This is a genomic window from Nocardioides sp. NPDC047086 (genome assembly GCF_040643685.1).
GTDB lineage: Bacteria > Actinomycetota > Actinomycetes > Propionibacteriales > Nocardioidaceae > Nocardioides.
On the sequence record NZ_JBEYUV010000001.1, the window covers coordinates 166933 to 281160 of the forward strand.

General features: G+C 69.4%; 102 protein-coding genes (1 of these 102 only partly in view). 63 read left to right on the top strand and 39 right to left on the bottom strand.

Going from position 1 to position 114228, the window contains the following annotated elements:
- From mdo to ABZ796_RS00900, 5 genes are all read left to right on the top strand, one after another.
- Positions 1 to 575 carry the final stretch of an NDMA-dependent methanol dehydrogenase gene (gene mdo, locus ABZ796_RS00880; RefSeq protein WP_357333789.1) on the top strand. Its footprint begins 718 nt before the window's first position, so 575 of the gene's 1293 nt are visible here — the last part of the coding sequence; the start codon falls outside the window, past its left edge; the stop codon is at positions 573 to 575.
- Positions 576 to 661: 86 nt separating this feature from the next.
- Positions 662 to 1861, top strand: a complete 1200-nt coding sequence (locus ABZ796_RS00885) for a MoxR family ATPase (RefSeq protein ID WP_357333791.1) — start codon at positions 662 to 664, stop codon at positions 1859 to 1861.
- Between the two features lie 19 nt (positions 1862 to 1880).
- The gene (locus tag ABZ796_RS00890; protein WP_357333793.1) at positions 1881 to 3401 is read left to right on the top strand and encodes a VWA domain-containing protein; all 1521 of its coding nucleotides are present in this window, start codon (positions 1881 to 1883) and stop codon (positions 3399 to 3401) included.
- A complete protein-coding gene (mftM, locus tag ABZ796_RS00895) occupies positions 3398 to 4318 on the top strand; it encodes a mycofactocin oligosaccharide methyltransferase MftM (protein WP_357333795.1) in 921 nt (306 codons plus the stop codon). Before ABZ796_RS00890 ends, mftM begins: the two co-directional genes overlap by 4 nt.
- Positions 4319 to 4562: 244 nt before the next feature.
- Entirely contained in the window at positions 4563 to 5165 is a 603-nt protein-coding gene (locus ABZ796_RS00900; protein WP_357333797.1) for an acetate uptake transporter, read from the top strand.
- A 17-nt stretch (positions 5166 to 5182) separates the two neighbouring features.
- Here the strand turns inward: ABZ796_RS00900 and ABZ796_RS00905 are convergent, their stop codons facing one another.
- Genes ABZ796_RS00905 through ABZ796_RS00920 form a run of 4 tightly spaced genes read right to left on the bottom strand, consistent with a single transcriptional unit; the run spans position 5183 to position 9720 of the window.
- The gene (locus ABZ796_RS00905) at positions 5183 to 5866 is read right to left on the bottom strand and encodes a response regulator transcription factor (protein WP_357333799.1); all 684 of its coding nucleotides are present in this window, start codon (positions 5864 to 5866) and stop codon (positions 5183 to 5185) included.
- Positions 5867 to 5884: 18 nt separating this feature from the next.
- Positions 5885 to 7252: a histidine kinase gene (locus ABZ796_RS00910; RefSeq protein WP_357333801.1), complete on the bottom strand. Its 1368-nt coding sequence runs from the start codon at positions 7250 to 7252 to the stop codon at positions 5885 to 5887.
- 10 nt (positions 7253 to 7262) lie between these two features.
- A complete protein-coding gene (locus tag ABZ796_RS00915; protein WP_357333803.1) occupies positions 7263 to 8507 on the bottom strand; it encodes an iron-containing alcohol dehydrogenase in 1245 nt (414 codons plus the stop codon).
- A gap of 1 nt (position 8508) precedes the next feature.
- Positions 8509 to 9720 carry a GAF domain-containing protein gene (locus ABZ796_RS00920; protein ID WP_357333804.1) on the bottom strand — a complete coding sequence of 404 codons (1212 nt, stop codon included), beginning with the start codon at positions 9718 to 9720 and terminating at the stop codon, positions 8509 to 8511.
- A gap of 157 nt (positions 9721 to 9877) precedes the next feature.
- On the opposite strand from ABZ796_RS00920, the gene ABZ796_RS00925 reads away from it, so the two are divergent.
- Genes ABZ796_RS00925 through ABZ796_RS00940 form a run of 4 tightly spaced genes read left to right on the top strand, consistent with a single transcriptional unit; the run spans position 9878 to position 14006 of the window.
- A complete protein-coding gene (locus tag ABZ796_RS00925) occupies positions 9878 to 11401 on the top strand; it encodes an aldehyde dehydrogenase family protein (protein ID WP_357333806.1) in 1524 nt (507 codons plus the stop codon).
- Positions 11401 to 11811 (top strand): DUF779 domain-containing protein, encoded by a 411-nt coding sequence (locus ABZ796_RS00930; RefSeq protein WP_357333808.1) that lies wholly within the window; start codon positions 11401 to 11403, stop codon positions 11809 to 11811. The genes ABZ796_RS00925 and ABZ796_RS00930 overlap by 1 nt, the downstream gene beginning before the upstream one ends.
- Complete coding sequence (gene acs, locus ABZ796_RS00935; RefSeq protein ID WP_357333810.1) at positions 11786 to 13729, top strand: acetate--CoA ligase; 1944 nt, start codon at positions 11786 to 11788, stop codon at positions 13727 to 13729. The genes ABZ796_RS00930 and acs overlap by 26 nt, the downstream gene beginning before the upstream one ends.
- A 1-nt stretch (position 13730) precedes the next feature.
- Entirely contained in the window at positions 13731 to 14006 is a 276-nt protein-coding gene (locus tag ABZ796_RS00940) for a hypothetical protein (protein ID WP_357333812.1), read from the top strand.
- Positions 14007 to 14126: 120 nt separating this feature from the next.
- On the opposite strand, the gene ABZ796_RS00945 is transcribed toward ABZ796_RS00940, so the two are convergent.
- Positions 14127 to 15065, bottom strand: coding sequence for an AraC family transcriptional regulator (locus tag ABZ796_RS00945; RefSeq protein WP_357333814.1), 939 nt, complete (start codon positions 15063 to 15065; stop codon positions 14127 to 14129).
- A 143-nt stretch (positions 15066 to 15208) separates the two neighbouring features.
- Here ABZ796_RS00945 and ABZ796_RS00950 point away from each other — a divergent pair, with 143 nt between their 5' ends.
- The 5 genes from ABZ796_RS00950 (at position 15209) to ABZ796_RS00970 (ending at position 20979) form a co-directional block, all read left to right on the top strand.
- A complete protein-coding gene (locus tag ABZ796_RS00950; RefSeq protein ID WP_357333816.1) occupies positions 15209 to 16429 on the top strand; it encodes a cytochrome P450 in 1221 nt (406 codons plus the stop codon).
- A gap of 3 nt (positions 16430 to 16432) precedes the next feature.
- Positions 16433 to 17446 carry a 2Fe-2S iron-sulfur cluster-binding protein gene (locus tag ABZ796_RS00955; RefSeq protein WP_357333818.1) on the top strand — a complete coding sequence of 338 codons (1014 nt, stop codon included), beginning with the start codon at positions 16433 to 16435 and terminating at the stop codon, positions 17444 to 17446.
- 77 nt (positions 17447 to 17523) lie between these two features.
- Complete coding sequence (locus ABZ796_RS00960) at positions 17524 to 18624, top strand: S-(hydroxymethyl)mycothiol dehydrogenase (protein WP_357334148.1); 1101 nt, start codon at positions 17524 to 17526, stop codon at positions 18622 to 18624.
- Positions 18624 to 19232 (top strand): MBL fold metallo-hydrolase, encoded by a 609-nt coding sequence (locus ABZ796_RS00965; RefSeq protein ID WP_357333819.1) that lies wholly within the window; start codon positions 18624 to 18626, stop codon positions 19230 to 19232. Before ABZ796_RS00960 ends, ABZ796_RS00965 begins: the two co-directional genes overlap by 1 nt.
- 40 nt (positions 19233 to 19272) lie before the next feature.
- Entirely contained in the window at positions 19273 to 20979 is a 1707-nt protein-coding gene (locus ABZ796_RS00970) for a sodium:proton antiporter (protein WP_357333821.1), read from the top strand.
- Positions 20980 to 21168: 189 nt separating this feature from the next.
- On the opposite strand, the gene ABZ796_RS00975 is transcribed toward ABZ796_RS00970, so the two are convergent.
- Positions 21169 to 22329 (bottom strand): ROK family transcriptional regulator, encoded by a 1161-nt coding sequence (locus ABZ796_RS00975; protein WP_357333823.1) that lies wholly within the window; start codon positions 22327 to 22329, stop codon positions 21169 to 21171.
- Positions 22330 to 22495: 166 nt separating this feature from the next.
- Here ABZ796_RS00975 and ABZ796_RS00980 point away from each other — a divergent pair, with 166 nt between their 5' ends.
- The 3 genes from ABZ796_RS00980 (at position 22496) to ABZ796_RS00990 (ending at position 25599) form a co-directional block, all read left to right on the top strand.
- A complete protein-coding gene (locus ABZ796_RS00980; RefSeq protein ID WP_357333825.1) occupies positions 22496 to 23665 on the top strand; it encodes a glycoside hydrolase family 19 protein in 1170 nt (389 codons plus the stop codon).
- A gap of 195 nt (positions 23666 to 23860) precedes the next feature.
- Positions 23861 to 24724, top strand: a complete 864-nt coding sequence (locus ABZ796_RS00985) for an alpha/beta fold hydrolase (protein ID WP_357333827.1) — start codon at positions 23861 to 23863, stop codon at positions 24722 to 24724.
- 101 nt (positions 24725 to 24825) lie between these two features.
- On the top strand, positions 24826 to 25599 hold the full coding sequence (locus ABZ796_RS00990) for an IclR family transcriptional regulator C-terminal domain-containing protein (protein WP_357333829.1): 774 nt from the start codon (positions 24826 to 24828) through the stop codon (positions 25597 to 25599).
- A gap of 17 nt (positions 25600 to 25616) precedes the next feature.
- On the opposite strand, the gene ABZ796_RS00995 is transcribed toward ABZ796_RS00990, so the two are convergent.
- The 8 genes from ABZ796_RS00995 to ABZ796_RS01030 are packed head-to-tail and all read right to left on the bottom strand — an operon-like array spanning position 25617 to position 33489.
- Positions 25617 to 26573: a PDR/VanB family oxidoreductase gene (locus ABZ796_RS00995; RefSeq protein ID WP_357333831.1), complete on the bottom strand. Its 957-nt coding sequence runs from the start codon at positions 26571 to 26573 to the stop codon at positions 25617 to 25619.
- Positions 26570 to 27076 (bottom strand): hypothetical protein, encoded by a 507-nt coding sequence (locus ABZ796_RS01000; protein WP_357333833.1) that lies wholly within the window; start codon positions 27074 to 27076, stop codon positions 26570 to 26572. Before ABZ796_RS01000 ends, ABZ796_RS00995 begins: the two co-directional genes overlap by 4 nt.
- Positions 27073 to 28188, bottom strand: coding sequence for a zinc-binding dehydrogenase (locus ABZ796_RS01005; RefSeq protein WP_357333835.1), 1116 nt, complete (start codon positions 28186 to 28188; stop codon positions 27073 to 27075). The genes ABZ796_RS01000 and ABZ796_RS01005 overlap by 4 nt, the downstream gene beginning before the upstream one ends.
- The gene (locus ABZ796_RS01010) at positions 28185 to 29057 is read right to left on the bottom strand and encodes an ABC transporter ATP-binding protein (RefSeq protein ID WP_357333837.1); all 873 of its coding nucleotides are present in this window, start codon (positions 29055 to 29057) and stop codon (positions 28185 to 28187) included. Before ABZ796_RS01010 ends, ABZ796_RS01005 begins: the two co-directional genes overlap by 4 nt.
- 32 nt (positions 29058 to 29089) lie before the next feature.
- The gene (locus tag ABZ796_RS01015; RefSeq protein ID WP_357333839.1) at positions 29090 to 29926 is read right to left on the bottom strand and encodes an ABC transporter permease; all 837 of its coding nucleotides are present in this window, start codon (positions 29924 to 29926) and stop codon (positions 29090 to 29092) included.
- The gene (locus ABZ796_RS01020) at positions 29923 to 30999 is read right to left on the bottom strand and encodes an ABC transporter substrate-binding protein (protein ID WP_357333841.1); all 1077 of its coding nucleotides are present in this window, start codon (positions 30997 to 30999) and stop codon (positions 29923 to 29925) included. Before ABZ796_RS01020 ends, ABZ796_RS01015 begins: the two co-directional genes overlap by 4 nt.
- A gap of 11 nt (positions 31000 to 31010) precedes the next feature.
- Positions 31011 to 32294 (bottom strand): aromatic ring-hydroxylating dioxygenase subunit alpha, encoded by a 1284-nt coding sequence (locus ABZ796_RS01025; RefSeq protein WP_357333842.1) that lies wholly within the window; start codon positions 32292 to 32294, stop codon positions 31011 to 31013.
- A complete protein-coding gene (locus ABZ796_RS01030) occupies positions 32281 to 33489 on the bottom strand; it encodes an MFS transporter (RefSeq protein ID WP_357333844.1) in 1209 nt (402 codons plus the stop codon). The genes ABZ796_RS01025 and ABZ796_RS01030 overlap by 14 nt, the downstream gene beginning before the upstream one ends.
- A 134-nt stretch (positions 33490 to 33623) precedes the next feature.
- On the opposite strand from ABZ796_RS01030, the gene ABZ796_RS01035 reads away from it, so the two are divergent.
- The 3 genes from ABZ796_RS01035 (at position 33624) to ABZ796_RS01045 (ending at position 36056) form a co-directional block, all read left to right on the top strand.
- Positions 33624 to 34418: an IclR family transcriptional regulator C-terminal domain-containing protein gene (locus ABZ796_RS01035; RefSeq protein WP_357333846.1), complete on the top strand. Its 795-nt coding sequence runs from the start codon at positions 33624 to 33626 to the stop codon at positions 34416 to 34418.
- A gap of 61 nt (positions 34419 to 34479) precedes the next feature.
- A complete protein-coding gene (locus ABZ796_RS01040) occupies positions 34480 to 34842 on the top strand; it encodes a non-heme iron oxygenase ferredoxin subunit (RefSeq protein WP_357333848.1) in 363 nt (120 codons plus the stop codon).
- Positions 34843 to 34853: 11 nt separating this feature from the next.
- Positions 34854 to 36056 carry an FAD-dependent oxidoreductase gene (locus ABZ796_RS01045; RefSeq protein WP_357333850.1) on the top strand — a complete coding sequence of 401 codons (1203 nt, stop codon included), beginning with the start codon at positions 34854 to 34856 and terminating at the stop codon, positions 36054 to 36056.
- A gap of 134 nt (positions 36057 to 36190) precedes the next feature.
- Here the strand turns inward: ABZ796_RS01045 and ABZ796_RS01050 are convergent, their stop codons facing one another.
- Positions 36191 to 36721: a DNA starvation/stationary phase protection protein gene (locus tag ABZ796_RS01050; RefSeq protein ID WP_357333851.1), complete on the bottom strand. Its 531-nt coding sequence runs from the start codon at positions 36719 to 36721 to the stop codon at positions 36191 to 36193.
- A gap of 137 nt (positions 36722 to 36858) precedes the next feature.
- On the opposite strand from ABZ796_RS01050, the gene ABZ796_RS01055 reads away from it, so the two are divergent.
- The 10 genes from ABZ796_RS01055 to ABZ796_RS01100 all read left to right on the top strand — a co-directional run bounded on the left by ABZ796_RS01055 (position 36859) and on the right by ABZ796_RS01100 (position 47798).
- The gene (locus tag ABZ796_RS01055; protein ID WP_357333853.1) at positions 36859 to 37833 is read left to right on the top strand and encodes a helix-turn-helix domain-containing protein; all 975 of its coding nucleotides are present in this window, start codon (positions 36859 to 36861) and stop codon (positions 37831 to 37833) included.
- 242 nt (positions 37834 to 38075) lie between these two features.
- A complete protein-coding gene (locus ABZ796_RS01060; protein ID WP_357333855.1) occupies positions 38076 to 39368 on the top strand; it encodes an ABC transporter substrate-binding protein in 1293 nt (430 codons plus the stop codon).
- Positions 39365 to 40153 carry an ABC transporter ATP-binding protein gene (locus ABZ796_RS01065; protein ID WP_357333857.1) on the top strand — a complete coding sequence of 263 codons (789 nt, stop codon included), beginning with the start codon at positions 39365 to 39367 and terminating at the stop codon, positions 40151 to 40153. Before ABZ796_RS01060 ends, ABZ796_RS01065 begins: the two co-directional genes overlap by 4 nt.
- A 244-nt stretch (positions 40154 to 40397) precedes the next feature.
- Complete coding sequence (locus ABZ796_RS01070; protein ID WP_357333859.1) at positions 40398 to 41114, top strand: ABC transporter ATP-binding protein; 717 nt, start codon at positions 40398 to 40400, stop codon at positions 41112 to 41114.
- Entirely contained in the window at positions 41114 to 41980 is an 867-nt protein-coding gene (locus ABZ796_RS01075) for a branched-chain amino acid ABC transporter permease (protein ID WP_357333860.1), read from the top strand. The genes ABZ796_RS01070 and ABZ796_RS01075 overlap by 1 nt, the downstream gene beginning before the upstream one ends.
- On the top strand, positions 41977 to 43038 hold the full coding sequence (locus ABZ796_RS01080) for a branched-chain amino acid ABC transporter permease (RefSeq protein ID WP_357333862.1): 1062 nt from the start codon (positions 41977 to 41979) through the stop codon (positions 43036 to 43038). The genes ABZ796_RS01075 and ABZ796_RS01080 overlap by 4 nt, the downstream gene beginning before the upstream one ends.
- A gap of 26 nt (positions 43039 to 43064) precedes the next feature.
- On the top strand, positions 43065 to 43922 hold the full coding sequence (locus ABZ796_RS01085; protein WP_357333864.1) for an alpha/beta fold hydrolase: 858 nt from the start codon (positions 43065 to 43067) through the stop codon (positions 43920 to 43922).
- Positions 43923 to 44041: 119 nt separating this feature from the next.
- Positions 44042 to 45832 (top strand): FAD-dependent monooxygenase, encoded by a 1791-nt coding sequence (locus ABZ796_RS01090; protein WP_357333866.1) that lies wholly within the window; start codon positions 44042 to 44044, stop codon positions 45830 to 45832.
- Positions 45833 to 45858: 26 nt separating this feature from the next.
- Positions 45859 to 46911, top strand: a complete 1053-nt coding sequence (locus ABZ796_RS01095) for a maleylacetate reductase (protein WP_357333868.1) — start codon at positions 45859 to 45861, stop codon at positions 46909 to 46911.
- On the top strand, positions 46911 to 47798 hold the full coding sequence (locus ABZ796_RS01100) for a dioxygenase (RefSeq protein ID WP_357333870.1): 888 nt from the start codon (positions 46911 to 46913) through the stop codon (positions 47796 to 47798). Before ABZ796_RS01095 ends, ABZ796_RS01100 begins: the two co-directional genes overlap by 1 nt.
- 57 nt (positions 47799 to 47855) lie before the next feature.
- On the opposite strand, the gene ABZ796_RS01105 is transcribed toward ABZ796_RS01100, so the two are convergent.
- Together ABZ796_RS01105 and ABZ796_RS01110 are read right to left on the bottom strand one after the other, a co-directional pair.
- Positions 47856 to 48845, bottom strand: a complete 990-nt coding sequence (locus tag ABZ796_RS01105; protein ID WP_357333872.1) for a hypothetical protein — start codon at positions 48843 to 48845, stop codon at positions 47856 to 47858.
- A gap of 70 nt (positions 48846 to 48915) precedes the next feature.
- Complete coding sequence (locus ABZ796_RS01110) at positions 48916 to 49668, bottom strand: Clp protease N-terminal domain-containing protein (RefSeq protein WP_357333874.1); 753 nt, start codon at positions 49666 to 49668, stop codon at positions 48916 to 48918.
- A 50-nt stretch (positions 49669 to 49718) separates the two neighbouring features.
- On the opposite strand from ABZ796_RS01110, the gene ABZ796_RS01115 reads away from it, so the two are divergent.
- The gene (locus ABZ796_RS01115; protein ID WP_357333876.1) at positions 49719 to 50150 is read left to right on the top strand and encodes a type II toxin-antitoxin system VapC family toxin; all 432 of its coding nucleotides are present in this window, start codon (positions 49719 to 49721) and stop codon (positions 50148 to 50150) included.
- A gap of 53 nt (positions 50151 to 50203) precedes the next feature.
- Here the strand turns inward: ABZ796_RS01115 and ABZ796_RS01120 are convergent, their stop codons facing one another.
- Entirely contained in the window at positions 50204 to 51547 is a 1344-nt protein-coding gene (locus ABZ796_RS01120; protein WP_357333878.1) for an FAD-dependent oxidoreductase, read from the bottom strand.
- A 574-nt stretch (positions 51548 to 52121) separates the two neighbouring features.
- Positions 52122 to 53396, bottom strand: a complete 1275-nt coding sequence (locus ABZ796_RS01125; protein ID WP_357333879.1) for a DUF222 domain-containing protein — start codon at positions 53394 to 53396, stop codon at positions 52122 to 52124.
- Between the two features lie 697 nt (positions 53397 to 54093).
- Between ABZ796_RS01125 and ABZ796_RS01130 the strand changes: the two genes are divergently transcribed.
- The gene (locus ABZ796_RS01130; protein ID WP_357333880.1) at positions 54094 to 55974 is read left to right on the top strand and encodes a glycosyltransferase family 39 protein; all 1881 of its coding nucleotides are present in this window, start codon (positions 54094 to 54096) and stop codon (positions 55972 to 55974) included.
- Positions 55971 to 57185 carry a glycosyltransferase gene (locus tag ABZ796_RS01135; RefSeq protein ID WP_357333881.1) on the top strand — a complete coding sequence of 405 codons (1215 nt, stop codon included), beginning with the start codon at positions 55971 to 55973 and terminating at the stop codon, positions 57183 to 57185. Before ABZ796_RS01130 ends, ABZ796_RS01135 begins: the two co-directional genes overlap by 4 nt.
- Positions 57186 to 57195: 10 nt before the next feature.
- Here the strand turns inward: ABZ796_RS01135 and ABZ796_RS01140 are convergent, their stop codons facing one another.
- A complete protein-coding gene (locus ABZ796_RS01140; protein ID WP_357333882.1) occupies positions 57196 to 58020 on the bottom strand; it encodes a helix-turn-helix transcriptional regulator in 825 nt (274 codons plus the stop codon).
- 101 nt (positions 58021 to 58121) lie between these two features.
- On the opposite strand from ABZ796_RS01140, the gene ABZ796_RS01145 reads away from it, so the two are divergent.
- Entirely contained in the window at positions 58122 to 59132 is a 1011-nt protein-coding gene (locus tag ABZ796_RS01145) for an aldo/keto reductase (RefSeq protein WP_357333883.1), read from the top strand.
- A gap of 135 nt (positions 59133 to 59267) precedes the next feature.
- Here ABZ796_RS01145 and ABZ796_RS01150 read toward each other — a convergent pair whose 3' ends face one another.
- Positions 59268 to 60347, bottom strand: a complete 1080-nt coding sequence (locus tag ABZ796_RS01150; protein WP_357333884.1) for a citrate synthase — start codon at positions 60345 to 60347, stop codon at positions 59268 to 59270.
- Positions 60348 to 60461: 114 nt separating this feature from the next.
- On the opposite strand from ABZ796_RS01150, the gene ABZ796_RS01155 reads away from it, so the two are divergent.
- The 6 genes from ABZ796_RS01155 to ABZ796_RS01180 all read left to right on the top strand — a co-directional run bounded on the left by ABZ796_RS01155 (position 60462) and on the right by ABZ796_RS01180 (position 65992).
- Entirely contained in the window at positions 60462 to 61451 is a 990-nt protein-coding gene (locus tag ABZ796_RS01155) for a DUF2332 domain-containing protein (RefSeq protein ID WP_357333886.1), read from the top strand.
- 211 nt (positions 61452 to 61662) lie between these two features.
- The gene (locus ABZ796_RS01160) at positions 61663 to 63192 is read left to right on the top strand and encodes a Re/Si-specific NAD(P)(+) transhydrogenase subunit alpha (protein WP_357333888.1); all 1530 of its coding nucleotides are present in this window, start codon (positions 61663 to 61665) and stop codon (positions 63190 to 63192) included.
- A 12-nt stretch (positions 63193 to 63204) separates the two neighbouring features.
- Positions 63205 to 64605: a Re/Si-specific NAD(P)(+) transhydrogenase subunit beta gene (gene pntB / locus ABZ796_RS01165; RefSeq protein ID WP_357333890.1), complete on the top strand. Its 1401-nt coding sequence runs from the start codon at positions 63205 to 63207 to the stop codon at positions 64603 to 64605.
- A gap of 94 nt (positions 64606 to 64699) precedes the next feature.
- Positions 64700 to 64855 (top strand): hypothetical protein, encoded by a 156-nt coding sequence (locus tag ABZ796_RS01170; protein WP_357333892.1) that lies wholly within the window; start codon positions 64700 to 64702, stop codon positions 64853 to 64855.
- Positions 64856 to 64863: 8 nt separating this feature from the next.
- Entirely contained in the window at positions 64864 to 65325 is a 462-nt protein-coding gene (locus tag ABZ796_RS01175) for a YitT family protein (protein ID WP_357333894.1), read from the top strand.
- Between the two features lie 52 nt (positions 65326 to 65377).
- On the top strand, positions 65378 to 65992 hold the full coding sequence (locus ABZ796_RS01180) for a nitroreductase family protein (protein ID WP_357333895.1): 615 nt from the start codon (positions 65378 to 65380) through the stop codon (positions 65990 to 65992).
- Positions 65993 to 68145: 2153 nt separating this feature from the next.
- Here the strand turns inward: ABZ796_RS01180 and ppgK are convergent.
- Positions 68146 to 68901 carry a polyphosphate--glucose phosphotransferase gene (gene ppgK / locus ABZ796_RS01185; RefSeq protein WP_357333897.1) on the bottom strand — a complete coding sequence of 252 codons (756 nt, stop codon included), beginning with the start codon at positions 68899 to 68901 and terminating at the stop codon, positions 68146 to 68148.
- Between the two features lie 78 nt (positions 68902 to 68979).
- Between ppgK and ABZ796_RS01190 the strand changes: the two genes are divergently transcribed.
- A complete protein-coding gene (locus ABZ796_RS01190; protein ID WP_357333899.1) occupies positions 68980 to 70398 on the top strand; it encodes a fatty acid desaturase in 1419 nt (472 codons plus the stop codon).
- A 67-nt stretch (positions 70399 to 70465) separates the two neighbouring features.
- Here ABZ796_RS01190 and ABZ796_RS01195 read toward each other — a convergent pair whose 3' ends face one another.
- Both ABZ796_RS01195 and ABZ796_RS01200 read right to left on the bottom strand, forming a co-directional pair.
- On the bottom strand, positions 70466 to 72820 hold the full coding sequence (locus tag ABZ796_RS01195; protein WP_357333901.1) for an MMPL family transporter: 2355 nt from the start codon (positions 72818 to 72820) through the stop codon (positions 70466 to 70468).
- Positions 72821 to 72841: 21 nt separating this feature from the next.
- Positions 72842 to 73405, bottom strand: coding sequence for a TetR/AcrR family transcriptional regulator (locus tag ABZ796_RS01200; protein ID WP_357333903.1), 564 nt, complete (start codon positions 73403 to 73405; stop codon positions 72842 to 72844).
- Between the two features lie 112 nt (positions 73406 to 73517).
- On the opposite strand from ABZ796_RS01200, the gene ABZ796_RS01205 reads away from it, so the two are divergent.
- The 7 genes from ABZ796_RS01205 to ABZ796_RS01235 all read left to right on the top strand — a co-directional run bounded on the left by ABZ796_RS01205 (position 73518) and on the right by ABZ796_RS01235 (position 84521).
- Complete coding sequence (locus ABZ796_RS01205; protein WP_357333905.1) at positions 73518 to 74090, top strand: TetR family transcriptional regulator; 573 nt, start codon at positions 73518 to 73520, stop codon at positions 74088 to 74090.
- Between the two features lie 75 nt (positions 74091 to 74165).
- Positions 74166 to 75365 carry a M15 family metallopeptidase gene (locus ABZ796_RS01210; RefSeq protein ID WP_357333907.1) on the top strand — a complete coding sequence of 400 codons (1200 nt, stop codon included), beginning with the start codon at positions 74166 to 74168 and terminating at the stop codon, positions 75363 to 75365.
- Between the two features lie 171 nt (positions 75366 to 75536).
- Positions 75537 to 76469 carry a DUF559 domain-containing protein gene (locus ABZ796_RS01215; RefSeq protein ID WP_357333909.1) on the top strand — a complete coding sequence of 311 codons (933 nt, stop codon included), beginning with the start codon at positions 75537 to 75539 and terminating at the stop codon, positions 76467 to 76469.
- A 127-nt stretch (positions 76470 to 76596) separates the two neighbouring features.
- A complete protein-coding gene (locus tag ABZ796_RS01220; RefSeq protein WP_357333910.1) occupies positions 76597 to 78549 on the top strand; it encodes a M13-type metalloendopeptidase in 1953 nt (650 codons plus the stop codon).
- A 166-nt stretch (positions 78550 to 78715) separates the two neighbouring features.
- Positions 78716 to 80383, top strand: coding sequence for a M4 family metallopeptidase (locus ABZ796_RS01225; protein ID WP_357333912.1), 1668 nt, complete (start codon positions 78716 to 78718; stop codon positions 80381 to 80383).
- Positions 80384 to 80788: 405 nt separating this feature from the next.
- Positions 80789 to 82423 carry an ABC-F family ATP-binding cassette domain-containing protein gene (locus ABZ796_RS01230; protein WP_357333914.1) on the top strand — a complete coding sequence of 545 codons (1635 nt, stop codon included), beginning with the start codon at positions 80789 to 80791 and terminating at the stop codon, positions 82421 to 82423.
- Positions 82424 to 82436: 13 nt separating this feature from the next.
- The gene (locus ABZ796_RS01235; RefSeq protein WP_357333916.1) at positions 82437 to 84521 is read left to right on the top strand and encodes a DEAD/DEAH box helicase; all 2085 of its coding nucleotides are present in this window, start codon (positions 82437 to 82439) and stop codon (positions 84519 to 84521) included.
- A 134-nt stretch (positions 84522 to 84655) separates the two neighbouring features.
- Here the strand turns inward: ABZ796_RS01235 and ABZ796_RS01240 are convergent, their stop codons facing one another.
- Positions 84656 to 85348 carry a response regulator transcription factor gene (locus ABZ796_RS01240; RefSeq protein ID WP_357333918.1) on the bottom strand — a complete coding sequence of 231 codons (693 nt, stop codon included), beginning with the start codon at positions 85346 to 85348 and terminating at the stop codon, positions 84656 to 84658.
- Complete coding sequence (locus ABZ796_RS01245; protein WP_357333920.1) at positions 85345 to 86547, bottom strand: histidine kinase; 1203 nt, start codon at positions 86545 to 86547, stop codon at positions 85345 to 85347. Before ABZ796_RS01245 ends, ABZ796_RS01240 begins: the two co-directional genes overlap by 4 nt.
- A 164-nt stretch (positions 86548 to 86711) precedes the next feature.
- Between ABZ796_RS01245 and ABZ796_RS01250 the strand changes: the two genes are divergently transcribed.
- The 3 genes from ABZ796_RS01250 to ABZ796_RS01260 all read left to right on the top strand — a co-directional run bounded on the left by ABZ796_RS01250 (position 86712) and on the right by ABZ796_RS01260 (position 88748).
- Positions 86712 to 87017, top strand: coding sequence for a hypothetical protein (locus ABZ796_RS01250; RefSeq protein ID WP_357333922.1), 306 nt, complete (start codon positions 86712 to 86714; stop codon positions 87015 to 87017).
- On the top strand, positions 87004 to 88293 hold the full coding sequence (locus ABZ796_RS01255; RefSeq protein WP_357333923.1) for a cytochrome P450: 1290 nt from the start codon (positions 87004 to 87006) through the stop codon (positions 88291 to 88293). The genes ABZ796_RS01250 and ABZ796_RS01255 overlap by 14 nt, the downstream gene beginning before the upstream one ends.
- Before the next feature lie 68 nt (positions 88294 to 88361).
- Positions 88362 to 88748, top strand: a complete 387-nt coding sequence (locus ABZ796_RS01260; RefSeq protein WP_357333925.1) for a hypothetical protein — start codon at positions 88362 to 88364, stop codon at positions 88746 to 88748.
- Between the two features lie 15 nt (positions 88749 to 88763).
- On the opposite strand, the gene ABZ796_RS01265 is transcribed toward ABZ796_RS01260, so the two are convergent.
- Positions 88764 to 89348, bottom strand: coding sequence for a hypothetical protein (locus ABZ796_RS01265; protein WP_357333926.1), 585 nt, complete (start codon positions 89346 to 89348; stop codon positions 88764 to 88766).
- Between the two features lie 353 nt (positions 89349 to 89701).
- Between ABZ796_RS01265 and ABZ796_RS01270 the strand changes: the two genes are divergently transcribed.
- A complete protein-coding gene (locus tag ABZ796_RS01270; RefSeq protein WP_357333928.1) occupies positions 89702 to 90802 on the top strand; it encodes a hypothetical protein in 1101 nt (366 codons plus the stop codon).
- Positions 90803 to 90904: 102 nt separating this feature from the next.
- Here the strand turns inward: ABZ796_RS01270 and ABZ796_RS01275 are convergent, their stop codons facing one another.
- Complete coding sequence (locus ABZ796_RS01275; protein WP_357333930.1) at positions 90905 to 91399, bottom strand: hypothetical protein; 495 nt, start codon at positions 91397 to 91399, stop codon at positions 90905 to 90907.
- Between the two features lie 255 nt (positions 91400 to 91654).
- On the opposite strand from ABZ796_RS01275, the gene ABZ796_RS01280 reads away from it, so the two are divergent.
- Entirely contained in the window at positions 91655 to 91948 is a 294-nt protein-coding gene (locus tag ABZ796_RS01280; RefSeq protein ID WP_357333932.1) for a DUF4333 domain-containing protein, read from the top strand.
- Between the two features lie 8 nt (positions 91949 to 91956).
- On the opposite strand, the gene ABZ796_RS01285 is transcribed toward ABZ796_RS01280, so the two are convergent.
- The 6 genes from ABZ796_RS01285 to ABZ796_RS01310 all read right to left on the bottom strand — a co-directional run bounded on the left by ABZ796_RS01285 (position 91957) and on the right by ABZ796_RS01310 (position 97855).
- Positions 91957 to 92475, bottom strand: coding sequence for a hypothetical protein (locus ABZ796_RS01285; protein ID WP_357333934.1), 519 nt, complete (start codon positions 92473 to 92475; stop codon positions 91957 to 91959).
- Positions 92472 to 93965 carry a putative T7SS-secreted protein gene (locus ABZ796_RS01290; protein WP_357333935.1) on the bottom strand — a complete coding sequence of 498 codons (1494 nt, stop codon included), beginning with the start codon at positions 93963 to 93965 and terminating at the stop codon, positions 92472 to 92474. The genes ABZ796_RS01285 and ABZ796_RS01290 overlap by 4 nt, the downstream gene beginning before the upstream one ends.
- Positions 93962 to 94510: a type VII secretion target gene (locus ABZ796_RS01295; protein ID WP_357333937.1), complete on the bottom strand. Its 549-nt coding sequence runs from the start codon at positions 94508 to 94510 to the stop codon at positions 93962 to 93964. Before ABZ796_RS01295 ends, ABZ796_RS01290 begins: the two co-directional genes overlap by 4 nt.
- A gap of 108 nt (positions 94511 to 94618) precedes the next feature.
- Positions 94619 to 95539 (bottom strand): endo alpha-1,4 polygalactosaminidase, encoded by a 921-nt coding sequence (locus ABZ796_RS01300; protein ID WP_357333939.1) that lies wholly within the window; start codon positions 95537 to 95539, stop codon positions 94619 to 94621.
- A complete protein-coding gene (locus ABZ796_RS01305; RefSeq protein WP_357333940.1) occupies positions 95479 to 97086 on the bottom strand; it encodes a DHA2 family efflux MFS transporter permease subunit in 1608 nt (535 codons plus the stop codon). The genes ABZ796_RS01300 and ABZ796_RS01305 overlap by 61 nt, the downstream gene beginning before the upstream one ends.
- A 34-nt stretch (positions 97087 to 97120) precedes the next feature.
- Positions 97121 to 97855 (bottom strand): molybdopterin-dependent oxidoreductase, encoded by a 735-nt coding sequence (locus ABZ796_RS01310; RefSeq protein WP_357333942.1) that lies wholly within the window; start codon positions 97853 to 97855, stop codon positions 97121 to 97123.
- Between the two features lie 108 nt (positions 97856 to 97963).
- Between ABZ796_RS01310 and ABZ796_RS01315 the strand changes: the two genes are divergently transcribed.
- The 5 genes from ABZ796_RS01315 to ABZ796_RS01335 all read left to right on the top strand — a co-directional run bounded on the left by ABZ796_RS01315 (position 97964) and on the right by ABZ796_RS01335 (position 105554).
- A complete protein-coding gene (locus tag ABZ796_RS01315) occupies positions 97964 to 100687 on the top strand; it encodes a DEAD/DEAH box helicase (protein WP_357333944.1) in 2724 nt (907 codons plus the stop codon).
- 76 nt (positions 100688 to 100763) lie between these two features.
- Positions 100764 to 101447: a hypothetical protein gene (locus ABZ796_RS01320; protein ID WP_357333946.1), complete on the top strand. Its 684-nt coding sequence runs from the start codon at positions 100764 to 100766 to the stop codon at positions 101445 to 101447.
- A 34-nt stretch (positions 101448 to 101481) separates the two neighbouring features.
- Positions 101482 to 102069, top strand: coding sequence for a TetR/AcrR family transcriptional regulator (locus ABZ796_RS01325; RefSeq protein WP_357333948.1), 588 nt, complete (start codon positions 101482 to 101484; stop codon positions 102067 to 102069).
- A gap of 66 nt (positions 102070 to 102135) precedes the next feature.
- Complete coding sequence (locus tag ABZ796_RS01330) at positions 102136 to 103662, top strand: carboxyl transferase domain-containing protein (protein WP_357333949.1); 1527 nt, start codon at positions 102136 to 102138, stop codon at positions 103660 to 103662.
- The gene (locus tag ABZ796_RS01335) at positions 103662 to 105554 is read left to right on the top strand and encodes a biotin carboxylase N-terminal domain-containing protein (protein ID WP_357333951.1); all 1893 of its coding nucleotides are present in this window, start codon (positions 103662 to 103664) and stop codon (positions 105552 to 105554) included. The genes ABZ796_RS01330 and ABZ796_RS01335 overlap by 1 nt, the downstream gene beginning before the upstream one ends.
- Positions 105555 to 105558: 4 nt before the next feature.
- Here ABZ796_RS01335 and ABZ796_RS01340 read toward each other — a convergent pair whose 3' ends face one another.
- Positions 105559 to 106062 carry an RICIN domain-containing protein gene (locus ABZ796_RS01340; protein ID WP_357333953.1) on the bottom strand — a complete coding sequence of 168 codons (504 nt, stop codon included), beginning with the start codon at positions 106060 to 106062 and terminating at the stop codon, positions 105559 to 105561.
- A gap of 125 nt (positions 106063 to 106187) precedes the next feature.
- Here ABZ796_RS01340 and ABZ796_RS01345 point away from each other — a divergent pair, with 125 nt between their 5' ends.
- The 4 genes from ABZ796_RS01345 to ABZ796_RS01360 all read left to right on the top strand — a co-directional run bounded on the left by ABZ796_RS01345 (position 106188) and on the right by ABZ796_RS01360 (position 110666).
- A complete protein-coding gene (locus tag ABZ796_RS01345) occupies positions 106188 to 107126 on the top strand; it encodes a hydroxymethylglutaryl-CoA lyase (RefSeq protein WP_357333955.1) in 939 nt (312 codons plus the stop codon).
- 100 nt (positions 107127 to 107226) lie between these two features.
- A complete protein-coding gene (locus ABZ796_RS01350; RefSeq protein ID WP_357333957.1) occupies positions 107227 to 108336 on the top strand; it encodes a hypothetical protein in 1110 nt (369 codons plus the stop codon).
- On the top strand, positions 108336 to 109457 hold the full coding sequence (locus ABZ796_RS01355) for a hypothetical protein (protein ID WP_357333959.1): 1122 nt from the start codon (positions 108336 to 108338) through the stop codon (positions 109455 to 109457). Before ABZ796_RS01350 ends, ABZ796_RS01355 begins: the two co-directional genes overlap by 1 nt.
- Before the next feature lie 12 nt (positions 109458 to 109469).
- On the top strand, positions 109470 to 110666 hold the full coding sequence (locus tag ABZ796_RS01360) for a hypothetical protein (RefSeq protein ID WP_357333961.1): 1197 nt from the start codon (positions 109470 to 109472) through the stop codon (positions 110664 to 110666).
- Positions 110667 to 110669: 3 nt separating this feature from the next.
- Here the strand turns inward: ABZ796_RS01360 and ABZ796_RS01365 are convergent, their stop codons facing one another.
- Positions 110670 to 111272, bottom strand: a complete 603-nt coding sequence (locus ABZ796_RS01365) for an AAA family ATPase (RefSeq protein WP_357333963.1) — start codon at positions 111270 to 111272, stop codon at positions 110670 to 110672.
- Between the two features lie 90 nt (positions 111273 to 111362).
- Positions 111363 to 112061 carry an EcsC family protein gene (locus ABZ796_RS01370; protein ID WP_357333964.1) on the bottom strand — a complete coding sequence of 233 codons (699 nt, stop codon included), beginning with the start codon at positions 112059 to 112061 and terminating at the stop codon, positions 111363 to 111365.
- A gap of 57 nt (positions 112062 to 112118) precedes the next feature.
- On the opposite strand from ABZ796_RS01370, the gene aat reads away from it, so the two are divergent.
- On the top strand, positions 112119 to 112841 hold the full coding sequence (aat, locus tag ABZ796_RS01375; RefSeq protein ID WP_357333966.1) for a leucyl/phenylalanyl-tRNA--protein transferase: 723 nt from the start codon (positions 112119 to 112121) through the stop codon (positions 112839 to 112841).
- Positions 112842 to 112846: 5 nt separating this feature from the next.
- Here aat and ABZ796_RS01380 read toward each other — a convergent pair whose 3' ends face one another.
- Positions 112847 to 113173: a rhodanese-like domain-containing protein gene (locus tag ABZ796_RS01380; protein WP_091043669.1), complete on the bottom strand. Its 327-nt coding sequence runs from the start codon at positions 113171 to 113173 to the stop codon at positions 112847 to 112849.
- A 9-nt stretch (positions 113174 to 113182) separates the two neighbouring features.
- A complete protein-coding gene (locus ABZ796_RS01385) occupies positions 113183 to 114046 on the bottom strand; it encodes a DNA-formamidopyrimidine glycosylase family protein (RefSeq protein ID WP_357333968.1) in 864 nt (287 codons plus the stop codon).
- Positions 114047 to 114228 lie beyond the last annotated feature (182 nt).

Sequence of the window (114228 nt, forward strand, 5' to 3'; positions counted from 1 at the left end):
ACCTGCGGCAGGCGGTCTGGAACGGTCAGGACCTCGGCGGCCGTGAGGGGATGATGTACGCCCAGTACATCGCCGCCCAGGCGTTCAACTCCGGCGGCCTCGGGATCATCCACTCGATCAGCCACGCGGTGAGCGCCTTCTACGACACCCACCACGGCCTCAACAACGCGATCGCGCTGCCGCGGGTGTGGGCGTTCAACATGCCCGCCCACTACAAGCGGTTCGCCGACATCGCCCGCGCGATGGGCGTCGACACCCACGGCATGACCGACGTGCAGGCCGCCGACGCGGCGCTCGCCGCGGCCATCCGGCTCCTGCGCGACGTCGGCATCACCGAGCGGTTCGTGGACGTCACGAAGGACACGTACTCGAAGAACCGGCTCGGCCAGGGTCCGACCGCCTACTACGAGAACGCGCCGAAGATCGTCGGTGACGCCGCAGACGTCGACCGGATCACCAACCACGTCCTCGGTGACGCCTGCACGCCCGGCAACGCCAAGGAGTGCACGTTCGAGACCGTCCGTCCGGTGGTCGACCACTGCCTCAACGGCGACCTGGACGACCTGCTCGGCTGATCGTCTCCCCCTGTGGCGGGTCCGGCTCGCTGAGAACGCCAACCGGACCCGCCACCTCGCCCCACCCACCACCTCGAGGAGTGCACGTGTCGACCACCACCGAACCGATCCAGGGCTTCACCGACGTCGAGGACACCCGCGCCCAGCTCGCGGCGTGCGGCTACCTCGCCGACGACCGGCTCGCCACCACGGTGTTCCTGCAGACCAGGCTGGAGAAGCCGGTCCTGCTCGAGGGCCCGGCGGGCGTCGGCAAGACCCAGCTCGCGGAGAGCCTCGCCACCGCGACCGGACGGCGCCTGATCCGGCTGCAGTGCTACGAGGGCCAGGACGAGACCAAGGCGCTCTACGAGTGGGACTACGGCAAGCAGCTCCTCTACACCCAGATCCTGCGCGAGAAGATCGGCCAGGTCGTCGAGGACGCCGCCGACCTGAACGAGGCCGTCGAGCGGATCGCCAAGCAGGACTCGGTGTTCTTCTCCCAGCGCTTCCTGGCCGCCCGGCCGCTGCTCGAGGCGATCGACTCCGACACCCCGGTCGTGCTCCTCATCGACGAGGTCGACCGGGCCGACGAGGCTCTGGAGGCGGTGCTGCTCGAGCTGCTCGCGGAGTTCCAGATCTCCATCCCCGAGATCGGCACGGTGACCGCCAAGACGATGCCGTACGTCGTGCTGACCTCGAACAACACCCGCGACCTCTCCGCCGCGCTCAAGCGTCGTTGCCTGCACCTCTTCCTCGACTACCCCGACGCGGCCCGTGAGCTGGAGATCATCCGGTCCAAGGAGACCGGCCTCGCCGACTCCCTCGCGACGCGGCTGGTCGACATCGTCCGCGGCATCCGTGAGCTCGAGCTGCGCAAGGCGCCCAGCATCTCCGAGACCGTCGACTGGGCTCGGACGCTGGCGGTGCTCGGCGTCGAGGAGCTCACTGCCGACGTGCTCTCCACCACGCTCAACGTGGTCGTGAAGTACGAGCGAGACCTGAAGCGGGTCATGGAGGCATTGCCACGGCTCGTCGACCCGAACGCCGAGGTGCCCGACCACCTGCACGGCCACGGACACGGCCACGGCCACGGGCACGGACATGGGCACACCCACACCGCCCCGGCCGCGGACCCGGCCGACGACGACGTCGACGGCCGCGCCGAGCGGAAGGCGAAGGACCAGCCCGGCCGGCACAACGCGGGCTACTACGGCGGCGCCGGCGGCACCGGGCCGCGTACGGCGCCGGCGGTGTCGACGAGCCAGGGCAGCCGGGCGTTCCCCTCGGCCCGCAAGCGCCCGGTCTGAGCGGGGATCGAGGCCCGACATGGAGACCGCACTGCACCGCTTCATCCGGCTGCTCCGGCTCTACGGCGTACGCGTGAGCACCGCCGAGGTGATCGACGCGATGCACGCGGTCGCCCAGCCCGGGGTGCTCGAGCAGCGCCACCTGCTCCACGCCGCGCTGACCGCGAGCCTGGTCAAGGACCGTCGTGACCTGGACACCTTCGACCTGGTCTTCGACCGGTTCTTCGGGCTGCGTCCGGTCGTCGAGGAGGAGGACGAGCACGGGCACTCCCACGACGACCTCTCCGACGACGGGCAGCTGACCGACTTCACGCTCTCCGAGGAGCCCGGCGAGGTGCCGGAGGACGGGCACAGCCACGGCAAGCCGGACGACATCAAGGAGTACTTCAAGCCCGAGGACATGGCGCAGCGCTACAACCTCCACCAGGAAGCCAACAAGATCGACATCGCCGCGCTCACCGACGAGATCGTCCTCTCCAACGACCCGAAGTCCAGCCCCGGGGAGGCCGCGCGGGTCCAGCTCTCGACCAGCCGGATGCACAACCCCGGCAACCCCGGTGAGCTGATCCGCGAGGCCGGGATGCAGCTCGACACCGAGCTGTCCGTGCAGGAGGAGATCGCCCTGCTGAGCTGGCTCGAGGAGCGCGACCCCGAGAGCGCCGTGGACGACGACGACGGCCTCGCGGAGCTGCGCAAGGCGCTGGCCCCCTGGCTGGCGACGCTCCCCGAGCGGATCCGGGACCACCTCGAGCGGCTGATGAGCATGGAGCGCGAGATCGAGTCGCGGGAGATCCAGGCGGCGCAGGCCGAGACCGTCGCCGAGCACGACCGCGCCGCGCTGGAGGAGTCGCTGCGCCGGTTGCTCAGGAAGCTCCACGGCGCCCCGCGCCCGCGGCGTACGGTGGCCGCCCGCGGCATCGTCGACGGCCGCCGGACGATGCGCACCAACATGAAGTACGACGGCGTGCCGTTCCGTCCGGTCACCGTCGCCAAGGCGCACGACCGGCCGAGGCTGCTCGTGCTCTGCGACGTCTCCCTGTCCGTACGCTCCACCGCCCGTTTCACGCTGCACCTGCTGCACAGCCTGCAGTCGGTCGCCACGTCCGTCCGGTCCTTCGCGTTCGTGAAGGACCTGGTCGAGATCACCGACCTGTTCGCCGAGCACCGGATCGAGGACGCGTTGTCCCTGGTGCTGGCCGGCCTGCCGGCCGGCGGAGTGCTCGACGTGGATGCCGACTCGGACTACGGCTCGTCGTTCGAGCAGTTCCTCGAGCAGTTCGGCTCGGCCGTGAACCGGCGGACCACGCTGGTGGTCCTCGGCGACGGTCGCGGCAACGGCAAGGATCCCGGCTTCGCCGCCTTCGAGGAGCTCACCCGGCGCGCCCGGTCGACGATCTGGCTCACCCCGGAGCCGCGCTACTCCTGGGCGCTCGGGGGGTGTGACCTCCCGGAGTACGCCGAGTGGTGCGACAAGGTCCAGGTCGTCCGCAACCTGCGCGGGCTGGACAACGTCACCCAGACGATGTCGGCCGGCCGATGACCACGCCGCCCGGCGAGGTGGCCGTGATCGATGCGCTGCGACCCGGCCCCGAGGCCGGGGTCTACCGCGACGAGCTGGTCAGCGTCCGGGCCTGGCGGGGCCCGCGTCCGCGGCGTCATCTCGGGACGATTCGCACCCGCCACTTCGACGTGCACCGCGAGGGCCACCAGGTCCATCTGATCCACTGCCTGCGTACGGACCAGATCGACGACGACCTCTCCGGCCTGTTGGCCGAGGAGCTGTTCCAGCCCGGCTGGCTGCGCGGCCCGGACCTCTTCGAGCACCTCTTCACCGGGGTCGTGGTCAGCAGCGCCCCCGACCCGGAGCAGGCCTGGGCGGCGTTCTACCGCAACACCCTGCGGCACGTGGAGCAGGCCCTGCACCGGCCGGGACCGGCCGCCGCCGCTCACGGAACCATCGCCGAGTACGCCCCGGTCTACCGCTTCGTCGAGCAGCAGCTGGCACCCGGTTCGGTCCTCGAGGTCGGCTGCTGCTTCGGGTTCCTCTCCCTACGGCTGGCCTCCGCCGGACGGGACGTGACCGCCTCCGACCTCTCTGCCGGCACCGTCGCGCTGCTGAGCGCCGCCGCGGCCCGGCTCGAGGTGCCGCTGAGCACGCGAGCCGCCGACGCCACGCGGCTGCCGTGGCGGGACGGGGCCGCCGACAACGTGCTGCTGATCCACCTCCTCGAGCACATCGAGCCGACCCTCGGCGACCGGGCGGTCGCCGAGGCGATCCGGGTGGCGCGCCGCCGAGTGGTGATCGCCGTACCCCTCGAGGACGAGCCCGACGAGACCTGGGGGCATGTCCGGACGGTCTCGCTGGACGACCTCGCCGCCTGGGGCGAGGCCTCGGAGCACCCGCACCGGGTCGTCGAGCACCACGGTGGCTGGCTGATCATCGACACCGACCGCTGAATCGGGCCGGAGCCCGACGACCTGTCCGTCGACGACGCGGACGCGCAGCCGCCCTCTCTTCGCCGCGTCAGGCCTGGTCAGCGGCGGTTTCGACCTGTCCGTCGGCCGCACGCGACCGATCTCGGGGCCTACCCGAGGGCAGGTGCCCGACCGCCCACTCGGCGGGTCTGCCGGTGTGTCGTACGTCACTACTTTGTGAGGACCGTAGCCCAGCCCGGACGACGGTTGACCCTTGGAGGAACTGATGACGAACACAGCCATCGATGCAGTACCCACCACGCAAGGCGCCGCACCGACGACGTGGGGCGACCCGTTCCCGCTCGGACTGGCCAGCTTCGGGATCTCGGCGCTCGTCCTGGCCACCGTGATGTCGGGGATCGTGGACGCGGCCGCCCTGCCGGCGGTCCTGCCCCTCGCCCTGGCGCTGGGCTTCGCCACGGAGCTCGTGGCCGGTCTGGTCCACTTCCGGCGCGGCGAGACGTTCCCGGCCCTGGTGTTCACCGCGTACGCCGGCTTCTGGCTCTCCTACGCGCTGCTCGTGCAGTTCTACGGCCCGATGGTGACCGCGGGCGGGGCCGCGATCACGGGGATGTTCCTGCTGGCGTGGGCGGTGTTCACGTCGTACATGCTGCTGGCCGCGCTGCGCACCAACACCACCACGATCGTGATCTTCGTGCTCCTGGCCGGGGTCTTCTACCTGGCGGCCTTCGGGTCGTTCCTCGGCAGCGCCGCGCTCGGCAGGACCGCCGGCTACGTGCTGATCCTGGACGCCCTGGTGGCGCTCTACGCGTCCGCCGCGATCATCGTGAACACGACCTGGGAGCGCACGGTCCTGCCGGTGCCGTGATGGCGCCGGCCGCCGGGTCAGAGGAGGCCGAGCTTGGACGCCTCGTACACCGCCTCGGCCCGGCGGCTGACGCCCAGCTTGCGCAGGATGTTGCCCACGTGGAACTTCGCGGTGGTGTCGGAGATGTAGAGCCGGTGGCCGATGGCGCGGTTCGAGAGCCCGTGGGCGAGCAGCTCCAGGACCTCGAGCTCGCGCGTGGTGAGCTCGGAGTCGTCGCTGGTCACCGGCATGTTCACGCCCCGGATCATCGCCGCCGCGGAGCGCGCGTCGAAGGCGCTGCCGCCGCTCGCGACGTCCCGGATCGCCCGGACCAGGCCGGTGGTGTCGACGTCCTTGACGACGTAGCCGCGGGCGCCGGCGCGGATCGCCTGCATCACCAGCTGTTCGTCCAGGAACGTCGTCAGCACGAGGATCAGCGCCTCCGGGTGCCGCTGGGTCAGCGCGGCGCACAGCTCCAGACCCTCGGCGTCCGAGGACGAGGAGAGCTTCAGGTCGAGCAGCACGATGTCTGGACGGGCGCTGTTCACCCGGGCCAGTGCCTCGGCCGCCGTCGCCGCCTCCGCGACGACCCGGAGGCCGGGCTCGCGCTCGAGGATCGACCGCAGACCCTGTCGGACGATCGCGTGATCATCGACCAGGAGTACGTCGATGCCGGCCGTGGCCTGGGCGGGGACCGCCTGCGGTGGGCTGAGCGTGTTCATGGTTCCTCCTCGAAGCGGCTACTGCGGGTCCTCGATGAGCCCGCAGATCGTTCCCCGGCCGCGATCCACGACCGGCAGCGGCACCCGGAGCTCCACCCGGACCCCGCCGAGGTGCGAGCGCCGGAACGCGACCGTGCCGCCGAGCTCGCTGATCCGGGTCTCGATGTTCGCCAGGCCCCGGTGTCGGCCGTCGATCGAGGCGCCGCGCTCGAGCCGGAGCTTCCGGGCGAGCAGGCCCGGATCGCCTCGGCCGTCGTCGGCGACCCCGACGTAGAGCTCGTGCTTGCGGTAGCGGAGCCGGAGCACCGCCTGGGTGGCCTCGGCATGGATCGCCACGTTGAAGAGCGCCTCGCCGACCGCGCGGGCGATGTCGTGCTTGGCCTCGGCGGGCATCGGGCACACCTCGCCCTCCACCCGCACGGACACGTCCAGGTGGGGACGGTGGTGCTCGGCGACCTCGTGCAGCAGCTCGGGCAGCGAGGAGACCGTGTCGCGGTGCGGCTGGTGGAGCGCGTAGATCGCCCGGCGGAGCTGCTCCACGGCGTCCTGGGTGAGCTGCTTGGCGGTGCCGAGGAGCTCGGTGATCCGCGCGCCGGCCGGCCCGAGCTCCTCCGTCTCGCCCCGCGCGACCTCGACCGACATCCCGGCCGAGAGCACGAACTGGGTGACGCTGTCGTGGAGCTCGCGGGCGATGCGATGGCGCTCGTGGTCGACCAGCTCGCGCTGGTGCGCCACCAGCAGCCGCTCCTCGGCCTGGCGCAGCTCGCGGGTCCGCTGCTCGAGGTCCCGCTCCCGGGCACCGACCTCGTCGTAGAGCCGCTGCGCGCGGCGATGCTGGGCGAGCCCGGCCTGGTACTGCTCGGAGGTGTGCAGCGCCACGGCGGCCTCGTTGGCCAGGATCCGCAGCACCGACAGGTCCCCGGGTTCCGGGTCGTCGGCGAGCCCGTGGAGGCCGACCAGGCTGCCGATCATGACGCTCTCCAGCGTCATCGGCACCCGCACCCAGCGCGCCGGGCCAGGGGCTCCGGTCGCATGGCCTGCCCGGATCGCGCCGAGCTCGCGACGTACGACGCCGGGAAGCTCCTCCTCGTCCCCGACCCCCCGGCCGTCGTGGCCGACGACGATGAACCTCGGCCGTGCCCCCGTCAGATGGCCGTCGGCCAGTGCCAGGATCGTCCACTCGGCGGCGAGGTGCACCGCGGCCGCGCGGGCCACCTCCTCCAGGAGCGCTCGCGGGCCCTCGACCGTGCGCACCAGTGCGCGCGAGATCGAGTCCATGGCGCGTACGGCCTGCTGCATGCGCTCGTCGGAGCGCAGGAAGGCCCGGTAGTAGGACCGCTTGCCGGAACGTACGCCGGTCAGGGCCGCCAGATCGGGTGCGCTCACCGGACTGCCCTCACAGGGCTTCCCGGAAGAGCGCGTGGATCTCGGCACGGCTCGCCGGTCGCGGGTTCGTCGTCAGGCAGGCGTCGTCGAGGGTGGTCACCGACAGGGTGTCGAGATCGGTGTCGGTCACTCCCAGGTCCCGCAGCCGCCGAGGTACGCCGACGTCATCGGCCAGGTGCCTCACGTGATCGGCCAGCATCTCGGCCGCGACGTCTCCGGGGACGCCCTCGACCGGCAGGCCGGCGGCTCGGGCCAGGCCGACGAAGCGTTCGGGGACCGAGCGCGCGTTGTAGCGGATCACGTGCGGTAGCAGGACCCCGTTCACCACGCCGTGCGGGGCGTCGAGCAGCCCACCGACCTGATGGCTCATCGCATGGGTCGCGCCGAGGATCGCGTTGGTGAAGGCCAGGCCCGCCTGCAGGCTCGCCTGCGCCATCATCGCGCGGTGCTCCATCGCCGTCGGATCGGTGACGGTCGAGCGCAGGTGCCGGCAGACGAGCGCGACCGAGCTCATCGCGTGCCCGTCGGCCAGCGGGTTGTGCGCCAGCGAGACGTACGACTCGATGCCGTGGGTCAGCGCGTCCAGGCCGGTCGCGGCGTTGAGCGCCTCCGGCATCGTGGTCAGCAGCCGCGGGTCGGTGATCGAGACGTCGGGCACGAGAGCCCGGCCCATGATCGTGAGCTTCACCCGGCGGTCGGTGTCGGTGACGATGCAGAACTGGGAGACGTCGGCCCCGGTCCCCGAGGTGCTCGGGATCATCAGCATCGGCGGGATCGGCCGGGCGATCTGGTCGATCCCGGCGTAGTCGAGGATGTCGCCGCCGTTGCCCGAGAGCACCGCGACACCCTTCGCCGCATCCATGCAGGAACCGCCGCCGATGGCCACGATGACGTCGGCCTCGGCCTCGAGGTACCTCTCGAAGGCGCGGCGTACCTCGTGGTCCTTGGGGTTCGGCGTGACACCGGTCCACAGCACCGGGACGAGCCCCTCGGCCCGGAGCAGCCGGAGCAGCTCGTCGACCCAGCCGGCCTCGACGATGCCGGGATCGGTGACCACGAACGGTCGCCGGGCCCCGAGCCGGGCGGCCGCGTAGCCCGCCTCCTCGAGCGCGTTGTGGCCGAAGACGACCTCGGGAGCCTGGAACTTCACCACCTGGTCCGGCGGGGCCGAGGCCGCCGGGACCTGCTCCTGCCGCGGAGTCACCTCCCGGTCGCGAGCCATCACCGCCGTCGTCGGCACCACTCCAGCCGTCATCTCAGAGACCGACCTCGCGGTCCAAGCGGGCGATCTGGCCGTCGGCGAGGGCGAGCAACGGGGAGCCGGACGGCAGCAGGGTCCGGAGCCGGAGCCACATCTCGTAGTCGTCAGCACCCCACGCCGATCGGGTCCACGTCGAGACCAGGTCGGGCTGACCCGACTGCAGCACCGCCGCGCGCAGCTGCTGCGCCAGCGTCTCGCGGAGCCGGACCACGCCCGGCGCGACCGAGCGCGGCAGGATCGGGCCGCGGTAGCAGCGGAGCGCGCCCGCGACGTCGCCCACCGCCAGCCGTGCCTCCACGCCCAGCCAGTCACCGGTCACCTCGGTCGTGAGCCGGTAGGGCCGGGAGGCGAGGAACTCCTCCCCGAGCAGGTTGCGCAGCCGGTTCAGCTCGGCGCGGAGCGTCGAGGAGCCGCCGTCGTCCTCGTACAGCAGGACGGCGAGCTCGTCGCCGGAGAGTCCGCGCGGCGCGCTGGCGAGGAGCAGGAAGATCTCACTGTGGCGAGGTGAGAGCCGCAGCTGGGCGCGATGGCCACGGCCGTCGTCGATCGAGAGCAGCAGGTCCTGACGGCCCAGGGTCTCCACGGCGATGCGCGCCCAGCCCGGCCGGGTCTCGGGCTGCCTCGGCAGCAGCTGCTCGCGGGCGAGCTCGGACTCCGCGAGTCTCGCGGCGGCGCGCACCATCGCCATCGTCTGGGGTACGACGATGGAGTCACCGCCGGTGATGTCGAGGACGCCGAGGAGGCGGGAGTCGCCCGGGTCGTGGATCGGGGTGGCGGCGCAGCTCCACTGCTGGACCGAGCGCCGGAAGTGCTCGGCGGCGACGACGCTGGTCGGCCGGTCGAGCCGGAGCGCGAGCCCGGGCGCGTTCGTGCCGGCGAGGCGCTCGTCCCAGTTGCTCCCCTCGACGAAACCGATCCGCTCCGCGCGCCGGAGCGCCGTCGGCGCACCGCACACCCAGAGCAGCTGACCGGCCTCGTCCGAGACGGCCATGATCGCGTCGCAGTCGCGCGCCGCCTGCCCGAGCACGTCGTCGAGCAGCGGGAACACGCGGGCCAGCGGGTGGGCGGAGCGTACGTCCTGGAGCTGGTCCTCGGCGAGCGTGATCGGCGCGCACGTGTCGTCAGCGGTCACCCCGGCGGCCGCGGACCGGTGCCACGAGTCCGCCACGGCTGCACGCATGGAAGGGCTCTGCTTCGTCTCGTTCATCCGGACCTCCTCAAGTGATGAGGGTCACATTTGAAGGTTGCATTCACGTTGCATCCGTCGCCTGCGGTGACCGCAACGTTGCTGCAACCTCGCTGTTCCTAGCGTCTGTGACCACGATCACGCCCCATTGCCCGAACTACCGTAGGAGAAAATCCCGATGACCGTATACACAGCTCCCGGCCAGCCCGACTCGCTGGTCACCGTCCAGGGTCGCTACGGCCACTACATCGGTGGTGACTGGGTCGACCCGGTCAAGGGCGCCTACTTCGAGAACATCTCGCCGGTCAACGGCAAGCCGTTCACCGAGATCGCCCGGGGCACGGCCGAGGACATCGAGGCCGCTCTGGACGCCGCGCATGCTGCCGCTCCGGCCTGGGGGAAGACCTCGACGACCGAGCGGTCCAACATCCTGCTCAAGATCGCCGACGTGATGGAGGAGAACCTCACCGCCATCGCCGTCGCCGAGACCTGGGAGAACGGCAAGCCGGTACGCGAGACGCTGGCCGCCGACATCCCGCTCGCCATCGACCACTTCCGCTACTTCGGCGGTGTGCTGCGTGCCCAGGAGGGCACCATCGGCGAGATCGACGAGAACACCGTGGCGTACCACTTCCACGAGCCGCTGGGCGTCGTCGGCCAGATCATCCCGTGGAACTTCCCGATCCTGATGGCCGTCTGGAAGCTCGCCCCCGCCCTGGCGGCCGGCAACGCGGTCGTGCTCAAGCCCGCCGAGCAGACCCCGTGGTCGATCCTCAAGCTCGTCGAGCTGATCGGCGACCTGCTGCCCGCCGGCGTGCTCAACGTCGTCAACGGCTTCGGTGTCGAGGCCGGCAAGCCGCTCGCCTCCTCGCCCCGCGTCGCCAAGGTCGCCTTCACCGGCGAGACCACGACCGGCCGGCTGATCATGCAGTACGCCAGCCAGAACATCATCCCGGTGACCCTGGAGCTCGGCGGCAAGAGCCCGAACATCTTCTTCGACTCCGTCGCCGCGGAGAAGGACGCCTTCTACGACAAGGCGCTCGAGGGCTTCACGATGTTCGCCCTCAACCAGGGCGAGATCTGTACCTGCCCCTCGCGCGCGCTGGTCCAGCGCTCGATGTACTCCGACTTCGTCGGCGACGCCGTCGCCCGGGTCGAGAAGATCAAGCAGGGCAACCCGCTCGACGACACCACGATGCTCGGCGCCCAGGCCAGCAACGACCAGCTCGAGAAGATCCTGTCCTACATCGAGATCGGCAAGGACGAGGGCGCCAAGGTCCTCACCGGCGGTGAGCGGACCATCCTCGAGGGCGACCTCGCCGAGGGCTACTACGTGCAGCCGACCGTCTTCGAGGGCGACAACTCGATGCGGATCTTCCAGGAGGAGATCTTCGGTCCGGTGGTCTCGCTGACCGGCTTCGACGACGAGGCCGACGGTCTCAAGATCGCCAACGACACCCTGTACGGCCTCGGTGCCGGCGTCTGGTCGCGTGACGGGTCCCAGGCCTTCCGCGCCGGCAAGGAGATCCAGGCCGGCCGGGTCTGGACGAACTGCTACCACGCCTACCCGGCCCACGCGGCCTTCGGCGGCTACAAGCAGTCCGGCATCGGTCGCGAGACCCACAAGATGATGCTGGACCACTACCAGCAGACCAAGAACCTGCTCGTCAGCTACAGCCCCGACGCACTCGGGTTCTTCTGATGAGCGCGACCCACGCCTCCTCCCTTCCGGCGCGGGTCGCCGTGACCGACGAGGCGGCGGACCTGCTCCGCCGTCTCGTCGGTAACCACGGGCCGGTCATGTTCCACCAGTCCGGTGGATGCTGCGACGGCTCCGCCCCGATGTGCTACCCCAACGGCGACTTCATGCTCGGCGACGCCGACATCCACCTGGGTGACCTGGACATCGGGCTGGACGACCAGGTGCCCGTCTGGATGTCGCGCTCGCAGTTCGAGTACTGGTCGCACACCCATCTCACCATCGACGTCGTCCCCGGACGCGGCGCCGGGTTCTCCCTGGAGGCGCCCGAGGGCGTGCGCTTCCTGATCCGATCGCGACTGTTTACAGACGAGGAGGCACAGCGCCTTGACCGAGAAACTGCTCAGCACTGACCGTCCGACCCGCTTCGAGCCGCCGGCCGACCTGGCCGCTGCCGCCAACGTCACCGCCGAGGCGTACGCCCGGGCCGAGTCCGACCTCGAGGGCTTCTGGGCCGAGCAGGCCGAGCGGCTGACCTGGGCCGAGCCGTTCACCGAGGTGCTGGACTGGTCCGAGGCACCCCACGCGCGGTGGTTCGCGGACGGGAAGCTCAACGCGGCGTACAACTGCGTCGACCGGCACGTCGAGGCCGGACGCGGCGACAAGGTGGCCTTCCACTTCGTCGGCGAGCCCGGCGACACCCGGGACCTCACCTACGCCGACCTCAAGGACGAGGTGTCCCGCGCCGCCAACGCGCTGACGAGCCTCGGGGTGGGCAGTGGCGACCTCGTCGCGATCTACCTGCCGATGATCCCCGAGGCCGTCGTCGCGATGCTGGCCTGTGCCCGCATCGGGGCCACCCACACCGTGGTCTTCGGCGGGTTCTCGGCCGAGGCCCTCGCCTCGCGGATCGAGGACTGCCGGGCCAAGCTGGTCATCACCTCCGACGGCGGCTACCGTCGCGGGGCTCCGTCGCCGCTGAAGCCGGCGGTCGACGCCGCCCTGGCGCGGCTCGGCAGCCAGAGCCCGGTCGACCACGTCCTCGTCGTGCGTCGCACCGGGGAGTACGTGCCCTTCGACGACGCCACCGATCTGTGGTGGCACGACGTCGTCGACAGCGCGTCGGCCGAGCACACACCCGAGGCGTTCGACGCAGAGCACCCGCTCTACGTCATGTACTCCTCGGGCACCACCGGCAAGCCCAAGGGCATCCTGCACACCACCGGCGGCTACCTGACCGGCGCGGCCTACACGCACCATGCCGTGTTCGACCTCAAGCCGGACACGGACGTCTACTGGTGCACCGCCGACATCGGCTGGGTCACCGGCCACAGCTACATCGTCTACGGCCCGCTCGCCAACGGCGTCACCCAGGTTCTCTACGAGGGCACTCCCGACAGCCCGCACAGCGGTCGCTGGTGGGAGATCATCGAGCAGTACGGCGTGACCCTCTTCTACACCGCCCCGACGGCGATCCGGACGTTCATGAAGTGGGGACGCGAGATCCCGGACGGGTACGACCTCACCTCGCTGCGGCTCCTCGGGTCGGTCGGCGAGCCGATCAACCCCGAGGCGTACCTCTGGTACCGCGACGTCATCGGCGGCGACCGCTGCCCAGTCGTCGACACCTGGTGGCAGACCGAGACCGGTCAGATGATGATCAGTCCCCTCCCCGGGGTCACCGCCGGCAAGCCCGGCTCGGCGATGCGGCCGCTGCCCGGCATCGGCGCCGACGTGGTCGACGAAGAGGGTCGTTCGGTGCCGAACGGGTCGAGCGGCTACCTGGTCCTCACCCAGCCGTGGCCGGCCATGCTGCGGACGTTGTGGCAGGACGACGACCGCTTCGTCGAGACCTACTGGACCCGCTTCGCGGACCTCGGCTACTACTTCGCCGGCGACGGGGCCAAGAAGGACGAGGACGGCGACATCTGGATCCTGGGCCGCGTCGACGACGTGATGAACGTGTCCGGCCACCGCCTCTCCACGAGCGAGATCGAGTCCGCCCTGGTCTCCCACCCGCGGGTCGCCGAAGCCGCCGTCGTCGGCGCCGCCGACGAGACCACCGGCCAGGCGGTCTTCGCCTACGTGATCCTGCGCTCCGGGGACGGCAACACCGGCGACGCGCTGACCCAGGAGCTGCGCAACCATGTGGCCAAGGAGATCGGGGCCATCGCCAAGCCGCGGCAGATCACGATCGTGCCGGAGCTGCCCAAGACGCGGTCCGGGAAGATCATGCGCCGTCTCCTGCGCGATGTCGCCGAAGGCCGCGACGTCGGCGACACCACCACGCTCAGCGACCCGAGCGTCATGGCGCTGATCGCGGAGGGATGAGATGGCTGCGCCCGCCACCGGCGTCGATCCCCGGACGATCGGACGCAGCTGGGTCATCGTGGCCAGGCACCGCCAGCCCGCGGGGACGAGGATTCCGGCGCCGTGGGGCGAGGCTCATCTCAAGCGGATCGGCACGCAGGTGACCCTCTGCGGTGCGCCGACCCAGGGGTGGCACGCGTTCTGGCAGCTGCGGTCCGACGACATCCGCCGGTGGTGCGCCGACTGCTCCGCCGCGGCTCGCCCGACTCGTACCGTGTCGGGACTGAGGGCCAGATGACCGACGCCTGCCGATGCCCCGAGGTGTTCCACGAGCTCGGGCGGCACACGCGTGAGGGTGTGTTGCCGGGTCCACGCTGGCTGCAGGTGCTGGCCGAGCTTCTGCGCTGAACGGCCGGGGTCAGTCCCTGACCTCGGACGGTGCGGTGCCGTAGCGCCGGCGGTGCGCCGCCGCGAACCTGCTCGCGGACGAGAAGCCCCAGCGTGCGGCGACGTCGCCGACGGCGAGCGCCGGGTCGCCGGCCAGATCGGCATGGGCCCGCTGCAGCCTGATGTCGAGCAGGTACTGCGTCGGTGACTGACCGACCCAGCGCTGGAACCCCTCCTGCAGACGCCGCACGCTGGTGCCGGCCAGGGCCGCCATGTCCGCGGCGGTCCAGGCCCGGCCCGGGTCGTCGTGCAGGGCCTCGACCACGGCCCGGATCATCCGTGGCTGTGCCGCGGGCCGTACGCCACCGTCGGGACAGCAGGCCTCGATCAGGCCGACCGCCAACGCGCCGGCCAGCTGGCTACGGACGAGCTCGCTGTCGCCGAAGAGGTCCGGGTCGTGCAGGTTGGTGGCCAGGCTGGTGACCAGGTGGTGCCAGGCCCGCGCGCGGCCATGCTGCACGGACAGCTGCTCCGGCAGCAGGGTGCGTACGTTGATCCGGTCGGTGCCGAGGACGCGTTCGGCCTCCACCTCCAGCCAGGAGCTGTCGAACTTGACGCCGAGCACCGTGCAGGTCGCATCCCAGTGGCTGATGAGCGAGGGGGTGTCGGGGCGGAAGACCGTGCCCTGGCCGGTCACAGAGGTGAGCTCCCCGAACCTTCCGCGGCTCTCGAGATGCCCCGTGATCGGCATGTTCACCTCGAAAGCCCCGGGGTAGTCGCAGTCGACCGCCACGTCGGCACCCCAGCCGACGTGCCCGATCAGCACCGGCCCGAGGTCGAGCGTATGCAGCGTGAGCCGAGGCTCGCGGGTCCCGCCGAGCAGCTTGAGCTCGTGGGGGAAATACGCCTGGGCGACCACATTGGAGGCCTGCCCCCAGTCCCGTGGGGAGACGCGCCGGCGACCGGACATGTCGCGGAGTCTACCTGAGACGTCGGTCACAAACTGGCCGCGCATCCGGTGCCGAGAGCGCGCATTCCGTGTCGCCCCACGGCTGTGGCGGACCTAACTTCGACGTCCCAGTGCCGATCCGTCCACCTTCCGAGGAGCATCCGATGACGACCACACAGCAGGACCTGTCCTGGCTCGACGACGTGACGATGAGCGCGCTCGAGCGGGATCCGTACCCGACCTACGAGCGTCTCCGCCGCGAGGCACCGCTCGCGTTCGTCCCGGTCCTCGGCTCGTACGTAGCCTCGACCGCCGAGGTGTGCCGCGAGGTCGCGACCAGCCCCGACTTCGAGGCCGTGATCACGCCGGCCGGCGGCCGCACGTTCGGTCACCCCGCGATCATCGGCGTCAACGGCGACATCCACGCCGACCTGCGCGGCATGGTCGAGCCGCAGCTGCAGCCGACCGAGGTCGACGGCTGGGTCGACGACCTGGTGCGCCCGATCGCCCGCAAGTACGTCGAGCAGTTCGAGGACCGCGGCAACGCCGAGCTCGTCGGCGAGTTCTGCGAGCCGGTCTCCGTCCGCTCGCTCGGCGACCTGCTCGGGCTGCACTCGGTCTCCTCCGACAAGCTCCGCGAGTGGTTCCACAAGCTGAACGTGTCGTTCACCAACGCCGGCGTCGACGAGAACGGGGAGTTCACCAACCCCGACGGGTTCACCCCGGGTGACGAGGCCCGGGCGGAGATCCAGGAGGTCGTCGACCCGCTGATCGACCACTGGATCGAGCACCCCGAGAACACCGCGATCTCCCACTGGCTCCACGACGGCATGCCGCCGGGAAAGACCCGTGCCCGCGAGTACATCTACCCCACCATCTACGTCTACCTGCTCGGCGCGATGCAGGAGCCCGGCCACGGTATGGCCTCCACGCTGGTGGGCCTCTTCAGCCGTCCCGAGCAGCTGGAGGAGGTCGTCGACGACCCGTCGCTGCTGCCGCGGGCCATCTCCGAGGGCATGCGCTGGACCTCCCCGATCTGGTCGGCGACCGCCCGGATCAGCACCAAGCCGGTCACCGTGGCCGGTGTGGACCTGCCCGCCGGCACCCCGGTGATCCTCTCCTACGGCTCGGCCAACCACGACACCGGCAAGTACGACGCGCCCACCGAGTACGACCTGCACCGGCCGCCGCTGCCGCACCTCGCCTTCGGCGCCGGCAATCACGCCTGTGCGGGGATCTACTACGCCAACCAGGTGATGCGGATCGGGCTCGAGGAGCTCTTCGAGGCGATCCCCAACCTGGAGCGCGACACCGGCGAGGGCGTCGAGTTCTGGGGCTGGGGATTCCGCGGCCCGACCAGCCTGCACGGCACCTGGGAGGTCTGAGCCATGTCCGCCGCGATCAGCGTCGCCGGCCGCCGCGTCGAGTGCGCCGGTGACCAGTCGATCCTGGAGGCGCTCCTGCGAGCCGGCGTCTGGATGCCGAACTCCTGCAACCAGGGCACCTGTGGCACCTGCAAGCTGCAGGTCGTACGCGGCGAGGTGGACCACACCGAGTCGCCCCTGGAGACGTTGACCGCGGACGAGCGTGCCGGTGGCCTGGCGCTGGCCTGCCAGGCCCGGCCGCTCGGGGAGACCGAGGTCGCGCTGCGTGGCTCGGAGATGGGGCGTACGACCCACGTGCTGCGCGACCTCACCGCCACCGTCGTCGGGGTCGAGGACATCGCCCGGGACACCCGGCGGATCCTGCTCGGTCTCGAGGAGCCGCTCGCGTTCTCGGCGGGACAGTACGTCGAGCTCCTCGTCCCCGGCACCTCCGAGCGCCGGCCGTACTCCCTCGCCAACACCGCCGAGGAGGACAAGGTCCTCGAGCTCCACGTACGCCGCGTCCCCGGTGGCGTGGCCAGCGACTGGCTCTTCGGGCCGGTGGCGGCCGGCGACCGGGTCGAGGTGCGCGGCCCGCTCGGTGACTTCCATGTCCCCGACCCGGAGAAGGACGAGGGCGAGCCGATGGTGCTCATCGGTGGTGGCACGGGGCTGGCGCCGCTGATCGGCATCGCCCGCACGGCCCTGGAACGCCATCCCAAGCGGCTGGTCGCGCTCTATCACGGCGTACGCCACGAGGCGGACCTCTACGACGTCGACCGTCTCGAGGAGCTGACGATCCGCTATCGGGGCTTCAGCTTCGTCACCGTGCTCTCCCGGGAGTCCGCGCCGGGCCACCGCCACGGCTACGCCCCCGACGCCTTCGTCGAGGATGTGGCCAGCGCCCGCGGCTGGTCCGGCTGGCTCTGCGGCCCACCGGCGATGGTCGAGGCCGGCGTCAAGGCGTTCAAGCGCCGGCGGATGGCGCCGCGGCTGATCCACCGCGAGAAGTTCACGGCCGCTGACGGGCCGGCGTGAACTTGCCGGGGCGACGAGACGCCCCGAAGATGAGTGACGAGCACACGGCTGCCGCCGGTGCCCGCGAGAGGAGAGACATGGAGCAGGTCAAGGCCGTCATCGCCCGCGCGAAGGGGGCACCGGTGGAGCTCGTGACGATCAACGTGCCCGATCCCGGACCGGGCGAGGCGGTGGTGAAGATCCAGTCGTGCGGGGTGTGCCACACCGACCTGCACTACCGCGAGGGTGGGATCAACGACGACTTCCCGTTCCTGCTCGGCCACGAAGCCGCCGGCGTGGTCGAGACGGTCGGTCCCGACGTCACCGCAGTGGCGCCCGGTGACTTCGTGGTACTCAACTGGCGCGCGGTGTGCGGCAGTTGCCGGGCGTGCAACCGGGGCGAGCCGCAGTACTGCTTCGCCACCTTCAACGCGACCCAGAAGATGACCCTCGAGGACGGCACCGAGCTGTCTCCGGCGCTGGGTATCGGCGCGTTCGCGGAGAAGACGCTGGTCGCCGCCGGGCAGTGCACGAAGGTCGACCCGAACGCCCGGCCGGCGGCGGTCGGGCTGCTGGGCTGCGGTGTGATGGCCGGCATCGGTGCCGCGATCAACACCGGTGGCGCGACCCGCGGCAGGTCGGTCGCGGTCATCGGCTGCGGCGGCGTCGGCGTGGCCGCGATCGCCGGCGCGGCGCTTGCCGGCTCGAGCCCGATCATCGCCGTCGACATCGACCCGAAGAAGCTCGAACAGGCCAAGCAGCTGGGCGCGACCCACACCGTCGACTCGTCGGCCACCGACGCGGTCGAGGAGATCCGGCGGATCGCCGCCGAGACCTACCCTGGCGCGGAGGGAGCCGACATCGTCGTCGAGGCGGTCGGTCGCCCGGAGACCTGGAAGCAGGCCTTCTACGCCCGCGACCTGGCCGGCACCGTGGTGCTCGTCGGCGTACCCACCCCGGACATGAAGGTCCCCGACATCCCGCTGATCGACGTCTTCGGCCGGGGCGGCGCGCTCAAGTCCAGCTGGTACGGCGACTGCCTCCCCAGCCGCGACTTCCCGATGCTCGTCGACCTCTACCAGCAGGGCCGTCTCGACCTCGACGCCTTCGTCACCGAGGAGATCGGCATCGGCGACATCGAGGCCGCCTTCGAGAAGATGCACCACGGCGGCGTCCTTCGCTCGGTGGTGGTGCTGTGATGGCCGTACGCGTCGACCACGCCGTCACCAGCGGCACGTTCAGCCTCGACGGTGAGACCCACCAGGTCGACAACAACCTGTGGGTCGTCGGCGATGACGAGGAGTGCCTGGTCATCGACGCGCCCCACTCGGTCGAGGACATCCTCGCGGTGGTCGGTGACCGCCGGGTGAAGGCGATCGTGTGCACCCACGCCCACGACGACCACGTCCGCGTCGCACCGGCGTTGCGCGAGGCCGTCCGGGCGCCGATCCTGCTCCACCCCGACGACAGGCCGTTGTGGAAGCTCACCCACACCGACGAGCTCTGGGACGCAGACCTGTCCGACGGGCAGGTGATCGAGATCGGTGACACTGCGCTGACGGTCCTGCACACACCGGGCCACGCGCCAGGCGCGGTCTGCCTCTGGGCGCCCGACCTGGGGTGTGTCTTCACCGGCGACACCCTCTTCCAGGGTGGCCCCGGCGCGACCGGGCGCTCCTTCAGCGACCGGCCCACGATCGAGGCGTCGATCAAGGCCAAGCTGTTCGCACTCCCCGGTGACACGGTCGTCCACACCGGGCACGGCGAGGACACCACGATCGCCGCCGAGGCCGCCGCACTGGGTTGATCGCGGAAACTCGAGCCCACCGGAACATAGACTCCCGAACGTGGACCATCGGGTAATGCTGATCGTCGGGGCGGCGCTGGTGATCATGATCGCGGCGTCGGTGTTCGCGCGGCGTACGGGGGTGGCGGCGCCGCTGCTGCTCGTGGGGCTCGGGATGGCGGCGAGCTATCTGCCCGGTGCGCCGATGATCGAGCTCGATCCGGAGCTGATCCTGGCGGGCGTACTGCCGCCGTTGCTCTACTCCTCCGCGGTCAACCTGCCGGTCATCGACTTCCGGCGCAACCTCCGGCTGATCAGCTGGCTCTCGGTCGTGATGGTGATCGTCTCGGCGCTCGTGATCGGGGCGGTCGTGCACTGGCTGTTCCCGGAGATCTCGTTCCCGCTCGCGGTCGCGCTCGGGGCGGTCGTCAGCCCCACCGACGCGGTGGCGGCGACGGCGATCGGGCGCCGGGTCGGGCTGCCGCCGCGGGTGATGACGGTGCTGGAGGGGGAGAGCCTGGTCAACGACGCCTCCGCCCTCGTCGTCCTCCGGACGGCGGTCGCAGGGATCGCGGCGGCGAGCTCGTTCTCGCTGGGACGTACGGCCGTGGAGTTCGGATGGGCCGTGCTGGGCGCGCTCGTGATCGGCGCCCTCGTCGGCTGGCTCACCGTGCTGCTCCGGCAGCGGCTCGACGACCCGGTGCTCAACACGACGATCTCGTTCGCGGTGCCGTTCATCGCCTACTTCCCGGCCGAGGAGCTGAACGCGTCCGGAGTCCTCGCCGTGGTCATCGCCGGGCTGGTGACCGGCGCCCTCGGCAGCCGCCGGTTCAGCGCCCGGGACCGGCAGACGCAGGCCACGACCTGGACCACGTTCAACTTCATCCTGGAGAGCGGCGTCTTCCTGGCGATGGGCTACCAGCTGCCCGACTTCGTCGATGCCGCGCAGGGCGAGACCACGCCGGGCGAGATGGCCGGGCTCGTCCTGGTCATCGTCGGTCTGCTGGTCGTGCTGCGGTTCGCCGGCCTCGCCGGTCCAGCGCTCCGGGACATGGAGGAGAGCAAGGAGGAGGTACGCACCCGCCTGGACCAGTTCGAGGAGAAGCTCGACTCGCTGACCGCCGCCGATGACCGGGAGGACGCCCGGATCGCCGCGGCCCGGCGACGGCTGGCGCGGGGCCGCGCGGACATCGACTTCGAGGAGCGCGAGCCGATCACCAGGCGCGGCTTCCTGACCATCGGCTGGGCGGGTATGCGCGGGGTCGTCACGGTCGCCGCCGCCCAGACCATCCCGGCCGGCACCTCCCACCGGGCGACCGTCGTGCTCGCCGCCTTCCTGGTCGCACTCATCACCCTCGTGCTCTTCGGCCTCACCCTCCCGGCCGTGATCCGCCGGATGGGGTTCTCGCAGGAGAGCGCCAAGGACAGGCACGACGCGTTCCGCGCGCTGCTGCGCCAGGTCGGCGAGTCGGCCGTCGACACCCTCGGGCCGCTGGAGTCGCAGACCATCGACGGCGAGCCGATCGACCCGAAGCTGGTGACCAAGCTCAAGGACAGCATCCTCCCGCGGGTGCTCGCGGGCGTACGCGAGGCACCGAGGCTGCGGCCCGCGACGCTGGAGCAGACCATGATCCTGCAGATGCGCTACCTCGACGCGATGCGCGAGGCGCTCGCCGTCGAGCGCAGCATCGGCGCCTACAGCTCGCACACCTACAGCAGGGTCGAGTCGATCCTCGACGACATGGAGAAGCGGCTCGACGGGAGCTGACCCCGTGCCGACGAGGTCGGACCGCCTCGAACCCGGCCGTCGTCGCCATGTCCTCGTGCGACCCGGGGCCGGGTCGAGACTCTGAGCGTTCATCAAGGTATGCAGCCGAAGGTGCACATCCCGTGCGGAGCTCCGCGAGGTAGGCGTGCCTTTCCCTGCATACCTTGACGAAGTTCCGCCCCGCCCCGGTCAGCCTTGGTGGGTGAAGACCTCGTCGCGAGCGGTGTCGAGGCCCATCTGGAGGGCGCCGCGGAGCACGGCGTCGCCCGAGATCTCGGTGGGGACGACGGTGGGGACGTTGGGGCCGAGGGCGGCGATCGCCTTCTGCACGCGGGCGGCCAGGACCGGTCCGCCGGCGCACCCGACCTCTCCCGCCAGCACGCACAGCTCGGGGTCGAGCACCACGCAGATGCCCGCCAGGCCGAGGGCGAGCCTCCTGGCCAGCTCCTCCAGGAACGGCTCGGCGTCGGGGTCGCCCGCGGCGGCCGCGCGTACGCAGTCCACACCGCTGCCGCTCAGCCCGAACGCGCGGGCGAGGGTGTCCATGGCCTCGATGCTGACCAGCGACTGGAAGGCCGCGTGCTGCGGGCTGTCGGTGCCGTGGGGAGTGGAGGCGCCCGGAACCGCCAGGTAGCCGATCTCGCCGGCACCGCCGCCGGCGCCGCGGTGGAGGCGGCCGTCGACGATCACCGCGAGCCCCAGGCCGCGGTCGATCCAGGCGAGCACCGAGTCCTTGACCCCGTGGGAGGCTCCGGCGGACTGCTCGGCGAGCCCGGCCAGGTTGACGTCGTTCTCGATCAGTACCGGCCGCTGGAAGCTGCGACGGAGGTCCTGGAGGACGCCCGCGCGCCAGTCCGGCAGGTCGTTGGCGAAGCGGAAGTCGCCGGTGCGCGGGTCGATCATGCCGGGCGTACCGATCGAGAGGCAGCGGAGCTGCGACATCGTGATGCCGGCGCTCCGGGTGGCGTCGGCGACGGTCGCCCGCACCGCCTCGACCGGGTCGGAGGCCTCGTGGGGGTCGAGCGCGCCGGTGGCCAGCTCGATGCCGGTGATGTCGGCGACCGACGCGGTGATCTGGTCGGGGCCGATGTGCAGGGCTGCGACGTAGCCCACCGACGGGACCACGCCGTAGAGCGCCGCGTTGGGGCCGCGACCGCCCTGCTGGGTCCCGACGACCTCGACCAGGCCGCGCTCGGCAAGCCGGGTCAGCAGCTGTCCCGCGGTCACCTTCGAGAGGCCGACGAGCTCGCCGAGCCGGGTCTTCGTGATCGGCCCGTTCGAGAGCATCAGGTCGAGCGCCGCGCGGTCGTTGGTGTCGCGGATCAGGTGTGTCTTGGGTGGTCTCGACATCGGCGGCGCTCCTTTCGAGGGTCGGGTGGCGTACGGAAAGCCAACTTAACAATTGCGGGGCTCGCGCCGGTGCCTGTTTCACGTGGGGTCTAGACGGTAACTGTAAAGGAACCTTACAGTAGGGGCTTCGATCGCCATCCATCTCAACCCCCTCAAGGAGCTTGGAATGCGTACTCACACAAAGATCGCCGTTCTCGGCGGGATCTTGCTGGCGCCCGTTCTGGCCATGTTGCCGACGAGCCCCGCAAGTGCGCACGGCTACATCTCGAACCCGCCGAGCCGGCAGGCCCAGTGTGCTGCCGGCACCGTCGACTGCGGGGACATCAAGTACGAACCGCAGAGTGTCGAGGGTCCCAAGGGCCTGACCAGCTGCTCCGGCGGCAACTCCCGGTTCGCGGAGCTCGACGACGACTCGAAGAACTGGCAGGCCACGCCCGTGAGCCGGAACCAGACCTTCACCTGGTCGCTGAGCGCCCGGCACAGCACCAGCACCTGGCAGTACTTCATCGGCGGCACCAAGATCGCCGAGTTCGACGACGGCGGTGCGCAGCCGCCGGCCACCGTCGAGCACCAGGTCGACTTCGGATCGTTCACGGGCCGGCAGAAGGTCCTCGCGGTCTGGAACGTCGCCGACACCGCCAACGCCTTCTACGCCTGCATCGACGTGAACATCGGCGGCACCACCAGCGACCCGGAGTCGCCGGCGCCGGTGGCCGGTGAGTTCCCGGTCAGCGAGGAGCAGTTCAACCAGCTCTTCCCCAACCGCAACCCCTTCTACACGTACGCGGGGCTCGTCGAGGCGCTCGGCGCCTACCCGGAGTTCACCAATGCTGGGGACGAGGCGACCCAGAAGCGGGAGGCCGCCGCCTTCATCGCGAACGTCGCCCACGAGACCGGTGACCTGCTCTACGTCGTCGAGCAGAACGAGGCCAACTACCCGCACTACTGCGACCCCAACCAGTCCTACGGCTGTCCCGCGGGCAACGACCAGTACTACGGCCGCGGTCCGGTCCAGCTGAGCTGGAACTTCAACTACAAGGCCGCCGGGGACGCGCTCGGGATCGACCTGCTGAACAACCCGAACCTGGTCGCCACCGATCCGGCGGTCGCCTGGAAGACCGGGCTCTGGTACTGGAACACCCAGAACGGCCCGGGCACGATGACGCCGCACGCGGCGATGGTCAACGGCGCCGGCTTCGGCGAGACCATCCGGTCCATCAACGGGTCCATCGAGTGCAACGGTGGCAACCCGGGCCAGGTGCAGAGCCGCGTCGACAACTACCGCGAGGTCACCTCGCTGCTCGGGGTCGACCCGGGCGGGAATCTTTACTGCTGACGCTGCCGCCACCTGCACAGAACCGGCGGCGTACGCAGCCCCACCTGCGTACGCCGCCGTGTTTCTGTTTTGTGACAAGCGCCCAAAGAGGTTCTGCCTCCGTGCCGGTGTCCGCCGCCCGTCCGCGCCCCTACCTTCGAGTAGCAACCGGAACCTCGGACAGCCCGGGGCCGGATGGACGAAGGAGCATGCTCGGTGCTCAGATCACTCTCTCTCCGAATCGCCGCGGTCGCCGCGGCCGTCACTCTCCCCCTCTTCGGTCTGGTCGCGCCGGCCGACGCGGAGAGCCCCTACGAGCGCGGACCGGACCCGACGTCGGCCAGCGTCCTGGACAACGGCACGTTCTCCCTCTCCACCGCCTCGGTCTCCTCGCTGGTGACCGGCTTCGGCGGTGGGACGATCTACTACCCCACGTCGACCAGCGAGGGGACGTACGGCGGCGTCGTGCTCGCGCCCGGCTACACCGCCTCGTCCTCGAGCTATGCCGCCGTCGCCCGGCGGGTGGCCTCGCACGGGTTCGTGGTCTTCGCGATCGACACCAACTCCCGCTACGACCAGCCCGACAGCCGTGGGTCGCAGATCCTGGCCGCGGTCGACTACCTGAAGGAGGACGCCTCCTCCGCCGTGGCCACGCGCCTGGACGAGACCCGGATCGCGGTCTCCGGCCACTCGATGGGCGGCGGCGGAACGCTCGCCGCGGCCAACCAGGACTCCTCGGTCAAGGCCGCGGTCGCGCTGCAGCCCTGGCATACCGACAAGACCTGGCCCGGCATCCAGGTCCCGACGATGATCATCGGCGCGGAGCTGGACACGATCGCGCCGGTCGACTCCCACTCGATCCCGTTCTACACCTCGGCCACCGGGGCCCGGGAGAAGGCGTACGGCGAGATCAACAACGGCGACCACCTCATCGCCAACACCGATGACGACTGGCAGGGGCGCCTGTTCGTCACCTGGCTGAAGAGGTACGTCGACGACGACACCCGCTACTCGCAGTTCCTCTGCCCGGCACCGTCCTCGGTCAACCTGTCCGACTACCGCAACACCTGCCCGGACTGATCCGTCGGTCCTGACGTACGCACCGGAACCGGCGACCTCGGGAGAGGTGGCCGGTTCCGTGTGCCCGGCGGTGGCTGCACCGGCTCCGATAGGGTCGGATCATGCCCACGACCAGCCCGAAGGGCGAGGAGATCGTCGGATCGCTGCTGCGCGGTCTGGACGTGATCGGCATCCTCAGCGACGCCGAGCAGCCGCTCTCGCTGGCCGAGGTGGCGACCCTTGCCGACACCTCCCGGGCCACCGCGCGGCGGCTGCTGCTGACCCTGGAACGCGTCGGGTACGTCCGCGCCGACGGTCGCACCTTCCAGCTGCGCCCCAAGGTGATGGAGCTGGGCGACGCGTACCTCGAGGGGCTGGGGCTCCCGCGGCTCCATCCCCACCTGACCTCGCTCGCCGAGCGGGTGCGTGACACCTGCTCGCTGACCGTCCTGGACGGCGACACGGTCGTCTACGTCGACCGTGTCAAAGCGGACCGGCTGATGACGGTCAACATCGCGGTGGGCACCCGGATGCCGGCGTACGCGATGTCCAGTGGCCGCGTCCTGCTCGCCGATCTCGATCCCGAGGCGCTGCGCGACTACCTCGAGCACCTGCATGCCGAGCCGCTCACCGGACGCACCGCGGTCGCCCGCGACGAGCTCGCCCGCAGGATCGCCCAGGCTCGCAAGGACGGCTACGTCATCACCGACCAGGAGATCGACCCGACGCTGCGCTCGATCGCCGCGCCCGTACGCGGGCCCGACGGTCGAGCCATCGCCGCGGTGAACGTCGCCACCCATGTCAACCGCACCTCGGTCGAGCAGCTGCGCGAGGAGATCCTGCCCGAGCTGCTCGCCACCACGAGCGCCATCGAGGCGGAGCTGGCCGCCTCGTGACGTCGTGGTGCTCGCCCTCAGAGGTCGAGCACCAGCCGGGGGCTCTTGGAGCGCCCGACGCAGACCATCATGGTCTTGCCGGAGGCCCGTTCCTTCTCGTTGAGGATCGTGTCGTGGTGCTCCGGCACACCCTCGAGGACCGTGGTCTCGCAGGTGCCGCAGAAGCCGTCCTCGCAGGAGGTCATGACGTCGCAGTGGCCCTCGATGACCTCGAGCAGTCCCTGGTCGGAGCCGACGGTGAGCACGGTTCCCGACCTGCGCAGCTCCACCTCGAAGGAGTCACCGGTCGACGCCTCGGCCAGTGCTTCGCCGTCGGAGGCGAACTTCTCCAGCCGCAGCTGAGCGGACCGACCCGCCTTCTCGCACGTCTCCTCGAGCTCCTTGAGCATCGAGATCGGGCCGCAGGCGTAGATGAGGGTGTCGTCGCTGACCCCGTCGACGAGCGCGGCGAGGTCGGGGCGACCGGTCGACGAGCTGACGACGACCTTGACGTTCGGGCCGGTCGCGAGCTTGTCGCGGAAGGCCATCGACTCGAGGTGGCGGCCGACGTAGACGAGCTCGTACGGCGACTTCTCACGCTCGGCCCGGATGACCATCGCCAGCATCGGGGTGATGCCGATGCCGCCGGCGATGAACAGGTAGCGCGGAGACGGCTCCAGCGGGAAGTGGTTCCGGGGGCCGCGGATGCGGACCCGCTTACCGACCAGCGCGGTCTCGTGGACCTCCTCGGAGCCGCCGCGGCCCTCGGGCTCGCGGAGCACCGCGATCCGGTAGAAGCTCAGGTCGGCCGGCGGGCTGCACAGGCTGTACTGCCGGACGACGCCCGAGGGCAGCTCGATGTCGAGATGCGACCCGGGCTCGTAGGCCGGCAGCAGACCGCTGTCGGGCACCAGCTCGAGCGAGATCACCCCGTCGGCCTCGAGCTTCGCCTGGCGCACGGTGACCTCGAAGAAGTCCTGCTCCTCGCCGGTCATGCCGACATCTCCTGATCGGTCGTCTCGGTGCCGGCCTCCGTGCGGGCACCGCCGCGCAGCACGTCGAGCAGCGCGGCGAGCAGCTGGGGGCCGCGTACGGTCACCAGCATGTCGACCTCCTGGCGCAGCGTGATCATGGCCGAGGCGCCGGCCGGCTCCTGCCAGTGCTCGGGGGCGACGAGGACGGCGGCGATCAGGTCGCCACCCCCGCGCGCCGCGGTGCACACCTCGCGTACGACCTGCTCGGGAACCTCGGTGAGGTCGCTCCCGACGAGGACGACCATGTCGGCCGACTCGGCGACGGCGCTGGTGCCGGCCGGCATCGGCGGCGTCCAGGCGCCTTCGCCCAGCGGCTTGGTGAGCGCCTCGACCGGGTCTGGCCCGGACAGGATCTGGACGCCCTCGACCCCGAGCGTCCGCAGCTCGTCGACGAGCTGGGCGCTGCCAGGACCGAGCGGTACGACGAGAACACGGGCCTCGTAGGACCTACGCAGGGGGTTCATCGGGTCTCCTTCGCAGAATCGGAACGGGTGGGGTCGGCCCGCAACCACGGGTCGATCACGACATGCGGGGTGAGCGGAGCGTTGCCCTGGTCCATGTCGCGCAGGCTCTGTCCGACCTGCTCCAGGGGAACGTTGTGCGTCGGGATCCGCTCCAGGCCGGTCCTGCCGGAGGAGAGGAGCTCGATGGCCCGGGTGACGGCCTGCGGCGACCGGCCGCGTACGCCGCGCACGGTCAGCAGGTTGCGGACGATCGCGGTCGGGTCGAGCGCGGCGTCGCCACCGCTGAGCCCGGCGATCACCAGCACCCCGAAGCGGCCCAGCAGCTGGATGGCGGTCGCCATGGTCTGCGGGGTGCCGATGGTGTCGATGACCGCGTCGAGCGGGCCGTACTTCTCGCGTACGACGTCGACGACGGTGTCGTCGTTGAGTTCCGTGGTCGCGCCGAGCCGGCGGGCCAGCTCGAGGCGTCCCGCGCTGGACCGGCGGCCGAGCGCGATCGTGGTCTCGGCGCCACCTGCGACGGCGGCGGCGACACAGGAGAGCCCGTGGTAGCCGGGGCCGATGACGGCGACCTTCGAGCCCGGCCCGACGCCGCCGGCGTCGAGGGTCCAGTCGACGGCGTTGGCCAGCGGCAGCGTCCAGGCCGCCTGGTCGACGCTGAGGTGGTCGGGCAGTGGGTGGAGCACGTGGCGCGAGGAGAGCTCCATGAACTCCGCGTTCCCGCCGTGCAGCCCCGAGGCACGGGAGGCCGGGATCATCCCGACCCGCTCACCTCCGGTCCACAGGTCGACAGCGGCGCACAGCCGGTAGCGGCCGGCCGAGCACTCGGCGCACGTGCCGCAGCCGACGTACTCCTCGACGGCGACGCGGGTGCCGACCTCGAGCCCGAGCGCCTCCGCGTCCTCGGGGGTCAGGTGGTCGATGCGGCCGATCGTGTGGTGACCCAGCACCGCGGGAGCCTCGAGCCCCCGCTGGTGCAGCATCACGTCGGTGCCGCACACGGCGGAGGACTCGACACGCAGCCTGCTCGCCGAGGCCGGGAGCACCAGCTCCCGGACCTCGGTGGCGCCGGCCCCGTCACTGACGGCGGCGCGAACCAGCAGATCGTTCATCGGCGGAAGAGCCCCCGCTTCTTCGGGGCGACGCGGGCGTCGGCCTGCTGCTTGGCCTTCTCGACCTCTTCCTTCAGCTGGCTCCAGATGCCGTAGACGATCTCGCCGTACTCCTGCTCGTGACGCAGCTGCAGGACGTCGCGCGGCCGCGCGAACGGCACGTCGATGAACGCCTTGGCCCGGCCCGGCTGAGCGCTCATCACCATGATCCGGTCGCTCAGCGTGACGGCCTCGTCGACGGAGTGGGTGATGAAGACGACCGTCTTTCGGGTCTCGTCCCAGATGCGGAGCAGCTCGGCCTGCAGGAGCGTCTTGTTCTGCTCGTCGAGGGCCGAGAACGGCTCGTCCATCAGCAGGATCTCGGGGTCGTTGGCGAACGCACGGGCGATCGAGACGCGCTGCCGCATACCGCCGGAGAGCTGGTGCGGGTAGGCGTCGGCGAACTTCGTCAGGCCGGTCGCGTCGAGATAGTGCCCGACGGTGTCCTTGATCTCCGACCTCGGGGCGCCACGCACGGTCAGGCCGTACGCCGCGTTGTCCCAGACGCTCATCCACGGGAAGATCGAGTCGCCCTGGAACACCATCGAGTTCTCCGGGCGGCCGGCGGTGCCACCGGCGACCTCGATCGTGCCCTCCGAGGCCGACTCCAGACCGGCGAGCATCCGCAGAAGGGTGGTCTTGCCGCAACCCGACGGCCCGACGATCGTCAGGAACTGGCCCTGGGGTACGTCGAGGTCGAAGGAGTCGACCGCGGTCACGACGTGGCCGCCGGGGACCGTGAAGCGCTTGCTGAGCCCGCGGATCCGGATCTTCGGGTCGGCCATGGCCGACGCCGCCTCGGTGGGGGCCGGTGCAGTGGTGTTGGACATGATGGGTGGTCCGTTCCTCTAGTAGGCCGCCGTCAGTGGCGGGTGATCCACGGGGTGAGCTTGTGACCCACGAAGCCGACGATGAGGGCGAGCAGGAGCCCGACGAGCGCGAAGACCAGCAGGTAGGCGTACATCGACTCGATGGTGAAGAGCTGGAAGGAGTTCCAGACCATGAAGCCCCAGCCGTTGCCCTGGCCGCCCATCATCTCGGCGATGGCGAGCATGATCAGGCCCATGCCGGCGCCGAGCTCGAGGCCGGTGATGACGTTGGGCATCGCGCCGGGGAGAGCGACGGTGCGGAAGACCGTGAACCGCTTGGCCCCGAAGTTCTCGGCGACGTCGTAGAAGATCGCCGAGACGTTCGAGACCCCGGTGTAGGTGTTGATGACGACCGGGAAGAAGACGCCCATCGCCACGAAGTACCAGATCGTGTCCTCGCCCAGGCCGAAGAAGAGCAGGAACAACGGCAGCACCGCGCTCTTCGGGACGGGGTAGAGGGCCGAGATGATCGGGCGTACGGCCGCGTTGACGACCTTGTTGAGACCCATCGCCACGCCGATGATGACAGCGGGGACCGCCCCGACCAGGAAGCCGAGGAGCAGGCGGGTCAGGCTGTGCTGGGACTGGGCCCACAGCTCACCGCTGGCCGCCTCGGTCCACAGCGCCTGGAAGATCAGCGTCGGCGCCGGGAAGAACCGGTCGTCGAGCACGCCGCCGCGGGAGAGGGCGTCCCAGGCGACCAGGAGGACGATCGGGCTGAGGATCGAGATGGCGCGCAAGGCACCCTTGCTCAAGGTACGGCGCTGCTTCACCTGACGGGCGGCAACCGCTCCCGTGGAGGTGACGGCCGCTTCGGCGACGTTGGTCATGACACTCTCTCCTTGCTCGCGGCCTGTGCCGCCTCGTCGACGAAGCTGGTGTCGACCAGCGAGTCGAAATCGATGTGCGACGTGCCCGTGAAGAGACCCTGCTTGACGAAGAAGTCGTAGTCCTTCTTCAGGCTCTCGATGTTGAGAGACGCGTCCGGGTTCACGAAGCTGGGGACGGTCTGCTTGACCGCCTCGGGCTCGGACTTGATGTGGTCGGCGATGATCGTGGCGATCTCGTCGGCGTCCTTGCCGGTCCACCTGCCACCCTCGACGGCCGCGCTGTAGTCGCGCGCGGCCTGGGTGTAGGCGTTCATGAAGCACTGGGCCGCCTCGGCCTGCTCCTTGGGGAAGTCGCCGCTGTAGAGGAGCACGGCGAGCTGCTGGTTGTTGTAGACCGTGGTGGAGTCGGCGAGCTTCACCGCCGCACCGCTCTGCTGCGCCTTGGTCGCGGCCGGCTCGGTGGTGAGCGCGGCATCGATCGAGCCGTTCTGCAGGGCGGCGACGTGGTCGGGGAAGCCGAGGAAGCTGTGCGAGACGTCGTCGTACGTCAGCCCCTCGTGCTCCAGCAGAGCGGCCAGCGTCGAGGAGGTGGCGGTGCCCGGAGCGGGCTCGGCCACCTGGAGGCCCTCGAGGTCCTTGACGCTGGAGACCTTGCCCGAGTCCACGAGCTCCTTGCGGACCAGCAGCGGCATGTAGTCGTGGTGGGTGACCAGCTGACCCTTGTCGGCGACGATCTTGATGTCGATGTCGCGGGCGATGCCGTTGTAGAAGCCGGCCGACGGAGCGCCGGCCCCGACAGCCAGGTGACCGGCCGCCAGGTACGGCACCATCTCCCCGGCCGACTTGAACGGGCGGAGCCTCACCTCGAGGCCCTCCTCGGCGAAGTAGCCCTTGTCCTGCGCGATGAAGAGCAGCGCGTCCGAGAGGCTGTTGGTGATGCCGGCCTCGACTTCGACGCCGACGCAGGACGTCGCGCCCGAGGCGGCGGTGCCGCAGCCTGCCATGGTCATCGCGCCCACGGTGGCGGCCATGACGGCCACCACCGCGCGCGAGCGCTTGAAGTGTGTACGCATGAGTCAGCCGATCAGATCGAGTGGAAGTTCTCGCCGGGCTTGACCACGAGGACGTCCTTCGCGCCCTCCTGGAAGGGCACGTCGCGGGGAAGCAGGATCGAGGTGGAACGTACGCTGGTGTGCGCGGGGTCGAGACCGGGCAGCTCACCCGAGTCGACGTCGTCGAGGGCGGCGAGCAGGCGGCGGCGGGCCACGATGATGGCCGCATCGGAGGTGCCGAGGCGTTCCTTGGTGCGATCGGCGACCACGCCCATCGACTCCTGCAGCGAGAAGTCCTGAGCGGCGATCCCCGCGATACCGGAGAAGGTCTCCTTGCGGCGCTGGGCGCCGCGGTCCATGAGGTAGTCGTTCTCCGCCGAGGCCAGCGGGTCGTACGTTCCCGGCTTGTACTTCACGTGGATGCCGTCGCCGCCGTTGAGGGCGTTGATCTCGCGCTCGCCGAAGTCCTGGGTGGGGTGGTAGTTCCAGCTCCAGGCCCAGCAGGTCTCGTCGTCGATGGGGACCCAGGCATGGCCACCCATCGGGTTGTGCTCACCGAACGGCGGGATGATCGTGTACCACGGCATCATCCACTGCGTGATGCGCCAGTAGTAGTTCTCCTCGTCGGCGTTCCGGCGCGCGCCGATCAGCAGGCCGCCGTCGGACTCGGCCACCTCGAACTTCGGGCGGGTGTCGGCCTTGAGGTACTTGTTGCCCTCGGTGCCGGAGTGCAGCGGGTCGTCATCGAGGTTGAACCGGTGCGCGAAGGAGACGTGGCTGGAGTCGATGCCGCCCTCCATCGCCTGCAGGTAGTTGGAGAACTGGCGACGCTTCGAGATGAAGCGCTTCTCCGGGTTGAGACCCATCCACTCCAGGTTCGGCAGCGGCGGCTCCTTGCCCGGGTCGCCCATGTAGGCCCAGATCAGGCCGCCGGCCTCGACGGCCTTGTACGCCCGCTGCTTGATCTTGGAGCAGAACTTGCTGCCCTCGGGCTCGGACGGCATGTCGACGCAGTTGCCGTCGATGTCGTACTTCCAGCCGTGGTAGGCGCACCGCAGGCCGCCCTCCTCGTTGCGCCCGAAGTAGAGGGACGCCGTGCGGTGGCTGCAGAACTCGTCGATCAGGCCGATGCGGCCCTCGGAGTCACGGAACGCGATCAGCTTCTCGCCGAGCAGCTGCACCCGCACGGGGTCGCAGTCGGCGCCCTCGATCTCCTCGGCGAGCAGCGCGGGGATCCAGTAGCGACGGAACAGGTTGCCCATGGGGGTGCCCGGACCGGTCTGGGTCAGCAGGTCGTTCTGTTCACGGGTGAGCATGCAGGTTGCCTTTCAGAGGGGTGATGCGGCGGGGAAGGCTGATGAGTGCTGCCGCCACGAAGGCGGCCAGCGGAACCAGCCAGGCGACGCCGAAGCCGGCGCCCAGATCGAGGGTGAGTCCGAACGCGAGCGGTCCGGTGCCGAAGCCGAGGTACATGCCGGTGGCCAGGAACGCCGTCGCGGTGCCGAGGGATTCGACGGGGACGGTGCGGATCAGGACCACCATGGTCACGGAGTTGGAGGCGAGCGCGGCCGCACCGAACACGGCGGCACCGACCCACACCAGCCAGCTGCCGAGCAGGATCGAGGCCATCACCAGCACGACACCGAGCGCGGCGCCGACGGCCAGGGTGAGGAGCGTGTAGGCCTGCCGGGAGCCCGCGTCGGCACGGCGGCCCCACCAGATGCGGCTCAGCAGTCCGACCAGCCCGACCAGCGCGGCGATCAGGCCCGCGGGGCGCAGGCCCAGACCGAGCTCCACGTGGGCGAAGAGGGGCAGGTGGGCGTTGGTGGCCTGGAGGCCGAACCCGATGAAGAACGTGTACGCCGTCAGCATCCCGACGGAGATCGGTCCGGACTCCTCGGGCCTGCGTTGTGTCCGGTCTGGGGCAGCCATGGGACGGGTCGCGAGCGCGCTGACCACGCCGAGGAGCCCGAGGAGGACGCCGGCAGCGACAGCCCAGCGCCACCCGGCCGCAGCCGCGATCAGTGGAGCGGCGAGACCCGCGACGAGCTGCGCGGCCTGGACCCCGGACTGCTTCCAGCCGATGAGGGCACCCCGCTGCTGCGCCGGCACGCCGGCGACCACGCGGTTGGTGGCCGGATTGGAGAGCGCCTGGGCGACACCGCTCAGCACCCCCGCCACCACCACGACGGCGTACGACTCGGCGAGTGCCAGCACGGCGAGGCCGGTGATCGAGCCGACGGAGACCGCGACCATCACGGTGCGCGCGCCGAAGCGGCTCGAGGGTCCGCCCAGGAGAAGTGCCGAGAGCGCTGCGGAGCCGAAGGTCACGGTCGAGATCGCGCCGTACTCGGCCGGGCTCAGGTCGAGGTCGGCGATCACCAGCGGGGAGATCGCGGTGAGCGTGTAGAGGAACATCGGCCCGATCCCCATGCACACGAACAGCGACATCCACAGCGCCGGGGAGACCTTCTCCCGGGCCCTGGTGACATCGGCAGTGTCGCTGTTCATCAGACTCCATTCCGCTATGCGCACAACTGTGCATTGTGACCGCTGACACACGGTTACATGACGGCGACCTCAGGTCAAGTGGGGAGCGGGAAAATCTGCCCGATCTTCGTTAGGGTGTGCGCATGGCGGAACGGATGTTGACGGATGATGAGCGGCGGATCTCCGACCGTGACGTCGTCCAGTCGTTGATGCGAGGTCTGGACGTCGTGCGGGCCTTCGACGGCACTCATCCAGAGCTCTCGCTGGACGAGGCGGCCGAGCGCACCGGCTTCAGCCGGTCGGCGACGCGGCGGCTGCTGCGTACGCTGATGACCGCGGGGCTGGCGGCGTACGACGGCCGGCGCTACCGCCTCACGTCACGGCTGCTCGACCTCGGCTATGCCAGCCAGTCACGCCTCTCGCTCGCGGAGGTGGCGCTGCCTCATTGTGAGGAGCTCTCGCACCGGCTCGGGCGGACGGTGTCCCTCGCCCGGCTCGACGGCGACAGCATCGTCTACCTCCTGAGGGTCGGCGCGCCGCGCCTGGTGGCCGTCTCGCTCCACGTCGGCAGCAGGCTGCCGGCGTCCCTCCCGGCCATCGGCCGGGTCGTCCTGGCCGGTCTCCCCGACGAGGAGCTGGCCGGCTTCCTCGCCTCCGACGCCTTCCAGGAGCAGTCGGAGCGCATCGGGTTGTCCGCCGATGACCTCTTGAAGGAGCTGGTCGACATCCGCGCTCGCGGCTGGTGCCACGTCTCGGAGGTCCTCGAGGCCGGGCTCAGCGCTGTCGCGACACCGATCCGCAACCGCGACGGCCGGGTGGTCGCCGGGCTCAACGTCTCGACGCGCACCGGAGGGCAGGCGCCCGTGCTCGATCTTCTCGACACGGTGCCCGACCTGATGCGTACGGCCGCGCGTATCGGCGACGACCTCCACCAGACCCACCAGGTCTGAGACGCGCGTCCCGGGCGGGGGAGGGGCCCGTTCCTGGTGGGCGACGTTGGAAGATGGGGGCATGACCGGAAACAGTGGAAACGGCGGAAACAGCACAGGCATCCGCGTCGCGTCCGTCGACGACATCCCGGAGGGAGAGGGCATCGCCATCTCCTCCGACATCACGGGGACCGAGGACGACATCGCGATTCTGCGCGACGACGACGGCACCTGCTGGGCCCTCAACGACACCTGCACCCACGAGACCGCCTCGCTGGCCGAGGGCTGGGTCGAGGACGGCGACGTCGAGTGCCCCCTGCACTCCTCGCGGTTCAACCTCAAGACCGGCAAGGTCGACGGGCTCCCGGCCACCCGCGACACCGTTCCGCACCGCGTCGAGGTGCGTGACGGGGAGGTCTATCTGTTCCCTGGTGAGCGGCCCTGAACGCTGCACGCGTGGTCGTCGTCGGCGGTGGCATCGCCGGCGTGTCCACGGTCGCCGAGCTGAGGAAGGGCGGGTACGCCGGGGAGCTGGTGCTCGTCTCGGCCGACGCCGTTCCCTATGACCGCCCGCCGCTGTCGAAGGCATACCTGGCCGGCGAGAAGTCGCTCGACGCCATCGCGCTGCAGCACCCGGACTGGTACGCCGACCAGCAGGTCTTGCTGGTCGGTGGCACGGTCGCCGTCGCGGTGCGCCCGGAGGTCGGCGAGGTCGAGCTCGCCGACGGGCGGGTGCTGTCGGCCGACCGGATCGTGCTCGCCACGGGTGGTCGCGCGGTCCGGCCGGCGTTCGGCGAGGTACGACGGGACGCGCCGGTCCACGTGCTGCGGGACGTCGCGGACGCCGACAGGTTGCGTACGCAGCTGGTGCCCGGCGCGCGGCTGCTGATCGTCGGCGGCGGCCTGATCGGCGCGGAGGTCGCCTCGACCGCACGCGGGCTGGGGGCCGAGGTCGTGCTGGTCGACCCGCTCGATCCTCCTCTCGCCGCGGCGGTCGGCACCGAGGTGGCCAGGTGGCTGCACGGCCTGCACGCCGAGCATGGTGTGGAGGCGCTGACGACCACGGTCGAGACGCTGCTGGAGACCCGGGCCGGGGTCGCCGTGCAGCTGAAGGGCGAGCCGGACTCGCGCGAGTTCGACGCCGTGCTCGTGGCTGTCGGCCTGGTCCCCGAGACCGGGCTCGCCGAGGCCGCGGGCCTGGAGACCTCCCGCGGCATCCTGGTCGACTCCGGCCAGGTGACCAGCCACCCGTCGGTGCTCGCGGTCGGCGACTGCGCCCGGCTCCGCGACCACCGTCGCGCCGAGCACTGGGAGGCCGCTCAGCGGGACGGCGCCCGGGCGGCGGCGACGATCCTCCAGAGCGAGCCTCTGCCCGCCACCGCGCCCTGGTGGTGGTCGGACCGCTACGGCCTCCACGTCGAAGGGGTCGGTGAGATGCGATCGGCGGATGCCGAGCACCGGACAGTCGTACGCGGCGTCGTCGGCGAGCCGCCCTTCGCCGCCTTCACGCTCCGCGGCGAGCGCGTCGTCGGCGCGGTCACGGTCGACGACCCGGCTGCCACCAAGGCAGTCCGCCGCCTGATCGACCGAGGTGTCGACGTACGTCCCGCTGATCTCGCGGATCCGGCTCAGAACCTACGAACCCTGCTGCGCCGGTGACGGTCCTCGTGCCGAGTCGGCGCGTTCTGACCGAGATTCCCGCCGAGTCGGCGCGTTATAACGAGCCGACTCGGCGATATGGAGCGAAGGCGCCCTGCGAGCAGCTCGCGGGGCGCCTTCGTGGGTGAGCGTTCTCAGACGGTCAGCTGAGCCGGCTTCGACTGGTTGGCGACGCGGTTCTCGGAGTCGATGAACCAGGCCAGCTGCTCGATCCGGGTGATGATCGCGTGCAGCAGGTCGGCGGTGGTCGGGTCCTCGGCGTCGATGTCGTCGTGGATCTCACGAGCGGTCTTCGAGGTGGCGTAGAGCGCGGCGGCGGCGAGGTCGGCGGCGGTCGCGGTGTCGACCTCGGTCGCCGGGAGGGGCGCGAGGGTGGTGTCCTCGGCGACGGTGCCGGTGCGGCCGTCGGGAAGGATGTAGAGCGCACGCATGCGCTCGGCGATCTCGTCGGTGAAGTCGCGGGCGGCGTCGACGACCTCGTCGAGGACGAGGTGCATGTCGCGGAAGTTCTTGCCCACGACGTTCCAGTGCAGCTGCTTGCCCTGCAGGCTGAGCTCGGTCAGATCGACGAGCAGGCGCTGCATCTGGGTCGCGAACGCCGGGCTCGGGATGAACGCGGGGTGCGAGGTGTGGGTGGCGCTGCTCGTGTCGGTCTTCGTGGCCATGTTCGGTTGGTCCCCCAGATTGAAGTGTCGGTCTTTCGTGGTGACACCAACTGTGCCACCTTTTCTTGAACGATTCCAGAAAGGTAAGTCTTCCCTAAGTCATCGCCGTCGCTCTCGGCACGCAATAGAGTCGGGTCGTGCCGCCAGCCGGAGCCGACCCAGTCCCCCTCGTCGCGCGGGTTCCTCGTCCGGAGGTCTTCGAGACCAACGGGCTGAGCGAGGACGCGCAGATCGAGGCCTGGGAACATCACAACGCCTGCGCGCTGGTCGCGCTCTCCTGCCGGCCGATCGACGGCCACGGATTCGACGCGCAGGAGGTCAACCTGCAGCTGGACGAGATCCATCTGGCCAGGGTCCGGGCCACACGGCACGTCGTCGAGCGGCCGGCCAGCCTCGTCAAGGAGATCCCCGCCCGGTCGATCGCCGTCTACGCCAGCCTCCGCGGCGAGGCGATCCTGGAGTACGCCGGCCGCCGCAAGGTCATCCGGCCGGGCCAGCTGATCGTGTGCGACGTGGACGCGCCGTTCCTGCGAGGCTTCGGGCACGGGCTCGAGGAGCTCGCGGTCAAGGTGCCCGTGCACGCCTTCGAGGCCCGCACCGGGATGGCGTCGATGCCGTCGCCGCTCGTCCTCGACGTCGGCCGCGACCAGGACCCGCACGGCCGAGCCCTCGTGCAGATGGTCGGCCGGGCGCTGCGGCCGTACGACCCGGTGCCGGCCGACGAGGACGCCGTGCTCGACCTGATCTCGGTGATCGCGACCGCCGGGAAGGTCTCGCTGGCCACCGCCCATCGGGCCGCGGCGAAGGCGTTCATCGAGGACCATCTCGTCGACCCGGGCCTTTCCGCGACGACCGTCGCCGCGGGTGCCGGCATCTCCGAGCGACACCTCTCCCGGCTCTTCGCAGACGCCGGCACCAGCGTCCCCCGCCACATCCTCGGCCGCCGCCTCGAGCTCGCCTACGCGATGCTCGCCACCGGCTCGGACCCGGCCATCCGCACCGTCGACGTCGCCGAGAAGTGCGGCTTCACCTCGGCCTCGTACTTCTCCCAGGCCTTCCGCAAGCGCTTCGGCGTCGCCGCCGGAGACGTACGCCGCGCCGCCCGAGCCTGACTCCAGCCGACTCCGCACCTGTGGCGGCCGAATCCTCAGTTGTGGCGTACGAAAGTCGAGTTTCGTACACCACAACTCACTTCTCGGCGCCCAGAGCCCACTTCTCGGCGCGAGAGGGTGACAAGTCCACCAAAGTCCGATAGTTCTTCCATGCGATTTTCCGCCAACCAGACCCTGCTTCCCACCTGCAGGGGCGGTGGCGGACGACACTCCTCAACACCCCACTCTCTAAGGAGAAGTACGTGCGCAACGGACTCACCACCGGACGCGGCCTGAGCATGGCCGCCGCCGGTGTCGCAGCGATGGCGCTGACCTTGACGGCCTGCGGGTCGGGCGGCATCGACGACGAAGGCGGTGGCGGAGAGGACACGCTCACCATCGGGTTCGTCTCGACCGAGACGGGCTCCTCGGCGCCGTTCGGCGAGGCGAACAGCTTCGTCGTCGACGAGCTGGAGACCTACTTCAAGGACCACCCGGTCAAGGCGGGCGACAAGGAGCTCGACGTCGAGATCGTGGTGCGCGACGCCCAGAGCGACACGACGAAGGCCGGGGCGGTGGCCGGCGACCTGATCAACAAGGACGGCGCCGACATCATCGTCGCCTCCTCGACGCCCGACATCGTCAACCCGGTCTCGGAGCAGTGCGAGGCCAACTCGATCCCGTGCATCACCACGGTTGCCCCGTGGCAGCCGTTCGCCATCCGCAGCGGCGACAAGCCGGCCGAGCTGAAGTACAGCTACCACTTCTTCTGGGGACTCGAGGACGTCTCGGCCGTCTACGCCGACATCTGGAGCAAGGTTCCGAACAACAAGAAGGCCGGCGGCCTGTTCCCGAAGGACCCCGACGGCGAGGCCTGGGGCGCCAACTTCCCGGCGCTCACCGAGGCGTCCGGCGTGAAGATCGACAACCCGGGCAACTACCCCAACGGCACCAAGGACTTCTCCGCCCAGATCAGCGCCTACAAGGGTCACGACGTCCTGGTCGGCGTCCCGATCCCGCCGGACTTCACCACGTTCTGGCAGCAGGCGAAGCAGCAGGGCTACAACCCGAAGGTCGCGACCATCGGCAAGGCGCTCCTGTTCCCGAGCAGCGTCGAGGCGCTGGGCCCGATCGCCCACAACCTCTCGACCGAGGTGTGGTGGACCCCGACCGCTCCTTACAAGTCCTCGCTGACCGGCCAGTCCGCGCAGGAGTTGGCGGACGCGTACGAGGAGAAGACCGGCAAGCAGTGGACCCAGCCGCTGGGCTTCGCGCACGCCCTCTTCGAGGTCGCGACCGCGGCGGTGACCGAGGCCGGCTCGACCGACGCCGACGCGATCACCAAGGCGCTGTCCGGGCTCGAGGTCTCCACGGTCGTCGGTGACGTCGCGTGGGGCAAGGACGACAGCGTCCCGCCGTACGTCGCCAAGACCTCTCTCGCGGGCGGTCAGTGGCGCCAGGTCGAGGGCGGGGAGCACCCGTTCGAGCTCGTCGTCGTGCAGAACTCGCTGGCTCCCGACGTACCGCTCGGGGGCGAGCCCGAGGCGCTCAAGTGACCTCTGCCCCACCATCGGGCGAGCCATCGGTCGAGGTCTCCAGCAGCGCGCCCGGCGCGCTGCTGGAGGCCGAAGGCCTGGCCAAGGCGTTCGGCCGGGTCGTCACCGCCCGCTCGGTCTCGTTCCACGTGGGCCCGGGCGAGGCGCTCGGCATCGTCGGGCCCAACGGCGCCGGCAAGTCCACGCTGCTCAACCTGGTGACCGGCACCCTCCCGGCCGACGCGGGCACCATCCGCTTCGACGGCGCCGACGTCACCCGGATGCCGGCCGCCCGGCGTACGGCCCTCGGCATCGGGCGTACGTTCCAGGTCCCCCGCCCCTTCGAGGGGCTCACCGTCTTCGAGAACGTGCTGGTCGGGTCCACCTTCGGCGCGGGTACGCGCCGCCGCGAGGCCGACGAGCAGGCCTGGCAGGCGCTGGAGACCGCCTCGCTCGCCCATCTCGCCAACACCCCCGCCGGCTCGCTGCGGCTGCTCGACCGCAAGCGGCTCGAGCTCGCCCGCGCGCTGGCGACCCAGCCCCGGCTGCTGCTCCTCGACGAGATCGCCGGAGGCCTCACCGAGCACGAGCTGCCAGCCCTGATCGAGACCATCTCTGCGATCCGCGACAGCGGCACCGGCGTCGTCTGGATCGAGCACATCGTGCACGCGCTGCTGCAGGTCGTGGACCGGCTGATGTGCCTGGCCCAGGGTGACGTCGTCGCCACCGGCGACCCGCGTGAGGTGATGGCCAGCGACGCCGTCGCCGCCGTCTACCTCGGCTCTCCCGACCTGGAGGGCGAATGAGCGCGGCGGATGCTCACCGAGGTAACTCGGTCGGCGGTCGCTTCCTTCGTGGAGTTCCACGAGGGAAGCGGGAGTTCAGTGAGTTACCTCGGTCAACATCCCGGGACGACCCGCCGAATGCTCACCGAGGCGATGTCCTGAGCTTGTCGAAGGGTAACTCGGTCAGCACGCACCCCCTTCGTGGAGCTCCGCGAAGCAAGTACCCGTTCACCGAGTTACCTCGGTCAGCATTCGAGGGAGACCGATGACCCTGCTCGAAGTCGACGCGATCGACGTGAGCTACGGCGACTTCCGCGCCCTGCACGGCATCACGCTGACTGTCGCCGAGGGCGAGACCCTCGCCGTGATCGGCGCCAACGGCGCCGGCAAGTCCACCCTGCTGAAGGCGATCGCCGGTCTGCTCCGGCCGAGCTCCGGCCGGATCCGGTTCGACAACCACAACGTCTCCCACACCCCGGCCCACCGGCGGGTCCGTGAGGGCATCGCGCTCACACCGGAGGGACGCCGTATCTTCGCCTCGCTCACCGTCGAGGAGAACCTCAAGGTCGGCGCGCACGGACGCCGGCCCGGCCCGTGGAACCTCACCACCGTCTACGACGCGTTCCCGCTGCTCGCGGAGAAGAGGACACGTCGCGGCGCCCACCTCTCCGGTGGTGAGCAGCAGGCGACCGCCATCGGCCGGGCGCTGATGTCCAACCCGAAGCTGCTCCTGCTCGACGAGGTCTCGCTCGGGCTCGCTCCGGTCGTGATCGCCGACATCTACAAGGCGCTTCCCACCATCGCCGCGAAGGGGACGACCGTGCTCGTGGTCGAGCAGGACCTCACCCAGGCGCTCTCCGTCGCCGACCGGGTGCAGTGCCTCCTCGAGGGCCGCACCGTTCTCGAGGGCGCGGCGGCCGACGTCACCCGGGAGCAGGTCCAGGCGGCGTACTTCGGGGTCGACGAGCAGGAGGCCGGCTGATGGACTGGATCAACGCGGTCCTCCAGGGGCTCCTGCTCGGCGGGCAGTACGCACTCCTCGCCTGCGGTCTGAGCCTCATCTTCGGCGTGATGCGGATCGTCAACCTCGCCCACGGCGTCCTCGCGGTCGCCTCGGCCTACCTCGCGCTCTGGCTCGTCCAGCAGACCGGGATGCCGGCGTTCCTCACCATCGTCATCGTGATCCCGGTGCTCGCCGCGGTCGGCTACGCGATCCAGCGCGGCCTCTTCAACAAGGCGCTGCGCCACGGCGAGCTGTCGCCGCTGCTGGTCTCGTTCGGCCTGGCGGTCATCGGCGCCAACCTGCTCCAGGAGATCTTCACCGCCGACTCCCGCAAGATCTCGATCGGCGACCTGTCGACGTCGTCGGTGGAGCTGGGCGACCTACGCGTCGGCGTCTTCTCGCTGCTCACGCTCGTCGTGGCGGTCGGCGTGATCGTCGGTCTGCAGCTCTACCTCTCCCACACCCGCATCGGCCGCGCCATGCGCGCGACCAAGGACGACCCCGAGGCGGCCACGCTCATGGGGATCGACGAGAAGCACATGTACGCCCTGGCCACCGCGATCGCGATCGGCACAGTCGCCCTGGCCGGTGTCTTCCTCGGCATGTCGACGCAGTTCAGCCCGACGTACGGGGACCTGGTCCTCATCTTCGCCTTCGAGGCGGTCATCATCGGTGGTCTCGGCTCGCTGTGGGGCACGCTCCTCGGCGGGCTGGTGCTCGGCGTCGCGCAGACCGTCGGCGCCCAGATCGACCCGGCCTACGGCGTTCTCGCCGGTCACCTGGTCTTCCTGGTCGTGCTCCTGTTCCGGCCCCAGGGCCTGCTCCCGAAGGCGGTCGTCGCATGACGGTGAACACCATGGCCGGCACGACGACCCTGAAGGTCGTACGCGGCGGCTGGCCCTCTCTCGCAGGCGGCGGCGTCCTCGCCGCGGTCGTGGTGTTCCTGGCCGCTGCGCCCTGGTTCGTGTTCAGCCCGGGCGACGTGACCAACCTGGTCACGCTCTTCGCGCTGATCATCCTCGGCACGACCTGGAACCTGATGGCCGGCTACGGCGGGCTGGTCTCGATCGGGCAGCAGGCCTACATCGGTGCGGGCGGCTACGGCGTGATCAAGCTCGCCGACGTCGTCGGACTGCCGATCCCGGTGGCTGTCGTTGCGGCCGGCGTGGTCTGTGCCGCCCTGGCCATCCCCACCTCGTTCCTGCTGTTCCGGCTGGTCGGAGGCTACTTCGCGATCGGCACCTGGGTGGTGGCCGAGGTCTTCAAGCTGGTCACCCAGGAGCTCCCGGGCTTCGGTGGCGGCTCCGGCCTCTCGCTCACCGCCTTCCAGGGGGTCGACCGGGTGACCCGGATCGCGACCGTCTACTACCTGGCGCTCGTGCTGGCGGTGCTCGTCGTGCTCGCGACGTACGTCCTGATGCGCTCGCGCGTCGGCCTCGGTCTGACCGCGATCCGTGACGACGCGGTCGCGGCGGCGTCGCTCGGGGTCGCGGTACGCCGCTCGCAGCGGCTCGTCTACGTCGCCGCCTCCGGCGGTGCCGGCCTGGCCGGCGCGCTGATCGCGGTCAACGGCCTGCGGGTCTCCCCGGACTCGATGTTCTCGGTCCAGTACACGGCGTTCATGATCTTCATCGTCGTCATCGGTGGGCTGGGGACGATCGAGGGTCCGATCCTGGGCGCGGTGATCTTCTTCGCGCTCCAGCAGCTCCTGGACTCCTACGGCACCTGGTATCTCATCGCCCTCGGAGCGGTCGCGATCGCGGTCGTGCTGCTGGCGCCGCGCGGGCTGTGGGGGCTGGTCGCGCGCGGCCGCTACGAGGTCTTCCCGGTCGGCCACCAGGTTTATCCACAGGGTTCTCCACAAGCGGCCGAGTCTGTGGATTTCGGTCCGAGTTCCCGGTGACCTTACCGACGAGTAACATTGGTCGGGTGACCGAGACTTCCACCCCCACGACCACCCCCGAGGCCCACGCCATCGAGCGTGCCGAGGGCACCAGCTTCACGCTGACGGTGGTCCGTGCGGCGGCCCCCGAGGCGCCGACCCTGCTGGTCGTGCCCGCGATGGGCATGCCGGCCGGCTACTACGACAAGCTGATCGTGGCCCTCGCGGAGGCCGGGATCAACGTCGGCCGGATGGAGCAGCGTGGCCACGAGGAACTCGGCGGGCGCGTCGCCGGCTGGGCCTACGACTTCGGCTACGCCGACCTGGTCGACGACATCGCTGCCGCCGTCGACCGCCTCGGCGAGCTGATCCCGGCCGCGGCCGGTGCGACGTACGTCCTCGGGCACAGCCTCGGTGGGCAGGCCGCCAGCGCCTACGCCGCGCTTCACCCCGACCGGGTCGCCGGCCTGGTCTACGTCGCCTCGCAGACGCCCTACTGGCGCAACTACGGCCCGGGCTTCCTGGTCGCCAGCCAGGCGATGGGCCTCATCGGCCGCGTCGTCGGCCACTTCCCCGGCAAGCAGCTCAAGTTCGCCGGCCGCGAGGCACGCACGCTGATGAAGGAATGGGCCCGGTACGCCCGCACCGGCCGGCTCCGCCTCGGCATGCCGACGCGCGACGTCACCCCGCTGATGCGCGCCCTGGAGAAGCCTGCGCTGATCGTCTCCATCGAGGGCGACTGGCTGGCGCCCAGCGAGACGGTCGACGAGATCCACCGGCGGATGCCGGGCCTCGAGGTCGCGCGTGTGCACCTGGACGAGCCCGGCATCGACCACTTCAAGTGGGCCCGGAAGCCGGACTCGACCATCGCCGCGGTCAAGGCGTGGCTCCCGCTCGAGAGCTGAGTCGCGTACGCATTTCCGCCAACCGGCGACCCCACCTTTGAAGCGGCCCGAGCGGCCCGCAAGACTCGGTCCGAGGCTGCGATCCCACACCCCGCCGTGGCCTCGGAAAGGTGAGGAACATGCCAGTCTTCGACGACGGCCAGAAAGAGACCGAGGTCCCCGAGACCGAGGATGTCGTGACCACCGACGTCCTCGTCGTGGGATCCGGTCCGGCCGGTGCGTCCGCCGCGCTCTTCCTGAGCGAGCTCGGTGTCGACAACATCATGATCACGAAGTACCGCTGGACCGCGAACACCCCGCGGGCGCACATCACCAACCAGCGCGCGATGGAGATCTTCCGCGACCTGGGCATCGAGGAGCAGGTGCTCGCCGACGCGACGCCGCACGAGCTCGTCGGTGACACCGTCTTCTGCACGAGCATCGCCGGCGAGGAGATCGGCCGCATCCGCACCTGGGGCACCCGGCCCGACCGGGAGGCCGACTACCAGCTGGCGAGCCCGTGCCTGACCGTCGACATCCCGCAGACGTACCTGGAGCCGATCCTGGTCCGCAACGCGACCGAGCGCGGCACCCAGACGCGGTTCTCCACCGAATACCTTTCGCACGTCCAGGACGAGGACGGCGTCACCACGATCGCCCGCGACCGCCTGACCGGCCACGAGTACAAGATCCGGTCGAAGTTCCTCATCGGCGCCGACGGCGCCCGCACCCAGGTCGGCGCCGACATCGACCTGCCGCTCGAGGGTGCGATGGACATCGCCGGCTCGATGAACATCACCTTCAAGGCCGACCTCTCCGAGCTCGTCGACCACCGCCCCTCGGTCCTCTACTGGGTCATCCAGCCCGGCTCGAACGTCGGCGGCATCGGCACCGGCCTGGTCCGCATGGTCCGCCCCTGGGACGAGTGGCTGATCGTGTGGGGCTACGACATCAACCAGCCGCCGCCGGAGCTGACCGAGGAGTACGCGGTCAAGGTCATCCGCGACCTGCTCGGGATGCCCGACCTGGAGCCGGACGTGACCGGCTACTCGCTGTGGGGCGTGAACGAGATGTACGCGACCCACGCCCAGAAGGGCCGCGTCTTCTGCGCCGGCGACGCCATCCACCGCCACCCGCCGTCGAACGGGCTCGGCTCGAACACCTCGATCCAGGACTCCTACAACCTGGCCTGGAAGCTCGCCGCGGTGCTCCAGGGGTACGCCGAGCCGTCGCTCCTGGAGTCCTACTCCACCGAGCGCGCCCCGGTCGCCAAGCGCATCGTCACCCGGGCCAACCAGTCCGCCCGGGAGTTCGGCGAGCTCTTCGAGGCGCTCGGTGTCGTCGGTCTCGAGGGCGAGGAGATGGCCAAGGCCATCGAGGAGCGCAAGGCCAACACCCCCGAGGGCGCGGCCAAGCGCGCCGCGCTGGTCACCGCGATGGAGCGCAAGAACTACGAGTTCAACGCCCACGGCGTCGAGCTCGGCCAGTTCTACGAGTCCGACGCGATCGTCTCCGACGGCACCCGGCCGGCGCCGACCGACGACGAGGACCTCTACCACCGGATGTCGACCTCGCCGGGCGCGCACCTGCCGCACGCCTGGGTCGGGGACAACGTCGAGAAGCACGCGATGCTCGACCTCGCCCCCTACACGCAGTGGACGCTGATCACCGGCGTCGCCGGTGAGGCGTGGGAGGACGCGGCGGCCGCGGCGCGGTCGCAGTTCGGGATTCCGCTCCAGACCGTCGTGATCGGCCCCGGCCGGGCGGTCACCGACCTCTACTTCGACTGGGCCAAGCTCCGTGAGGTCGAGGAGTCGGGCGCGATCCTGGTACGTCCCGACAAGCACATCGCCTGGCGCGCCATGTCGCTGCCCGAGGACCCCGGTGCTGCGCTGGGCGAGGCGGTCGCGACGCTGCTGGGCAAGGCCTGATCGCTGTTGACTGCGCGGGGGGATCGATGAAGTTCACGCACGAGTCGCTGCCGCAGCGGGTCCGTTTCGCCACCGGCGAGGCGCCCGCCGCGGTGGCAGCAGAGATCGACGAGCTCGGCGCGCGGCGGGTGATGGTCATCGCCGGCGCGCGCGAGGCCGAGCTCGCCGCCCGGGTGACCGCCGACGTACCGGTCGCGTTGCGCCACGACGAGGTCGTGATGCATGTGCCGGTCGAGGTCGCCGAGCGGGCTCGTGAGCGGGCGGCCGAGTCCGCCGTCGACGCACTGGTGTGCGTCGGCGGTGGCTCGACCACCGGCCTCGCCAAGGCGGTCGCGCTCACCACGGGGCTGCCGATCGTGGCGGTCCCGACGACGTACGCCGGGTCCGAGGCGACCAACGTCTGGGGCCTGACCTCGGGCGAGACGAAGACGACCGGGGTCGACGCCCGCGTCCTGCCGCGCTCGGTCGTCTACGACGCGGCGCTGCTGAGGACGCTGCCCGGGGAGATGACGGTCGCCAGCGGCCTGAACGCCCTCGCGCACAGCGTCGACGCGATGTGGGGTCCGCGGGTGGATCCCATCGACCAGGTCAACGCGGCCGAGGGAATCCGGGGGCTCGCGGCAGGCCTGCCGAAGGTCGCGAGCGACTCCGCCAGCATCGACGGGATCGAGCAGACCCTCTACGGCGCCTACCTGGCAGCGGTCTCGTTCACCTCCGCCGGCTCGGGGATGCACCACAAGATCTGCCACGTGCTGGGTGGCATGTTCAACCTGCCGCACGCCCAGACCCACGCGGTCGTGCTCCCGCACGTGCTCGCCTTCAACGCGCCTAACGCCCCGGAGGCGGAGGCGCGGATGGCCGTGGCGTTCGGGGCGCCGAGCGCGGTGGTGGGCCTGGCGGAGCTGCGTACGGCGCTCTCGGCGCCGAAGGCGCTCCAGGACTACGGCATGCCCGAGGAGGGCATCGCCAAGGCGGTCGCGCCGATCCTGGCCGCGATCCCCGACAACAACCCGACCCCGGTCACCGAACAGAACCTGACCGCGCTGCTGACCGCGGCGTGGGCGGGAGAGGAGAGCTGATGGCCACCGAGATCTCACCCCAGCAGCAGGCTGTCGAGCAGAGCCTGGTCGACACCGTGGTCGCGTCCTTCGACGCCTGCGAGGACCCGCGCCTGAAGGAGGTCATGGTCTCGCTGACCCGTCACCTGCACGCCTTCATCCGCGACGTACGCCTCACCGAGGAGGAGTGGGGCGAAGCCATCGACTTCCTGACGAAGGCCGGCCACATCACCGACGACGTACGCCAGGAGTTCATCCTCCTCTCCGACACCCTCGGTGCTTCGATGCAGACGATCAACATCAACAACGAGGCGTACGCCGACGCGACAGAGGCCACGGTCTTCGGACCCTTCTTCGTGGAGGACTCCCCGGCGATCGAGCTGGGCGGAGACATGGCCTTCGGTGCTCCGGGCGAGCCGTGCTGGGTCGCCGGGACGGTCACCGACACCGACGGGAAACCGCTGGTCGGAGCCAGGATCGAGGTCTGGGAGGCCGACGAGGACGGGCTCTACGACGTCCAGCGTGACGCCGGTTCGCGGGCGGCCCGGGCGCACCTGTTCACCGACGCCGAGGGCGGCTACCGGTTCTGGGGGCTGACGCCCACGCCGTACCCGATCCCCGACGACGGTCCCGTCGGCAAGATGCTGACCGCGGTCGGGCGGTCGCCGCTGCGCGCCTCGCACCTGCACTTCATGGTCAGCCACGAGGGCTGCCGCACCCTGGTCACGCACATCTTCCCCGAGGGCGACCCGATCGGCTGGAAGGACACCGTCTTCGGGGTCAAGGAGTCCCTGATCAAGACGTTCGAGCAGCAGCCTGCCGGGACGCCGACGCCGGATGGCCGGGCTGTCGATGGCACCTGGTCGACGGTGCGGTTCGACATCGTCCTCGCGCCCGTGGGGGCCTGAAACGTCCCTGGCGTGCTTCGGCCACAGGGGTGTTGCCCGGGCACGTCAGGGACCCCCTCACGGGGCCCGATGGACGGTGTAGGTGAACTCCTCGTGGATCAGGACGTTGCCGGCGGAGTCCGTGATCACGAGGTGGTCGGTCACGCGGGAGTCGGGCGGATAGGAGTCGAACCCGATCGCCACCTCGGCCACGGTTTCGCCTTCGGGGAGGAAGGATCCCTTCACGTCGAGCCCGCCCGGCGGGGCCGGATGGTCCAGGGTGATCCGGAGGGTTCCGTGCACCCAGCCCTCGGTCCCCTCGGGCGTCAGGACCGGCTCGTTCACCGTGAACCGGTCCCCCTGCCGGAACGATCGGATCTCCGGCCGGACCTGCATCACCCGGGTGGCGCTCTTCCGGTTCCGGGTCGCCCTGACCGTCGCGTTGAACGCAGGCAGCGACCCGGTCGTCGGCCCCTTCGTGACGGCCTTGAACGACGCCGTACGCCGCCCGGCCGCGATCGTGACCGTGCCCGGGACGGTGACCCATGACGAGCTCGAGGCGAGGCTCACGGCCAGGGAGGTCTTCGCGACGCAGTCCATCGTCACCGTCCCGCTGGCCGTCTGTCCGGCGTGGACGTAGGCGGGCAGCGCCACGGCCGTCGGCACCGGCGTCGGGTAGCACGGGGTGACCGCGCGGACCAGCGTCGCGCGGCGTTCCACGCCTCGATAGGTGGCCTTGACCCGGCCGCTGCTCCGGACCGTCGTCGGCGAGGTCCGGACGGTGACCTGGACCGTGCTCCGGCCCCTCGCGACAGAGACGTACGCCGGGACCCTGATGCCCGTGCTGGCCCACAGACGCACCGTGGTCCGCCTGGGAGTCCGGCAGCTGAGCCGGACCGTGGCGGTGGTCGACGAGCCTCCGGCCACGGTGCTCCTGGCGAAGGTCAGCGACTTGAGCGTCGGCCGGCAGGCCGCCTCCGCCGGCGGCGCCGTCACGGCGGCAGGCACGTTGAGGGCGGCGACGGCCAGGACGAGGCCGAGGACGAGTCGGCCGAAACAGCGTGGCATGGGGTACCTCCAGGTCCTCGGAAGGTATCGAAGCCCCTGGCCCGCGCTGCTCGCTCGTGCCAGGGGTCCCTCAGATCAAGGTACCCGGGTCGAAGTCGACCTCGAGCGAGGCGAGGATGGACGTGATGCTCTGCTCGGTGCTTGCCTTCTCGATCCCGGCCTCATGGAGGATCCCGGCGCCGTCCTCGTGCTCGAGGAGGGCGAGCAGGATGTGCTCGGTGCCGACGTAGGAGTGCTCGAGCCGCAGGGCTTCGCGGAAGGTCAGCTCGAGCACCTTCTTGGCGTCGGCGGTGAACGGGATCATCTCTCCGACCTCGCCGTAGGGCTCCGGAGTGGCGGCGGTCGCCACCTCGCGGACCTTGTCGAGGGTCACGCCCTGCGCCCGGATCGCGTGGCCCGCGACCCCTTCGGGCTCGGAGAGGAGGCCGAGCACGAGGTGCGGTACGCCGGTCTCCGCGTTCGCGGCCTTCCGTGCCTCCGCCTGGGCGGCGACGACCACCGTGCGGGCACGCGGGGTGAACTTCGCGAACCCGGCGTTCGGGTCGAGCGACTGGTCGCCGGCCTTGGGGACGTACTTCTTCTGGGCCGCCTGCTTCGTCACCCCCATCCGGGTGCCGATCTCGGTCCAGGAGGCGCCGGAGCGGCGGGCCTGGTCCACGAAGTGCCCGATCAGATGGTCGGCCACCTCGCCCAGGTGCTCACCGACCATCATCGCATCGGCCAGCTGGTCCAGGGGCTCGGTCCGAGCCTTCTTGATGGAGTCGATCAGGGTGTCGAGGCGCACGGCCTTGAGGGCAGGGTCTGCATCGCGGGGAGTCGTCATGCGTCAACTCTAGGTTGACGCTTGCGCCTCGTCAACCTTTGGTTGACGACTTGAGCGAGAGGGGCTCTGGACTGATCGACACGAACGTGGTCTCCGAGCTTCGGAAGAAGCGTCCCGACGCTGCCGTCATCGAATGGGTGAACGGTCTCGGCGCCGACGAGGTCCACCTCTCGGTGTTGACGGTTGGTGAGCTGTGTGCGGGTGCCGCGCGCCTCGCGGCGCGTGGCGACGAGGTCGCGGCGCAGGCCCTGAAGGTCTGGATCGAAGGGCTCGTCGAGCAGTACGACGATCAGGTTCTGCCGGTGACCGCAGGTGTGGCGGATCGTTGGGGCGAGCTGAACTCCTCGCGGCCCCTTCCGGCCGTGGACTCGCTGCTCGCCGCGACCGCTCTCGAGCACGGGCTCACGGTCTCGACCCGCAACACCGAGGACTTCGAGTCGACCGGGGTCGAGGTCTTCAACCCGTTCTCAGTGCCCGGGTAAATCGCAGAGGGCCGGCCACCGCATGGTGGCCGGCCCTCTGCGTACGGGATCGATCAACTGTTGGAGATCTGGATCATCTCGTCGCGGGGGACGACCTTGATCCGCTCGCGGCCCTGGGCCTCGCCGAGGGAGCGCTCGTGGTTGTCGAGCTGCTCCCAGCCCTCGATGGTGGTGAACTCGACACCCTTGCCGGACAGGTGCTCGAGGACTGCCGCGGGCGAGCCGTGCTCGGCAGGCTTGAGCTTGTCGAGGTCGTGGAGGAGGTTGTCGATGGTCTCCTTGGCGTCGGACTTGGTGTGGCCGATGAGGCCGACCGGTCCGCGCTTGATCCACCCGGTGACGTACGTCCCGTCGATGTGCTCGCCGTTGAGATCGAGCACTCGGCCGCCGGCGTTGGGGATGACGCCGTTCTCGCTGTCGAAAGGCACGTCGGGGAGCGCCTCGGAGAGGTAGCCGACGGCGCGGTAGACGGCCTGGACCGGGGTGTCGGTGAACTCACCGGTGCCGGTGACGGTGCCGTCGCCGTTGTATTCGGTCTTCTCGCTGCGCAGCGCGACCACGCGACCGTCCTCGCCGAGGATCTCGACGGGGTTCTGCATCATGTGGATGACGATCTTGTGCGGCTTGTCGCCGGCGGGCGCCTCCATGTACTTCAGGAGGATGTCGGCCACCAGCTTGGTCGCCTTGTGGCTCTGGATCGCCTTCTCGCCGGCCTCGTCGATCTCGAAGCCCTCCTCCTCGACGACGACGTCGACCGACGGGGAGTGGGAGAGCTCGCGCAGCTCCATCGGGCTGAACTTGATGTGGGCGGGGCCGCGGCGGGCGTAGACGTGGACCGTCTTGGCCGGGTTCTTCTTCAGACCCTGGTAGACGTTGTCGGAGATCTCGGTGACCAGCTGCTCGTCGGCGGGCTTGGCCAGCATCCGGGCGACGTCGAGGGCGACGTTGCCGGCGCCGAGGACAGCGACCTCCTCGGCGTCGAGGGGCCACTCGCGGGAGACGTCGGGGTGACCGGCGTACCAGCTGACGAAGTCGGCCGCGCCGTAGGACTGGGGCAGGTCGATCCCCGGGATGTCGAGCTCGCGGTCGGCCATCGCGCCGGTGGCGAAGATGACGGCGTCGTAGAACCGGTGCAGGTCGTCGAGCTTGAGGTCGGTGCCGAAGTCGACGTTGCCGATGAAGCGGATGCTGTCCTGGTTCAGGACGCGCTTCAGAGCCTTGATGATCTCCTTGATTCGCGGGTGGTCAGGAGCCACGCCGTAGCGAACCAGGCCGTAAGGGGCAGGCAGACGCTCGATGACGTCGACGCGCGCACCAGGGTGCTCCTTCGTGAGGATGTCGGCAGCGTAGATGCCGGCCGGGCCGGCACCGACGATCGCAACGCGGATGTCACGCATAAGGGAGTTCAACCTTCCGTGGATGTACTAAGGCAAGCCTAAAGGGGGTCGTGTAACCCTCCGAATCCATTCCACCAGGTGGTTACGAGGTCGAGCGTGGGTTTCACGCTCAATACTAGAACGCGTTCTTGTTTTGGGTGTGTCTGGGAACGTGATCTCGGACACGTACGGCGCGTCGCGCCCTGCTTTCTGGCCGCTGGGTTCGGTGGGTGAGCTCTGCTGAGCCTTGGTCTTTCGGGGCGGCGCGCGGGGGTGACCGTGGTTTCGTTGTCGGTGTTCGCCGCCGACCCTTGCTTCGATTGTTTCTCGATCACGCACCGCGTCAAGGCGATGTATCGAGCTTGTCGAGATGGCGGGCTTCGCCGGTGGCCTGCGGCCATCCTTGACCCGGCACCTGATCGAGAAAGATTTCGCCTGTATCGGGCCGACGGCGAGGGTGTGGCGCGGCGGATTCAGTTGGGTGACTCACGAGCCGACGCCCCACTTGGCGGCGGTGTTCGCGCGGGTGGGGAAACACCTGCGGACACGGGGGCACGGCGATGACCGGCCAGAATGAGCTCGTGACCCTGCCGGTCTAAGAGCGGCGGGTGAACCGGATGGTGCCATCCGGTAGTCGCTCGTGGATGTAGCCGGGTGCATGCGCCAGGCGGTGATGGTGGGGGCACAACAACGCCCCGTCCTTCAGGTCCGTCTTCCCGCCAGCAGCCCAGGGGTCGAGATGGTGGGCGTCGCACCACTCCGGGGGCATGTCACACCCCTCGGCCTGGCAGCACTTCTGCTGCAACCGCAGCGCCTTGCGCTGGATCGGCTGGAAGAACCGGCTGCCCCGGCCGACGTCTAGGACCTCACCCTCACCACCGAGGACCCAGGGGATGATGGTGGCGTTGCACGCCATCCGCCGCGCCTCGGCCGCGGTGATCGTGGTGCCGTTGGTCTCGTCATAGCCCAGGGTGGCGACCCCGAGGTCCTTGCGGAGCTCCTCCAGTGAGATCACCACGTTGATCGTGGTGGCGTCACCGCCATGGCGGGGCAGGGCGGCGGGGTCGATGGTCTCCAGGAGCCGCGAGAACCCTTGGCCCATGAGTCGTTCCCACGGCGGCAACGGGCTGCCCTTGCCGACGAGCTGCTGTTTGCGGGGTTGGGCGTAGGCCTCGACGAGTCGTTTGAACCGCATCCCGATCGAGGTCGGCACCACACCCTGGAACCCGATGGTGCCGTCGTGGTTGTCCCACACCCGCAACGCGGTCCTCTGCTGGGCCCGTTCCTCCTCGGCCAGGACGGCCTGGGCTTCGGCAGCCTCGAACCGGGCCGGGTCGATCTTGGTCAGGATCCGGCGTCCGGCGATCTTGAGCTGCTTCGCGGTCAGCTCGGTGGCGTAGTCGACCAGCATCTTCTCGGCCAGCACCAGGTCCTCGGCACTGGCGACCGGGTCGGATGCGACCTTGTCGAGCGCACGAACGATCACCCGCGCCTTGTCCTCGGAGACAACACCCTGCGCCAGGCCAGCGGCCACGTGCTCGTACTTCGCCACGCCGGTCGCGAGTTTGAGTTGGGAGCGAGCCTCACCCTTGTCGACCAGCAGCTCGGCCCGCATCCAGGCGGAGGCGTCCTTGGCGCCGGTCTCTTCGGCGATGTCCCCGGCAGAGGCGAGGACCTGGAGCTTCACCGCGGCCAGTTTGGCCTGGAGCTTCTCCAGCCGTCTCAACGAGTCTTTCTTCTGCCCGGTGTGCCAATAGAGGGGGTCCCGGGTGAGGAGTTGGTCGAGGGAGGATTCGATGGCGGCCAACTCGACCTCGATCGGGTCGCCGGGGTTGGTGCCCCAGTGGTTGATCTCGGGTTCGAGACTCATCGCCATTTCCTCCCCTCAGTGAGGTGTTGTGATGGCTCTGATTCTACGCCTCAACCACGCCTTCTGTCATCTATTTTCCCTGTTCAAACCCTGTTTTCGCGGTGAGCGAACGGCATCGTTCTTGTGGATGGTAAGTGGCCCGAAGGGCCACCTTCCACCCCCTGCAACACCACCCGTCGCAAGGAAGAATGCGCTGCGCCACACCCGGGCCGCCGCCCCGATAGCCAGCCAAGTTTTTCTCGATCTGGTCCGGAGTCCAGGACCGCCGCAGGCGGCCGGCGAAGCCGGCGGCCGAAGGCCGTCCTTGACGCCGGACCAGATCGAGAAGACCCTCCAAACAGGGTCGGCGGCCCAGGCCAGCCCTCGGGCGAAACGTCCCGGCAGGGAGTTCTCAGCAGACTCGATCAGCCGAGGAACCGTGTTGGTCTCGACACGCCTCCGCCTAGCGGCTCCGGCGGCTCGACCAGCGGGGTGGGAGCGGGGTGGGGTGGTCGCGACAAGCTCGACCACCGGGGTGAACACCTGTGAACCACAGCACACAGCCCGAGCACAGCCGGACCGTAAGCCCGCCACAGTCCAACCCCCGAGCCTCGAGAGTATGACCCAACTCCTCGAACCACCGACGACGAGAACGGCACCCGAGCCGACACAGACACCACGATGGCGTCCGACACCCGAGCGCGCGTCCCTGATCATTTTGCTCGCCCTGACGGCGGTGGCGTACCTGTGGACGCTGTCGGAGTCGGGATACGCCAACCAGTATTACTCCGCGGCCGCGCAGGCCGGGGGCGAGAGCTGGAAGGCGTGGTTCTTCGGGGCGCTCGACGCGAGCAGCTCGATCACGGTCGACAAGCCGCCGGCGTCGCTGTGGGTGATGGGCCTGTCCGTACGCCTCTTCGGGCTGTCCTCGTGGAGCATCCTGGTCCCGCAAGCGCTGATGGGTGTGGCCACGGTGGGCCTGGTCCACGGCCTCGTCAAGAAGGTCGCGCCGTGGCAGGCGGGGATCGCGGCGGGGGTGTTCACCGCGCTGACGCCGGCGGCGGCGCTGATGTTCCGGTTCAACAACCCGGACGCGCTGCTGCTCCTCCTGCTGGTCGGCGCCGGGTTCTCGACGCTCAGGGCGATCGAGACCGGCAAGGGCCGGTGGATGGTGCTGGCCGGTGCGCTGCTCGGGTTCGGCTTCCTCACCAAGATGCTGCAGGCGTTCCTGATGATTCCGGCCATCGCCCTCGTCTACCTGATCGCGGGCAAGGGCTCGTTCGGGAAGAGGCTCGCGCACGGCGTGGCCTGCTTCGTCGCCATGGTCGTGAGCGCCGGCTGGTACATCGCGATCGTCGAGCTGATCCCGGAGTCCTGGCGGCCCTACATCGACGGCTCGACCGGCAACTCTCTCCTCGAGCTGACCCTCGGCTACAACGGCGTCGGGCGGCTCAGCGGCGGTGACTACGGTGGCCTCGGCAACGCGGGCTTCTCCAGCGCGGCCGGGATCCTGCGCCTCTTCCAGGGCGTCTCCGGCGGCATGGTCTCCTGGCTGCTCCCCGCGGCCCTGCTCTTCCTCGTCACCGGCCTCATCGCGCTGCGCAAGGCGCCCCGGACCGACCTGACCCGCGCCGCGCTGATCTTCAGCGGCGCCACCATGCTCGTCACCGGCTTGGTCTTCTCCTTCATGGAGGGCATCTACCACGACTACTACGTCGTCGCGCTGGCTCCGTGGATCGCGATCACCGCGGTCGTCGGCACCGCGATCATGTGGCGCGACCGCGACAGCCTCTTCGCCCGGATCACCCTGGCCGTCGCGATGGCCGGCAGCTCGATCTGGGGCTGGGTGCTCCTCGGGCAGTCCGGCGAACAGCCGTACGACGCACTGCGCTGGCCCGTCCTGATCATCGGCCTCGGGGTCGCCGCCGGGTTCGTCTTCGCGGACAGGCTCACCCGCCGGGCGGCGGCCGCGGTCCTCGGGGTGGCAGCCGTCACCTTCGGGGTCGGGCCTGCGGCGTACGCGATCCAGACGATCGGCACCGCCCACACCGGCTCGATCGTTACGGCCGGTCCGTACGAGGGCGGCGGCATGGGCGGGATGGGCGGTGGTCGTCCTGGTGGTGCTGGCGGTGGCCCGGGTGCTCAGACCCAGAACGGCACCCCGCCGACCGGCCAGATGCCCGGCGGCATGCCCGGCGGACCCGCTGGAGGAATGCGCGGCGGCGGGATGATGGGCGGCGGCCAGGTCGACGAGGAGCTCGCCGAGGCGGTGAGCACCAACGCCGGCAACTACACCTGGGTGGCCGCGACGATCGGCTCCCAGACCGCGGCCGGCCTCCAGCTCGAGACCGGCGAGGCCGTGATGGCGATCGGTGGCTTCAACGGCACCTCGAACAGCATCACGCTCGAGCAGTTCCAGGAGTACGTCGCCGACGGCGAGATCCACTACTTCATCGCCGGAGGCGGCATGGGCGGCATGAGAGGCGGCAGCGACGAGACCTCCAGCGCATCCGAGATCAGCGCCTGGGTCGAGGAGAACTTCACCCAGACCACCATCGGCAGCAGCACCGTCTACGACCTGACGGCGGACGCCTCGTGACCGCGGGAACGGAGCTCTCGGACGGAGGGTGGGTCCTCGACGAGAAGCGGCTGCTGACGGCGATCGACCTGGTGATCCCGGTCCACAACGAGGAGAAGAACCTGGGGACGTCCGTACGCCACCTCGACGGCTACCTGCGCACCCTGCCCTACTCCACGACGATCACGATCGCCGACAACGCCAGCACCGACGGCACCTGGCAGATCGCGGAGCGGCTCGCGACCGAGATCACGCGCGTCCGGGCGATCCATCTGGACCAGAAGGGCCGGGGGCGGGCGCTCAAGGCGGCCTGGTCCACGTCGCAGGCGGAGGTGGTCGGCTACATGGACGTCGATCTCTCCACCGACCTCCGAGCCCTGCCGCCCCTGCTCGCCCCGCTGCTCTCGGGCCACTCCGATGTCGCGATCGGCTCCCGGCTGGCCCGCGGCAGCCGGATCGAGCGGGGCCCGAAGCGGGACGTCCTGTCCAAGGGCTACAACCTGCTGCTTCGTGGGGTCCTCTCCGCGGAGTTCACCGACGCCCAGTGCGGCTTCAAGGCGATCCGGCGCGACGTGGCCGAGAAGCTGCTCCCGCTGGTCGAGGACGACAGCTGGTTCTTCGACACCGAGCTGCTCGTGCTCGCCTCCGAGGCCGGGCTGCGCGTGCACGAGGTGCCGGTGGACTGGGTCGACGACCCCGACTCCCGTGTCGACATCGTGAAGACGGTCAAGGAGGACCTGGCCGGGATCAGGAGACTGCTGTTCGGGCTGGTCAGCGGCAGGATCGACCTCAATGGCGTACGTCCTCCGGGCCCCGTCAGAAGCCCGAGCCTGGCGACTCAGGTGATCCGGTTCGGCGCCGTCGGGGTGATGAGCACGCTGGCGTACCTGCTGCTCTACATCCTGCTGCGCACCGCCGTCGGAGCGCAGGCGGCCAACCTGATCGCGCTCCTGGTGACCGCGGTCGCCAACACCGCGGCCAACCGCCGGCTGACCTTCGGGATCACCGCGCGGCGGGGTGCGGTCAAGCACCACGTCGCCGGCCTGCTGGCCTTCGGGCTGGGGCTGGCGCTGACGTCGGGCTCCCTCGCGCTCCTCCACCTGGCCATCCCGATGCCGGCCAGACCGACCGAGCTGGTGGTGCTCGTCGTCGCCAACGCCACCGCCACGCTGTTGCGATTCGTGATCCTGAGAGCGGTGATGGCCACGCCGCGCTCTGCCGTTGCGGCCTAGGAACTGCGGCCTAGGAGAAGGCCTGGGTGCCGATCACCCGGAGCAGGTCGAGCTTCTCGGCCGCGTCGGTGCCTTCGGCGGGGAAGTAGGCGACCAGCTGGATCTCCTGCCCCTCGCTGAAGAGCACCTCGCAGCGCACCTCGACGGTACCGACCTCGGGATGGAGGAAGGTCTTCCGGTCGGCACGGCGTACGCCCACCTCGTGGCGCTCCCAGAGCCCGCGGAACTCCGAGCTCGCGGCGAGCAGATCGTCGACGAGACCGGTGATGTCGGGTTGGCCGGCGCGACGGGCGTGGGTCGCGCGCAGATCGCTGACGTGGACGGCCGAGATCCGGTCCCAGTCCTCCTCGGGCATCTGCCGGAAATCCGGGTCGGTGAACCAGCGCCACACCATGTTCTCCGTCTTCCTCCCGCCGCGCAGGTGTCCCAGCAGCAGGTCGGCCATCGGGTTGGTGAAGAGCACTTCGCCGAGGTCGTTGCAGATCATCACGGGCAGGTCGGTGAGCCGGTTGGCGAGAGCGACGAGCCCGGGGCGTACGTGGCCTCGACGGGGTGGTGGGGTCATCCCGGCCAGGTAGAAGAGGTGGTCGCGCTCGTCGAGGTCGCACTGCAGCGCGCGGGCGACCGCGTTGACCACCGACTCCGAGGGCGCCGACCCGCGGGCCTGCTCCAGCCGGGTGTAGTGGTCGGTGGACACGCCGGCGAGCATCGCGACCTCCTCGCGACGGAGCCCGGGCGTACGCCGGCGGGTGCCCTCGGGCAGGCCGACGTCGGCCGGGCGGATCAGCGCCCGACGTCGGCGGAGGAAGTCGGCGAGTGCCTTGCGGTCGGTCACACCGACCAGTATCGATCCGGAGACGAGCCTCAGCCAGGGAGAGGCCGTCCCTGGATGAGTCGGCCCTGCCGTACCTCCCGGGAAGCCTGCACGGTGGAGGCATGACGAACTCACAGACAGCCCAGACACAGTTCCAGAAGCGCCGGCTCGGCAGCACCGGACCTGAGGTCACCTCCCCCGCGCTCGGCGGGATGAGCCTCTCCGGCGCCTACGGCGCGGTCGGCGACGAGGAGGGTGTACGCGTCATCCACGCCTACCTCGACGCCGGCGGCACCCTGATCGACACCGGCGACTTCTACGGCGCCGGCCACAACGAGATGCTGATCGCGAAGGCGCTGCGCGAGCGCAGCCGCGAGGACGCGGTGCTCTCGGTGAAGTTCGGCGCACTGCTCACCCCGGTCGGGATGCCGGCGGGCTTCGACGGCCGCCCCGAGGCGGTGAAGTCGTTCCTGACCTACTCGCTGCAGCGGCTCGGGACCGACCACATCGACATCTACCGCCCCGCCCGCCTGGACCCGCAGGTGCCGATCGAGGAGACCGTGGGTGCGGTCCAGGAGCTGGTCGCTGCCGGCTATGTACGCCACATCGGGCTGAGCGAGGTCAGCGCCGACACGATCCGTCGTGCCGCCGCGGTGGCCCCCATCAGCGACCTGCAGATCGAGTACTCCCTGCTCACCCGGGGGATCGAGACCAACGGCATCCTCGACACCTGCCGCGAGCTGGGGATCGGCATCACCGCGTACAGCGTCCTCGGCCGCGGCCTGATCGGCGGCAGCGGCGCCCTCGGCGGCTCGCTCGCGCACATGCCGCGCTTCCAGGGCGACAACCTCGATCACAACCGCGCCCTGCTCGCCACCCTGGAGGAGATCGCCGCGTCCAAGGGCGTCACCCTCGCCCAGCTCGCGATCGCCTGGGTCGCCGCCCGCGGCGAGCACATCGTCCCCGTCATCGGCTCCCGGAAGGTGAGCCAGGTCGAGTCGATGGCCGGGGCCAACGCGGTCCGTCTCGACGACGCCGACCTAGCCCGCATCGACGCCGCCGTCCCCGTCGGCGCCGCCCGCGGCGACCGCTACCCGACCCATTTCATGACCCAGCTCGACAGCGAACGCTGACCCCGCCGACGCGTCAGTTTTCGACGCCGAGACGTCGAAACTTGACGGCGAGACGTCAGTTTCTGCCCGAAAACTGACGCCTCGCTGTCAGAAGTCGACGCCTCGGCGTCAAGAATCGACTCTTCGCGGGGCGGGTCAGGTGTTGGGATCCGTCGCGCGCCAGCGCAGCGGATCCTCCTCGGACTCCTCGGCGACGTGCGCAGCGAGGCCGGCCGTACGGCCCACCTGGAAGAGCACTTCCGCGGCGTCGTCGGGCAGACCGCAGATGAGGACGAGTGCGGCGAGCGCGCCGTCGATGTTCGGTCGGCGCTCGGTCCGTGCCGCGATCTCGCTCAGGCGCGCCAGGGTCGGCGCAGCACCCTCGACCAGGGCGAGGCGCGCGAGGATCGCGTCGGCTCGCGGGTCGCCCTCGGGATGTCGCCAGTGCCCGAAGCCGGTCAGTCCCTGCTCCGCGTCATCCGGGCCGCCGCTCCTCAGCACCGCAAGCGCGGACGGACCGATGCCGCCGTGCAGCCGACCGGAGAGCGCGGCATAGCCGGCGACGAGGCAGTCGTACGCCGAGGCCCGCGCCGACGCTGCGACGCGGGCGGCCACCACCGAGGCCGCCAGGCCGTGGTCGACGAGCGAGACCAGCGCGGTGTTGAGCGCGCCCACCTCCCGCGGGCTGCCGGGGCGCCCGGCGACGGCGGCGAAGATCGCGTCGGGGAGCGGCCGGTCCGGCTCCGCCTGACCGCCGAGTGCGACGGGCGCGGCGGAGAGCAGCCCCTTGGCGATGCCGGCCGCAGCGGCGGGCTCGACCCGCTCGCCACGGGACCCCGCCCACTGTGCGAGCCCGGGGAGCCGGCGGTTGAGCGGCAGCGCGGACAGGTGTGCCGGCACCTCGACGGCGACCGCGGGAGCGGTGTTAAGGACGAGGTCGACCACTTCGTCGAACGGCTCGTCGGCCAGGTCGGCCAGCGGCACGCCGCGCAGGAACAGCTCCCCTTCGCGTACCTCGCTCACGCTCGAGCGGACCGCACGCATCGGCAGCACGCCGAGCGGGGAGCCGGGGTGGTGACGGGTGCCGGCCAGCGCGTCGATCTCGGCGCGGTCGAACAGGCTCTCGCCGCCGTTGCGGCGCCGGGTGAGCAGGCGTCGGCTGACATAGGTGTAGAGAGTCGTGCGCTTCACCCCGAGGCGCTGGGCCGCCTCCCGGGTCGTGATCCACTCCGTCACGTCGTCACTCTCGCCCATGGACCGGCTTCGGCGCCACGTCGACTCGATCGACATCGCGCGGTGCTGCCCCGCGGAGGCACGGTGAGCTCCCGACCCGTTCCCGGAGGAGACGCCATGCTGCCGCTGAACGACCTGACCGACATCCGGGAGAACTACCGCTACCACGCCGCCGAGATGTCCACCTCACCCTGCTACCACGCCTGGGCGAACGGAGTCGCCGACGACCCGGAGGTGCTCCGGGTGCTGAGCGACCTGCCCATTCTGAAGCAGCAGGCCAACCTGGTCTTCGCCGCGGCCCGCCGGCACGGCCTGGAGCCCGGGCCGTACGAGGACCTGCGGGCACTGTTGCTCGGACCCGCGTGGCCGGCCGTACGAGACACGATCCTCGCCCGTCGGACGCAGACCAACGAGGTCGCCCGGCTGACGGCGCTGACCCCGGCGCTCGGCATGCTCGGGGACGGGCCGCTCGCTCTGGTGGAGCTCGGCGCCAGCGCGGGTCTGTGCCTCTACCCGGACCGCTACGACTATGTCTGGGGCGGCGCGGGCCGTCTCGGCGGATCAGGAGGCCCGACGCTCCGGGTCCCGTCGGTCGGGCCGCTCCCGGTCCCTGCACGACACCCGCGCATCACCGCTCGGGTCGGGGTCGACCTCAACCCGCTCGACGTCACCGACCAGGAGGACATGAGCTGGCTGCTCACCCTGATCTGGCCGGGTCATGACGAGCGACGCGACCGTCTCGCCGCCGCGATCGAGGTGACCAGGGCCCAGCCGCCCCACCTCATCGCCGGGGACATGCTCGACCGGCTGGACGATGCGCTCGACGTCGCCGCCGCCTCGGGCGGTGTGCCCGTGGTCCATCACAGCGCCGCCGTGGCCTACCTGGACGAACGCGACCGCGTCGAGCTCGAGAAACGCCTGCGTACGCTGGTCGCAGCCGGCCGCTGCCACTGGATCAGCCTGGAAGGTCCGCGAGTGATCCCGTCGCTCGCCGCGACGGCGGCAACCTCTCCCTCTGCCGACCACCACTTCTGTCTCGCTGTCGACGGACAGGCGGTCGCGTGGTTGCAGGGCCACGGCGCGGCGCTCGGCTGGGGCCGACTGTGAGGGCGTGAGGAAGACCACAGGTATTGGACCGATACAACCGGACAACCCTGGTGTCCACGGGCTGATCTGCCCTACCGTTACCGGCCGGTAACCAGCACGGTGGGGTTCCGGACCCGGCCGGTCATGAATCGGTCACGCGCTGATCGGCTGACCGGGGTCCCACCATGCTGGAGACTGAAGACACTGCGCAGCTAGACCCAAGGAGTCGAGGATGCTCATCGGAGTGACCCGAGAGACGAAGCCCGGGGAGACCCGGGTGGCGGCCACCCCCGCGACCGTCAAACAACTGACCGGTCTGGGCTATGACGTCGTCATCGAGGGTGGAGCCGGCGAGGCGTCCAGCTTCCAGGACGAGGCGTACGCCGAGGCCGGCGCCCGGATCGGCACGGCCGCCGACGCGTGGGGTGCCGACCTGGTCTTCCGGGTCAACGCCCCGTCCGTCGGCGAGGTCGAGCTGCTGAAGAGCGGCGCCACCCTGGTGGCCCCGCTGGCACCGGCCCAGAGCGGCGAGCTCCTCGACGCCCTGGCCGGCCGCAAGGTCGACGCCTTCGCGATGGACGCGGTGCCGCGCATCTCGCGGGCGCAGTCCATGGACATCCTCTCCAGCCAGGCCAACATCGCCGGCTACCGCGCCGTGGTCGAGGCCGCTCACCGCTTCGGCCGCTTCTTCACCGGCCAGGTGACCGCGGCGGGCAAGGTGCCGCCGGCGAAGGTGCTGGTGGCCGGTGCCGGTGTGGCCGGTCTGGCCGCGATCGGTGCGGCGAGCTCGCTGGGCGCGATCGTGCGTGCCACCGACCCGCGTCCGGAGGTCGCCGACCAGGTCAAGTCGCTCGGCGGTGAATACCTGAAGGTGGAGGTCGAGGTCGAGAAGTCGACCGACGGCTACGCGAAGGCGACCTCGGAGGCGTACGACCAGCGTGCCGCGGAGATCTACTCCGAGCAGGCCGAAGACGTCGACATCATCGTCACCACTGCGCTGATCCCGGGCCGCCCGGCGCCGAAGCTGATCACCGCCGCCGACGTGGCCTCCATGAAGCCCGGCTCGGTCATCGTCGACATGGCGGCCGCGATGGGCGGCAACGTGGAAGGCACCGTCAAGGACGAGGTCGTCACCACGCCCAACGGCGTCACGATCATCGGCTACACCGACCTGCCCGCGCGTCTTCCCGCGCAGTCCAGCCAGCTCTACGGCACCAACCTGGTCAACCTGATGAAGCTGGTGACACCCGAGAAGGACGGCGTACTCGCCCTCGATCTCGAGGACCAGGTCCAGCGCGGCCTGACCGTCGTGCACGACGGCGGCGTCCTCTGGCCGCCCCCTCCGGTCCAGGTCTCCGCGGCTCCGGTCGCAGCCGCTCCTGCGGAGGTCGCCACCAAGGAGGAGAAGAAGCCGCTCTCCGCCAGCGCGAAGCTCGCGCTCGTCGGCACCGGTGCGCTCGCGCTCTTCCTGCTCAACGCGGTCGCTCCGGCCGAGATCACCCGGCACTTCACGGTGCTGACGCTGTCGGTGGTGATCGGGTTCTACGTGATCGGCCATGTGCACCACGCGCTGCACACCCCGCTGATGTCGGTGACCAACGCGATCTCCGGGATCGTCGTCGTGGGCGCCCTGCTGCAGCTCACGGTCGCCGACAACGTGGTGCTCGTGCTCGCGGGCATCGCCACGCTGCTGGCGAGCATCAACATCTTCGGTGGCTTCGCCGTGACCCGCCGCATGCTCTCGATGTTCCGGAAGGCCTGAGGTAAACACGTCATGGATATCTTCTCGATCGCCGGCGCCGCCTACCTCGTCGCCGCCCTCCTCTTCATCCTGTCGCTGGCAGGGCTGTCCAAGCACGAGACCGCCTCGCAGGGCTGGCTCTACGGCGTGGCCGGCATGACGCTGGCACTGGTCGCCACCGTCATCCAGGTCGTCGACGGTGGCACCACCACCGCGGTGATCGTCCTGGTCGCCGCCGTCGCCGTCGGCGCGGTCATCGGCCTGTGGCGTGCCAAGGTCGTCGAGATGACCGGCATGCCCGAGCTGATCGCGCTGCTGCACTCCTTCGTCGGTCTGGCCGCCGTCCTGATCGGCTGGAACGGCCACCTCGAGGCCGCCGCCGGTCACATCGACGGAGGTGCCATCCACTCCGCCGAGGTCTTCATCGGCGTCTTCATCGGCGCGGTCACCTTCACCGGCTCGATCGTCGCCTTCCTCAAGCTCTCCGCGCGCATCTCCTCGGCGCCGCTGATGCTGCCCGGCAAGAACGTGATCAACATCGGCGCCCTGGTCGTCTTCGTGATCCTCACGGTCGTCTACGTCATCAACCCGACGCTCCCGCTGCTGATCGCGGTCACCGTCGTCGCGCTGGCGCTCGGCTGGCACCTGGTCGCCTCCATCGGTGGCGGCGACATGCCGGTCGTGGTCTCGATGCTCAACAGCTACTCCGGGTGGGCCGCGGCCGCCTCGGGCTTCCTCCTGGGCAATGACCTGCTGATCGTCACCGGCGCCCTGGTCGGGTCCTCGGGTGCGTACCTCTCCTACATCATGTGCAAGGCGATGAACCGCTCGTTCATCTCGGTCATCGCCGGCGGGTTCGGTATCGAGGCCGGGCCGTCCGGTGACGTCGACTACGGCGAGCACCGCGAGATCAACGCCGAGGACACCGCCGAGCTCCTCGCCGGCGCCTCCTCCGTCGTGATCACCCCGGGTTACGGCATGGCCGTCGCCCAGGCGCAGTACCCGGTCGCCGAGCTCACCCGCATCCTGCGTGACAAGGGCGTGGACGTACGTTTCGGCATCCACCCCGTCGCCGGCCGTCTTCCGGGCCACATGAACGTGCTGCTGGCCGAGGCCAAGGTGCCCTACGACATCGTCCTGGAGATGGACGAGGTCAACGACGACCTGGCCGAGACCGACGTCGTCCTGGTCATCGGTGCCAACGACACCGTGAACCCGGCCGCCGCCGAGGACCCCAGCAGCCCGATCGCGGGCATGCCCGTCCTGCGGGTCTGGGAGGCCAAGAACGTGGTCGTCTTCAAGCGGTCGATGGCCGCGGGCTACGCCGGTGTGCAGAACCCGCTCTTCTTCCGGGACAACTCGCAGATGCTCTTCGGTGACGCCAAGGCGAAGGTCGACGAGATCGTCAGCGCCCTCGCCCGGGTGCCTGCCTGATCTGGTCAAACGCTTCCTGACCAGCGGAAACGTGATGCAAGTCTCGCGCTGGTGAATTCTGCTCGGCTCGGATGCGACACCCAGAATGAGTGTCGTGTCCGAGCCGTTCGCAGATTCCCTCGAGTCGATCCGCGTCCCCCACACCCTGCTGGAGGACGCGCTCGGCTACGTGACCAGCATCGTGGTGACCTCGCTGGGTCTCTACCTGATCCAGTCGGTCGGCGCGGTGACCGGTGGCACCGCCGGCTGAGCCTGCTGGTGAGCTACTGGACCGGGCTGCCGTTCGAGGTGCTGTTCGTCCTGGTCAACCTGCCTTTCTTCGGGCTCGCGCTCTCCAAGAAGGGCGTCGGGTTCACCCTGCGGTCGCTGGGCTGCGTCATCGCGGTCTCGGCGATGACCCGGGTCCATGCCGACCTGCTTCCGCTCGACGGCCTCGACACCGTCTACGGGGTCGTGGCCGGCAACCTGCTCGTCGGCCTCGGACTCCTGGTGATCTTCCGCCACGGCGCCTCGCTGGGCGGCTTCAACGTCCTCGCCCTGCTCCTGCAGGAGCGGCTCAACCTCCGGGCCGGGTACGTCCAGATGGGCCTCGACGTCAGCGTCGTCCTGCTCGCGCTCTTCGTCGTCGCGCCCGTGACGGTGCTCCTCTCCGCCCTCGGTGCGGTCGTCCTCAACATCATCCTGGCCTTCAACCACCGGCCCGGCCGCTACCTCGCCTGAGGCGCTCTGAGACGTTTGTCTGCCAAGTTGGTAGACATCGCAGAATAGGGGCATGACTGCCGCGAAGCGCGCGCCCCAGGCCGGCGCCGAGGACCTGACCGAGCACCTGCGCGACCGCTGGTCGGTGAGCGTCTTCGACCCGGACCACGAGGTCTCCGACGCCGAGATCAGGCTGCTCCTCGAGGCGGCCCGGTGGGCGCCGAGCGCGGGCAACAGCCAGCCCTGGTCGTTCCTGGTCCTGCCCCGCGGCTCGGCCGGCCACCAGACGTTCGTCAGCCACCTCTCGCGCGGCAACTCCGGCTGGGTGCCGCGGGCCTCGGCCGTCTTCGTCGCGATCTCCCAGGTCGGCGTGGGCCCGGACGGCAACGGTCCCAAGTGGTCCGACTACTCCCACTACGACCTCGGCCAGGCGGCCGCGCACCTGACCGTGCAGGCCGCGTCCCTGGGGCTGTCCTCCCATCAGTTCGCCGGGTTCGACCACGACGCCGTGGCGGCGGCCTTCGGCGTACCGGACTGGTGGAAGGTGATGACCGGCATCGCGGTCGGCCTCCACGGCGACCCCGCGCAGGTCGACCCGCGCGACGCCGAGCGCGAGGAGCGCGAGCGCGTCCGGCGGCCGCTCGAGGAGATCGCCTTCGCTGACAAATGGGGCACGCCCTGGGTCTGATGCCGCGGGCGGGCGTCCCAGAAGGCCATAAAAAGGACGTACCCATCGGGGCATCGGTCTAAGGTTCCTGGGTGGAGAACGGTCAGAGAGCAGGTCGACTCCGGCGCGTCGTGGCAGGTGTGTTCGTGCTGGGGGTGCTGGGCGCCGGCCTGGTGACGACCGCGCCGGCAGCCGTCGCGGCGCCCAACGACGGTGTCGGCGAGTCCTCGCGCACCCGCTACGTGCTCGACGAGAAGGCCAGGACCGTCAAGGTGAAGGCCGAGGTCACGGTCACCAACCAGCAGCCGAGCACGGCCACGACCTATTACTTCCTGACCGGTCACGCGATCCCGATCCCGGCCGGGGCGACGAAGGTCAAGGCGAGCAGCAACGGCGCGAACCTGCCGGTGAGCACCGAGAAGATCAAGGGCACCGGTCTCGCGGTGGTGACTGTGTCCTTCCCCAACCTCTACTACGGCAAGTCGCGCACGATCACCTGGACCTACGAGTTGAAGGGCGCCCCGATCCGGGCCAAGAAGAATCACACCCGGATCGGCGAGGGATACGCGGTCTTCCCCGTGATCGGCCTCGGTGACGACGGACAGGTGACCGTCGACGTCGTGCTGCCGAAGTCGATGACGTTCACCGCCTCCTCGGGCGACTTCAGCAAGCGCACCAAGGGCAGGACGACGACCTGGCACTCTGAGGGCGACTTCGTCGACGCCGGCGTCTCCGCGCGCGACCCGAAGGCCTTCGACGAGAAGAAGATCGAGGTCGGCGACACGAAGCTGTCGCTGCAGAGCTTTCCCAAGGACAAGGAGTGGATCGACTTCGCCGAGAAGCGGGTCACCGAGGGCATGCCGGTGCTGGAGGAGCTGACCGGCAACGAGTGGCCCGGTGGGCTGGAGACGATTCGTGAGGACGGCTCGGCGGAGGCGGTCGGCTACGCGTGGTTCGACTCCGACGCCGACGAGATCGTCGTCTCCGAGGACCTGGACACGGCGATCCTCTACCACGAGATGACCCACGCCTGGATCAACCCCGACATCGTCGAGGGCCGCTGGCTGAGCGAGGGCCTGACCGAGGTCGTCGCCCAGCACGCGACGAAGAAGGTCGGCGCCAAGGGGCAGAAGTACGGCAAGGTGAAGCGTCGCAGCAAGGCCGCGTTCCCCCTCCTGACCTGGGATGCCGCCGGTTGGAGCCAGGAGAAGGACGCGTACGGCTACCCGGCCGCCTACACAGCCGTCTCGGCCATGCTGGCGGACCTCTCCGACGAGGAGCTGACCCATGTGGTCGACGACGTCTACGACGGCCGCAGCGGTTACGACCCCGCCGATGACGAGATCACCAGCGGCCCGGTCGACTGGCGCCTCTTCCTCGACATCGTGCAGAGGTACGACACCGATGCCTCCCCGGAGAAGCCGCTGAAGAACTGGGTGCTCACCCGCGCCGAGGCCAAGCAGCTCGAGCCCAGGGCCGAGGCCCGCAAGACGTACGCCGAGATCGACCGCGTCAACGGCGAGTGGCTGCCGCCGCTGGGACTCCGCGACGTCATGGCCGCGTGGACCTTCGAGGACGTGGACGGTGTCGTCAGCCTGATCGGTGAGGCGAACGCCGATGCCGCTGCGGTCCAGGCGGCGGCCGAGAAGGCCGACCTGCCGGTGCCGGCGGCGGCGAAGGAGGCGTACGAGGGCGCCAACGAGGACGACCGATATCGCGAGCTCGCCACCACGCTGCCCCGCACCGCCGAGGTGATCACCGAGGTCGGTGAGGCGACGGCCGATGTCGACGGGATGCAGAACCCGCTGACCGAGCTCGGTGAGCTGGTGCTGTTCCTCGATGTGGGTGCGGCCAGTGCTCGAGCCGACCTGAACAACGGCTATCTCGAGGACGCCTCGGCCACCGCTGCCGGGGTGCGCGCGCGGGCCGACTGGGCACTGGTCGTCGGACTGGTCGCGCTGCTCGTGCTCGCTTGCGCGGCGTACGCGGCCTACCGGGTGTTCTGGAACCCGTCGGCGCGACGCCGGCGGGCCGAGCGCAGGGCCTTCCTCGTGCAGGCGAAGAAGACGAGGAAGGCGGGGGCTCCGTGGGATTCTCGACCTGCCTGGCCACCGATGCCGTCCGCGCCGCCGATGCCGCCGGCGCAGCCGCCCGGACCGCCGTCAGGACCGCCGTCAGTCGGTGGCGAGCTCTTCGGCGTACAACGCGGCCCCGACGGCTCCCGCGGTGTTGAGCAGTTTCGCCGGGATGATCTCGGTGTCCAGGTCGAGCAGCGGCAGGAACTCCGCCGCCTCCTTCGAGACCCCTCCGCCGACCAGGAATAGGTCGGGCGAGAAGAGCATCTCCAGGTGCTGGTAGTACTTCCGCAGCCGCTTGGCCCAGTGCTTCCAGGAGAGCTCCTCGCGCTTGCGGGCGACGTTGGACGCGCGCGTCTCGGCGTCGTGGCCGTCGAGCTCGAGGTGGCCGAGCTCGGAGTTGGGCACGAGCACACCGTCGTAGAGGAGCGCCGAGCCGATGCCGGTGCCGAGCGTGGTCATGATGACCAGCCCGCGGCGGCCCTTGGCGGCGCCGTAGCGGACTTCGGCCAGCCCGGCGGCGTCGGCGTCGTTGACCACGTGCACGTCCCGGCCGGTGGCCGCGGTGAAGATCGCGTCGGCGTCGGCGCCGATCCAGGACTTGTCGATGTTGGCCGCGGAGTGGACCACGCCGTGACGTACGACGCCGGGGACGGTCACGCCCACCTTCCCGTCGTAGTCCGGGAACTGGGCGAGGAGGTCCACGAAGATCTCGGCGATCGCCTCCGGGGTCGAGTGTTCAGGGGTCGGGATGCGTACGCGTTCCTCGGCGAACTCGCCGGTGGCGAGGTCGATCGGGGCACCCTTGATGCCCGTGCCGCCGAAGTCGATGCCGAAGGGCAGGCTCGTCGTCATACGCCCATCCTATTTACAACCGCCGACGTGACGTACGACACTTGACAGATCATCTTGATTTGTCAAAGGGGCCAAACGATGGAGATCGCGAACAGCACCGTGCCCGACGGCTCGACCGAACGATGGCGCGACAAGAAGCGATATCTGTGGCTGCTGGGCCTGGTGGTGCCACTCCTCGGGTTCATCGCGATCGGCGGCTGGCATCTCACCGACATCGGCGCGTTCCTCTGGACCGGGCCGATCATCATCCTCATCGTCGTGCCGGCGATCGACCTGTTCGCGGGGCTCGACCAGTCCAACCCGCCCGACGACATGATCGAGGCGCTGGAGAAGGACAGGTACTACCGCTGGATCGTCTACTCCTACCTGCCGCTGCAGTACGCCGTCTTCCTCGGCGGCATGGCCATCGCCGCCCACGGCGCCCTCGACGGCCACACGCTGAGCATGGTCGACCGGGTCGGGCTGGCGATCTCGGTCGGCTGCATCGGCGGCATCGGCATCAACACCGCCCACGAGCTCGGCCACAAGCGCGAGGACGTCGAGCGCTGGCTCTCCAAGGTCGCGCTCGCGCAGAGCTTCTACGGCCACTTCTACATCGAGCACAACCGTGGCCACCACGTCCGCGTCGCGACGCCCGAGGACCCGGCCTCAGCCAAGGTCGGCGAGTCCTTCTACACCTTCTGGCCACGCACGGTCTGGGGGTCGCTGAAGAGCGCGTGGAGGCTGGAGAAGAAGAGGTACCCCCGCCGCGACCAGCACCCGTTCCGGATCGGCAACGACGTGCTCAACGCCTGGCTGATGTCGGCCGTGCTCTGGGGCGGGCTGATCTTGTGGCTCGGACCTGTGGTGATCCCGTTCCTGCTGATCCAGGCCGTCGTCGGGTTCTCGCTGCTCGAGGTGATCAACTACATGGAGCACTACGGGATGCTGCGGCAACCCGTCGGCCGGCGCTACGAGCGCGTCGACCCCAGCCACTCGTGGAACTCCAACAACATCGCCACCAACGTGCTGCTCTACCACCTGCAGCGCCACAGCGACCACCACGCGAACCCGGTACGCCGCTACCAGACCCTGCGTGACTACCAGGAGTCTCCGGTGCTGCCGACCGGCTATGCCGGGATGATCCTGCTCGCGATCGTGCCGCCGGTCTGGCGCCGGGTGATGGACCCCAGGGTGCTGGCGCACTTCGACGGCGACATGTCGCGGGCCAACATCCTGCCGCGCAAGCGTGACCGGATCCTGGCGAAGTACCCGCCGCCGGTCGCAGATCGTGCCGAGACCGGTGACGACACCGTCGCGCAGGTCATCGGCCAGGAGGTGCTGGCCGCCCGCTGTCCCGGGTGCGGCTACAACTACCGGGTGGAGGAGGGCAACGAGGCCGAAGGGTTCGCCGCCGGCACATCGTGGGGGGACGTGCCGGACGACTGGTGCTGCCCGGACTGTGGCGTGCGCGAGAAGGTCGACTTCGTGCCTCTCGCCTCGGACTCCGTCTCGTAGCCGTCCTCGGACGGCAACAGCGCCCGGCCTCGTACGAGACCGGGGGCTGTCTGCTGCCGGGCGCCGCTCAGCCCTTCGCGAGCTCGGGTTCCCGCGGCTCCTCGGTGTAGCGGTCGGTGAGGTAGTGCCGCTCCAGGCTCTCGCCCTCGACGTCGACGTTGGGGAGGATCCGGTCGAGCCACTTCGGCAGCCACCAGGCCTTCTCCTTCATCAGGTACATCAGGGTCGGGATGAGGAGCATCCGGACCACGAAGGCGTCGAAGAGGACCGCCGCCGAGAGCGCGAAGCCCATCGACTTGATGATCGGGTCGTCCATCAGGATGAAGCCGGAGAACACCGCGGTCATGATCAGCGCCGCGGCGGTGACGACGCGTGCCGAGTTGCGGAACCCGTCGACCACGGCCTCGCGGTAGGAGGCGCCGTGGACGTGGGCCTCGCGGATCCGGGTCACCAGGAAGACCTGGTAGTCCATCGCCAGCCCGAAGACCAACCCGATCAGGAAGATCGGGATGAAGCTGACGATCGGCTGGCCCTCGAAGATGCCGAAGGCGCCCTCCTGGAAGATCGCGACCGTGGCCCCGAGCGTGGCCAGGACCGAGAGCAGGAAGCCGAGCGTCGCGGTCAGCGGCACCAGGATCGAGCGGAAGACGAGCATCAGCAGGATGAACGCCAGGCCGATCACGATCGCGAGGTAGGGCAGCAGCGCGTCGTTGAGCTTCTCGGAGATGTCGGACATGATCGCCGAGGTGCCGGTGACCGCGAGGTCGGTGCCGGTCGCCTCCTCGATCGCGCTCTCGCCCGCACGCAGCTCGGCGAGCAGATCTTCGGTCGCCTCGTCCTCCGGGGCGGTCTCCGGTTCGATCAGGATGACCGCGCCGTTGTCGTTGCCCGAGGGCGGGACCACCTTGGCCACGCCGTCCAGCGAGGCGGCCCAGTCGGCGACCTCGGCGTACGCCTTCTGCTTCGCGGCCGTGTCGCCGGACATGTCGCGGGCGTCGACCACGAGCATCATCGGGTCGAGGCGGCCCGGGCCGAAGCCCTCTTCCACCAGCTCGACCGCCTGGCGGCGCGAGCTGTCCGCCGGAGCGGTGCCGTCGCCCGGCATGCCCAGGTGCAGGTCCTTGAACGGGATGGCCAGCGAACCGAGGCCGACGACGGCGATCAGCACCCACACGATCGGCGCCTTGCCGATGAACCGGGCCCAACGTACGCCGTTGTTGAGGATGTGGCCGTCGGCCTCACGCTTCGGGTTGTAGCGGCGTACGGTCAGGCCGAAGGCCTTCGACTTGAACAGGCCGAGGATCGCGGGCAGCAGGGTGAGCGCGACCAGGACCGCGACCACGACGGTGACGGCGGCGCCGAGACCCATCGCGGTCAGGAACGGGATGCCGACGACGCTGAGCGCGGCGAGGGCGATGACGACGGTCAGGCCGGCGAAGACGACCGCGGAGCCGGCGGTGCCGACCGCGATGCCGATCGCTTCCTCGCGGTCGTCGGTGTGGTCGAGCTCGCTGCGGTAGCGCGACAGGATGAAGAGGGCGTAGTCGATCCCGACCGCCAGGCCGATCATCGTGGCGAGCATCGGGGTGGTCGAGGAGACATCGGTGAAGGCGGTCAGGGCGGTGATGCCCATCGTGCCGATGCCGACGCCGACGCCCGCGGTGATGATCGGGAGGCCGGCGGCCACGAACGAGCCGAACGTGATCAGCAGGATGAACAGGGCGATGATGATGCCGAACAGCTCCGAGCTGGCGCTGCCGATCTCCATGACCTGCATGCCCTGGCCGCGCACCTCGATCTGCAGGCCGGAGGCCTCGGCGCCAGCCTTGTTCGCAGTCTCGACGACATCGGTGACCTCCTTCTGCATCTCGGGAGTCACGTCGGTCGCCTCGAGGTCCTCGAACTCGGTGGAGATGAGGCCGATCCGGCCGTCCTCGGACAGCGTCGGCTGGGCCTGGAGCTGACCGAGCAGCATCTGCAGCGCCTGCTGCGTCGTCACCTCCTGGCCGCTCTCGGCCGACATCGCCTTCGCGGTCGCCGGGGCAGCGGCCTCGGCCATCTCCGGGGTCCAGAGGTAGGAGATCTGGTCGGGTACGTCGTCGAGCGCGGCGAGCTTCGTGACGAGGTCGTTCACCGCTGCCTGGTTCTCGGGAGTGGTGAGGGTCTCGCCCTCGGGAGCGGCGACGACCACCTCGATCGAGGCGGCGTCCAGCACCGAACCGCCTTCGGTGCCCATGATCTCGGGCAGCTCCTCGGCGGCCTCGACCGACTCGAGGCCGGGCATGGTGAAGGTGGTGGACATGGGCTTGGACATCGTGGTCGCCACCGCGCCGATGCCGATGATCACGACCAGCCAGGCGGCGATGAACACCGGCCATCGCCGGTAGGCGGTCTTTCCGAGTCGATAGAGCAGCTTGGCCATCAGGGGTTCTCCCTAGGTAGGTCAGAAGAGATCGACGAGGTCGTCGAAGATCCGGGTGAAGTGGTCGGCGACGGTGCCGTCCGACGGGTTCTCGAGATAGCGGTCGAGCGCGGCGTCGAAGACGACGATCACGAGCTTGAGGAGGACTCCGGCGATCTCCGGAGACATGCTGTTGCCCTCGCGCGCGGAGAGCACCTCGGCGAAGTGGTGGGTGGCCTTCTCGAAACGCCCGTGTGCCGCCTCGTGCACCTGGGGGTTGCGGACGAAGACGTGCCGAACGAGCCGGAGCTCCTCGCCGTCGATGTGGTCGGCCTCGAGCAGCGTGCGGATCAGGGCGCACAGGTCGGCGCGCAGCTCGCCCGTCGGCCCGCCCTCCACGAACGTCGCGACCAGCGCCGGGTCCGGATCGTGATCGGGGCCGAGGACGGCGTCCATCTTGCCTGGGACGTGGTTGAACAACGTACGCCGCGAGACGCCGACGCGGTCGGCGAGATGGTCCATGGTCCACCCGTCGTACCCGAACTCGTCGGTGAGCTCGAGCGCGGCGCGGTGGATCGCCTTGGGTGTCCCCTCGAGTCGCTTCACAACGTTGCACTTTCACTCATAGAGTGCATTCTTGCACCCTGGGGGTATTGAGTGCAAAACAATGTGGGCTGGTTCACGTGGCCGCGCCGGACGGCCACTAGACTTGGCGCCCATGGAGGACGGCAGACCTGAGACGACCACTCGTCAGCGGATCCTCGACGCTGCCGTCGAGATGACCACCGAGACGGGATGGGCGAGCGTGACGATGTTGCGCATCGCTGAGCGGTGCGGGGTCAGCCGGCAGACGGTCTACAACGACATCGGTGCCAAGCCGGCGCTGGCGAAGTCGCTGATCCTGCGTGAGCTCGAGCAGTTCCTCGCGGTCGTGAGCGCGGCCTTCGATCAGGAGGACGACTTCCTTCCGGCGATCCGCCAAGCGACGTACGCCGTCCTCGACCGCGCCCAGGACAACAAGCTGCTGCACGCGGTGGTCTCGGCGACCCACGGCGCCGACACCGAGCTGCTGCCCTTCCTGACCAGCCACAGCGAGGGGCTGCTCGGCTACGCGACCGAGATCATCCACGAGCACATCGAGAGGTTCGACCACGGGCTGAGCGACCACCAGGCGGATGTCGCCATCGAGACGGTCGTGCGGGTCGTGCTCAGCCACGTCATGCAGCCCACCAAGTCGCCCGACGAGACCGCCGACGACATCGCCTGGCTGCTGTCGCGCGTCCTTGCTTGAGTTACCCGTGAGTTGGGTGCTCACCGGCCCTCGCCTAACCTTCCTGCGGGGAGGTAAAGGATGCGAAAGGTCTCGTTGAGAGCGACCGCGGCGATCGGCGCGGTCCTCGTGGTGACCCTGGCAGCCTGTGCGGGCGAGCCGTCGAAGCCCGGCTCGGGCTCGCCGAGCAGCAGCCCCAGCGCCAGCGGGCCCGTGAAGGACGAGAGCCCCGTCGCCGACCCTTCCCACGCCGTCGACATCCCCGGCAAGCGCGAGGGCACGCTCCACTCCACCGACCTGCTGATCCTCTCCGAGGACACCCTCTCCTCCGGCGACGTCAAGAAGATCCGCGCGCTCGACGGCGTCTCCGGCGTCGAGCAGATCTCGATGGCCCAGGTCAGCGTCGAGGGACGGCTGGTGAAGGTGGTCGCCGTCGACCCCTCGACCTACCGCAACTTCGCCCCCTTCCAGAGCGCCGACTCCGACGAGGTCTGGCAGCGCGTCGCCGGCGGTGAGGTGGCGATCGACCCCGAGCGCCAGGACGAGCTCCCGGCCGACAAGGACGGATTCGTGAGGCTCGGCTCCAAGAAGGACGCCGCCTCCGTCCACGTCGGCGCCTACGCTCCCCAGCCGCCGGGTCTCGCCGCGGCCGTCGTCAACCACAAGTGGGGCGAGGAGATGGGCATGGAGAAGGGCAACGCGCTCATCGTCTCCACCGCCGCCATCGCCCCCAACCGGGTCGTCAACCCGATCCAGAAGGTCGTCGGCTCGGACGCCTCGGTCCAGCGCCTCGACGTCGTCGCCCGCGCGGGTCTCGACCCCAACGCTCCCCAGAAGGCGTACGTCGTCGGCACCGTCGCCGAGGCCGTCGGCAACTACACCTACCGGGCCAACGGCGACGGCACCATCACCCCCGCCGCGAGCTGGGTCAGCTCCCACATCGTGACCGCCCAGGTGCCGATCCTCGGCTCGGTGACCTGCAACAAGGTGATGATCCCGCAGCTGCGCGCCGCGCTGCAGGAGGTCGTCGACCGCGGTCTGGCCAGGACGATCGACCCGAAGCAGTACGCCGGCTGCTACTACCCCCGCTTCATCGCCAACACCGCCCAGCTCTCCAACCACGCCTTCGGCACCGCCGTCGACCTCAACACCGCCGGCAACCAGCGCGGCACCGTGGGTGAGATGGACCGCACCGTCGTCTCCATCTTCGAGCGCTGGGGCTTCACCTGGGGCGGCAACTGGAAGTGGACCGACCCCATGCACTTCGAGATGAACCGCATCGTCAAACCGGGCTGACCCGCTGTCGTGCTGGCCGCTGTCACGCATGTGCGTGGAAGTGGCAGGGCTCAGCGGCCAGGGCGGCGCAAAACCCCGCATTTGCACGGTTCGTGCGGTGGTGCGGCAGTTATCCACAGGTGGGCGGAATGCGGGCGACAGAGTTGCGGCACGTGCCGGACCGTTGCGTGCATGACAGTTGATCGGGACTCCGAGACAGGGTTCGACTCAGCGCGGCCGTTCCATCGCTCGGCGGCGGTCGCGGTGGGCGGTGCCAAGCATCTGCGCACTCCCGCCTACAGGCGCCTGCTCCACGGCATCTATGTCGCGGCATCGGTCGAGGTGACGCCTGCGCTCGTCGCCGAGGCCGCGCTGTTGCCGTTCGGCGAGAAGGCATGGGCGAGCCATGCCACGGCGGCCCGGGTCCTGGACCTGCCGATTCCGGCGCTGCCCGGTGAGCACGTCACGGTCGTCGAACGCCGCCGCCGGCGCAGTCGCAGGGATGTGACCTGCCATCTTGCGGCGAGGGGCTGGGTCAACGAGGTGCGTGGTGTCCGGGTCTCCTCGCCGCAACAGGTCTTCGTCGAGCTCGCCACGCAGCTGAACCTGGTCGATCTGGTGATCGTCGGTGACCACATGGTGCGCAAGGGGCTCGTCGACCTCGAGACGCTGAGGAAGTTCTGTGCCGACGCCTCCGGCCCGGGTGCTGCGCGGGCGCGGACGGCCGCCGGCTACGTACGCAACGGGGTGGACTCTCCGATGGAGACCCGCCTTCGGTTGCTGATCGTCCTCGCCGGCCTCCCTGAGCCCGAGGTCAACCTGCTGGTCGGCGACGAGGTCGAGCGCCGAAAGTACGACCTCTCCTACCGTCGTTCGAAGACGATCCTCGAGTACGACGGCCGCCAGCACGTCGAGCGCATCGAACAGTGGGAGGCCGATCTCGAGCGGCGGGAGGGGATCGACGACGATCAGTGGCGCATCCTGGTCTTCGTCGCGAAAGACATCTACAAGTCGCCCGGGGCGACCCTCCAACGGATCCACCGAGTCCTGCGCCTGCGCGGTGAGCCCGGCGTACCGGCGACGCTCTCCGACGCCTGGCGCGCCCACTTCCCGGGCTGGTCCTGACCCAGCCGAGGCGAGATCCGCGCACGTGCGGGGATCTCGCGTCCGAACGTGGCCAATGTGGTGCAACTTCCCCATATCTGTGGGGTTGTTGCTGACCTGCTTGGGACCTCACATCTAGGCTGGGCGCGTGACGATCCTTGATGACGCCCGTCCGGGCATGGACGACAGCATTCGGCCGCAGGACGACCTGTTCGGGTTCGTCAACGGCACCTGGCTCCGGGAGGTCGAGATTCCCTCCGACCGGTCCAGCTGGGGGCCGTTCGTGATGCTGGCCGACCAGGCCGAGAAGGACGTACGCGCGATCATCGAGGAGCTGGCGGCCTCCGGTGGCGAGCCGGGCAGCGACGCCCAGAAGATCGGCGACCTCTTCGCGAGCTTCATGGATGAGGAGGGGGTGGCCGCACGCGGCGTACGTCCTCTTGACGGTCTGAGGGCTGCCGTGGACGGGCTCCGCGACGCGGACGATCTGGCGGCGTTCTTGGGCGAGGTCGAGCGGATCGGCGGGCACGGGCTGTTCGGTTCCTACGTCGACAACGACGACAAGCAGTCCGACCGCTACATCTTCAACCTGCTCCAGGGCGGCCTCGGGCTGCCCGACAAGGACTACTACTTCGACGAGAAGTTCGCCGAGGTGCTGGGGAAGTACACCGACTACCTCGAGCGGCTCTACACGCTCGCCGAGCACCCCGACCCGCGTGCGGCCGCCGAGACGATCATCCGGATCGACACCCGCCTGGCCGAGGGCCACTGGGCGCGCGAGGAGACCCGCGACAAGCAGAAGACCTACAACCTGCTGACCCTCGCCGAGCTGCGCGAGCTGGCCCCCAACTTCAACTGGGACGCGTACGTCCGCAATCTCTCCGGTTCGAAGCTGACCACCGAGGAGGTGCTCGGTGAGGTGGTCGTGCGGCAGCCGTCGTTCTTCGCCCACCTCTCGACGGTGCTCGGCGAGGTCGACATCGACGACTGGAAGCTGTGGCTCTACTTCCACGTGCTGCGCTGGGCCGCGCCCTACCTGACCGACGACTTCGTCGAGACCAACTTCGACTTCTACGGGCGCACCCTCAACGGCACCCCTGAGCTGCGCGAGCGCTGGAAGCGCGGGGTCGCGCTGGTCGAGGGTGCGATCGGTGAGGCGGTCGGCAAGGAGTACGCCGCGCGCCACTTCCCGCCCGAGGCGAAGGCGCAGATGGACGAGCTGGTCCGCAACCTCCTGGAGGCCTACCGCAAGTCGATCTCCGAGCTCGACTGGATGGGCGAGGAGACCAAGGAGAAGGCCTACGAGAAGCTCGACAAGTTCACGCCGAAGATCGGCTACCCGAACAAGTGGCGTGACTACTCCGGACTGACCATCGCCAAGGACGACCTGATCGGCAACGTCTCGGCGGCCTCGATCTTCGAGACCGACCGGCAGCTCGGCAAGCTCGGCGGCCCGGTGGACCGCGACGAGTGGTTCATGCTGCCGCAGACGGTCAACGCCTACTACAACCCCGGCACCAACGAGATCTGCTTCCCGGCCGGCATCCTGCAGCGCCCGTTCTTCGACAAGGACGCCCACCCGGCGGAGAACTACGGCGGCATCGGCGCGGTGATCGGCCACGAGGTCGGCCACGGCTTCGACGACCAGGGTGCCCAGTTCGACGGCGACGGCAACATGCAGGACTGGTGGTCGCCGGAGGACAAGGCGGCCTTCGAGGTGAAGACCAAGGCGCTCATCGAGCAGTACTCAGCGCTGTCGCCGCGGGATCTCCCGGGTGAGTTCGTCAACGGTGCGCTGACCGTCGGCGAGAACATCGGCGACCTCGGCGGCCTGACGATCGCGCACACCGCCTACATGCTCGCCACCGACGGTGCCGCCGGGGTCGGCGACCGGCAGCGGCTCTTCCTCAATTGGGCCTACGTGTGGCGTACGGTGCGCCGCAAGGAGCAGGCGCAGCAGTACCTGACCATCGACCCGCACAGCCCGCCGGAGTTCCGTGCCAACATCGCGCGGAACCTGGAGGAGTTCCACGAGGTCTTCGGCACCGCCCCGGGCGACGGGCTGTGGCTCGATCCGGAGGAGCGCGTACGGATCTGGTGACCTGTGCAGGTGGGGGTATTGGTTAATATTCGATAACAACGTAAAGGAGTTACGCGGGGAGGCGGCTTCATAAATCCGCATTGCAGGAAGTTGTTTCTTCTCGGTATCGATTCTGGTGCAAGGATTCCATCCATCCTGGTCCCCACAATCGAGGAGAACCCCCACGATGCGTATTGCTCGAGTAGCGGGAGCGGCAACCGCTGCCGCTGTTGCAGGAACTGCCTTCATCGCCTCCTTCGGAAGTCCGGCCGGCGCCACCCCTGCCGGCTCTGCCTCCACCATCACGCCTGAGACCCTGGCCGCCCAGAAGGTCATCGACGACGAGTCGATCGCGGACAAGGCCATCAGCGCACTGACGAGCAAGCCGTCGACCTCGAAGGTCGGTTCGGGCCAGGAGCTCGAGCCCGTGGTCACCCTGAAGGACGCCAACGGTGCCACCCACGTTCGGATGAACCGGACGTACGAGGGCCTCGAGGTCGTCGGCGGCGACCTGGTCGCCCACCAGAGCAAGGCCGGCACCCTGACCTCTGTCTCCCAGGGGCTGACCAAGGTGCTCGACCTCTCGGTGAAGCCGGCCGTCACCGGGCCTGCGGCCACCAAGACCGCGCTGACCCTGGACGCCGTCACCAAGACGATCACCGACCTCCAGGCCGACAAGAAGTACGCGCCCGAGCTCGTCGTCGACGCGGTCGAGGGCACCCCGACGCTGGCGTGGCGGGTGACCACCAAGGGCAAGCAGGCCGACGGTACCCCCTCTCGCCTCGCGACCTACGTCGACGCGGCCACCGGCAAGGTGCTGCGTCGGGTGGAGGGCATCCACACCATCGACGGCGAGGGCAACACCCTCTACTCCGGGACCGTCCCGCTGCAGGTGAAGCAGAACGGCTCGAAGTACGAGCTGCGTGACGAGACCCGTGGCGGCACCTACACGACCGACATGAACAACGCCGAGGACAGCCTGCTGTGCCAGCTCCTCGGGTTCGGATGCGCTGCCGGGACCGTGGTCACGAGTCCGACCACGACCTTCGGCACCGGCTCCAACGCCGACCGGGCGACCGCGGCGGCCGATGCGCAGTACGGCACCAACGTCACCTGGGACTACTTCAAGAACGTCCACGCCCGTGACGGCATCTTCGGCGACGGCTCGGGCTCCTACAACCGGGTCCACTACGGCAACGGCTACGTCAACGCCTTCTGGGACGGCGAGAAGATGACGTACGGCGACGGTGACGGTGTCGGCTACGGACCGCTGGTCTCGCTGGACGTCGCGGGCCACGAGATGACCCACGGTGTCACCGAGCACACCTCGGGCCTGGAGTACTCCGGTGAGTCCGGTGGCCTCAACGAGTCCACTTCGGACATCTTTGGCACGGCGGTCGAGTTCTACGCCGACAACGCCGAGGACCAGGGCGACTACCTGATCGGTGAGTCCTTCATCCTCGACGGCGGCGACCCGCTGCGCCGGATGGACAACCCGTCCTTCGACGGCAACTCGGTCAACTGCTGGTCCTCCTCGACCGGTGACCTCGACGTCCACTACTCCAGCGGTGTCGGCAACCACTTCTTCTACCTGCTCTCCGAGGGCTCGGGTTCGAAGACGATCGGTGGGGTCGAGCACTCGAGCACGACCTGTGACGGCTCGACCATCGCCGGGATCGGTCGCGACAAGGCGGAGCAGATCTGGTTCCGCGCCAACTCGACCTACTTCACCTCGACCACCGACTACGCCGGTGCACGCGACGCGACGGTGAAGGCGGCCTCGGACCTCTACGGTGCCTCCAGCCCCGAGGTCGCGGCCGTCGAGGCGACGTGGACCGCGGTCTCCGTGAGCTGACCTGATCGCGCTCTCTCCAGAAGCGGTTCCGACGGCGTCCTCCCTTCAAGAGAGGGCGTCGTCGTCCGCTTTTGGTAACTAAAGTACGAATTCGGGCGTGTGGTTATGTCGGTGCGGCGATTGGACGCATACTGGAGATGCCGGGCCGGTTCTGCGGGTCCCCGTGGGGGAGGACCAACAGCGCCGGCTCGGCGTTGTCATGTGCGCCCTGGGTGAATAACGGTTCGCGTGGACGGGGCGTCGTTGTCTACCCTGGAGGCATGTACTCCGGTATCGCCTACATGCGCCTGCGCCCCGTCGCCTGACGGCGGCGCTCCGAGGCATACTCCCGCCGCTGTCCGGCCATCTGCCGGGTAGCTGCCATCGCGCTCCCGGCTCTCGTATGCGAGCTGGAAGTTCACTGTCGTGTCTGTACAGACCCACCATGCCCACCTGCGCGCCGAGGACATCTCGGTCACCCGGGGCGGGCGCCCCGTCCTGCGTGACGTCTCCCTGACCGTCTCCGCCGCCAACCGGTCCCGGTTGGTCATCGTCGGCGAGAACGGCCGGGGCAAGACCACGCTGCTCCACGTCCTCGCCGGACTGCTCGTCCCCGACGCCGGCCGTGTCCAGCGGCACGGCAGCCTCGGTCTGGCGCAGCAAGCCCTGAACGTACGTCCTGGGGACACCGTCGGCACCCTCACCTCCGCCGCGCTGGCAGAGTCCCACGCCGCGCTCCGGGCTCTCGACGAGGCTGCCGCGGCGCTGTCCGAGGACCCGGCGGACACGTCCGGGACGTACGCCGCCGCGCTCGAGCGCGCGACCATGCTGGATGCCTGGGACGCCGACCGCCGGGTGCAGATCGCTCTCGAGGCGCTCGGCGCCTGCACCGATCACGGGCGGGAGCTGGCGACGCTGTCGGTCGGCCAGCGCTACCGGGTGCGGCTCGCCTGTCTGCTCGGCGCACACCATGACCTCCTCGTGCTCGATGAGCCGACCAACCACCTCGACGCGTCGGGGCTGGCGTTCCTGACCGAGCGGGTCCGGGCACATGCCGGGGGCGTCGTACTCGTCTCTCACGACCGCGCGCTGCTGCGTGCGGTCGGTGAGGAGTTCCTCGACCTGGACCCGAGCGAGGACGGCCGGCCCAGGACGTACGCCGGTGGCTACCAGGGCTGGCAGGACGGCCGGCGCCGCGACCGCGAGCGCTGGGAGCAGGACTACACGGCCCAGCAGGAGGAGCACCGGCGGCTGCAGGACTCGGTCTCGGCGGCGCGGGACCGGCTGAGCACCGGCTGGCGGCCGCCGAAGGGCACCGGGAAGCATCAGCGACAGACCCGGGCGCCCGGCCTGGTGCGGTCGTTCAACCGTGACCTCGCGGCGCTCGAGGCGCACCGCGTCTCCGTGCCGGAGCCGCCGATGTCGCTGGGTTTCCCCGCGCTCTCGGCGGGTGCGGGCACGCTGCTGAGGTGTGCGGAGGTCGCTGTTCCGGGCCGCCTGGCCGGGCCGGTCTCGCTCGAGATCGATGCCGGTGACCGGCTGCTGGTCACCGGGCCGAACGGTGCCGGGAAGTCGACGTTGCTGCAGGTGCTGGGCGGGTTGCTCGCGCCTTCCGCCGGGTCGGTGTGGACCTCGTCGGGGACTCGGGTGGCGCTGGTGGGACAGGAGGAGCCGGAGTGGGCTCTGGGTCTGACCGCGGCCGAGATCTATGCGCAGCACTGCGGCCGCCTGGCCGCCGCCGGGGTGGTGCCGGAGCGGGCGATCCCGTCCTTGCGGTCGACCGGGCTCGTGGACGCTGAGGCGCGGCGTACGCCTGCTTCGCGGTTGTCCCAGGGACAGCAGCGGCGGCTCGAGCTGGCGTTGCGGCTCGCCTCGCTCCCGCAGCTGGTGATCCTGGACGAGCCGACCAACCATCTCTCGGCCGGGTTGGTCGACGAGCTCACGATGGCGCTGCGGTCGACGCCGGCCGCCGTGGTCGTGGCCACGCATGACCGGCAGATGCTGGCTGATCTCGCCGACTGGCCTCGATTGGCGCTGGGCAGTTCTGTGGGTGGTCCCTGATAGACCTGTGGTCATGACTGATCCGGCGACCGACGTACGTGCCCGTGCCGAGGCGCATCTGCGTGCCCTCGTGGGACGCGATGACGCGACGCTGCGCGAGGACCAGTGGTCGGCGATCTCGGCGCTCGCCGTCGAGCGTCGCCGGGCGCTGGTCGTGCAGAAGACCGGCTGGGGGAAGTCGGCGGTCTACTTCGTGGCGACGCTGCTGCTCCGTGAGGCCGGCCTCGGGCCGACCGTGATCGTCTCGCCGCTGCTCGCGCTGATGCGCAACCAGATCGCGGCGGCGCAGCGGGCCGGGATCCGGGCGGTGACGATCAACTCGACCAACCCCGAGGACTGGGTCTCGATCGAGGCGGCCATCCACGCCGGCGAGGTGGATGTCCTGCTGGTCTCTCCCGAGCGGCTCAACAACCCGAAGTTCCGCGACGCGGTGCTGCCCCGGCTGGCTGCCGAGTGTGGCCTTCTGGTCGTCGACGAGGCCCACTGCATCTCCGACTGGGGGCATGACTTCCGGCCCGACTACCGCCGGATCCGTACGCTGCTGGCCGATCTTCCCGACGGGATCCCGGTGCTCGCGACGACCGCCACCGCCAACTCCCGGGTGACCGCGGACGTCGCCGAGCAGATGGGTTCGGGGGTTCTCGTGCTCCGGGGATCGCTGGACCGGGAGTCGCTGCGGCTCGGGGTGGTGACGCTGAAGACCCCCGAGCAGCGGCTCGCCTGGCTCTCCGACCACCTCTCCGAGCAGCCCGGATCGGGCATCGTCTACTGCCTGACGGTGGCCGCGACCGAGGAGATCGCCGACTATCTGCGTTCCCGGGGCCATGATGTGGCCGCCTACTCGGGGCGTACGGAGGCGGCCGAGCGGGCCGATCTGGAGGAGTCGCTGGCCGCCGGGAAGGTCAAGGCCCTGGTGGCGACCTCGGCGCTCGGGATGGGCTTCGACGCGACGCTCGGGTTCGTGGTCAACATGGGCGCGCCCTCCTCGCCGGTCTCCTACTACCAGCAGGTCGGCCGCGCCGGCCGCGGCACCTCGGACGCCTCCGTGGTGCTGCTCCCCGGCATCGAGGACCGCGACATCTGGGCCTACTTCGCATCGCTCGCCTTCCCGCGTGAGGAGCAGGTGCGCCAGACCCTCGGTGTCCTGTCGGAGGCGGGGCGGGCGTTGTCGACACAGGCGCTGGAGACCTACGTCGACCTGTCGCGATCCCGGCTCGAGCAGATGCTCAAGGTGCTCGACGTCGACGGCGCCGCCCGCCGGGTCGGCGGCGGCTGGGAGGCGACCGGAGTCCCGTGGGACTACGACGCGGAGCGGTATGCGCGGGTCGCCGAGGCCCGGCGCCGGGAGCAGGACGCCATGCTCGCCTACATCTCGACCGACCAGTGCCGGATGCGGTTCCTGCGCGAGCAGCTCGACGATCCTGGCGCCGTCGACTGCGGCCGGTGCGACAACTGCGGCGGCTTCGCGGTGACGTCGTCGGTCTCCGAGGGTGCGGTCGAGGAGGCCTCGGCGCGGCTGTCGCGTCCGGGTGTGGTCGTGGAGCCGAAGAAGATGTGGCCCACCGGCCTCGACCGGCTCGGCATCTCGCTCAAGGGCAAGATCAAGGACGGTCCGCTCGAGGGGCGCGCGGTCGCGCGGCTGACCGACCTCGGCTACGGCCAGGCCCTGCGCGACCTCTTCCGCGAACCCGCGCAGGACGGCCCGGTCCCGGTGCCGCTGGTGAAGGCGGTCGTCGAGGTCCTGGGCGACTGGCGGCCCCGGGTCGGTGGCATCGTCTACGTCGAGTCCGCAACCCGCCCCACCCTCACCCGCGACTTCGCGGAAGGCCTCTCCCGCTATCTCCGCGTCCCGGTCCTCGGCTCGTGGGCCATCGTCGACCCCGAGGTCGGCCCCGGCCAGGGCGCCTCCAACTCCGCCCAGCGCGTCGCTGCCATCGGCCGCCGCTTCTCGCTCCACGCCGAGGTCCCACCAGGCACCGACGTACTCCTCATCGACGACCGCATCGCGACCGGCTGGACCGTCACCCTCGCCGCCCGCGCCCTCCTCGATGCCGGCGCCGCCACCGTCCACCCCCTGGTCCTCGCCACCACCACCTGACCTCGCCTCGGCTGGTCGAGCCGGATTCGTGAGGAACGAACGAATCCGTGTCGAGACCAACACAGTCCCATCGAGCGCGGATGACTGTGTTGGTCTCGACACGCTCGCTGGCGCTCGCGGCTCGACCAGCGGAACTAGATCGCCGGCCGGACGATGCCGTGGTCGTACGCGAAGACGATGGCGGCGGCGCGGTCGCGGAGGTCGAGCTTGGCGAAGATGCGGCCGATGTGGGACTTGACGGTGAGCTCGGAGATGACGAGCCGCTCGGCGATCTCGGAGTTGGTCCAGCCGGAGGCGACGCCGCGGAGGACCTCGAGCTCGCGGTCGGTGAGCTCGGAGACCTCGACGGCGCCCGCCGCCGACGGCGCGACCGCGGAGCGGTAGGTGGCGAGCACCCGGCCGGTGATCGCGGGGTCGAGCCAGGCGTCGCCCAGGGCGACAGAGCGTACGGCCATGACCAGCTCCTCGGCGGGCGAGTCCTTGAGGATGAAGCCGGCGGCCCCGGCACGGAGGGCACCGGAGACGAGCTCGTCCTCGTCGAACGTGGTCAGCACCAGCACCGGCGGCGCCGAGGGCAGCGCCCGCACCAGGCTGGTGGCGGTGATCCCGTCGACCTCCCGCATCCGAAGATCCATGACCACGACATCGGCCGGGTGGGCGTGGAGAGCCGCGACCACCTCCGAGCCGTCCCCGCACTCGGCGACGATCTCCAGCCCGTCGCGCCGTCGCAGGATGCGGCGCAGGCCGCTGCGTACGAGCTCCTGGTCGTCGACCACGATCACCCGGATCGGCGCTGATCCGTTGGAGGGGCCGTTGAACGACGTCATGCGAGGGCCTTGCGTACGAGACAGTGCGGCGGGATCACCAGGTCAACCTTCCACATCGACTCCTCGGCCCCCGCCGACAGCCGGCCGCGGAGCTGCTCGGCGCGGGCCGTCATGCCAGCCAGCCCGGACCCCTCGCCGATCCCTCGCCGGGTGCCGACGATCGGGTTCTGCACGGAGAGACGTACGCCGTCGGCGACCGCCAACGAGACCGAGACCGGTGCGCCGGGAGCGTGCCGGATGGCGTTGGCGAGGGACTCCTGCAGGATCCGGTAGATGCCCAGCCCGACGCCCGCGTCGATGCGGGTGAGATCGCCGGAGGAGGAGAACGTGATCGCCTGACCCGCGCTGCGCCCCTCCTCCACGAGCCGGGCGACGTCCGTGGCGCCGGGGAGCGGCGCCGTCCCGGCGCCGGAGCTCGACAGCGCCCCGATCGTACGCCGGATCTCGGCCATCGCCCGGCGTCCGACGGCCTCCGCCTCGGTGAGCGCGGACACCGCCTCGTCCGGTTCGTCGCCCTCGGCGACGGAGCGCCGCGCCGCGGTCAGGTGGAGCAGGGTGATCGAGAGCGAGTGGCCCACCAGGTCGTGGATCTCGCGGGCGATCCGGGTGCGCTCGGCCTCGGTGGCGCGGGAGTGCTCCTGCGACCGGGCCTGCCGTTCGGCGCGCAGGGCCCGCATCTGGGCGAGTATCAGCAGCCCGAGGATCCAGCCGACGAAGAGCAGCAGGTAGTGGACCCCGATGCCGCTGGGCGTGTCCGTGGCGAAGAGCCCCATCGTCACCGCCGAGGCGATCGCGTAGAGGGTGCCGGTCCGGAAGCCTTCGCGGATGACCATCTCGAGGGTGAGCGGGACCAGCACCGCCGGTGCGAAGTCGTGCTCCGGCCAGAAGGCGGAGGCGGGCTGCGACATCAGCCAGGCCGACCCGGCCAGGGTGGGCACGAGGTCGACGGCCCACATGTGGTTCTTGAGCCACTCGCCGGTGTTCGGGATGAAGAAGATGCTGAGCGACGGGACGACGATGACCAGGCCCGCGACGATCATGTCGGCGGCGGCCTCGCGCTGGAGCACCGACACCGTGACCATCGCGAGGAGCCCGAAGGCCGACAGCAGCGGGGCCCACCAGGGGATGTCGAGGTTCTTGCTGCGGCAGCGTCGTTCCAGGAAGTCACGCACATCGCGAGCCGAGTCCTGGACACTCATGCCGCTCAGTCTAGAAACGCGTGAGTCGTACCGCATCCGACCACGGCAGGCGGCCGCTCTCCTACCACGGTAGGAACGCAGGTGCCTGCCGGCGGCCGATGCGCAGGGGTGACACGGATCCGTAGCGTCGAACCATCCCGACGACGACGGAGACGGTGAGGACCATGACGTGGAACCAGACCCATGAACGCTACCGGCTGCTGAACGAGGCGGAGGCGGAGCTGCGATCCGGCTTCGCGCGCCGGCTGCCGTGGTCACCGGCCTATGCCGAGGCCTTCGGCACCCCGGAGCGTCTGGCTCAGGCCCTCCGGCACCGGTGGCGGATCCGGTTCCAGGCGCAGCTCGACCCGACGCTGTCGCCGGAGGAGTACGAGGCGACCTTCGCCGACCTGCTGGCCGACCTGGCCCCGCTGATGGGCCGGATCGGCACCCACGAGTTCCGTGAGGAGCTGGCCGATGCCTCGGCGTGAGCTGTCCCCGATCGAGCGGTCGAGGTCGTACGCCCGCTGGGTTCTCTCCCAGGGGATCAACCGAGCGGTGCTGAGCCTCACGTCGATGCGCGGCGACCCGCTCGCCGAGCTGATGTGGTCGCGGGACGTGCCGGACTACGGCCGTCTGCGAGCGCGCGGCCCGGTCCACACCAACCCGTTCATGGCCGGCACGGTGTCGTACGCCGCTGCCGACGAGATCCTGCGCAGCAGCGACTTCGGCGTCGGTGACGGTCAAGGCGAGCTGCCCGTGCCGCTGCGGTGGCTGCTCGGCAAGGTGAGTGCGCCCGACGCCCTGGGACCGGTCGGCCCGCCGTCGATGCTCGCCGTCGACCCGCCGCTGCACACCCGCTACCGCAAGCACGTCTCGAAGGCGTTCACCGCCCGCCGGATCAGCTCGATGGCCGAGATGGTCACCGCTGTCGCCGGCGACCTGCTCGACGAGATCGATCCGCGCGAGGGGCGGGTCGACATCATCGAGAGGTACGCCGCGAAGCTTCCGATCGCCGTTATCGCTGAGCTGTTGGGGGTGCCTGACGCCGATCGGGCAAACATCCGTCGCTGGGGTGACCAGGCCGCCGCGATCCTCGATCCGGGGTTGTCGTGGCAGGACTACTCGCGGGTCGAGATCGCGATGCGATCCCTGCACCACTGGTTCGAGGACCACGTACGCCGCCTCCGCACCGACCCCGGCGACGACCTCCTGAGCGCCCTGGTGGTCGCCGGCGACCTCGACGACATCGAGCTTCACGCCCTCGGGCTGCTCTTGTTGGCAGCGGGCTTCGAGACCACGGTCAACCTGCTCGGCAACGCGGTGGCCGCTCTGGATGCTCACCCGTCCCAGCGCGCTCTCCTCCTGGCGGATCCGTCGCTGATCGACGGCGTCGTCGAGGAGACCCTGCGCTGGGACCCGCCCGTCATGGCCACCGTCCGCGAGGCCTACGCCGCGACGAGCGTGGCGGGCGTACACGTCGCCAGAGGCACCGCCGTCGCCGTCGTCCTCGGCGGCGCCAACCGCGACCCGTCGGTGTTCGAGGACCCCGACACGTACGACATCACCCGGCCCAACGCCGACCAGCACCTCTCCTTCTCCGCTGGCGCCCACTTCTGCCTAGGCGCCAGCCTCGCCCGCCTCGAAGCCCGCGTAGGCCTCCGTCTCCTGTTCGAGCGCTTCCCCGATCTGCATGTCGAAGGCGAAGCCGTACGCCGCCCCACCCGCATCCTCCGCGGCTACGCATCCCTCCCCGTCGCCCTGTGAGCCGTGGTGTACTACTCCCACTGAGGCACCCGCCGGGGGTGCGTACGGAAGCCTCGGGAGGGCGGACCATGGGTGACAATGGTCAGGTCAGCGTCGACGCCATGCGGCTTGACGCGGCGCGGCAGAACCTGAACGACCAACGCGAACGCGTGTTGGAGGCGCGGAAGCAACTCGCAGATCCCGTTGGTGGCATGTTCGGTGGTTCCGCGCGAGGCGAGTGGCTAGGGGCTGTGGTCCGGAAGGGGCACCAGAACATCGACAGTTCCCTCGGGGACACCGCCAAGGGTCTCCATGAGACCAGCGAAGCGATTCATGACGCCATGGTCGCGATCGAAGGGGCTGACGTCGACGCTGCGGTCAATGCGCAGAAGTTCGCCAATGCCGTTGCGCTGATGAGCAACCCATTGGTCATCTTCAACAAGAACCAAGGCCCCGGTAAGTACCTCGCGATCTGACTCTTCCCGGCGGCGTCAGAGCAATTGGAACGTCGGCAGCACCTTGGCGATCATTGCGTCCGCTTCCGTCCTGTCGAGGCTGGTCTTGGACAAGTCCCAGTTGATCTCGATGAGTTTTTCGCCGTCCTTGGTGCCGTAGCTGTCGTTCCAGGTGCGACCGGTTTCGTACTGGAAGTGATAGAACACTGACCCGTCCACGGTGACGTCGGGGAGGCGCTTGAGGTTCTCGGCGCCGTCCTCGACGAGTATGTCTTTCTCGTACTCGGCGGCCTTCTCGAGATCACCCGGTCCGAGGGCGCCCGATAGGAAGGTCCCGAACCCAGCGGACGACCCGAGTGCATCCTTCGGGGCGACCAGGGAGACGGTCCACTTCCCCGCCTGCTCGGTCGTCCAATCCGGCGGGATCTGGACCTGAGCTTCCTCGATCGCTGCAACCTTCCAATCTGCGGGGACCGAGGACTCACTGGGTGAAGTCGACGGTGTGGGCGTCGGCTCGGCAGTTTCAGGAGAGTTACCGCCGCCTGATGATGAGCAACCGGCCCCAGCGAGAGCGACGGACAGGATCAATGCGGCCATGGCGCTCGCCCGGGACATCGTCATGGGGCAGACTCTAGAACAAACCACCGCGGAGGCCGGGTGTGGTGCCCAGCCAGTTGTACGACATGCATTTGGGATCGAGCGGTCCCTCAACCAAGCCCTCGGGAGGGACAGTGGCAGTCAAGGGTCAGTGGATGCTTCGGCTAGGCGACTACGTGCGGGGCGGAGACATCGCTGCTATCGAAGCGATGCTCAGAAGCTGGGAGGGGGCCCGAGACAACTTCAACGGCGCCGGCAAGACGATGCTTGACAATGCTGGACGTGTCGAAGACGGCTTCTCGGAGACCTCGTTGTCTGGTCAGGCCGCTCGGCGCGACATGGAAACATCAGGCAAAGAGACCAATAAGAAGCGCGATGTGCTCAAGGACGCGATCGACGCGGTGTGGATCGTCCACGCCAAGTTGTACGAGGCGATGGAGGCGCACAAGAGGCTCGAGGCGACGTTGCCCGCCTCCCACAACCCAGTGCCGCCGGAGTCGTCCTTCAACACGAAACCTGGCGGCGGCACGTCGGCCTCAGAAGCGACGGCGAACCAGCAGAAGTACGCCGACGCCAAGCAGGACTACGCCAAGGATGAGGCGGCGATCGCCGATGCCGAGCGTGAGGCTGCGCAGAGGGTTCAGGCCGTCGATGTCTCGGTCGAGGAAGCCGAGCCGAAGGTACGCGCGTTGTACGACGATGGCAGCGACTCCAACGCGCTGCCCCCTGGCACCTCGTCAAAGCCGGGCTCGGCGAGCCAGGTCGCTGCCGCACAGGCACGCACGGGGAAGTACAACTCAGGCACTCTCTACCCCGACGGCTGGGGCCACGAGCTGATCGCTCAGGAGAAGGCGAACATCGAGGCGCACAAGGCCGAGAACAAGCCCGAGTGGAACGGCACCCAGTGGATCAACGCCGACGGCACCCCGGCGCCCTCGACGTCGTACGCGATGGTCGAGACCGCTGACGGTCTCGCGCCCCTGGCGGGCGGCACGGGCGGAATGTCCGCCCTCGCGATCGCTGGCGGCGGAGCTCTCCTCGGCGCCGGCGTCGCCAAAGCGATCGCCAGCAAGCTCTCCGCTGGTGCGTCTGCGAAGGCAGCAACTGCCGGCGCTGCGTCGAGGTCGGCCGCTGCCCGTTCTGCAGCCGCCAGGGCCGGTACTGCCGGTGCCCGCGCCGGAGCAGGCGCAGGTGCCGGGGGACGTGGAGCAGGTGCGCGTGGCACGGGAGCAGGCGCGCGCGGCACAGGTGCCGGAGGACGTGGCTCCGGCCGAGGCGGCGCTGGTGGCCGCGGTGGAGCCGGTGGAGCGGGTGGCCGCGGCGCCAAGAAGCGGGACCAGAACGGCAGCCAGAACCAAGAGTGGGAAGCCGACTACACCGACGACTGGACCGAGACCGCAAGCGACGTCCTGGACCCCAACGCATCCCGCGGCTGGGTCCCGAACGCTCCCGACGACAACGACGGTAAGCGACGCTGACTCGTTCAGGTTGATGAGACTGCTCCCGTATGCGGGACCGCCGACGTCGCTGGACGGGGTTGGCCGTCAGGACAGTTCTCGATCGGAGTGGACCCGGTACGTTCAGCGCGCGAAGAGCTTGCCCAGCAAGCCCTTGTGTCTCCATCCGTGCGAATGGAGCCATGCGAAGAGCGGGTCCTTGATGCGGCTCGTCTCAAATGTGTACACAACGGGCTGGAAGCCGAGCTCGGGGTCTTTCCCGCCGGTGGAACTCGATCCGAAGCCACCGAACGAGAAGCCTGCCTCCTTCTTGATCGACTTGCCGGACGACCAAGACTTCTCGCCGCCGATCGCGAAGCCATCCTCGGTGAAGCCGACGCGAGCTTCTACCTCGGTGCTGAAGTCTTGGTAGTCATAGGTGCCGCTGCGCTCATCCAGAGTCACAGTCAGGCGGTACGACTTGTCGATGTGTTCGATCTCAGTCGCGTAGAGGGTCGTGGCTTTGACGATGTCCCACCAGCCAATGATCTGCGTCCCTTGGGCGTAGTAGCTGAAGGGCTCCGTTGGCAGGTTGAGGTTCACGATCTGTGGGAGCATCTCGGGAAGCGGCGTCGGCATGTCTCATTCCTACCTCGGAACCTCCATGTGCGCCACCAGCGCGTCCTGTGCGCTGCGTCCTAGCTGGCCCGCGGTGGGGGATGGGCGCGTCCAGGGCATGCTGAGCGGGGTTACAGTGCGAACGCAGCACAGCGAGCCTCGCGGAACCCCGGAATCGCGGTTGCACGAGTCGTCGCATCCCCAGTGTCGCCGGAAATCGACGTCGTTTGCATTAGAGTGCAGACATCGAACGTCGTCAACACCCAAGGACCACCCATGCTCGGACGGAAAGTGGCATCCTCTACGATCGCGATCGCAGCGCTCTTTGGGCTCGCTGCCTGTGGAAGTATCGCTGAGGACGACCTCGAAAAGAATGTGACCGACCAGCTGGAGAAGATGGCTGGGCAGCGTCCTGACAAGGTCGATTGCCCTGGCGATCTGAAGGCCGAGGTTGGCAGTGAGATCCGGTGCACCCTTACTGCGGGCGGGGACACTCTTGGACTCACTGTCACGGTGACGTCGGTCGAGGGTACCGATGCCAAGTACGAAATTCAGGTCGACGAAAAGTAGAACCGTTCTCAGCGGGCAGCGAGAATATCTTCTGCTCCGGGAACTATGACCACTCGCTCGATGAAGTCGCGAAACTCGGATCCCACAGTTGCCCACTGACTGTATTTGCACGTCACCGTGAAGATGAGAACGATGCGCTTTCGAGGGTCGTCCCCATCTATCACGGCTTCAATTACCTGTGCTTGGTAGAGGTCAAATCGCGTCCCCTCAATGTTCGCTTCCACTTCGAGGAGTTGGACGAGAGCAGGGGCGCGCGGCGATCCAGTTTGAGTTCGCTTCACTACATACACAGACGCCCCTTGGTCAAGCAGAGATACGCGCGTCTCGTCAGCGATGTCCTCGAGGCTTGCGGGATCGGTCCGGAACGATCCCCTGACGCTAAGGATGGGAACGTAGTTCTCCGCCTGGAAACTGAACCTTACGGCTGCAAACGCTGCATCGTCTGCACCGAGCGAGTCCGGATCGACTTGGCGCCATTCTCTGTTGGGCATTTCGATCTCGACCGGTATGGGAAGTGCCGCCGTCATAGAAGTCCGCCAATCACCTTCGCCACCGATTCCCCTGTCTTCCTCGCTTCGCCCGGGTCAAACGTCATATGGTCGATGACCTTCCTGGCGCCGTCTGTGTCTCTGGCGGTTGTGATCCACTCGTCCGGGGTCATTGAGAAATTGTCCGCGATCTGATCCGGGTGCGCGATCATATCCTTTCCAGTGTCGTACATTTCGGGAAAGTCTAGGACCACCTCCGGGGTCACCTTTGCGCCAAGGCCCACGGCGAGTCCTGCGGCTGCTTTGATGTTCACGCGACCGTCCTCCCAACCTACGTCTAGGTCGGCCGCGTACCCAGCGCCAGCCCAACCCTCAACGTCGGCTCCCGCCCCCAATCCGCCTGCACCGACTTTACCGCCACCGCCGATCTTGCCGCCCGCAAAGGCTTCGCTTCCGACATGGCCCCCCTTGTTGTTGAGCGTTAGCGAGTTCTCTGTCTCGGCCCCAGCGCTGCCATAGGCAGAAAGGTCGCCTTTCATATATCCATGCTCTGCGCTGAACTCGCGTTTTCCGTTGATCAGATTGATGTGGGCGTTGGCTTCGAGGGTCAATCCTTCTTTGGTAAGCTTGGCGGCGATCTCGCCGTCTGCGCTATATAATGTGTATGTTCCGTCACCGCTGATCTTCAACTCGCCTACATCTTCGGTCCACTTTTCTTCGAGTTTGTAGACATAGACTTCACCGTTGGCGCCAATGAGCTGAATACTGTCGTTGTCGACCTTGAATCCTTCGAGGGTGCCTTCAGCACCGAAGATATCTCCTGGTGCACCGGCTTCTCTAAAAGCGGAACGTAACTTGTCCATGACGGCTATAAGGGCTTTGGGGTCGCCGTCCTTTAGTTTTGATATCGCGTCCGGAAGGGACGTGCCTAGGAAACTTTCCTGCTCGTCGAAGGCTGCTTGTGATATCGCCGCGAAGCCGGCTGAATCAAGAGTGCTTCGCGCGTCATCAAGGATCTGCTGCGCCTCGTCGCGCAGGGGTTGGCCGGGATCCTTGAATGGTCCAGGCCGAGTCAGCGCGATCGGCGGGACCACCTGGCCGGAATGAATTGCAGAATTGTGGGCGGTGACCTGTCGATTGTAAGCGTCGACATCATTCTGGTGGTTGGCTTCGGCAAGCTTGGTTGCTGCCTCGGCCGCATCCCACTTGGCGACCGCGTCTGCAGCAGAGTTCTGCGCCGATCTTAACGATGTTTCGTAGGAATCTAGGGCTAATGCTGAACGCTTCAAGCGTTCGATATAGAGGTCCCACTTACGGATCAGTCCGACCCGCGTAAGCGAGTAGGCCATTTGGGTGATTCCCGTCCAATCGGGGATCTCTACGTGTTCGAACTCGGCTGCGAGCTTCGCTGCAGTGCGCGCCGTTTCTTCGAGGGCCATGATCTGCTCTCCGACCGCGGTGACGGATCCTCGGATCAACTCCGTCGGATCTTTGGTCGAGCCGAGCGAAGCCCCGGAAGGCAAACTCATGACGCGCTTCCATCAGTCCTGACTGGGCGGGCTCCAGAGGCACTCCCGCCATCGGTCCATTCGGCTGGCATCGGCTCGGCCTTCGGAGCCGGAGAGTTGCCGTCGAAGTGACCGAGAAGGTCATTGGACTCGCTGGAGCTTCTTCCGCCCCAGACCGCAGGGAGTGGCACTCGCTGCCCGCCATCAGAGCCCCTGATGCCTCGCTCGATGTCGGATGCATGGTCGCCGGCCGCCTGGTCGGCCTCCTGGATAGCGGCCGTCGCGGCACCGAGAGATCTTGCGAGCTTCTTTGTGTCGGCCGCTAGCGCCTGACGGGCGTCCGTCAGATCGTCAAGCAGATTGGAAAGCCAGTCCGTGATCTCGATGTGGCCGATTTGGCCGGAGGCGGGTTGAGAGCACGCCTTCGGTTTGTTCAGGTCGTCCGCTACCTCTGTGTACCGCTTCGATGCACGGCGGACGTCTGCGGGATCCACCCGAAGATCCATGGCAACTCCTTCAGCCCGAGAATGTTGCGAGGGATGAGCCTCGCTACAACACTTCAACATTTAATCCCAAGTTCTGCGGTTTGGGTACGTCAATGGCCACTGGCTTCGCGCACCGGCGGAGAAAGTGACGCAACGAGGAAGCACGCGCCGACCCAGGGACGCGGCCGTTCAGCAGGCGTCGTAGACGTACGCCGGGTCGTCCTGTCCTACGAGGTCGCGGTCGCGGAGGATGGTGAGCGGGGAGCGGGCGGGGTCGGCGCAGACGTCGGTGAAGGAGAGGTCGGCCTCGGCTAGCGAGTCGGGGTATTCGATCTGGAGAACGTGCGCGCCGTAGACGTCGGTGTAGGCGGCGCACTCCGTGTAGGCGCCACACTCCTCGACGACGGCGAAGTCGAAACCGAGGTCGTCGTGGGCGGGGCGGGCGGCTTCGGCGGCGTTCTTCTGGGCGATCGCGAGGCCGAGGTCGTGGGCGGTGGAGACGTAGGTCGAGGCCAGGGCGAATGCGCCTTCTTGGGAGATCGAGTCGAAGCGGGTCCAGGTGTCGAGGTTGTCGATCTCGACGGCGTCGAAGCCGTCGTCCGCGCATCCCTCGATGATCGGGCCGATGACCTCGAGGATCGCCGCACGTGCCGAGGCGGTGGAGGGGTCGAGGATGAGCTCGTCGGGCCAGTCGGGGTCGCGTACGGGATCGCCGGAGGCGTCGCGCAGTAGTGCCGACGGGTGATCGGACCAGTCGGCGCCGGGCTGGGTCTGGAAGCCGTTGACGTAGCAGACGTTGTACGCGCCCTCGAGGGGCGCGGCGGTGGCGTCGCGGGCGACCACGTCGACCGGGGTGCCGTCGGACAGCTCATCCGCGGTGTCGCCGAGCTGGTAGTCGAATGTGCCCTCGGTCGGCGGGAGGGCGAACGCGTCATCGGCGTCCGAGGATGCGGGGGATCCGCAGCCTGCGAGGGCGAACAGGCAGACGAGCGTGACGAGGGCCGGGCTGCCTGCGGCAGCCCGGCCCTGCGTACGCGTGCGTGAGCGGATCAGTGGAGGACCGTCGGAGCGGCGGCTCCGTGCTCGGCCTTGCTCTTGGGCAGGAACCACGCGGGGATGAGCGTGACGAGCACCAGGATCGAGGCGATCACGAAGGTGGTCGAGAAGGCCTCGGCCATCTCGGCCGGAATGGCCTGGAAGAGCTCCGGCAGCTTGGCCGGGTCGAGACCCAGCGAAGCGGCGGCCTCCCCGACCTTCTGCTGGTTCGCCGGGTCGGTCATGAACTTCTCCAGACCGTCCGAGGGGACACCGAGCTTGTCGGCGAGGTCGCCGGCCGCGGAGATCGACTCCTTGCCGGACAGCGCGTTGGTGAGCAGCACCGAGAAGAGCGCGGTGCCGGCGGAGGCCGCGACCTGCTGGACGATGTTCACCAGGGTCGTACCTCGGGCGATGGTGTGCTCGCGCAACGTCGCCTGTGCGGCGGCGAAGGTCGGCATCATCGTGGCGCCCATACCGAGGCCCATGATGAACAGCGACAGGAGCAGATACCAGTACGGCGTGGCCTCGTCGAGCCGCGAGAACATGAACATGCCCACCGCGATCGTGGTGAGACCGCTGAGCACGATCTTGCCCGGGCCGGTGCGGTCCGCGAGCATGCCGGCGATCGGCATCGTGACCATCGCGCCCAGGCCCTGCGGAGCCAGCAGCAGGCCGGCGTGGAGGGCGTCCTCCCCGCGTACCTGCTGGTAGTAGAGCGGGAAGAGCAGCGAGGCCCCGAAGAACGCCATCGCGAAGATCGACAGGGTGATCACCGCGACGGTGAGCTCCTTGTTGCCGAAGAGGCGTACGTCGATCAGCGGGTGGTCGTTGCGGGCCGACAGCGCCCACGGGATGAACGCGGCGATCAGCACCAGGCCCGCGACCATGAAGGAGAGCACCTTGGTGTCCAGGACCGTGCCGGCCTCGGGGATCGAGGAGACCCCGTAGAGGAACAGCGCCAGACCCGGGGACAGCAGCACCATGCCGAGGAAGTCGAAGGACTGCGACGGCTCGACGTGGTCTTTGGGCAGCGCCCGCCAGGCGTAGACCAGGGCGATGACGCCGATCGGGATGTTGATCAGGAAGATCCAGTGCCACGAGGCCGAGTCGATCAGCGCGCCACCGATGATGGGGCCGAGGATGGGGCCGAGAAGCATGGGTACGCCGAGGATCGCCATCACCCGGCCGACCCGCTCGGGGCCGGCGGCGCGGGTCAGGATCGTCATGCCGAGCGGCATCAGCATGCCGCCACCGAGGCCCTGAAGGACGCGGAAGCCGACCAGCATCGGCAGCGTGGTGGCCAGGGCGCACAGTGCCGAGCCGAGCGCGAAGAGCACGATCGCGGTCATGTAGAGGCGTTTGGTGCCGAACCGGTCGGCGGCCCAACCGGTCAGCGGGATCACCGTCGCCAGGGCGAGGGTGTAGCCGGTCATCGTCCAGGCGACCTCGGCAGAGGTGGCGTCGAACTCGCGCTGGAAGGTCTCCAGTGCGACGGAGACGACGGTGATGTCGAGGATCGACATGATCGATCCGAGCACTACGACGCCCGCGACGATGAGCACGCTCTTGTCGAGGTGATCGTCGGGCGCCTTCTCAGGCTTGGCAGAAGTGTCTGTCACGGGTTGACAGCCTACGTCTGAGTTGATAGGTCCCCTAGCCATTATTTGCTTTTGAATGGTGACCTGGCTCACCCGCGGTCTTTCCTCGCCGAGCGGCCGCGGCGAGCAGGAAGATCTTGATCGCCCGGTAGATCGGGCGGACCAGCCGCCCGGGCAGGGTGCCATGGCGTTCCTCCTCCCAGACCCGTGCCCGCGCGTGGGACTGCAACAGCCGATCGAGCAGCGACGGTGAGCCTGCGGGCGGTGCTCCGGCGAGCACATCGATGCGGCACAGATGCTTGATGTTGGCGTAGCCGTACTGCACCGGGCTGACCAGTGGCAGCGGGGCGCCGTGGTCGCCGTCGAGCGGCCGGCCATCGAGCCGATCGGCGAGCAGGACGTCGTCGGCCAGGAGATCGTCCATCTCGGCCACGAAGTGCTCGCCGTCGAGGCCGCGCAGGAGGACGTGCGTCACGGTCGTGCCCGGTACGAGGGCGGGTGCGACGTACCGCTGATAGACGTCGGCGAAGGCGGCGCCCTCCCAGCGAAGGCCCGTCACGGACCAGCCGGCGACGCAGTGGAAGTCGGCATGGAGCTCGCGACGATCAACGCCGACGAGCTCGTCCACCGCGATCTCGATCGGCGCCGTGAGCGCTCCGCCGAAGACCACGGTCGGATGCGCGGGCGCGGCTGGTGGGGGCTGGCCGGCACGTCGCCCGAAGCGTGGGAAGAAGTGGATGCGTCGCTGGCCGGGCGGGAGGGCGGTGCGCTGGTGGGTGGTGTCGGTCATGTCAGTCACCGTGGCAGCGCCCGGCACGGTGCGCGTCAACCTTTGGGGGGCGAACCCCTCATCCTCGAGGATGAGAAACCGTCGGTGGTGGCGGCTACGGTCGTGTCCATGTCCTTCGTACCCGTCACCGGCCGTGCGGTCTTCCGGCCCGCGCAGCCGCCGCGGGACTCGGCCGTGGAGTTCGTGGACTCGAGGCGGTCGGTGTCGTTGCCGATGCGGGCCGCGCTGCCGGTGCTGAAGAAGGCGTACGCAGCAACCGACCTGCATCCCTCGGTCGCTCTGGTCGCGTCGGCCGCCCATCTCGGGCTCCGGTTCGTGGCCGCGGGGCAGCTGGAGCCGGCCGATGGTTCGTGGGCGGTCCGCTATACGGCGGAGGACGAGGAGCGGGTGCGGCTGCTGGCCTCCTCGCGCGCCTATGAGGATCTCGACGACGAGGCGGCAGAGCTCCTGGTGCGAGAGATCGTGGCGGCAGTCGCGGACGCGGTGCCGACCTCGGCGCCGAAGGCCTCCGGGTCGGGCGCGTTCCGGGAGTCGCTGCAGACCCGGCTGTCGCGCTATCGGACCGACGAGGGCCCGGTGACGGCCTCGTTGCCGTCGCTGGTGCGGCTCTCGTTCCGGGTCGAGGCACCGGAGGAGGACCTTCTCGTCGGGTCGCTGACGTTGGTTCCGCAGGTGCACGACGAGGCCGACCCGCTGCACGTCGCCGATGCCGCGAGGTTGTGGGACGAGGCCGATGACCCTTCGACAGGCTCAGGACACCGTCACGGGTTCGGTCCCCGGGCGCGTACGCATGCGCAGGTCGCTCTCCGCGGCGCCGCGGAGGCGTGGCCGGTGCTCGACCGGCTGCTCGACCTGCCGGTGCCGTCGGGGTTGACGCTGACGAGCGACGAGGTCGTGGGGCTGCTCGAGGACGGTGTCGAGTGGCTCAAGGAGCGTGGGGTCGACGTGCTCTGGCCGCGGTCGTTGTCGCGGGACCTGACGACGTCGGTGGCGGTGGATCGTGCGCCGTCGACCTCCTCCCGTGCGCGCGAGGACCTGATGCGCGAGTCGCCGCTCGGGGAGAAGGGGCTCTTCGCGTTCCAGTGGCAGCTGGCGCTCGGCGGCGACCCGCTCGATGCCGCCGAGATGGACGCCCTGGCGGTGGCCGCGGGTCCGGTGCTGCGGCTGCGAGGGGCCTGGGCGGTCGTGCATCCCTCGGTGCTCCGCCGTGCACGCAAGCGGTTGCTCAAGCGGATCAGCGGCGGGGAGGCGCTGGCCGTCGCCCTGACCGGTCAGGTGCCGAAGGAGGTCGCCGAGGCGGCGCCGGGCGAGAAGGTGATCATCGGTGCCTCGATCGCACGGCTTCGGGACGAGGTGATCGCGGCGACCTCGGGTCCGGCGGTCGACGTGCCGCCCGAGCTGCAGGCCACCCTGCGTGGCTATCAGGTCGAGGGGCTCACGTGGCTGGCCGGGATCACCTCGCTCGGCCTGGGTGGATGTCTGGCCGACGACATGGGTCTCGGGAAGACGCTGATGACGATCGCGCTCCATCTCCATCGCCAGAAGGAGCACGCTGGACCGACCCTGGTGGTGTGTCCGGCGAGCCTGCTCGGCAACTGGGAGGCCGAGCTCGCGCGGTTCGCGCCCGAGGTGGAGGTGCGCCGCCATCACGGTGCTGAGCGCGATCTCGACGGCGCGAGCGGAGTGGTGCTGACGACGTACGGGACGATGCGACGCGACACCGAGCTGCTCTCGGCGGTGGCGTGGGGGCTCGTCGTCGCCGACGAGGCGCAGCACGTGAAGAACGCCGCCTCCGCCACCGCGAAGGCGCTCCGCGAGATCCCGTCGCACGCCCGGGTGGCGCTGACCGGCACCCCGGTGGAGAACAACCTGACCGAGCTCTGGGCGCTGCTCGACTGGTGTGTGCCGGGGCTGCTCGGCAGCCGCCTCGCCTTCCGGAGGGCGTGGGCGAGCCAGATCGAGGCCGGCGCGGACGTCGGGAAGGCGAAGGAGTTCGCCTCGCTGGTCGGCCCGTTCCTGCTGCGCCGGCGTAAGTCGGACCCCGGAGTCGCTCCCGAGCTCCCGCCCAAGACCGAGACCGACCACCTGCTGTCGCTGACGCGGGAGCAGGCCGTGTTGTATGAGGCGTTCGTCCGAAACGCCATGGAGAGGATCGAGCGGCTCGACGCCGACGACCCGCAGCGTCGCGGGCTGGTCCTGAGCCTGCTCACCGGGCTCAAGCAGATCTGCAACCACCCGGCCCAATTCTTGAAACAAGAGGGCGGCCGGATCACTGGCCGGTCGCAGAAGATCGACATCCTCGACGAGCTGGTCTCGACCGTGCTCGCCGAGTCGGGGGCGGTGCTGGTCTTCACGCAGTACGTCGCGATGGCCCGTCTCCTCGAGGCCCACTGGGCCTCCGCCGGTGTCGCCCACCAGTTCCTGCACGGCGGCACCCCCGTCCCGGAGCGCTCACGCATGGTCGAGCGCTTCCAGGACGGCGAGGTGCCGGTCTTCCTGCTCTCGCTCAAGGCGGGCGGCGTCGGGCTCAACCTGACCCGCGCCGACCACGTGATCCACGTCGACCGGTGGTGGAACCCAGCGGTCGAGGACCAGGCGACCGACCGGGCCCACCGCATCGGTCAGACGCGTACGGTCCAGGTGCACCGGCTGATCACCCAAGCCACCGTCGAGGAGCGCGTCGCCGAGCTGCTGCAGCGCAAACGGGTCCTCGCGGACGCGGTGCTCGGAGGCGGCGAGGCCGCCTTGACCGAGCTGTCCAACGCCGAGCTCCGTGAGCTGGTCAAGCTCGGCCCCCAGAATCGCCGGAAGCGCCGCCGGATCGCATCATGAGCGAGCGCCAGCGAGCGACAACAAGCCTCAGGCCTCCCCCTCCGTACTCTGGCGCTCGCGCTACGGAGGGGGCGGCATGAGGTCGGCGCTGACCTTCGCCCGCGAGCCGCATCGGCGCGGGATGGTGCGGGTCGAGTCGTGGTGGGGCCGGGCGTTCCTGCGGGCGATCGAGGAGCTGGCGTACGACGACAACCAGCTCTCCGGAGCCCGCTCGCTCGCCCGCTCGGGGCGGATCGGAGGCCTGGTCGTCGAGCCCGGCCGGTTCGCGGCCGCGGTCGACGACGAGCTCGGGCTGTGGACGGTGACCGGCACGGTCCCGGTGCTGGACGGAGACTCCGTCGCCGCGCTCTCGGAGGTCCTCGGCGCCTCGCCCGAGCGCGCCGAGGCGCTCCTGGTCGGCGAGCTGCCACTGGATGTGGCCGAGCACGCCGAGGAGGCCGGGGTCGAGCTGGTGCCCTACGGCGACGAGCTCGCGGTGACCTGCACGTGCGGTCACTGGCACGCGGTGTGCGGCCACTCCCTCGCGGTGCTCCACCAGCTCTGCTGGACGGTCGATCGCGACGCATCGGTCCTGCTCCATCTGCGTGGAGCGGAGCGCGACGAGCTGCTGGGCCGGCTGCGCAGCGAGCTGCCTCGGAACCGCGACACGGCCCCGGCAGCCGAGATCGCCGCGCCCGGCGAGTCGACGCGCGACCAGGTCGACGACGTCGAGATCGCGCTCGACGCGGTGCTTCGGGCACGTCACCTGCTCGAGGAGTGAGATGCCTCAGGTGACCACACGATAACCTCGTGCAATGACCCTTCGGCAGGCTCGGGACATCGCCTCTGCCCCGGCGAAGACCAGGCGCGAGCAGATCCTCGACTCCGCGGCCGAGCTCTTCGCGGCCCGCGGCTTCCACGGTGTCTCCGTCTCCGAGCTCGGCGCTGCCTGCGGCATCTCCGGCCCGGCGCTCTACAAGCACTTCCCGAGCAAGGACGCGATGCTCGCCGAGATGCTCGTCTCGATCTCCCAGGAGCTGCTCCGCGAAGGACGGGTCCGCGTCAAGGGCGCATCGAGCACCGACGAGGCGATCGAGGCGCTGATCGACTGGCACGTCGACTTCGCGCTGCGCGACCGGGCCCTCATCGTCGTCCAGGAGCGCGACTGGCAGTCGCTCCCGCACGAAGCCCGCGAGCAGGTGCGCACCCTGCAGCGGAAGTACGTCGACCTGTGGGCCGACCAGCTCCGTGACCGCAATCCGGCGCTGACCCCCGACACCGCCAGGGCCATGGCCCACGGCGTCTTCGGGCTGATCAACTCCACCCCGCACAACCGGGTACTCCCGGAGGAACCCACGCGCGAGGTGCTCACCAAGATGGCCCGAGCAGCGCTCGCCGAGTAGCCGCCGACGCGACGACTTCGGTGTGGGGCTTGTCACGCGAGGTTAATGAACGTTAACCTCAACCCCATGGCGGTAAACCTGCGGGAGCTCACCGACGAGCTGCGTGAGCGGCTCGAACGCGTACGTCAAGGGGGGAGCGAACGCTCCCGGCAACGGCACACCGATCGCGGGAAGCTGCTTCCGCGCGACCGGGTGGACGGACTCCTCGACCCCGGGTCACCGTTCCTGGAGGTGAGTCCGCTGGCGGCGTACGGGATGTACGACGACGGGGACGAGTGGGCGGTGCCGTCCGCGGGGGTGATCGCCGGGATCGGGCTGGTGAGCGGCCGCAAATGCATGGTCGTCGCCAACGACGCGACCGTGAAGGGCGGCACCTACTACCCGCTGACCGTCAAGAAGCACCTGCGGGCGCAGACGATCGCGGCGGAGAACAACCTTCCGTGCATCTACCTCGTCGACTCCGGCGGTGCGTTCCTGCCGAAGCAGGACGAGGTCTTCCCCGACCGCGAGCACTTCGGACGGATCTTCTTCAACCAGGCCAACATGTCCGCGAAGGGCATCCCGCAGATCGCCTCGGTGATGGGCTCGTGCACCGCCGGCGGAGCGTACGTGCCGGCGATGAGCGACGAGACCGTGATCGTGCGCGACCAGGGCACGATCTTCCTCGGCGGTCCGCCGCTGGTGAAGGCGGCCACCGGTGAGGAGGTCACCGCCGAGGAGCTCGGCGGCGGGCTCGTCCACGCGACGAAGTCGGGCGTCGTCGACCACCTGGCCGACGACGACAAGCACGCCCTCGAGATCGTCCGCGGCATCGTCTCGACGCTCCCCGAGCAGGAGACGCGGACGACGACGTACGACGAGCCGGTCGAGTCCCCGGACACGCTCGCCGACGTGGTCCCCGCCGACACGAAGACCCCCTATGACGTACGCGAGGTGATCCGCCGCATCGTCGACGGGTCCCGGCTGCAGGAGTTCAAGCAGCTCTACGGCGAGACGCTGGTCTGCGGGTTCGCCCACGTCGAGGGTCAGCCGGTCGGGATCGTCGCCAACAACGGCATCCTCTTCTCCGAGTCGGCGCTCAAGGGCGCCCACTTCGTCGAGCTGTGCAACCAGCGCGGCATCCCGCTGGTCTTCCTGCAGAACATCACCGGGTTCATGGTCGGCAAGGAGTACGAGAACAGGGGCATCGCCCGTGACGGCGCCAAGCTCGTCACCGCCGTCGCCTGCTCCGTGGTCCCGAAGTTCACCGTCGTCATCGGTGGCTCCTACGGCGCCGGCAACTACGGCATGTGCGGGCGTGCCTACGACCCGCGGTTCCTGTGGATGTGGCCCAACGCGCGGATCTCGGTCATGGGTGGCGAGCAGGCCGCATCGGTGCTCGCGACGGTCGCCGGCAAGCCGGACGACGAGGAGTTCAAGGCGCCGATCCGGGACCAGTACGAGACCCAGGGCTCGCCCTACTACGCGACCGCGCGTCTGTGGGACGACGGCATCATCGACCCCGCCGACACCCGACGGGTGCTGGCGATGGGGCTCGCGGTGGCGGCGAACGCGCCCACGCCCGAGCCCAACTACGGAATCTTCAGGATGTGATGGCCGTGTTCGAGAGTGTTCTGGTCGCCAACCGCGGCGAGATCGCGCGCCGTGTCTTCCGCACCTGTCGTGAGCTGGGGATCCGGACGGTCGCGATCTACACCGCGCTCGACGTGGACGCACCCCACGTCCGCGACGCCGACGAGGCCGTCGAGGTCGCCTCCTATCTCGACGCCGACGCGGTGGTCACGGCCGCCGCCGAGGCAGGTGCCGAGGCCGTCCACCCGGGCTACGGGTTCCTCTCCGAGCGGGCCGAGTTCGCGCGGGCCGTGGCGAAGGCCGGGCTGACCTGGGTCGGCCCGACGCCCGAGGTGATCGAGCAGATGGGCCGCAAGGACGCGGCCCGGGAGATCGCGGTCGCTGCCGGCGTACCCGTGGTTCCGCGGGGCGAGGACAGCCCCTACCCGCTGCTGGTCAAGGCCGCGGCGGGCGGCGGTGGCAAGGGCATGCGCATCGTCCGCTCGCCGGAGGAGCTGGACGAGGCGCGCGCGGCCGCCGCCCGTGAGGCGCTGAGCGCGTTCGGCGACGAGACCCTTCTGATCGAGAAGTACGTCGAGCGTGGCCGCCACATCGAGGTGCAGGTCTTCGGCGACACCCACGGCAACGTCATCCACCTCTTCGAGCGCGACTGCTCGACCCAGCGCCGCCACCAGAAGGTGATCGAGGAGGCCCCGGCCCCGACGCTCACCGACGAGCAGCGGAACCTGGTCCTGACCAGCGCCGTCGCGCTCGCGAAGCAGGTCGGCTACACCGGGGCCGGGACCGTCGAGTTCCTGCTCGACGTCGCCACCGGCGACGCCTACTTCCTGGAGATGAACACGCGCCTCCAGGTCGAGCACCCCGTGACCGAGGAGGCTGTTCGCGTCAAGGACGGCGGCCTCGACCTCGTCGCGCTCCAGCTCCGGGTCGCGGCCGGTGATCCGCTCGGGATCACCCAGGACGACGTACGCGTCGACGGCCATGCCATCGAGGTCCGGGTCTACGCGGAGGATGCCTTCGAGGGCTTCCTTCCCCAGGCCGGCCGGACGAGCATCGTGCGCTGGCCCGAGCGCGCTCGCGTCGAGCACGCCCTGGAGAGCGAGCAGGTGGTCAGCACCGCCTACGACCCGATGCTCGCCAAGATCATCGTCCACGGCGCCGACCGCGAGGAGGCCCGGGCCGCGATGATCAAGGCGCTCGACGCGACCGCCGTCCTCGGGCTGACCACCAACACCGGCTTCCTGCGGGTGCTGGCCGCCTCCGACGCCTTCCGCGACGCGGAGATCGACACCGCCTGGCTCGACCGCAACGAGGTGCCCGCTCCCGACCCCGACGTCCCGCGGACCCTCGTCGCGTGGGTCAGCGCGATGCTCTCCGCCGTCTCGGACACCACGACGCCGTTCCGTGCCGACGGCTGGCGGCTCGCCGGTTCACCGGCTCCGACCATCGTCGACCTCGACCGCAGCGTCACCGTCGACCGCCCCTCCGGCCGTGTCACGAGTGATGTCGCCAGTCACCTCGTCCGGCAGATCAGCGCGGCCGACCACGTGCTCGTGGCCATCGTCGACGGCGTACGTCACTGGGCGGCCATCAACGTCCAGCCCGGTCTCGCCGAGATCGTCCACCAGGGTCACCGCTTCGACTTCTCCCCGCCCGACCGCGTCGCCGGCGCGGCCGCCCACCACAGCGACGGCGCCGTCGAGGCCAAGATGCCCGGCACGGTCATCGACGTACGCGTCCAGGTCGGCGACCAGGTCGAGGAGGGTCAGGTCCTCGGCGTCATGGAGGCGATGAAGATGGAGGTCTCCCTCAAGGCGCCGTTCGCCGGCACCGTCACCGTGGTCGGTGTCGGCGCCGGCTCCCAGGTGCCGCTCGGGGCGGAGCTGTTCGTGGTGTCGCCCGATGCGGACTGATCCGTCAGTACCAGCTCTGGTTCTCACTGCTGTCGCACTCGGCCAGGCTCCCGACGTACGGATCCCGGATGCACCAGTCGTAGGCCTCGTTCTGGAACCTGATCGTGCCGTCGGCCCAGCGCTTGACCCACCAGCTCTGCTGCTCGCTGTCGTTGCACGGGAGGCTGCGCAGGAAGATGACACCGGTGCCGGTGCCGAGCTGGGCGTGCAGGCACTCCCCGGTCTTGCCGTTCTGGAGGCGACGGGTGCCGTCGTTCCAGACCTTCACGGTCCACTGCTGCGTGGAGACCCCGGCGCAGGCCGCGGTGCGCGGCTCGGTCGTCGTGTCCTCGAGGCACAGCCCGGTGGCCTGGTTGCGGAAGGTCTGGGTCGCGGCCGAGGCGGGCGTTACGAAGCCCGCGACGAGTCCGGCGGTGGTGATGATCGTCGTGATGACAGCGGCCAGCAGAAGGGCCGCGGAGCGATGCGGGCCGCGCGGCCGCACCATGGTGAGAGTCGGGTTCGACATGTGAGGACCTGCCTGTCGTTCAGGCTCGGACCCGGCTGTCCGAGCGTCGGTTCGACGCTGTCAGAGCGCGCTCTCAGATCTCTGTCTCGTATCTGTCAGACCCCACGAGGACTAGGTTGGCAAGCATGAGTGATCTCCCCGCAGTCGTACGCCACGACGACCTGCCCAGCAGGATCACGATCTACGAGGTCGGTGCGCGTGACGGCCTGCAGAACGAGAAGACGGCGATCGAGACCGGTGTCAAGGCCGACCTGATCACCCGGCTGCTCGACGCCGGGCTGAGCCCGGTGGAGGCGACGAGCTTCGTGCACCCGAAGTGGGTGCCGCAGCTGGCCGATGCGAAGCAGCTCATGGAAGAGCTCGTCGACCGCCTCGGCGACAGGGCCAGAGAGCTCCCCGTGCTCGTGCCCAACGAGAAGGGTCTCGACCGCGCGCTGGAGCTGGGGCTGCGCCACATCGCGATCTTCGGCAGTGCGACCGAGACGTTCGCCAACAAGAACCTCAACCAGACCTTCGACGGTCAGTGGGCGATGTTCGAGCCGACGATGGCGCGGGCGAAGGCGGCCGGGATGACGGTCCGCGGCTACCTCAGCATGTGCTTCGGTGACCCCTGGGAGGGTCAGGTCGAGATCGCGAAAGTGGTCCAGGCGGGCAAGCGGCTCCTCGAGCTCGGCGCCGACGAGCTCAGCCTCGGGGACACGATCGGTGTCGCGACGGCCGGGCATGTGAAGGCGCTGATCGGAGCGTTCGACGAAGCAGGCGTCACGACCGACCGGCTCGCGCTGCACTTCCACGACACGTACGGGCAGGCCCTGGCCAACACCCTCGCCGGCCTCCAGAGCGGCGTGACCACCTACGACGCCAGCGCCGGCGGCCTGGGCGGGTGTCCCTATGCCAAGAGCGCGACCGGAAACCTGGCCACCGAGGACCTGCTCTGGATGCTCGACGGCCTGGGGATCGAGCACGGCGTCGATCTCGACAAGGTCGCCGACACCAGCAGCTGGCTGGCGGGGCATCTCGGCAGGCCGAGTCCCTCCGCCGTCGTACGTGCCCTGCGGTCGTAGCTGGCCGCACGTCCTAGACTGCACACAAGAGTGACGGCCGGGTGACAAAAGACGGACCGCCGCGACAATCTCTACTAACTTGGTGCAGAATAGCGGGATCATGGCGCGCAAAGTCTTTCTCCACGTCGGCGCTCCGAAGACGGGCACGACGTACCTCCAGGACAGGTTGTTCCACAACCGGGTGTCCCTGGACAAGCATGGCGTCTTCTACCCGGTCGGCAGCCAGCCCGACTTCTTCCGGCCGGCGCTCGACCTGATCGACCGTCCGTGGGGCGGGATGAGGAAGACCGTCCACGGCGAGTGGGACACGCTCGTCAAGCGGGTGCGCCGCGACGAGTCCGAGACGATCCTGATCAGCCACCACCTCTTCGCCGGTGCCAGGCCCGACCGGGTCGAGAAGGCGATGACCGACCTCGGTGAGGGCGGACGAACCGAGGTGCACATCGTCTACACGGCCCGCGACATCGCGCGCGTGCTGGCGGCGGAGTGGCAGGACCAGGTGCAGCGCGAGCGCAAGGTCACCTTCGCGCGCTACCTCGAGCGGATGCAGACCGCGAAGCAGTCGCGCTCGGCCGCCTGGTTCTGGCGTACGCACGGCCTGCCCGACGTGCTCAGCCGGTGGGGTCGCAACCTGCCGCCGGAGCGCGTGCACCTGGTCACCGTGCCGCACGACGGGGCGCCGAGCGAGGTGCTCTGGCGCCGGTTCTGCGAGGTGGTCGGGATCGAGGAGTCCTGGGCCCCGGTCGACAGCGACCGCCACAACCAGTCGCTCGGCCGCGCGGAGGCGACGCTGCTGCGCCGGCTCAACGCGCGGCTCGAGTCGCAGGAGCTGCCCCGCGAGGACTACCGCCATCTGGTCACCGAGGTGATCGCCAAGCGCACCCTCGCCCACCGCGACGGCCGCGAGCGGGTCACCCTGCCGCCGACCGTCTTCGACTGGGCCGACCAGGTCGCCGAATCCTGGATCGAGTGGGCCGAGCTGGCCAAGGTCGACATCGCCGGTGACCTCGACGACCTCCGCCCGCAGCGTCCCGACGCCGACGTCGAGTGGATCGACCCGGATGCGCCGCGCACCAAGGACGTCGCCGACGCGGCGATCGACGCCCTGGTCGCGGTCGTCGTCGAAGCCGCCCGCACCGACCCGCCCCAGGGCCCGGTAGCCTCCCGCGCCGCCAGGGTGATGCGGCGGGTCAAGGGGCGACGCTCCTGATGCCTGCAGCACCCACCAGGGGTTGGGGTTGGGCCGCGCACCTGCGCGAGGGCGGGACGACTCCTTGGACATCATGGTCCGAGCCCGCCGCGCCCTTCACGACCGCACACCTGCCGGGTGCCGAGCTGCTCGAGCTGCTGAGGCGGCTCAACGAGACCGGCCCGTCGGAACCGCACCGGGTCGACGCGCTGCTGCGCACCAGCCCACCCGGCCGTGGCCGCCGCGACCTGCCGCTGGTCGGGGACACCGAGACGAGGACGTACGGTCCACTGCCGGTCGATCCGGCGACGCTGTCGCCGCGGGAGCTGCTGAGGGCGGCGAGCGTGCGGCTGGCCGAGGACCTGCTCGCCACCGTGGAGACCGAGCCGGCCCCGCGCCGGCGGAGGTGGTCGCGCCGGCCCAGGAAGACGGAGCCCGACCAGCAGCGATATCCCTATCGCCTGGTCGGTTCGCCGTGGCTCACGCTGCCCATCCGCGAGGAGCTCGAGCGGCAGGGAAGGCTGCCCGGCGGCGACGACTACACGGTCTACGTCCTCGGCGGCCCGCTTGACGAGGTCGCCGCCGGCGCGTGGAAGTTCCGCACCTTCACCAACCGCGTCAACCCGTGGCACATCTGGATGCGCGACGCGCAGTGGCGCGGCTGGTTCGGCCCCCGGGCCGACCTGCCCCGGATCGCCCGCTGGTGGGCCGACGGGGTCGGCAAGGACCGCGTCGAGATCGTCACCGACCCCGCCCTGCTGCCGGGATTGCTGGGCGTCGACAGCCTGCCCGGCCCCTGGCCGGTCTCGGCCGAGGCCAACGAGGTCGCTCGCGTGATCGGGCAGGTGCTCAGCGTACGAACCGATCTCGAGACCCAGCGGAAGCTGCTGCTCGACCAGCTGCGACCGCGGTTGGAGAAGCTCGAACCACTCGTTCCGGACGCCCGCGACGTCGGTGTTCCCGTGGAAAGTTTGGATTGGGTCGAAACACAGGCGCGGGCCCAACGTGATGCATTGGTGGAAGCCGGATACGCTCTCCACGGAGACCCTGACCGGCTGCTCCCCTCGGGGGCGGCGACGCAGGGTCCCGACGAGCGCCGGGCGCTGGCGCTCGCGTTGTCATTGCTGGCGGGGCGTTCCTAGAGGAGTAGAACGTTGGAGACTGGGCGGCGCGTGCTGCTTCATGTCGGCACCCCGAAGACGGGCACGTCCTATCTTCAAGACGTCCTCTTCCACAACCGGGAGTCCCTCGCCGGGCAGGGAGTCCACTACTTCGCCGACCGCTTCGACGCCCACTTCCTGGCCGCGCTCGACCTGATGGACCTGCCCTGGGGCGGCATCGAGGAGGAGGCGACCGGCGCCTGGGACGCACTCACGGAGAAGGTGCGCGCGGTCGAGAACGGCACCGTGATCATCTCCCACGAGATCCTGGCGAGCGCGTCGTGGCAGCAGGCCAAGCACGCGCTGGACTCGCTGGGCGACTCCGAGATCCACATCATGCTCTCCGCGCGCGACCTGGCCCGGCAGATCCCGGCCGAGTGGCAGGAGAACGTCAAGCACCGCTCGGTGGTGACCTACGCCGACTTCCTTGACGAGATCCGCGACCCCGCCCGCGAGGGACGGATCGGGTCCTGGTTCTGGGGCGTCCAGGAGCTGCCCGACATCCTCGACCGGTGGACCCAGGGCATCGCACCCGAGCGCGTCCACCTGATCACCGTCCCGCCGCCGGGCTCGCCCTCGACGCTGCTGTGGGAGCGGTTCTCCACCGCCTTCGGCCTCGACGACCTGACCATCGACTTCGAGGGGATCGACCGCGGCAACCCGTCCCTCGGCGTACCCGAGGCAGCGCTGCTCCGAGAGATCAACCTGGCCGTCGTGCCGGTGCTCGAGCCGGCCGACTACCGGCCTTTCGTACGCGAGTTCCTGGCCCACCGCACGTTGGCCAAGCGCCGCGACTCCGCGCGCCTGGCGCTCTCCCCTTCGATCCTGCCGTGGGTCGAGTCGCTCTCCGAGAGCTGGGTCAAGGCGCTGTCGGGACGAGGCTACGACGTAGTCGGTGGCCTGGAGGAGCTGCTGGTCCCCGAGGACCTGGCGGACAAGCCGTTCATCGACCCCGACACCATCTCCTCGCGCGAGATCCTCGACGCCGGCGTCGCCAGCATCGACGCGCTGCTCCAGGAGGCCATCCGGCTCCGCAAGTCCGAGGCCCGGCTGGAGGACGAGGTCGGTGAGCTGCGCGCCGAGCTGGAGCACACCCGGTCGCTGGTCCCGAAGCAGCGTGCCCGCGAGGGTCTCGAGCGTCGTTGGTGGGGCCGCGCGGTCCTGAAGGTCTACCGGCTCATTCGGCGCTAGCCGCTAGAGGATCGCGTCGAGCCGTCCCGCGGCGCGGGCTCGGTCGAAGACGTGCACGCGGTCCCAGGAGCCGTCGGCGTCACCGAAGGTCGCCGCGGTCAGGAGTCGCGGCTGGTCGTCGGTCCAGCGGTGCCAGTGACGTTCGAAGGAGTCCGTGCGGACCATCCGCCCGCGCTCGTGCTGGCCGCCGATCGCGGCGACGCGCGGCACGTCGATCATGACCAGTGACGTACGCCAGCCACGGGCGTGGGCGATCCGTCCGAGCAGCTCGCGCCGGCCGGGCCTGGTGGCCGGGTCGTGAACGAGGAGGGTGTGGGCACCGGGGGTCGGGCCGAGCAGCACGAGGACCAGGGTCGCGATCGCGTGCCACAGGTGCACCAGCGGCCGATAGAGGCGGTAGGGCACCTCGGGCAGCCGGGCCGCGAGCCAGCGCCCCGGCGTCTCCGGGTCAAGGGTGCGTACGTCCCGACGGCGATCGGCGACGTCGCGGATCAGGGTGCTCTTGCCGGCGCCGGGCACACCACCCAGGAGCAGCAGGTGAGGCCGGTCCTCGACCTCGGCAGGGCGGGCCGGGCTGATCGAGGCACACGTCGCGTCGACGGTCATCTGCTGCTCCTCCCAAGCGGACACCAACAGTGTGGGGCTCCGTGCTCAGAGGAACGTTGGACGAACCTGTGAAGTTCCTGTGAGCCGGCCTCAGCCGTTGTCGGCGTGACGCGGCAGCAGCTCGCGCGAGGCGTAGCGACCGATCTGGTAGGTCACCCACCCGTCGGCCCCTGCGCCCACGACACCACCGACCAGTGGCACTCGCTTGGCGGCCATGGAGATCATGCCCCTCCCGGTGACCCGGCTGAGCAGCTCCTGGGCCACCTCCGAGGCGACGATGGCATCGATCGTGCGGTCGTAGGTCGGAGCGGTCGCGACGGCCATCGGCGGCGCCGGGATCTTCTTCTCCTTGATCTGCTTGCCGACCTTCTCCTCGCTCAGGAGGGTGAGCAGGATGGCGTTACGCACCCGGGGGTCGGTCAGGTCGTAGCCACGAAGATGCGCGATCGCGGCCACCATGCGGCACTGGATGATGGCCATCCCGGTGATGTTGGCCGGAAGCGTGATCGCCTGCGTGACCAGGCCGCCGATGTTGGTCGCGAACCCACCCACACCGGCCAGCCGCACGTGGTTGTCGATGACGTGCTTCACCGCGAGCTCGACGTCGTTGTCGTGGTCCTTGAGGTGTTTCTCGGCGGCTGCGGCTGCTGATGGAAGCGGGCCGATCCCCGCGATCGCGTGGTGCAGCGCCTGCCGGACCACCGTGGTGGTCACGCCGGGCGCGGACTGGATGACCTTGGGTGCGAGCCGGCCAGCCGCACTGGTGAGCACTGACTTGGGACCGATCATGGGGCAAATCTTAAATGTGTGGTGGTTGGGGCGGTACGAGGACGATAACGTTTCGTCGTGGCGAATCTTGGGGGTCCGATCGAACCGGAGCCGTCGCCGTGGGCCTTCGCCGACCTTCGGGACCCAGGTGCAGGCCATGGCGGGGCAGAGCTGGACGATCTGGTGGGAATGGGTGCGGACGTCGCACCCGGGACACTCCTGGCCGCGTACCGGCACGGGATCTTCCCGATGCCCGGGGAGTCCCCGCGCGATCCGATGATGTGGTTCTCGCCGGTCAGGCGCGGCGTACTTCCGCTGGACGGGCTCGTCGTCTCGCGGTCCTTGCGCAGGTCGGTACGGGACTTCGAGATCAGGATCGACACCAGATTCGACGAGGTGGTGGCCTCGTGCGCCGACCCGCGCCGGCCGCACGGCTGGATCGACAAGCGGATCCGCCGGGCCTACGGCAACCTGCACGAGCTGGGCTGGGCTCACTCGGTCGAGGCTTGGCAGGACGACCGCCTGGTCGGTGGGCTCTACGGAGTCGCCATCGGCGGTCTCTTCGCCGGGGAGTCGATGTTCCACCGTGTCCGTGACGCGTCCAAGGTCGCCCTGGTCGGGCTGGTCTCGGCGCTGCGCGACGCGGGGTCGACCGACCAGCGGATCCTGGACGTGCAGTGGCGCACCGACCATCTGGCCTCGCTCGGCGTCGTCGAGGTGGGTCGGAACGACTACCTCGACCGCCTGGAGAAGGCGCTCAGGCTGCCGCTCCCGGAGGCGTTCGGCGGTCCGGGGGCCTAGCGGATCTAGAGGACGTACGCCTCGGCGCCGGTCTCGCTGACCATCGGCCGCCCGGCGGCGGCCCAGTCGAGCATCCCGCCGGCGAGGTTGACGACCTCGAAGCCCTGCTGGGCGAGGTAGTTGACCGCCTGGGCGCTGCGTCCGCCGACCTTGCAGACCACGAGGGTTTGGCCCTCGGGAAGGTCACCGAGGCGTGCCGGGAGCTCTTGGAGCGGGATGTGGGTCGCTCCCTCGATGTGGCCCGCCGCCCACTCGTCGTCCTCACGGACGTCCAGGACTGCCACGGGCAGGGGATCGGGCACTCCGGCGATCTCGACGGTGGGGATGGTCACCCGTCAAGCCTACTTGAGGAGCCTGGACATGCGGCGATCGGCGAGCGGCTTTCCGCCGGTCTGGCACGTGGGGCAGTACTGCAGGCTCGAGTCGGCGAAGCTGACCTCGAGGATCGTGTCTCCGCAGACCGGACACTTCTTGCCGGCCTTGCCATGCACGGCGAGGTTGGACTTCTTCTCGCCCTTCAGCTCGCTCATGGCCAGGCCGGAGTCGCGCGCGACAGCCTCCTGGAGGGTCGTTCGCAGCGCGTTGTAGAGGCTCTCCGACTCCTCCTCGGTCATCTCGGCGGGCTTGAACGGCGACATCTTCGCCGCCCACAGGATCTCGTCGGAGTAGGCGTTGCCGATGCCCGCGATGATCGACTGCATGCGCAGCACGCCCTTGATCTGCTTGCGGCCCTGACCTGCGAGGATCTCGCGGAACCGGGTCAGGGTGAAGTCGTCGGCGAGGGGGTCGGGACCCAGTGAGGCGACACCCGGGACGTCCTGGGGATCGTGGACGACGTAGAGCGCCAGCCGCTTCTTGGTGCCGCCCTCGGTGATGTCGAGCCCGGTGTCATCGTCGAGCACGACCCGGATCGCCAGCCCCGACTTCGAGCCCGGGCGAGGGGGTGTCGCCGGGATCTCGTCACGCCACCTGATCCACCCGCCGCGGGCCAGGTGCAGCACCAGATGGACGCCGCTCGCCTCGATGTCGATGAACTTGCCGTGACGGGTCACGTTGTCGACGAGCGTGCCCTCGACGGCGGTCAGCGGCGGGTCGTACGTCTTCAGGGCGCTGAACTGCGCGACATGCACCTTCGTGATCGCGCGGCCGTCGAGGCGCCCGCGCAGGTCCTCGGCGAGCGCTTCCACCTCGGGGAGTTCCGGCATGTCCGCGAGTCTAGGTCGTCAGGCTTGCACGAGGGGAGCGAATCCCGCTAATATCGAACACATGTTCGACGCTTGTGATAGATGTGAGAGTCTGCGCCTTTCTAAGGTCAATCCTAGAAAGTCGAATAGAGACCTACGTTCATGAATGATGTGGATCGCTAGCGAAATCTAAGACGCGTCCT

Bases quoted from the DNA above. Each gene is read 5' to 3' on its own strand.
- ABZ796_RS00890 (WP_357333793.1), top strand. From the start codon at position 1,881: ATGGAGACCGCACTGCACCGCTTCATCCGGCTGCTCCGGCTCTACGGC.
- mftM (WP_357333795.1), top strand. From the start codon at position 3,398: ATGACCACGCCGCCCGGCGAGGTGGCCGTGATCGATGCGCTGCGACCC.
- ABZ796_RS00900 (WP_357333797.1), top strand. From the start codon at position 4,563: ATGACGAACACAGCCATCGATGCAGTACCCACCACGCAAGGCGCCGCA.
- ABZ796_RS00905 (WP_357333799.1), bottom strand. From the start codon at position 5,866: ATGAACACGCTCAGCCCACCGCAGGCGGTCCCCGCCCAGGCCACGGCC.
- ABZ796_RS00915 (WP_357333803.1), bottom strand. From the start codon at position 8,507: ATGACGGCTGGAGTGGTGCCGACGACGGCGGTGATGGCTCGCGACCGG.
- ABZ796_RS00920 (WP_357333804.1), bottom strand. From the start codon at position 9,720: ATGAACGAGACGAAGCAGAGCCCTTCCATGCGTGCAGCCGTGGCGGAC.
- ABZ796_RS00925 (WP_357333806.1), top strand. From the start codon at position 9,878: ATGACCGTATACACAGCTCCCGGCCAGCCCGACTCGCTGGTCACCGTC.
- ABZ796_RS00930 (WP_357333808.1), top strand. From the start codon at position 11,401: ATGAGCGCGACCCACGCCTCCTCCCTTCCGGCGCGGGTCGCCGTGACC.
- ABZ796_RS00940 (WP_357333812.1), top strand. From the start codon at position 13,731: ATGGCTGCGCCCGCCACCGGCGTCGATCCCCGGACGATCGGACGCAGC.
- ABZ796_RS00945 (WP_357333814.1), bottom strand. From the start codon at position 15,065: ATGTCCGGTCGCCGGCGCGTCTCCCCACGGGACTGGGGGCAGGCCTCC.
- ABZ796_RS00950 (WP_357333816.1), top strand. From the start codon at position 15,209: ATGACGACCACACAGCAGGACCTGTCCTGGCTCGACGACGTGACGATG.
- ABZ796_RS00955 (WP_357333818.1), top strand. From the start codon at position 16,433: ATGTCCGCCGCGATCAGCGTCGCCGGCCGCCGCGTCGAGTGCGCCGGT.
- ABZ796_RS00960 (WP_357334148.1), top strand. From the start codon at position 17,524: ATGGAGCAGGTCAAGGCCGTCATCGCCCGCGCGAAGGGGGCACCGGTG.
- ABZ796_RS00965 (WP_357333819.1), top strand. From the start codon at position 18,624: ATGGCCGTACGCGTCGACCACGCCGTCACCAGCGGCACGTTCAGCCTC.
- ABZ796_RS00975 (WP_357333823.1), bottom strand. From the start codon at position 22,329: ATGTCGAGACCACCCAAGACACACCTGATCCGCGACACCAACGACCGC.
- ABZ796_RS00980 (WP_357333825.1), top strand. From the start codon at position 22,496: ATGCGTACTCACACAAAGATCGCCGTTCTCGGCGGGATCTTGCTGGCG.
- ABZ796_RS00990 (WP_357333829.1), top strand. From the start codon at position 24,826: ATGCCCACGACCAGCCCGAAGGGCGAGGAGATCGTCGGATCGCTGCTG.
- ABZ796_RS00995 (WP_357333831.1), bottom strand. From the start codon at position 26,573: ATGACCGGCGAGGAGCAGGACTTCTTCGAGGTCACCGTGCGCCAGGCG.
- ABZ796_RS01000 (WP_357333833.1), bottom strand. From the start codon at position 27,076: ATGAACCCCCTGCGTAGGTCCTACGAGGCCCGTGTTCTCGTCGTACCG.
- ABZ796_RS01005 (WP_357333835.1), bottom strand. From the start codon at position 28,188: ATGAACGATCTGCTGGTTCGCGCCGCCGTCAGTGACGGGGCCGGCGCC.
- ABZ796_RS01010 (WP_357333837.1), bottom strand. From the start codon at position 29,057: ATGTCCAACACCACTGCACCGGCCCCCACCGAGGCGGCGTCGGCCATG.
- ABZ796_RS01015 (WP_357333839.1), bottom strand. From the start codon at position 29,926: ATGACCAACGTCGCCGAAGCGGCCGTCACCTCCACGGGAGCGGTTGCC.
- ABZ796_RS01020 (WP_357333841.1), bottom strand. From the start codon at position 30,999: ATGCGTACACACTTCAAGCGCTCGCGCGCGGTGGTGGCCGTCATGGCC.
- ABZ796_RS01025 (WP_357333842.1), bottom strand. From the start codon at position 32,294: ATGCTCACCCGTGAACAGAACGACCTGCTGACCCAGACCGGTCCGGGC.
- ABZ796_RS01030 (WP_357333844.1), bottom strand. From the start codon at position 33,489: ATGAACAGCGACACTGCCGATGTCACCAGGGCCCGGGAGAAGGTCTCC.
- ABZ796_RS01035 (WP_357333846.1), top strand. From the start codon at position 33,624: ATGTTGACGGATGATGAGCGGCGGATCTCCGACCGTGACGTCGTCCAG.
- ABZ796_RS01040 (WP_357333848.1), top strand. From the start codon at position 34,480: ATGACCGGAAACAGTGGAAACGGCGGAAACAGCACAGGCATCCGCGTC.
- ABZ796_RS01050 (WP_357333851.1), bottom strand. From the start codon at position 36,721: ATGGCCACGAAGACCGACACGAGCAGCGCCACCCACACCTCGCACCCC.
- ABZ796_RS01070 (WP_357333859.1), top strand. From the start codon at position 40,398: ATGACCCTGCTCGAAGTCGACGCGATCGACGTGAGCTACGGCGACTTC.
- ABZ796_RS01075 (WP_357333860.1), top strand. From the start codon at position 41,114: ATGGACTGGATCAACGCGGTCCTCCAGGGGCTCCTGCTCGGCGGGCAG.
- ABZ796_RS01080 (WP_357333862.1), top strand. From the start codon at position 41,977: ATGACGGTGAACACCATGGCCGGCACGACGACCCTGAAGGTCGTACGC.
- ABZ796_RS01090 (WP_357333866.1), top strand. From the start codon at position 44,042: ATGCCAGTCTTCGACGACGGCCAGAAAGAGACCGAGGTCCCCGAGACC.
- ABZ796_RS01095 (WP_357333868.1), top strand. From the start codon at position 45,859: ATGAAGTTCACGCACGAGTCGCTGCCGCAGCGGGTCCGTTTCGCCACC.
- ABZ796_RS01100 (WP_357333870.1), top strand. From the start codon at position 46,911: ATGGCCACCGAGATCTCACCCCAGCAGCAGGCTGTCGAGCAGAGCCTG.
- ABZ796_RS01105 (WP_357333872.1), bottom strand. From the start codon at position 48,845: ATGCCACGCTGTTTCGGCCGACTCGTCCTCGGCCTCGTCCTGGCCGTC.
- ABZ796_RS01110 (WP_357333874.1), bottom strand. From the start codon at position 49,668: ATGACGACTCCCCGCGATGCAGACCCTGCCCTCAAGGCCGTGCGCCTC.
- ABZ796_RS01120 (WP_357333878.1), bottom strand. From the start codon at position 51,547: ATGCGTGACATCCGCGTTGCGATCGTCGGTGCCGGCCCGGCCGGCATC.
- ABZ796_RS01125 (WP_357333879.1), bottom strand. From the start codon at position 53,396: ATGAGTCTCGAACCCGAGATCAACCACTGGGGCACCAACCCCGGCGAC.
- ABZ796_RS01145 (WP_357333883.1), top strand. From the start codon at position 58,122: ATGACGAACTCACAGACAGCCCAGACACAGTTCCAGAAGCGCCGGCTC.
- ABZ796_RS01155 (WP_357333886.1), top strand. From the start codon at position 60,462: ATGCTGCCGCTGAACGACCTGACCGACATCCGGGAGAACTACCGCTAC.
- ABZ796_RS01160 (WP_357333888.1), top strand. From the start codon at position 61,663: ATGCTCATCGGAGTGACCCGAGAGACGAAGCCCGGGGAGACCCGGGTG.
- pntB (WP_357333890.1), top strand. From the start codon at position 63,205: ATGGATATCTTCTCGATCGCCGGCGCCGCCTACCTCGTCGCCGCCCTC.
- ABZ796_RS01180 (WP_357333895.1), top strand. From the start codon at position 65,378: ATGACTGCCGCGAAGCGCGCGCCCCAGGCCGGCGCCGAGGACCTGACC.
- ppgK (WP_357333897.1), bottom strand. From the start codon at position 68,901: ATGACGACGAGCCTGCCCTTCGGCATCGACTTCGGCGGCACGGGCATC.
- ABZ796_RS01190 (WP_357333899.1), top strand. From the start codon at position 68,980: ATGGAGATCGCGAACAGCACCGTGCCCGACGGCTCGACCGAACGATGG.
- ABZ796_RS01195 (WP_357333901.1), bottom strand. From the start codon at position 72,820: ATGGCCAAGCTGCTCTATCGACTCGGAAAGACCGCCTACCGGCGATGG.
- ABZ796_RS01205 (WP_357333905.1), top strand. From the start codon at position 73,518: ATGGAGGACGGCAGACCTGAGACGACCACTCGTCAGCGGATCCTCGAC.
- ABZ796_RS01215 (WP_357333909.1), top strand. From the start codon at position 75,537: ATGACAGTTGATCGGGACTCCGAGACAGGGTTCGACTCAGCGCGGCCG.
- ABZ796_RS01225 (WP_357333912.1), top strand. From the start codon at position 78,716: ATGCGTATTGCTCGAGTAGCGGGAGCGGCAACCGCTGCCGCTGTTGCA.
- ABZ796_RS01235 (WP_357333916.1), top strand. From the start codon at position 82,437: ATGACTGATCCGGCGACCGACGTACGTGCCCGTGCCGAGGCGCATCTG.
- ABZ796_RS01240 (WP_357333918.1), bottom strand. From the start codon at position 85,348: ATGACGTCGTTCAACGGCCCCTCCAACGGATCAGCGCCGATCCGGGTG.
- ABZ796_RS01245 (WP_357333920.1), bottom strand. From the start codon at position 86,547: ATGAGTGTCCAGGACTCGGCTCGCGATGTGCGTGACTTCCTGGAACGA.
- ABZ796_RS01250 (WP_357333922.1), top strand. From the start codon at position 86,712: ATGACGTGGAACCAGACCCATGAACGCTACCGGCTGCTGAACGAGGCG.
- ABZ796_RS01255 (WP_357333923.1), top strand. From the start codon at position 87,004: ATGCCTCGGCGTGAGCTGTCCCCGATCGAGCGGTCGAGGTCGTACGCC.
- ABZ796_RS01260 (WP_357333925.1), top strand. From the start codon at position 88,362: ATGGGTGACAATGGTCAGGTCAGCGTCGACGCCATGCGGCTTGACGCG.
- ABZ796_RS01265 (WP_357333926.1), bottom strand. From the start codon at position 89,348: ATGACGATGTCCCGGGCGAGCGCCATGGCCGCATTGATCCTGTCCGTC.
- ABZ796_RS01275 (WP_357333930.1), bottom strand. From the start codon at position 91,399: ATGCCGACGCCGCTTCCCGAGATGCTCCCACAGATCGTGAACCTCAAC.
- ABZ796_RS01280 (WP_357333932.1), top strand. From the start codon at position 91,655: ATGCTCGGACGGAAAGTGGCATCCTCTACGATCGCGATCGCAGCGCTC.
- ABZ796_RS01285 (WP_357333934.1), bottom strand. From the start codon at position 92,475: ATGACGGCGGCACTTCCCATACCGGTCGAGATCGAAATGCCCAACAGA.
- ABZ796_RS01290 (WP_357333935.1), bottom strand. From the start codon at position 93,965: ATGAGTTTGCCTTCCGGGGCTTCGCTCGGCTCGACCAAAGATCCGACG.
- ABZ796_RS01295 (WP_357333937.1), bottom strand. From the start codon at position 94,510: ATGTTGAAGTGTTGTAGCGAGGCTCATCCCTCGCAACATTCTCGGGCT.
- ABZ796_RS01310 (WP_357333942.1), bottom strand. From the start codon at position 97,855: ATGACCGACACCACCCACCAGCGCACCGCCCTCCCGCCCGGCCAGCGA.
- ABZ796_RS01315 (WP_357333944.1), top strand. From the start codon at position 97,964: ATGTCCTTCGTACCCGTCACCGGCCGTGCGGTCTTCCGGCCCGCGCAG.
- ABZ796_RS01320 (WP_357333946.1), top strand. From the start codon at position 100,764: ATGAGGTCGGCGCTGACCTTCGCCCGCGAGCCGCATCGGCGCGGGATG.
- ABZ796_RS01325 (WP_357333948.1), top strand. From the start codon at position 101,482: ATGACCCTTCGGCAGGCTCGGGACATCGCCTCTGCCCCGGCGAAGACC.
- ABZ796_RS01330 (WP_357333949.1), top strand. From the start codon at position 102,136: ATGGCGGTAAACCTGCGGGAGCTCACCGACGAGCTGCGTGAGCGGCTC.
- ABZ796_RS01335 (WP_357333951.1), top strand. From the start codon at position 103,662: ATGGCCGTGTTCGAGAGTGTTCTGGTCGCCAACCGCGGCGAGATCGCG.
- ABZ796_RS01340 (WP_357333953.1), bottom strand. From the start codon at position 106,062: ATGTCGAACCCGACTCTCACCATGGTGCGGCCGCGCGGCCCGCATCGC.
- ABZ796_RS01345 (WP_357333955.1), top strand. From the start codon at position 106,188: ATGAGTGATCTCCCCGCAGTCGTACGCCACGACGACCTGCCCAGCAGG.
- ABZ796_RS01350 (WP_357333957.1), top strand. From the start codon at position 107,227: ATGGCGCGCAAAGTCTTTCTCCACGTCGGCGCTCCGAAGACGGGCACG.
- ABZ796_RS01355 (WP_357333959.1), top strand. From the start codon at position 108,336: ATGCCTGCAGCACCCACCAGGGGTTGGGGTTGGGCCGCGCACCTGCGC.
- ABZ796_RS01365 (WP_357333963.1), bottom strand. From the start codon at position 111,272: ATGACCGTCGACGCGACGTGTGCCTCGATCAGCCCGGCCCGCCCTGCC.
- ABZ796_RS01370 (WP_357333964.1), bottom strand. From the start codon at position 112,061: ATGATCGGTCCCAAGTCAGTGCTCACCAGTGCGGCTGGCCGGCTCGCA.
- ABZ796_RS01385 (WP_357333968.1), bottom strand. From the start codon at position 114,046: ATGCCGGAACTCCCCGAGGTGGAAGCGCTCGCCGAGGACCTGCGCGGG.